Source organism: Pedobacter steynii (assembly GCF_001721645.1).
Classification (GTDB): domain Bacteria; phylum Bacteroidota; class Bacteroidia; order Sphingobacteriales; family Sphingobacteriaceae; genus Pedobacter; species Pedobacter steynii_A.
Window position 1 is genome coordinate 2133843 of record NZ_CP017141.1, and the last position, 115343, is coordinate 2249185.

At 41.3% G+C, this 115343-nt stretch carries 92 protein-coding genes, 1 tRNA gene and 1 pseudogene (2 of these 94 cut by a window edge); 56 read left to right on the forward strand and 38 right to left on the reverse strand.

Going from position 1 to position 115343, the window contains the following annotated elements; genetic code table 11:
- A protein-coding gene (locus BFS30_RS08800) for an HSP90 family protein (protein WP_069378941.1) crosses the window boundary here: on the reverse strand, positions 1-777 show its 5' end (the start). 1008 nt of this gene lie to the left of the window's left edge; 777 of the gene's 1785 nt are visible here — the first part of the coding sequence; the start codon lies at positions 775-777; the stop codon falls past the left edge of the window.
- 1 nt (position 778) lies between these two features.
- Positions 779-3265 (reverse strand): tetratricopeptide repeat protein, encoded by a 2487-nt coding sequence (locus tag BFS30_RS08805; RefSeq protein WP_069378942.1) that lies wholly within the window; start codon positions 3263-3265, stop codon positions 779-781.
- Between the two features lie 589 nt (positions 3266-3854).
- Here BFS30_RS08805 and BFS30_RS08810 point away from each other — a divergent pair.
- The 3 genes from BFS30_RS08810 (at position 3855) to BFS30_RS08820 (ending at position 10289) form a co-directional block, all read left to right on the forward strand.
- Positions 3855-7088: a SusC/RagA family TonB-linked outer membrane protein gene (locus BFS30_RS08810; protein WP_069378943.1), complete on the forward strand. Its 3234-nt coding sequence runs from the start codon at positions 3855-3857 to the stop codon at positions 7086-7088.
- A gap of 17 nt (positions 7089-7105) precedes the next feature.
- Entirely contained in the window at positions 7106-8818 is a 1713-nt protein-coding gene (locus BFS30_RS08815; RefSeq protein ID WP_069378944.1) for a RagB/SusD family nutrient uptake outer membrane protein, read from the forward strand.
- A gap of 154 nt (positions 8819-8972) precedes the next feature.
- A complete protein-coding gene (locus BFS30_RS08820; protein WP_069382357.1) occupies positions 8973-10289 on the forward strand; it encodes an alpha/beta fold hydrolase in 1317 nt (438 codons plus the stop codon).
- Between the two features lie 60 nt (positions 10290-10349).
- Here the strand turns inward: BFS30_RS08820 and BFS30_RS08825 are convergent, their stop codons facing one another.
- Genes BFS30_RS08825 through BFS30_RS08835 form a run of 3 tightly spaced genes read right to left on the reverse strand, consistent with a single transcriptional unit; the run spans position 10350 to position 12151 of the window.
- Positions 10350-10709 (reverse strand): hypothetical protein, encoded by a 360-nt coding sequence (locus BFS30_RS08825; protein WP_069378945.1) that lies wholly within the window; start codon positions 10707-10709, stop codon positions 10350-10352.
- A gap of 16 nt (positions 10710-10725) precedes the next feature.
- A complete protein-coding gene (locus BFS30_RS08830) occupies positions 10726-11469 on the reverse strand; it encodes a hypothetical protein (RefSeq protein ID WP_069378946.1) in 744 nt (247 codons plus the stop codon).
- A gap of 16 nt (positions 11470-11485) precedes the next feature.
- A complete protein-coding gene (locus BFS30_RS08835; protein WP_069378947.1) occupies positions 11486-12151 on the reverse strand; it encodes a hypothetical protein in 666 nt (221 codons plus the stop codon).
- 138 nt (positions 12152-12289) lie between these two features.
- Between BFS30_RS08835 and BFS30_RS08840 the strand changes: the two genes are divergently transcribed.
- The 7 genes from BFS30_RS08840 to BFS30_RS08870 all read left to right on the forward strand — a co-directional run bounded on the left by BFS30_RS08840 (position 12290) and on the right by BFS30_RS08870 (position 17626).
- A complete protein-coding gene (locus tag BFS30_RS08840; protein ID WP_069378948.1) occupies positions 12290-12511 on the forward strand; it encodes a helix-turn-helix domain-containing protein in 222 nt (73 codons plus the stop codon).
- An 11-nt stretch (positions 12512-12522) separates the two neighbouring features.
- Positions 12523-13713, forward strand: a complete 1191-nt coding sequence (locus BFS30_RS08845; protein ID WP_069378949.1) for a PAS domain S-box protein — start codon at positions 12523-12525, stop codon at positions 13711-13713.
- A 110-nt stretch (positions 13714-13823) separates the two neighbouring features.
- The gene (locus BFS30_RS08850; protein WP_069378950.1) at positions 13824-14186 is read left to right on the forward strand and encodes a response regulator transcription factor; all 363 of its coding nucleotides are present in this window, start codon (positions 13824-13826) and stop codon (positions 14184-14186) included.
- A 407-nt stretch (positions 14187-14593) separates the two neighbouring features.
- Positions 14594-15550 (forward strand): bifunctional helix-turn-helix transcriptional regulator/GNAT family N-acetyltransferase, encoded by a 957-nt coding sequence (locus BFS30_RS08855; RefSeq protein ID WP_069378951.1) that lies wholly within the window; start codon positions 14594-14596, stop codon positions 15548-15550.
- Positions 15551-15628: 78 nt separating this feature from the next.
- Positions 15629-16216, forward strand: coding sequence for a hypothetical protein (locus BFS30_RS08860; RefSeq protein WP_069378952.1), 588 nt, complete (start codon positions 15629-15631; stop codon positions 16214-16216).
- 67 nt (positions 16217-16283) lie between these two features.
- Positions 16284-16781, forward strand: coding sequence for a phosphoheptose isomerase (locus tag BFS30_RS08865; protein WP_069378953.1), 498 nt, complete (start codon positions 16284-16286; stop codon positions 16779-16781).
- Between the two features lie 116 nt (positions 16782-16897).
- Positions 16898-17626 (forward strand): acyl-CoA desaturase, encoded by a 729-nt coding sequence (locus BFS30_RS08870; protein ID WP_069378954.1) that lies wholly within the window; start codon positions 16898-16900, stop codon positions 17624-17626.
- Positions 17627-17806: 180 nt separating this feature from the next.
- Here BFS30_RS08870 and BFS30_RS08875 read toward each other — a convergent pair whose 3' ends face one another.
- The 5 genes from BFS30_RS08875 to BFS30_RS08895 form a co-directional block, all read right to left on the reverse strand.
- Entirely contained in the window at positions 17807-18229 is a 423-nt protein-coding gene (locus BFS30_RS08875) for an SH3 domain-containing protein (protein WP_069378955.1), read from the reverse strand.
- A gap of 18 nt (positions 18230-18247) precedes the next feature.
- Positions 18248-18739 carry a BON domain-containing protein gene (locus BFS30_RS08880; RefSeq protein ID WP_083251997.1) on the reverse strand — a complete coding sequence of 164 codons (492 nt, stop codon included), beginning with the start codon at positions 18737-18739 and terminating at the stop codon, positions 18248-18250.
- 388 nt (positions 18740-19127) lie between these two features.
- Entirely contained in the window at positions 19128-20483 is a 1356-nt protein-coding gene (locus BFS30_RS08885; RefSeq protein WP_069378956.1) for a DEAD/DEAH box helicase, read from the reverse strand.
- Positions 20484-20593: 110 nt separating this feature from the next.
- Entirely contained in the window at positions 20594-21940 is a 1347-nt protein-coding gene (locus BFS30_RS08890) for an MFS transporter (protein ID WP_069378957.1), read from the reverse strand.
- Positions 21941-21946: 6 nt separating this feature from the next.
- Positions 21947-23317, reverse strand: a complete 1371-nt coding sequence (locus tag BFS30_RS08895; RefSeq protein ID WP_069378958.1) for an APC family permease — start codon at positions 23315-23317, stop codon at positions 21947-21949.
- Between the two features lie 112 nt (positions 23318-23429).
- Between BFS30_RS08895 and BFS30_RS08900 the strand changes: the two genes are divergently transcribed.
- Complete coding sequence (locus tag BFS30_RS08900; protein WP_069378959.1) at positions 23430-25370, forward strand: DNA topoisomerase IV subunit B; 1941 nt, start codon at positions 23430-23432, stop codon at positions 25368-25370.
- Here the strand turns inward: BFS30_RS08900 and BFS30_RS08905 are convergent.
- From BFS30_RS08905 to BFS30_RS08915, 3 genes are read right to left on the reverse strand one after another with little or no spacing between them, the layout of a single operon-like run.
- Positions 25367-26359: a YihY/virulence factor BrkB family protein gene (locus tag BFS30_RS08905; protein ID WP_069378960.1), complete on the reverse strand. Its 993-nt coding sequence runs from the start codon at positions 26357-26359 to the stop codon at positions 25367-25369. The genes BFS30_RS08900 and BFS30_RS08905 overlap by 4 nt on opposite strands.
- Positions 26360-26367: 8 nt before the next feature.
- A complete protein-coding gene (locus BFS30_RS08910) occupies positions 26368-28620 on the reverse strand; it encodes a BamA/TamA family outer membrane protein (RefSeq protein ID WP_237028728.1) in 2253 nt (750 codons plus the stop codon).
- Positions 28621-28633: 13 nt separating this feature from the next.
- Positions 28634-33781, reverse strand: a complete 5148-nt coding sequence (locus BFS30_RS08915; protein WP_069378962.1) for a translocation/assembly module TamB domain-containing protein — start codon at positions 33779-33781, stop codon at positions 28634-28636.
- Between the two features lie 164 nt (positions 33782-33945).
- Here BFS30_RS08915 and BFS30_RS08920 point away from each other — a divergent pair, with 164 nt between their 5' ends.
- The gene (locus tag BFS30_RS08920; RefSeq protein WP_069378963.1) at positions 33946-34434 is read left to right on the forward strand and encodes a cytidine deaminase; all 489 of its coding nucleotides are present in this window, start codon (positions 33946-33948) and stop codon (positions 34432-34434) included.
- 105 nt (positions 34435-34539) lie between these two features.
- Positions 34540-37041: pseudogene (locus BFS30_RS08925) on the forward strand (DNA gyrase/topoisomerase IV subunit A); the annotation flags it as partial.
- Between the two features lie 771 nt (positions 37042-37812).
- Here the strand turns inward: BFS30_RS08925 and BFS30_RS08930 are convergent.
- Both BFS30_RS08930 and BFS30_RS08935 read right to left on the reverse strand, forming a co-directional pair.
- Positions 37813-39177 carry a DNA/RNA non-specific endonuclease gene (locus BFS30_RS08930; protein WP_157262893.1) on the reverse strand — a complete coding sequence of 455 codons (1365 nt, stop codon included), beginning with the start codon at positions 39175-39177 and terminating at the stop codon, positions 37813-37815.
- Between the two features lie 44 nt (positions 39178-39221).
- Positions 39222-39620 carry a nuclease A inhibitor family protein gene (locus tag BFS30_RS08935; protein ID WP_069378966.1) on the reverse strand — a complete coding sequence of 133 codons (399 nt, stop codon included), beginning with the start codon at positions 39618-39620 and terminating at the stop codon, positions 39222-39224.
- 240 nt (positions 39621-39860) lie between these two features.
- Here BFS30_RS08935 and BFS30_RS08940 point away from each other — a divergent pair, with 240 nt between their 5' ends.
- From BFS30_RS08940 to BFS30_RS08950, 3 genes are all read left to right on the forward strand, one after another.
- Positions 39861-40667: a helix-turn-helix domain-containing protein gene (locus tag BFS30_RS08940; RefSeq protein ID WP_069378967.1), complete on the forward strand. Its 807-nt coding sequence runs from the start codon at positions 39861-39863 to the stop codon at positions 40665-40667.
- Positions 40668-40736: 69 nt separating this feature from the next.
- A complete protein-coding gene (locus BFS30_RS08945; protein ID WP_069378968.1) occupies positions 40737-41375 on the forward strand; it encodes an NAD(P)-dependent oxidoreductase in 639 nt (212 codons plus the stop codon).
- A 46-nt stretch (positions 41376-41421) separates the two neighbouring features.
- Positions 41422-41937 (forward strand): DUF1772 domain-containing protein, encoded by a 516-nt coding sequence (locus BFS30_RS08950; RefSeq protein ID WP_083251999.1) that lies wholly within the window; start codon positions 41422-41424, stop codon positions 41935-41937.
- A 4-nt stretch (positions 41938-41941) separates the two neighbouring features.
- On the opposite strand, the gene BFS30_RS08955 is transcribed toward BFS30_RS08950, so the two are convergent.
- Together BFS30_RS08955 and BFS30_RS08960 are read right to left on the reverse strand one after the other, a co-directional pair.
- Complete coding sequence (locus tag BFS30_RS08955) at positions 41942-44269, reverse strand: M1 family metallopeptidase (RefSeq protein ID WP_069378970.1); 2328 nt, start codon at positions 44267-44269, stop codon at positions 41942-41944.
- Positions 44270-44326: 57 nt separating this feature from the next.
- Positions 44327-44911 (reverse strand): HupE/UreJ family protein, encoded by a 585-nt coding sequence (locus tag BFS30_RS08960; RefSeq protein ID WP_069378971.1) that lies wholly within the window; start codon positions 44909-44911, stop codon positions 44327-44329.
- 72 nt (positions 44912-44983) lie between these two features.
- Between BFS30_RS08960 and BFS30_RS08965 the strand changes: the two genes are divergently transcribed.
- The gene (locus BFS30_RS08965; RefSeq protein WP_069378972.1) at positions 44984-45460 is read left to right on the forward strand and encodes a DUF6702 family protein; all 477 of its coding nucleotides are present in this window, start codon (positions 44984-44986) and stop codon (positions 45458-45460) included.
- Between the two features lie 60 nt (positions 45461-45520).
- On the opposite strand, the gene BFS30_RS08970 is transcribed toward BFS30_RS08965, so the two are convergent.
- A complete protein-coding gene (locus tag BFS30_RS08970) occupies positions 45521-46573 on the reverse strand; it encodes a hypothetical protein (RefSeq protein ID WP_069378973.1) in 1053 nt (350 codons plus the stop codon).
- Positions 46574-46771: 198 nt separating this feature from the next.
- Between BFS30_RS08970 and BFS30_RS08975 the strand changes: the two genes are divergently transcribed.
- From BFS30_RS08975 to BFS30_RS09000, 6 genes are all read left to right on the forward strand, one after another.
- Positions 46772-49051: a TonB-dependent receptor gene (locus BFS30_RS08975; protein WP_069378974.1), complete on the forward strand. Its 2280-nt coding sequence runs from the start codon at positions 46772-46774 to the stop codon at positions 49049-49051.
- Positions 49052-49072: 21 nt separating this feature from the next.
- Positions 49073-50494: an HmuY family protein gene (locus tag BFS30_RS08980; protein WP_069378975.1), complete on the forward strand. Its 1422-nt coding sequence runs from the start codon at positions 49073-49075 to the stop codon at positions 50492-50494.
- Positions 50495-50585: 91 nt separating this feature from the next.
- Positions 50586-51449, forward strand: coding sequence for a heme/hemin ABC transporter substrate-binding protein (locus BFS30_RS08985; RefSeq protein WP_237028729.1), 864 nt, complete (start codon positions 50586-50588; stop codon positions 51447-51449).
- The gene (locus BFS30_RS08990) at positions 51446-52492 is read left to right on the forward strand and encodes a FecCD family ABC transporter permease (RefSeq protein WP_237028730.1); all 1047 of its coding nucleotides are present in this window, start codon (positions 51446-51448) and stop codon (positions 52490-52492) included. The genes BFS30_RS08985 and BFS30_RS08990 overlap by 4 nt, the downstream gene beginning before the upstream one ends.
- Complete coding sequence (locus BFS30_RS08995; protein WP_069378976.1) at positions 52493-53275, forward strand: heme ABC transporter ATP-binding protein; 783 nt, start codon at positions 52493-52495, stop codon at positions 53273-53275.
- 8 nt (positions 53276-53283) lie between these two features.
- Entirely contained in the window at positions 53284-54312 is a 1029-nt protein-coding gene (locus BFS30_RS09000; RefSeq protein WP_069378977.1) for a hemin-degrading factor, read from the forward strand.
- Positions 54313-54397: 85 nt separating this feature from the next.
- Here the strand turns inward: BFS30_RS09000 and BFS30_RS09005 are convergent, their stop codons facing one another.
- Genes BFS30_RS09005 through BFS30_RS09015 form a run of 3 tightly spaced genes read right to left on the reverse strand, consistent with a single transcriptional unit; the run spans position 54398 to position 56780 of the window.
- Positions 54398-55282: a class I SAM-dependent methyltransferase gene (locus BFS30_RS09005; protein ID WP_069378978.1), complete on the reverse strand. Its 885-nt coding sequence runs from the start codon at positions 55280-55282 to the stop codon at positions 54398-54400.
- A 14-nt stretch (positions 55283-55296) separates the two neighbouring features.
- Entirely contained in the window at positions 55297-56049 is a 753-nt protein-coding gene (locus BFS30_RS09010) for an ABC transporter ATP-binding protein (RefSeq protein WP_069378979.1), read from the reverse strand.
- Positions 56046-56780, reverse strand: coding sequence for an MlaE family ABC transporter permease (locus BFS30_RS09015; protein WP_069378980.1), 735 nt, complete (start codon positions 56778-56780; stop codon positions 56046-56048). The genes BFS30_RS09010 and BFS30_RS09015 overlap by 4 nt, the downstream gene beginning before the upstream one ends.
- A 184-nt stretch (positions 56781-56964) precedes the next feature.
- Here BFS30_RS09015 and BFS30_RS09020 point away from each other — a divergent pair, with 184 nt between their 5' ends.
- The 6 genes from BFS30_RS09020 (at position 56965) to BFS30_RS09045 (ending at position 62700) form a co-directional block, all read left to right on the forward strand.
- Positions 56965-57654 (forward strand): SDR family oxidoreductase, encoded by a 690-nt coding sequence (locus BFS30_RS09020; RefSeq protein WP_069378981.1) that lies wholly within the window; start codon positions 56965-56967, stop codon positions 57652-57654.
- Positions 57655-57688: 34 nt separating this feature from the next.
- Complete coding sequence (locus BFS30_RS09025) at positions 57689-58459, forward strand: PspC domain-containing protein (RefSeq protein WP_069378982.1); 771 nt, start codon at positions 57689-57691, stop codon at positions 58457-58459.
- Between the two features lie 18 nt (positions 58460-58477).
- Positions 58478-59410 (forward strand): LiaF transmembrane domain-containing protein, encoded by a 933-nt coding sequence (locus tag BFS30_RS09030; RefSeq protein WP_069378983.1) that lies wholly within the window; start codon positions 58478-58480, stop codon positions 59408-59410.
- Positions 59411-59444: 34 nt separating this feature from the next.
- Positions 59445-60065: an RDD family protein gene (locus BFS30_RS09035; protein WP_069378984.1), complete on the forward strand. Its 621-nt coding sequence runs from the start codon at positions 59445-59447 to the stop codon at positions 60063-60065.
- A 44-nt stretch (positions 60066-60109) separates the two neighbouring features.
- Entirely contained in the window at positions 60110-62077 is a 1968-nt protein-coding gene (gene ispG / locus BFS30_RS09040; protein WP_069378985.1) for a (E)-4-hydroxy-3-methylbut-2-enyl-diphosphate synthase, read from the forward strand.
- Positions 62078-62190: 113 nt separating this feature from the next.
- Complete coding sequence (locus tag BFS30_RS09045) at positions 62191-62700, forward strand: DUF2911 domain-containing protein (protein WP_069378986.1); 510 nt, start codon at positions 62191-62193, stop codon at positions 62698-62700.
- A 114-nt stretch (positions 62701-62814) separates the two neighbouring features.
- Here BFS30_RS09045 and BFS30_RS09050 read toward each other — a convergent pair whose 3' ends face one another.
- The gene (locus BFS30_RS09050) at positions 62815-63636 is read right to left on the reverse strand and encodes an alpha/beta hydrolase family protein (RefSeq protein WP_069378987.1); all 822 of its coding nucleotides are present in this window, start codon (positions 63634-63636) and stop codon (positions 62815-62817) included.
- A 175-nt stretch (positions 63637-63811) separates the two neighbouring features.
- Here BFS30_RS09050 and hemA point away from each other — a divergent pair, with 175 nt between their 5' ends.
- The 13 genes from hemA to BFS30_RS09115 all read left to right on the forward strand — a co-directional run bounded on the left by hemA (position 63812) and on the right by BFS30_RS09115 (position 76079).
- Complete coding sequence (hemA, locus tag BFS30_RS09055) at positions 63812-65038, forward strand: glutamyl-tRNA reductase (RefSeq protein ID WP_069378988.1); 1227 nt, start codon at positions 63812-63814, stop codon at positions 65036-65038.
- Positions 65039-65062: 24 nt separating this feature from the next.
- On the forward strand, positions 65063-66646 hold the full coding sequence (hemC, locus tag BFS30_RS09060; protein ID WP_208603045.1) for a hydroxymethylbilane synthase: 1584 nt from the start codon (positions 65063-65065) through the stop codon (positions 66644-66646).
- An 11-nt stretch (positions 66647-66657) separates the two neighbouring features.
- A complete protein-coding gene (hemB, locus tag BFS30_RS09065) occupies positions 66658-67626 on the forward strand; it encodes a porphobilinogen synthase (RefSeq protein ID WP_069378990.1) in 969 nt (322 codons plus the stop codon).
- 13 nt (positions 67627-67639) lie between these two features.
- Positions 67640-69013, forward strand: a complete 1374-nt coding sequence (gene hemL, locus BFS30_RS09070) for a glutamate-1-semialdehyde 2,1-aminomutase (RefSeq protein WP_069378991.1) — start codon at positions 67640-67642, stop codon at positions 69011-69013.
- A 38-nt stretch (positions 69014-69051) separates the two neighbouring features.
- Complete coding sequence (locus BFS30_RS09075; RefSeq protein WP_069378992.1) at positions 69052-69918, forward strand: sensor histidine kinase; 867 nt, start codon at positions 69052-69054, stop codon at positions 69916-69918.
- A gap of 5 nt (positions 69919-69923) precedes the next feature.
- Entirely contained in the window at positions 69924-70628 is a 705-nt protein-coding gene (locus tag BFS30_RS09080; RefSeq protein WP_015809248.1) for a response regulator transcription factor, read from the forward strand.
- Positions 70628-71143, forward strand: a complete 516-nt coding sequence (locus BFS30_RS09085; protein WP_069378993.1) for a hypothetical protein — start codon at positions 70628-70630, stop codon at positions 71141-71143. The genes BFS30_RS09080 and BFS30_RS09085 overlap by 1 nt, the downstream gene beginning before the upstream one ends.
- A gap of 15 nt (positions 71144-71158) precedes the next feature.
- The gene (gene hemE / locus BFS30_RS09090) at positions 71159-72181 is read left to right on the forward strand and encodes a uroporphyrinogen decarboxylase (protein WP_069378994.1); all 1023 of its coding nucleotides are present in this window, start codon (positions 71159-71161) and stop codon (positions 72179-72181) included.
- A 66-nt stretch (positions 72182-72247) separates the two neighbouring features.
- The gene (locus tag BFS30_RS09095; RefSeq protein ID WP_069378995.1) at positions 72248-72793 is read left to right on the forward strand and encodes a CopD family protein; all 546 of its coding nucleotides are present in this window, start codon (positions 72248-72250) and stop codon (positions 72791-72793) included.
- Positions 72794-72874: 81 nt separating this feature from the next.
- On the forward strand, positions 72875-73438 hold the full coding sequence (locus tag BFS30_RS09100; protein WP_069382361.1) for an RNA polymerase sigma factor: 564 nt from the start codon (positions 72875-72877) through the stop codon (positions 73436-73438).
- Positions 73428-74144: a hypothetical protein gene (locus tag BFS30_RS09105; protein ID WP_069378996.1), complete on the forward strand. Its 717-nt coding sequence runs from the start codon at positions 73428-73430 to the stop codon at positions 74142-74144. Before BFS30_RS09100 ends, BFS30_RS09105 begins: the two co-directional genes overlap by 11 nt.
- Positions 74145-74172: 28 nt before the next feature.
- On the forward strand, positions 74173-74973 hold the full coding sequence (locus BFS30_RS09110; RefSeq protein ID WP_069378997.1) for an outer membrane beta-barrel protein: 801 nt from the start codon (positions 74173-74175) through the stop codon (positions 74971-74973).
- A 113-nt stretch (positions 74974-75086) separates the two neighbouring features.
- Complete coding sequence (locus tag BFS30_RS09115) at positions 75087-76079, forward strand: ABC transporter ATP-binding protein (RefSeq protein ID WP_069378998.1); 993 nt, start codon at positions 75087-75089, stop codon at positions 76077-76079.
- 19 nt (positions 76080-76098) lie between these two features.
- Here BFS30_RS09115 and BFS30_RS09120 read toward each other — a convergent pair whose 3' ends face one another.
- Together BFS30_RS09120 and BFS30_RS09125 are read right to left on the reverse strand one after the other, a co-directional pair.
- Entirely contained in the window at positions 76099-76509 is a 411-nt protein-coding gene (locus BFS30_RS09120) for a hypothetical protein (RefSeq protein ID WP_069378999.1), read from the reverse strand.
- Positions 76510-76735: 226 nt separating this feature from the next.
- The gene (locus BFS30_RS09125) at positions 76736-77299 is read right to left on the reverse strand and encodes a YdeI/OmpD-associated family protein (protein ID WP_208603046.1); all 564 of its coding nucleotides are present in this window, start codon (positions 77297-77299) and stop codon (positions 76736-76738) included.
- A 200-nt stretch (positions 77300-77499) separates the two neighbouring features.
- On the opposite strand from BFS30_RS09125, the gene BFS30_RS09130 reads away from it, so the two are divergent.
- Complete coding sequence (locus BFS30_RS09130; RefSeq protein WP_069379001.1) at positions 77500-78657, forward strand: hypothetical protein; 1158 nt, start codon at positions 77500-77502, stop codon at positions 78655-78657.
- A 68-nt stretch (positions 78658-78725) separates the two neighbouring features.
- Here BFS30_RS09130 and ilvA read toward each other — a convergent pair whose 3' ends face one another.
- The 11 genes from ilvA to BFS30_RS09185 all read right to left on the reverse strand — a co-directional run bounded on the left by ilvA (position 78726) and on the right by BFS30_RS09185 (position 92681).
- Entirely contained in the window at positions 78726-79976 is a 1251-nt protein-coding gene (gene ilvA / locus BFS30_RS09135) for a threonine ammonia-lyase IlvA (RefSeq protein ID WP_157262894.1), read from the reverse strand.
- 1 nt (position 79977) lies between these two features.
- Positions 79978-81486: a 2-isopropylmalate synthase gene (locus BFS30_RS09140; protein WP_069379003.1), complete on the reverse strand. Its 1509-nt coding sequence runs from the start codon at positions 81484-81486 to the stop codon at positions 79978-79980.
- A gap of 12 nt (positions 81487-81498) precedes the next feature.
- Positions 81499-82587 (reverse strand): 3-isopropylmalate dehydrogenase, encoded by a 1089-nt coding sequence (gene leuB / locus BFS30_RS09145; RefSeq protein ID WP_069379004.1) that lies wholly within the window; start codon positions 82585-82587, stop codon positions 81499-81501.
- A gap of 5 nt (positions 82588-82592) precedes the next feature.
- Positions 82593-84059 carry an ATP-binding cassette domain-containing protein gene (locus BFS30_RS09150; RefSeq protein ID WP_069379005.1) on the reverse strand — a complete coding sequence of 489 codons (1467 nt, stop codon included), beginning with the start codon at positions 84057-84059 and terminating at the stop codon, positions 82593-82595.
- Positions 84060-84062: 3 nt separating this feature from the next.
- Positions 84063-84647 carry a 3-isopropylmalate dehydratase small subunit gene (gene leuD / locus BFS30_RS09155; protein ID WP_069379006.1) on the reverse strand — a complete coding sequence of 195 codons (585 nt, stop codon included), beginning with the start codon at positions 84645-84647 and terminating at the stop codon, positions 84063-84065.
- An 11-nt stretch (positions 84648-84658) separates the two neighbouring features.
- Positions 84659-86074: a 3-isopropylmalate dehydratase large subunit gene (leuC, locus tag BFS30_RS09160; protein WP_069379007.1), complete on the reverse strand. Its 1416-nt coding sequence runs from the start codon at positions 86072-86074 to the stop codon at positions 84659-84661.
- A 57-nt stretch (positions 86075-86131) separates the two neighbouring features.
- Positions 86132-87613, reverse strand: coding sequence for a ketol-acid reductoisomerase (gene ilvC / locus BFS30_RS09165; RefSeq protein ID WP_069379008.1), 1482 nt, complete (start codon positions 87611-87613; stop codon positions 86132-86134).
- An 81-nt stretch (positions 87614-87694) separates the two neighbouring features.
- Positions 87695-88306: an acetolactate synthase small subunit gene (gene ilvN, locus BFS30_RS09170; protein ID WP_069379009.1), complete on the reverse strand. Its 612-nt coding sequence runs from the start codon at positions 88304-88306 to the stop codon at positions 87695-87697.
- 10 nt (positions 88307-88316) lie between these two features.
- Positions 88317-90056, reverse strand: coding sequence for a biosynthetic-type acetolactate synthase large subunit (gene ilvB / locus BFS30_RS09175; RefSeq protein WP_069379010.1), 1740 nt, complete (start codon positions 90054-90056; stop codon positions 88317-88319).
- Positions 90057-90091: 35 nt separating this feature from the next.
- Positions 90092-91789, reverse strand: coding sequence for a dihydroxy-acid dehydratase (ilvD, locus tag BFS30_RS09180; protein ID WP_069379011.1), 1698 nt, complete (start codon positions 91787-91789; stop codon positions 90092-90094).
- A gap of 1 nt (position 91790) precedes the next feature.
- Positions 91791-92681, reverse strand: coding sequence for a branched-chain amino acid transaminase (locus tag BFS30_RS09185; RefSeq protein ID WP_069379012.1), 891 nt, complete (start codon positions 92679-92681; stop codon positions 91791-91793).
- A 905-nt stretch (positions 92682-93586) separates the two neighbouring features.
- Between BFS30_RS09185 and BFS30_RS09190 the strand changes: the two genes are divergently transcribed.
- Positions 93587-94291: a LytR/AlgR family response regulator transcription factor gene (locus BFS30_RS09190; protein WP_069379013.1), complete on the forward strand. Its 705-nt coding sequence runs from the start codon at positions 93587-93589 to the stop codon at positions 94289-94291.
- Positions 94292-94353: 62 nt separating this feature from the next.
- Here BFS30_RS09190 and atpC read toward each other — a convergent pair whose 3' ends face one another.
- Positions 94354-94596, reverse strand: a complete 243-nt coding sequence (gene atpC, locus BFS30_RS09195; RefSeq protein ID WP_069379014.1) for an ATP synthase F1 subunit epsilon — start codon at positions 94594-94596, stop codon at positions 94354-94356.
- Positions 94597-94618: 22 nt separating this feature from the next.
- Positions 94619-96124: a F0F1 ATP synthase subunit beta gene (gene atpD / locus BFS30_RS09200; RefSeq protein WP_069379015.1), complete on the reverse strand. Its 1506-nt coding sequence runs from the start codon at positions 96122-96124 to the stop codon at positions 94619-94621.
- Positions 96125-96364: 240 nt separating this feature from the next.
- Between atpD and BFS30_RS09205 the strand changes: the two genes are divergently transcribed.
- The 3 genes from BFS30_RS09205 (at position 96365) to BFS30_RS09215 (ending at position 97929) form a co-directional block, all read left to right on the forward strand.
- Positions 96365-97270, forward strand: coding sequence for an SDR family oxidoreductase (locus BFS30_RS09205; RefSeq protein ID WP_069379016.1), 906 nt, complete (start codon positions 96365-96367; stop codon positions 97268-97270).
- Positions 97271-97282: 12 nt separating this feature from the next.
- Positions 97283-97747, forward strand: a complete 465-nt coding sequence (locus BFS30_RS09210) for a redoxin domain-containing protein (RefSeq protein ID WP_069379017.1) — start codon at positions 97283-97285, stop codon at positions 97745-97747.
- Positions 97748-97855: 108 nt separating this feature from the next.
- Positions 97856-97929: transfer RNA gene (locus tag BFS30_RS09215), tRNA-Arg, on the forward strand.
- Between the two features lie 85 nt (positions 97930-98014).
- On the opposite strand, the gene BFS30_RS28190 is transcribed toward BFS30_RS09215, so the two are convergent.
- Positions 98015-98395 carry a DUF6896 domain-containing protein gene (locus BFS30_RS28190; protein WP_420488421.1) on the reverse strand — a complete coding sequence of 127 codons (381 nt, stop codon included), beginning with the start codon at positions 98393-98395 and terminating at the stop codon, positions 98015-98017.
- 277 nt (positions 98396-98672) lie between these two features.
- On the opposite strand from BFS30_RS28190, the gene BFS30_RS09220 reads away from it, so the two are divergent.
- The 9 genes from BFS30_RS09220 to BFS30_RS09260 form a co-directional block, all read left to right on the forward strand.
- Positions 98673-99863 carry a winged helix-turn-helix domain-containing protein gene (locus tag BFS30_RS09220; RefSeq protein WP_069379018.1) on the forward strand — a complete coding sequence of 397 codons (1191 nt, stop codon included), beginning with the start codon at positions 98673-98675 and terminating at the stop codon, positions 99861-99863.
- A 457-nt stretch (positions 99864-100320) separates the two neighbouring features.
- Positions 100321-103491, forward strand: coding sequence for a SusC/RagA family TonB-linked outer membrane protein (locus tag BFS30_RS09225; protein WP_069382362.1), 3171 nt, complete (start codon positions 100321-100323; stop codon positions 103489-103491).
- Between the two features lie 10 nt (positions 103492-103501).
- Positions 103502-105079, forward strand: a complete 1578-nt coding sequence (locus BFS30_RS09230) for a RagB/SusD family nutrient uptake outer membrane protein (RefSeq protein WP_069379019.1) — start codon at positions 103502-103504, stop codon at positions 105077-105079.
- A 30-nt stretch (positions 105080-105109) separates the two neighbouring features.
- Positions 105110-106318 (forward strand): glycan-binding surface protein, encoded by a 1209-nt coding sequence (locus BFS30_RS09235; protein WP_069379020.1) that lies wholly within the window; start codon positions 105110-105112, stop codon positions 106316-106318.
- Between the two features lie 23 nt (positions 106319-106341).
- On the forward strand, positions 106342-107817 hold the full coding sequence (locus BFS30_RS09240) for a cellulase family glycosylhydrolase (RefSeq protein WP_157262895.1): 1476 nt from the start codon (positions 106342-106344) through the stop codon (positions 107815-107817).
- A gap of 15 nt (positions 107818-107832) precedes the next feature.
- Positions 107833-109767 (forward strand): sialate O-acetylesterase, encoded by a 1935-nt coding sequence (locus tag BFS30_RS09245; protein ID WP_069379021.1) that lies wholly within the window; start codon positions 107833-107835, stop codon positions 109765-109767.
- A 14-nt stretch (positions 109768-109781) separates the two neighbouring features.
- Positions 109782-111293 carry a family 43 glycosylhydrolase gene (locus tag BFS30_RS09250; RefSeq protein WP_083252298.1) on the forward strand — a complete coding sequence of 504 codons (1512 nt, stop codon included), beginning with the start codon at positions 109782-109784 and terminating at the stop codon, positions 111291-111293.
- Between the two features lie 19 nt (positions 111294-111312).
- Positions 111313-113739, forward strand: a complete 2427-nt coding sequence (locus tag BFS30_RS09255; protein WP_069379022.1) for a sugar-binding domain-containing protein — start codon at positions 111313-111315, stop codon at positions 113737-113739.
- Positions 113740-113758: 19 nt separating this feature from the next.
- Positions 113759-115343, forward strand: the 5' portion of a protein-coding gene (locus tag BFS30_RS09260; RefSeq protein ID WP_069379023.1) for a glycoside hydrolase family 2 protein. Its footprint extends 215 nt past the window's final position; 1585 of the gene's 1800 nt are visible here — the first part of the coding sequence; it begins with the start codon at positions 113759-113761; the stop codon falls past the right edge of the window.

The window sequence follows — 115343 nt, forward strand, 5'->3', positions numbered from 1 at the left end:
GCTGAATTGCGCTTTATAAGGAAGGATATAGGCTACACCTTTCACTCCGCCATCTGAAGTGGAAATAGGAAAAGCATCCAGAAATCCGGTGTTAAAAGCCTTTCTGCCAATGGCGAGTAATTCCTCTTTGCTGGCCGAGGGTTCCAGCCAAAGTGCACCTGATTCGTTAATCCAATAGCTGCTTTCTTCATGATGGAGGTAAATTGGCATCGGCAATGCCTCTCCATAATATTCCAGATTCTTACGGAAAACCTCCAGCTTAAATAAATATTTAAATTCGTCTTTCGGGTAAAGGATGACCTTTGATCCAATTGGCCGTTCTTCTTCGATCTTAGTAATGTGGTAGGTCCCATCTGATTTTCCAGTCCATCTTACTGCGGTTTCGCTTAATGCGGATCTTGATTCTACAATAATCTCATTACTTACCACAAAACAGGACAACAGGCCAATCCCGAATTTGCCGATATAATCTTTGGCTTCAAATGCTTCCCGTTTAGAGCTTTCCCCAATTACAGCAAGAAATTTATGAATTTCATCTTCTTTGAGTCCAATGCCATTGTCTTCAAAGACGAGCGCTGAATGTTTGCTGTCAGGTAAGTAGATACTGATCGCACCCTCATGATTTTCATCCATCGTCCTTAATGCAGTGATGGCATCTACTCCGTTTTGGAGGAGCTCCCGCACAAACGTGTTCGGATTGCTATACAGATGTTCAGATAATAAGGAGATCATCCCCTTTAGATTTACCTGAAACAAGTATTGCTGACTGTCATCCATATTATTTTCCTTTTTTTCTGCCTGTTAATTTCATTGCCTTCTCGTGTCCGTTGTCTGCTGCTTTTTCAAACCAGTACATGGCGGTATCTTCATTTTCTTCCACACCGTCTCCCATCAAGTAGCAATTGCCAAGGTCAAATTGAGCTACTGCATGTTCTTCTGCAGCGGCTTTGTTGAGCCATTCAATTCCTTCCTCTTTATTCATCGTAACCCCTTTGCCGTTCAGCAATAAAGATCCGGTATAATATTGCGCGGATACATTGTCGCTTTGTGCTGCCTCATTGAACCAGCGGAATGCTTCTTCATGGTTTTCTTTTACACCCAGACCATTCAGGTAACAACGGCCGGTATGGTACATCGCAACAATATAGTTGTTGTTTGCGGCCATTTCATAATACTTAAATGCTTCCGCGTTATTGGTTTCCACACCGATTCCATATTCATAACACAGTCCCAACCCTTCGTTAACAACTTCCTGCTCCAGGGCTTTCTGATAATAACCAAATGCTTTGTCGGCCTGATCAATCTGGTCGTAATCATACATATAATAATCGCCAATTTCAAGATTGGCATTAGGATATCCGGACTCTGCAGCCTTTCCAAGCCATAACAGCGCCTGTTCTGAATCCTTGCTGATTAAACCATGCATATAATAATAGCCAAGCTTGTATTGTCCGTAATAATAACCAAGATCTGCTGCCTGCTGCATGTAATCAAATGCTTTTTGCGCATCAAATTCTACCCCATACTCATATTCGTAACATAAGCCCAGTTCTACCATTGCTTTAGGGCTGCCACCTTCAGCTGCTGTTAAATAGTACTGAATCGCCTTATCCGGATTTTCAGCTACGCCGCTTCCAAAACGATAGCAACGACCAACTTCAAACTGACAGTTTACATAATCTAATTCTGCTCCTTTAAGGTAATACTGGAAAGCGGCTTCCGGATCAGGGTTTTGGTTATGATAACCATTTTCCAGATAAGTTCCGGCAGTATGAATGGCAAATGGATAATCGAGTTCTGCAGCCTGGTTAAACAGGTTGAATGCCTCTTGATAGTCCTGTGTTATTGTACCATCTTCATACATGAAACCAAGCTCAGTCATAGAATAAGGAGAGTTTAACTCAACACCCTTTTCGAAATAAGCCTGTGCTTTTTTGTAATCCGGTTCGCCAAGTATTCCATAGCGATAGAAGCGGGCTGCATTGTTTATGGCTGTAGGGAAGTTCATTTCTGCTGCTTCTTCGTAATAGGAAAGTGCTCTGGCAAGATCGGGACTGTTGGTTGCTACGATTCCATTCTCGTAAAGATAACCCAGTCTGTTCAGCGCATAAGGTAGTTTCTTTTCTGCTGCTCTTTTTAATAGTATCGCTGCTTCCTGTTCATTCTTTTCTGAAAGGCTACCTTCAATGAGAATTTCGGCCTTTTCAACCATAGCGTCTACAGATTTATTTCTGATCGCTTCATCGAGGTAGTACATGCCTTTTTCTACATCCAGGGCCTCTGGAGAATATAGGTAAAGTAAAGCTAAGCGATAAGAAGCAAAGCTGCTGTTGTATAAATGTCCGAGCCTGAACCAGTAAACGGCTTGCTCCAGAGATGAGGATTGCTCATCGGAAGGAAGAGAATGGTAACCTAAATGGTTGGCCGCTTCTATTGTTCCGCGTTCAAAAGCCTCCTGCCATAACTGAAAGGCCTGATCTTTTACCGATTCATCTTCCGACTGGCTGAAAATGATGGTTCCCAGTCGGAACATGGCAAAATCTGCATCGTAGTGATCAACAAGCTCCTGATAAAGTGATTTTGCTGCATCAATATTGTTGGTATGGTCCAGGTAATTGCCTTCAAATAGCAATACGTTTTTCTTTAATAAGGGATCCCTGGTCTCTTTCAACTCGGCGATTAATGCAGGCAGTCCTTCAGTTTCTCCTTTATTTAAAGAAATGTGGCCCCTATATAACTTGTTCCATATGGAATCTGAACTGTTTAGTAGACGAAGCCCTGTTTCTTCCTCTTTCTCCAGAATTATTCCATAGTAAAGAAGATAACCTTTTACAGCTACTGCTAATTCTACATTGTTTTCAATGGCTTTATCCAGGTAGCAGGCAATTTTTTCCGCATCTCCGTGTGTTCCTCTGGCTTCACGGTATTGAAAAGCGATTTGAGAATAGGCGAGGGGATAATGCGGTGCCAGTCTTTCCAATACGGATATGACTGTTTCCAAATGGAAGTTATAATCGGTTTCATCCAGGTATACGCTGGCTTTGAAATCCAGGCCATCCATAAAAAGGCGCTCATAAAGGCCAAACACATCCTGACTGTTTTCTGGAAGCAGCTGCACTGCATGGTCAAGAAGAGCGAGCGCCTGATGCCAGGATTCTGAAATTTTTAAATCGTCTTTTGTAAATTTATTCAGGCTTTGGGTTATCGGAAGCCCGCTATGTTGTGCATGTTGTTGGTAAGTAGTGTAAGTGGTTTTAAGGCTCATTCTCTTATATGATTACGATGAAAACAATATTTATACTGAATTGCTTCTTTGTGTTACAAAACGGATAAACATTAAAGGATATTTCCCTTAGGAAGATAAAAGTTCTTTATCCTTTTTTGTGGATCCTGACAAAAGGTTATCTGAGCAACAATTAGTCCATTATAGAATAATAATAAATCTTATTCGATAATATTTAAAAAACCGAAAACATTTTTTTTGATTAAACAACCTGAGAATTGAGTAATCCGTTCAGGCTTAGAGGGATATAGGAGAGAAAACTGTAAACGAGTTGATGGAGTAAAAAATAGAAATATGACGATAACAATTGCTGGATTGGAAAGGGAATTGAAATCGTTACAGAAAAAGATACATTCAGGTTGCTGGCTTCCTGATAGCGTATGTGCTGACCATTATTTAGGTTATTATAAATTTTTCCTGCAAAAAAAAACGCTAAGTACTTGTGTATTAATTACACTATGTCTATATTGTATATCAGATACCTTAAAACTAACCAAATTACTTCTTAAACCCCAAGGCTATGTAATAAAAACTAACTAACCCCAATTTTCTCATCCTAACCAAATATCTTATGTTAAAAATCAACCCAAATCTCAAAAGGAGGTCTCTCCTTTTGCTGGCCTGTCTATTCATTTATTTTGGAGTCAGCGCCCAAGTTAAAATCACTGGAAAAGTGACCAGCAGTGATGACAAACTACCCATTATCGGAGCTTCAGTAAAAGTCAGGAACACCAAGGTCGGGACCACTACCGATGCAAACGGTAGCTTCTCAATCCTGGCAAAACCGAATGATGTACTTTCCATTTCTTTTGTAGGGTATGGAACCAAAGACATTACGGTGGGCACACAAACCACAATAGAGGCAGTGCTCCAGCCGGACGCCAACAGCTTAAGCGAAATTGTGGTAACCGGTTATACCAGTCAGCGGAAAAAAGATTTAACAGGATCCGTTGCTGTGGTGAACATTACCCAGCTCAAATCGCAACCCGCAGCAAGTGCTGTAGAAGCACTGCAGGGTAAAGCCCCGGGGGTGCAGATTGTAAATGATGGAGCACCGGGATCTACCCCACAGATCCGGGTCCGTGGGGTAACTACCATTAATAATAATGACCCTCTCTATGTAATCGATGGCGTTCCTTATGAAGGCAAGCTAAGCTGGTTCAATCAAAACGATATTGAAAGTATGCAGGTGCTGAAAGACGCTTCTTCTGCTTCCATTTACGGAGCGAGGGCAAACAACGGCGTGGTGATCATTACGACTAAAAAAGGGACACTCGGCGCACCGAAAATTACTTTTGATACTTATTATGGAACCCAGCGGCCAAGAAAGGGAACCTTTCCAAAAATGTTGAACCCCATGCAATATGCTGAGTATCTTTTTTCAGCCTATAAAAATGCAAATGAAGTGCCGGCAACGGGAGATAATTATGGAAACGGGGCTACTCCAACACTGCCGGATTATCTTGTAGCGGGAAAGGTGGCAGGACAAAAAATTACTGCTGCGGATGCAGATCCTTCTAAATATAATTACAGTCGTGATCCCGGAACTTTTTATCAGATCACAAGGGCTAATAAAGAGGGAACACAGTGGTTTGACGAAATTACCAGGAATGCACCGGTGCAAAATTATCAGCTCAGCGCCTCAGGAGGTGGAGAAAATGCAACCTATAGCTTTGCGGTAGGTCACCTGAATCAAAAAGGAACAATTGAATATACTGGCTTCAAGAGATATAATGCCAGGGCAAATACTACCTTTACTGCGCTGGATAAGAAACTTCGATTCGGAGAAAATATGCAGTACAGTTATTCTGAAGGTTTTGGCTTTGGAGTGAATCCAAATGTTTCCGGCGAGTATCAGGATGAAGGGAGTGCCATTAGCTGGGCATACCGGATGAATACCATTATTCCTGTTTATGATATCAAAGGTAATTTTGCGGGTAGCCGTGGAAGTCAGCTGGGCAATTCGGAGAATCCTTTGGCTTTTCTTTTCCGTGCAAAAGACAATTTAAATAAAAGCAATTTCTTCTTTGGGAATGTTTTCGGAGAGCTGGACGTTGTAGATGGCCTTACTGCCAGAACAAGCTTCGGGATGCGTTATGAAAATTTTAACGGTGTGAGCATGCGCTATCCCAATCTGGAATTCTCTGAAGGTAATAATTCCAATAACCTGAATGAATATCAGGGCTATAATACTGAATGGACCTGGACAAATACACTGACCTATAGTAAAGTTTTTGCGGACAAACACCGCTTAAACCTCCTGGCAGGTACAGAGGCCATCCGTTCCAATACACGACGTCTGGATGCCGGAAGAAATGAATTCTTTCTTTTAGGGGATCCCAACTACTATTACCTTGGCGGAGGCTCTAAAAACATCAGCAATATGAGTATCGGTACGGTAGGATCCCTATTCTCCCTTTTTGGGCGTGCTGATTATTCTTATGATGACCGTTACCTGGCCAGTGTGACCATTCGCCGTGACGGTTCTTCTAACTTCGGACCTGAAAATAAATATGGTAATTTCCCGGCAGCAAGTGTGGCCTGGAGGATGTCTGAAGAGAGCTTCATCAAAGATAAGGTGAAGTGGATTCAGGATCTGAAAATTCGTGTAGGTTATGGAGAAACGGGAAATCAAAGAATTCCAGGTTTTCAATACCTCAACAGGTTCCAGTCTTCGATTATCAATTCTGCCTATAGTTTTGACGGAAATAATAACGTTACCCCAGGTTTATGGCAGAACAATTATCAAAACCCGTCCATTAAATGGGAGTCTTTAAGCTCCATTAATGTGGGTCTGGATTTCAGCTTGTTTAATTCGAGCATTGATGGTTCATTTGACTGGTATAATAAAAAAACCAGCGATATGCTGTATCCCATTCCTTTGCCTTCTACAGGAGTAGGTCTTGGCGCATCACCTTTCGTAAATGTGGGTGATATGAGCAATAAAGGGGTGGAGCTGACATTGGTTTATCACTATGGAAAAAGTGAAGACAAAGCCTTCAAATTTGATGTTGGCGTTAACTTCTCGAAAAACGTGAACAAAGTTGTGAAGCTTGCTCCGGGAATTACCCAGCAGCCATATGGCACATTCCGTACTTTGCAGACAAGCATCCTACAGGAAGGTAAACCTTTTGGCTCTTTCTATGGATATGACATTCTGGGCATTTATCAGAATGCGGAAGAGATCAACCAGAGTGCTTCTTATACCGGAGCCAGGGTTGGCGGTTTTAAATTCAGAGATGTGAATGGCGATAATAAGATCGATCCCGGAGACCGCACAATCATTGGAAATCCCAATCCTGATTTTCTATACTCTCTGAATTTCAATGCTTCTTATAAAAACTTTGATATTTCCATGTTTTTTAATGGGGTACAAGGGATAGATCTCTATGAGGCAACCCGGTATTTTACAGATTTCTCTACTTTTAACGGAGCTAAGAGTACCAGGCTTCTGGATGCATGGAGCCCAACAAATACGGGTAGTAAAACCCCTTCGGCAAATATCCGGGCCTCGGATCTGGAGTATGCATCTTCCAGTTATTATGTTCAGGATGGAAGTTTCTTACGTATGAAAAACCTGCAGATTGGTTATTCTCTTCCGACGGAAAAGGTTTTCGGTCCGAAATGGGGGGTCAGTAAGCTAAGGATTTATGCAAGTACCACCAATCTTTTTACGCTGACCAATTACACCGGACTGGATCCTGAAGTGAGCCAGGAAACAGAGACGTTCTCTGCCCTTGGGGTAGACCGCGGGATTTATCCAAGTCCGCGTCAGTTTCTATTAGGTTTAAGTGTAGGTTTTTAACGATTAAAAAAGAAGACATGAAAAAGATTAATTATATCATATTCAGCCTGTTTCTGATTACGGTAATGGGCTGTAGTAAATCCTTTCTAGAAAAGAATCCCCAGGGAGAATTAACCGGAGAACAATCTACCTCCCAGGAGGGAGTAGAAGCGTTTTTAACGGGAGCCTATTCTCTTTTAAATGGAAATGTGAACGGTACTTTTGGCAACTACGGAGCTGCACCAAGTCAGTGGCTTTTAGGAGAGGTAACCTCCGATAATGCACATAAAGGAAGTGATAACGGAGATCAGCCCAATATGAATTTATTGGAAAGGCATTCGCCAACGAGCACCAATGACAACCTGGAAAATGTATGGGCACGTTGCTTTGAAGGAATTTTGCGTTGTAATAACACCTTGAAATTTTTAAGCCTTGTACAAAGCGGAGACAAGAAATTTCCGGATGCAAGGGCAAAGGAAATTCAGGCCGAGGCAAGAGTGCTGCGCGCACATTACTATTTCTTCCTGGTCAGAATTTTTAAAAATGTACCACTGATCACTGAGACAACAACCGAAACGGCCGTAGACAATACGCCTGATGTTTATCCGGCTATTATAAATGACCTGAAATATGGAGTGGATAACCTGGCTCCTGTAAATGCGACCAATGCGATTACCAGGATAAACAAGGTGGTTGCACAGGCCTATTTAGGAAAGGTTTATTTGTATCAAAAGAAATATCAGGATGCATTGCCTTTACTGAACGCAGTGATTGCCTCCAGGCCGGATCTGGAAACTTTACCCTACACAAATAACTTTGATATCACTAAAGAGAATGGCCCTGAAGCGATCTTTGCTGTTCAACATTCTGTTGGTGCAGATGGTACCGGTGGTGATAACGGGAATGTCGGGGATATTCTGAATTTCCCTTATGGCAATGGTTTACCCATTACCTGTTGCGGTTTCTTTCAGCCTTCTATCGATTTGGCTAATGCTTTTAAAGTAGATGCAGCGGGTTTACCTTATCCGGATCAAACCTACAGGGTGAATCCTTATAAATCTGATTTTGGCCTTACTGATGCGGAGAAAAAAGCCTATCAGCTGGATAAAACACTGAGAGTTGATCCAAGGATGGATTATACTATGGGAAGAAGAGGGGTTCCTTTTCATGATTGGGGAGTGATGCAGGGTGATTCCTGGATTCGTGAACCTTCAAACGGAGGGCCTTTTGTAGCCTATAAAAATGTAATTGATGCTTCGCAGGTTTCCAGCGGAACGGGACCTGGAAATACGAATGTTACCGGTCTGAATGTGAACATCATCCGCCTGGCAGATGTGTACCTTATGGCCGCAGAATGTGAAGTGGAAGCCGGAAGTTTGCCGAATGCATTGACGCTGGTAAATAAGGTGCGTGCCAGAGCTGCCAAGCTGCCAGTTAAACAGGTAGAGGGAGCGGCTGTAGCCGCTTACAAGGTTAGTCCTTACCCTTCGTTTCCGGATCAGGGTTATGCGCGGAAAGCAGTGCGTACAGAGCGTAGGGTAGAGCTTGCGCTGGAAGGTCATCGTTTTTATGACCTGGTAAGATGGGGCATTGCTAAAACAACCCTGGATAGCTATTTCCAATTTGAAGGCGGTTATTTTCCTTACCTGAAAACAGTGGTGATGGAAGACCGGGATGAATATTTCCCAATCCCACAAAATCAGATTGATCGTAGTCAGGGGATCCTGAAACAAAACCCGGGATACAACTAAATCCGGAGTACAGTTAATTTAAAAATATCATATGGAGAAAGGGCCTTTAAGGCCCTTTTTTTTATGGACTTTAGAAATCCCTGAAAGGAAATCAAATTATGTTAACTTTGGTCAGGAAGCAACCCTAATAACCGATAACTACGATAACCATTACATGAAAAAAGCTATTTTATTATTTTTTGTCCTGTTCCTCAGTATAACAGGTTTTTCGCAAAGCGTATTGTCCTTGTTTAACCGTTCAGACGACTTTTTTAAACTGATGGAGCAGGAGAAGTTCAGTGATGCCCATGCGTTTTTTGATGAAAGCGTCCATTCGAAAATTACACCGGATAACCTGGGGACGATCTGGAAAAGCCTGAGTACAAACTTTGGAAAAGTCGTAAGTACGGATGTCCTTCAAAGTAAAACGGAAGGAGATTTTTTTGCAGTTTCTGTAGATGTGAAATTCGAAAAAGAAACCCAGGGCTTTTTGCTGGTCTTCAATAAAAGTGAAAAAATAGTGGGCTTGTTTCCCAGACAAAAATCTAACCAGCAAGCCTACGTTGTTCCGGCATATGCGGATACTGCAGCCTATAGAGAAGAGGAGATTTATGTTAAAACCCCGGGACATAACCTGGTTGGTTTATTGACCACTCCGGTTAAGGGCTCCAATTTTCCGATTGTTATTTTTCTGCATGGTTCAGGGCCAAGTGATATGGATGAAACCGTAGGACCAAATAAACCCTTTAAAGATTTGGCAGCAGGCCTGGCCACCAAGGGCATTGCCAGCATCAGGTATGTGAAAAGGACACTTGCATATGCAGGTGAATTTAGTAAGGCATTCACGGTTAAGGAAGAGGTGATGGATGATGCACTGGCAGCAATTGCATTGGTGAAGCAAATTCCGGAAGCCGACAAAAAGAAAATTTATTTATTCGGACATAGCATGGGTGGTATGCTGGCCCCAAAACTGGCTACATTGGCACCGGATGTACATGGGATTATCCTGGCAGCAGCCCCGGCGAGAAAATTAACTGATCTGATTGATGAACAAAATAAATATTCTGCCGCTCAGGTAAAAGATACCACGGGTGCGGTGAAGAAACAACTGGAAGAGGCGCTGAAAGAAACGGCAAAAACCAGAATTACCAAATTGGGTACGGTGAAGCCGGATTCTATACTGTTAGGTCTGCCTGCGTCTTATTGGGTTGATTTAAATCTTTATGATCAGGTAGGAACAGCGAAAAAGCTGACCAAACAACGAATTATGGTGGTTCAGGGAGGATTTGATTTTCAGGTGTCCCAACAGGATTACCAGCTTTGGAATGAGGCTTTAGGGAAAAAGAAAAATGCAAGCTTCAAGCTGTATCCCGATCTGAACCATTTGTTAAGTCCTCAAAAGGAAAAGGGAAATATGTCCCAGTATGGAATACCTGTTAGTGTTTCTGAGTCACTCGTTAACGACCTGTCCACCTGGATAAAAGCTAAGTAAATCTGTAGCCGGATAACCTGATCTTCTGATGAGCAGGTTATCCAGGCTGATTTCAGTGTGTTATTTGTTTCTTATGGCCAGGATATGTTTATGCCATTTCTTCATTATTTTTCGACCTGCAATTTCCGCTTTTTCCACATTTTTAGGTCCTGTACCGGAATGGTTAAATACCACATCAGCCAGGGCGTCCATAAAAGGTTCATGTAATGGAAACTCCTCTTCGATACTGGAATAGTTTTCTGTAATGTCGTTCAGGAAGAAAAGTGTGGCCCAACGCTCATTTCCGTCCGGCCGACTGTAATAAAAGGGGAAAGATACTTTATTGATGAAGTTTTGAATAATAGTTTCAGGATTAACCTGAAATAAATCGCAAAGGATAGTAAAGTCTTGAGGCAGACTAACTTTTAAATTAATGTCCATAATTTTCAATCTGTTTTTAAGAGGCCTGTATGAGTTTGTGGTAATAGTCCTGGTATAATTCGTGGTATTTTTCGCGGCGTTTCTCCAAATCCCGAACGATAAATAACCGGAGGTGCAGTTCCTGAATGCTATCGATAAATTCAATCTGCAGTGCTTTTTGAGCGGAAGAGTACAGCAGGGCATTACATTTAGTAATGGTCCGGTAGAAAAATGCCATGGCGTGATTTTCCAATGCACAATGTAATCCGATCCGTGCATGGGTTTCCGGTAATGAAATCTGATTCATAAAATGTTGCAGATAGTGCTGCGGAGGGCAGTTGTGGGTTTCGCACATAATACAAAAGTCCATGCCCAATTGAAGACTTGTTGTTTCATCCAGCTGCAGGGTTCCGGATGCAGTATGGCCGCGTTCCATGAGCTGGAAGATTTTTTTGATAATGGGAATGCATAATTTTCTTCTTTTAAGTTCAACTGTTCCCGGTTTCACACTCATTTGTACAATTTGTCTGATGTATTTTATAATGGCCTCCCTGCTCTTCCGGAATGCAGGATTCATTCCCTGAACGGTTGGTTGTGGGTAGCTCAACAGGGTATTTGTCGCAAACCGGTAGGAATCATTTGATTTATAACTTAAGGAGTCGTAAAAGGAAATGTGGTCTATGAACTGTTGTAATACCTCTGCAACCGGTAAATGATACGTTGCGCAGGCAATTTTAAATTCCAGTGGGATCGTTAATAATTCAGGTTCTTCTTTTTTCATATATGGGTGTTTACGGTTATTCAAATACTTTCTCATACATACAGCCATATTCCTTTGATCTGATCCGTTTGAGCCTGGGGAAATCTTTTTTGTTGCTGAGCTCTGAAAGAGCCGCCTGCACATGCTTAGGGTCGATGTTTTCACTGCCCACGGCACTCCTGCAGCGCTGATAGATGGTCAATGGCATTTGCGGAGTATAAAATAGGCGGCCCTCAAAAAGCACTTTCATGATGGCTCTTGCCAGGGCAGCATTTTCCTGGTTAATGGTTTGATGCCTGGCGTAGGCGGGATTTTCCTCCAGCAGCTGAAACATTAAAGTTTCGGATTGGTCCTCTGCTATGCGGAGCATTTTAATATGGATACCGGGGCCTTCAACCTGCTTGATCAGGAGGTAGTCTGCGGTATAATTTTGATTTTCATAGCCGGGGGCAAAAGCTCTTAAAGACTGCTCTTCCATTGCCTGCTTGAAGCAATGAATGTCTTCAAAGGAGAAGCCGATACTTTTCAACTCTTCTTTTTGTTTGATAAAATCTGTGGTATAACCCATTAAAAAGGAAATCTCACTGGTGGAATAACCTTTGGCAATCCTCTTCAGCATAAAACTATAGAGCATGGCCACATTTAAAGAGGACATCCGGGCGCTGAAAATCATGCTTGCCGATTTCTTATTTTCTTCTTTCATTGGAATTTACAGGACTTATTGTATGTGTTATCTATACAAACGTATAGATAATATGGCAATTTAACCAATGATAGTATAGATTATCTTAGTCTGTTATATATTTATCTATATCAATGTTAAAAAAATCTATACTTTTCTATGACTAAGCTGGGATATTATTTAGGACAGCGTTCGGTAAATAAGGCGGAAGTAGCCAGAAGAACAGGGCTTACGCGGGCGAGAATGAATGAGCTCACCTTAACGGAAACATCAAAACTCAGGGCAGAAGAACTTTATTTGATCGCGCTGGCGATCAACGTGAAACCGGGGGAGATGCTGGAGGAGATGTATCGCGACCTGACATTGATAACAGGAAGTTAAACGGGATTAACATGCGTAAAAATTCAGCCCTTATTATTCTTGTTTACATTACCCTGGGTGTAATCTGGTTAAATCTGGGCAGTCACTGGATCGAAAGACTGGATAAGGATACGCCTGGAGAAGACATGAGTTTTCTGTACGATTATAAGAATATTATTTTTCTGATCGTTTCGGGTGTGATCTTGTTCTTCCTGATAGAAATGTATCGCAGAAACCTTTCCAGCATGGAGAAAAGCTATAAACAGCTTTTTGAGGGGTCCATTGCGGCTATTTATGTGCTGGATCGGTCGACCTACCGCTTGCTGGAAGTCAATGAAATTATGGTCAGGAAATACGGCTATAGCAGAAAAGAATTGTTGGATATGACAGCGCTTGATTTGCGCCCGCCAGAAGAACAGGAGAAACTCAAAGAATACCTGGGTTCAGAACAGCCTGAAGGCCGGGCAACAGGAGTATGGCTTCATCAAAAGAAAAATGGAGAAGTTTTTCATATGCTGATTTCTCATCATCACACGGTTTATCAGGGGCAACCCGCTTTTACCGTCATCGCTATTGATATCGAAGTATATGTGAAGGCTGAAGAAAGGATAAAAGAATTGCTGGACGTATATGAAACGGTTACGAGTGTAACGAATGATGTGATCTGGGAATATTGCCCTCATACGGATAAGCTGCATTGGATGAACGGCTTTACGGAGATATTTGGTTATGAAGAAGCGCTTCGGGGAGATACCAGAGAATGGATTCTGAGTAAAATTCATCCGGAAGACAGAGAGAGGGTTGAGCAGAGTATGGAGGAATCACTGGCGCAGCTCAGCAATTCCTGGCGATGCGAATACCAGTTGCAATGTGCGGACGGAACTTATAAATATGTTTCCAATCAGGCGTTTATTTTATTGGACAAAAACGGACAGGCAGAAAAAATGGTGGGCGCATTAAGGGATATCACTGTCCGGAAAAATTATGAACAACGCCTGCTGCTTAAAAACCAGATGCTTAAAGATATTGCCTGGAATAACTCGCATGAACTCCGTAGACCAGTAAGTAACATTTCCGGTATCCTGGATTTGATGAAAGCAGATGCGGAACGTAATCAGACCGATCTTTCTCTACTGGAGATGCTGGAACGCTCGGCAGCTGAGCTGGATGAAATCATCACCAAGATAAACGATTCTACAAAGAATGTTGACTTGAAAAACTAATCTTATTTTTTTTCTTAATAAGATTATCGTAGCAATTACACTCCATTTTACAATCTGTGGCAAAATTGTTGCTAGTACAAAGCCTGGGTTCCACTTAAAAACAATTGAAAATGATCAAAAGAATACATGTACTTGAAGATGATGAAGATATCAGATATATTATTGGTGTTTTACTTAAAGATGAAGGTTATGAATTGCAGCTTTCGTCTACTTTTGCTGAACTAAAAGATAAATTAAAAGATTCCGTGCCTGATTTATTCATTTTGGATGTCATGTTACCTGATGGAGATGGTGCTGAAATCTGTAAGGATTTAAAAACAGACCTTTTTACCAAACATATTCCGATTATTGTGATGTCCGCAAATGATCAGAATAAAGAGCTGAGTATTACCGCAGGTGCTGATGATTATATCAGCAAACCATTTGATATCGATTATATTGTTAAAAGAATTAGAAAGCTGCTGGAAAAATAACCTGTTTTCTAGTCTGTTAATCAAGCCATTTCTGAGCAAACAGCCTCATTAGCTGTGAATTCAGGAATGGCTTTTTTTTGCGGGTAGTTTTACAGACAGGTATAAAAAGGAAACAGGGATAAACCTTGGAGAGGTATCCCTGTTAATTGATGGTTGGCCCACCACAGACCAACCTAAACCAAACAAACTATGACTATAACGGACTTCATTATAAGAAAGTTTCAATGAATTGAAATTAAACATTACTATGACAATTGGGGACTTATATGTCGTGGTAAAATCTATTTATCATAGGAAGATTTTTTTTAGCCCATATGGATAATGTGGTTCTGAATTTCTCTCAAAAGATTTGTAATTTAAAATACTATGCTTACATTTACATAACTGATTATGTAATTAGTTAAGATATGGAATTATTCGAAAAAACAGGTAAGATGGCTTTGGGAAGCCGCCTACGTTTATTTACTGCAAGGATTACGGACGATGCTGCCAGAATTTATGAGTGGTATCAGATTAACTTTACACCGAAGTGGTTCCCTGTATTCTTTGTGCTGGCAGAGGGCGAAGAAAAAACCATTACGGAAATTGCCGTTGAAATCGGTCATTCGCAGCCTTCGGTCAGTAAGATTGTCAAAGAAATGATTGCGGCCGGACTGGTAAAAGAAAACCAGAAATCTGTAGATAAGCGTCGCAATGTGATCGCTCTATCCAGAAAGGGTAAATCTATCGCCGAACGACTTAACGAGCAGTGTGTAGATGTTGATGCTGCAATAGAAAGTGTCATTTCAGAAGCCCGTCACAATCTTTGGGAAGCATTGGCCGAATGGGAATACCTGCTGGATCAGAAATCTTTGCTGAAAAGGGTGCAGGAGCAGTGCAAATTGAGAGAAAGTAAAAACGTGCAGATTGTCGAGTATCAGGATCAATATCAGGAAGCGTTTAAAGCACTGAACGAACAATGGATCTCCACTTACTTTGAAATAGAAGCAGCTGACAGCAAAGCACTGGACAATCCGAAATCATACATTCTTGATAAAGGCGGGAAAATCTTTGTGGCCCTCTACAATGATCAGGCTGTCGGCGTATGCGCTTTGATAAAAATGAACGATCCGGATTATCAATATGAAATGGCTAAGATGGCTGTTTCTCCTGATGTACAGGGGAAAAGCATAGGCTGGCTGCTCGGTCAGGCAATCGTGGCTGAAGCAAAGAAACTCGGTGCATCAAAGCTGTACCTGGAGAGCAATACTTTGTTAAAACCTGCGATCAACCTATATCATAAACTAGGCTTCAAAAAAGTTGTGGGACGGTCGACCCCATATGCCCGTTGTAATATCCAGATGGAATTGGTATTCAATAGTTGATGAATTACTTCTCTTTTCTATTTTGTTATGAGTTAAGATTTTTTAGCTTTATCCACTTAATATTCGAAAGGGGGAATTTTGGAAGATTCAATTAAAGGGATAGTACCGCATGTGTTGAGCTTTGCGATCAATGAATTTTGTAAAAATGGTTTTCTTCTTGCTTACGAAAAGGAGCTTTCAGATCTTAAGGGCTTAGTGGATGCAGATTCTAATTCCGACTATGATTATGAACTGCTCAGAACAGTAGATGATGAAGTGGTTAAGCTGCTGCTGACTTCCGTAGATAAGGCGCTTCAATGTTTAAGTACCTATTTCATGATCAATAACATGGATGAGATGGAGATCTTTGGAAACGAAGAATATAACCTGCTGGCCTCGGATAATTACTATTGTTATCTTATGGACTGGGGAAGTCAGACTTACACTGATTTGGTGGATAGCCTGCCTTCGGTTTATCTTTCCATGGCGCAGATGTTATACCATACCAGCTGTCAGCTTGAGCTGATGGTAATTGATGTTCCTGATGAGACCTATGATGAGTTTCATGATCGGTATTATGAGATTCTGGACCAGAAGCTGCATGCTGACGATAAGAACGTAGCATTACTTTATGACCTGATGATTGAGCTGAATGAAGATCTGTTGGAAATTAGCCGCTTATCTTAATGCGTTGGTGTAGCGTTCCTTTTTACAGTGATATTATTATATTTGGCAAGTAAAATACCTAAAAGAAATGTCAGATCAGAAAAAAGAAATATTCGATGGCGTAGCTCAGCGCTTAAAAATTGAAGGATTTAATGTGGTTAACCGCGACGAAACCCGCCCATGGGGAGGTTTTTTTGTTATCGATGAAGACCAGGCGCAGCAGTTTGCCAATGTTTATTTTGATGGATTAAATGTTGATGAACTAAAGATATCAGGTAAATTAAGCCCTAAAATATTGATTGTAGCCCCTAAAACACGCCTTTCGTGGCAGTATCACCACCGTCGTGCAGAAATATGGAGAGTGGTAAATGGTACAGTAGGCGTAAGTACAAGTGAAACAGATGAACAAGGTGATGTTCAGCAACTGGCTCCGGCACAAACGATCAGGTTAAAACAAGGTGAAAGACACCGTCTGATTGGTCTGGATGATTGGGGAATCGTTTCTGAAATCTGGCAGCATACTGATCCAACAAACCCATCCGATGAAAGTGATATCGTAAGGGTACAGGACGACTTCGGCAGATAATTCGAAATAATCTATGATATAATCCCGTATAAGTAAAACTTTTACGGGATTTTTTTTGTTATTTTTGCAGCCCAAACATCCGTAGCAATCTAATAGCCGTACGTATACAAACAAATATGATTATTCTAGTTTTCTTTCTTTTACATTGGTTCCTCTCTCTATTTTCACAAACTTTCTTTTTGCATCGTTATGCATCTCATAAAATGTTCAAAATGAATGGTTTTTGGGAGAAATTTTTCTATGCCATTACTTTCTTGTCTCAGGGTTCCTCTTTTTTAAATCCAAGGGCATATGCCATTTTACATCGGATGCACCACGCTTTCAGTGACACAGAAAAAGATCCGCATTCTCCGCATTTTGTAAAAGACGTTTGGGGAATGATGATTAAAACAAAAAATATTTATCTCAATTACTCAAAGTATAATGTAGAGCCTGAAGAACAATTCAGAGATAAATACCCCTCATGGCCAATTATCGATAGAATCGGGGATTCCTGGATCACCAGGATGGTATTCATCAGTTTCTATGTATGGTTTTATGTGACATTTGCTACCGCATGGTGGATGTTCTTATTGTTGCCAATTCACTTTTTAATGGGCCCTATTCATGGTGCCATTGTGAACTGGTGCGGGCATAAATATGGATATTCAAATCACGATAACGATGACCATAGCAAGAATTCTTTACCATTGGACTTTCTGATGCTGGGAGAGTTGTTTCAGAATAATCATCATAAAAAGCCGAATAATCCAAATTTCGCGTCGAGGTGGTTTGAGTTTGATCCTACTTATCCGGTGATGAGGGTGATGCATTGGTTGCGCATTATTAGGATAAGAAAGGTGTAAAAGAAAAAACTGCATCACTCTTCGAAGGCTGAAATCTTTTGCCCTGAAGGGGGCAAAATTTTCTATGCCTTCTCTGAGGAAGCAGTTTTTATCCGGAGCAGAATCCAGCTATCGTAAACAGTGGGATCTTTTCCTTCTTTATTTTTTTCTTTTTTCTTTTTTTTAGGCTTGACTTATGCCTTATTCAACGGGAGTCAGGTATTGAGTAAAGGAATATCCTTGTTCTCCCTGGTCAGTTTTGATTAACCACCATTGATCGTTTTCCTTGCCCACCAGGGTAACCACTTCATGTCTGGCTGCTTTTCCAACAATATCATCATTGGTGCTTGGGCCTTTACGGATGTTCAGGTTTGAGCTGTTGGTGGTTACTTTAAGTTTGCTGCCCTCAACTACTCCAGCTACGCTGTTGATGTTCATCACCACATCACCCGAAGCATAATTGGGATCAAGGCGTTCATAGGTATCCCAGAGTTGTTGTTTTACTGCACCACTTGAAGCACCATCGATGTATAAGACACCATCTTGCTCACGTACATTTAATTCATTTACGCCGGCAGCAGTTGCAGCGTCTATTAGTTCTTTATATTTTTCTTGTAAAGCCATCTTTATGTTCCTCCTGAATTATTTAATAACCAATTGATTGTCTACCTTTTTAGGTTTCAAAGCATTTAATGCGATCATCAGTTTTTGTAGATTGGCTTTTTGGAGTTCTCCTTTTAAAGTCACTACACCATCTGCAACGGTTGCAGTTACGGTTGGGAAATCTTTTGTTGCATCTTTTACTGCAATAGCTAATGGGCTGTCTGCAGCAATTTCAACATTGGCAACTGCGATAGTCAGGTTGTTGACCACAGAGGTTACTCCGGGAACCGCCGCTGCAGCCTTGCCTAATTCTTCTTTGGTCGCTTCATCAGGAACCTGTCCGGAAAGTGTAGCCACTCCCTTTTCAACAGTTACACCAGAAGCCGTCAGCTTTGGATTTGCCTGTATTGCTGTTTCAACAGCAGTTTTCAGGTCTGCATCTTTCGGTTTGTTTTTGCATCCGGTAACTGTAGCACCCATAAAGGCTACAATCATTACAAGAGCCATCATTTTGCTCATTAAGTTTTTCATTTTGATAGATTTTGTTTTTAACTATATACAAGATATAGAAAATACTTAACGTCTGAGGTTAAAAAAAGTTTAACAAAAAAGTTTTTTTGATACTCTTTTTAAGGGGAAACTTTTAAAGACATTTCCATATGCCTTTTTTGTTGAACCTGATTCCTTTAAATGATAAGATGACGAAAATAAAAATACGTCGATATCGGGCCCCATAAGCAGGGTTGCTTTTGGTTTGATCTGACTCTTTGAGGGGGTGTCGTATCCATAAAAAAAATCAAGTATGCTAAGAGAAGATCTAGAAAATTTTGCCCTTTTCAGGGCAAAAGATTTCCATCTTCGATTAGTATGCTTGATTTTTTTTATGGAGCAAAATTCCGCTCTCTTTTAACGCTCCCTTTTAAGAATTTGCGTTTTTGGGTTTACTACCTTTAGAGCTCCATCTGCGGCTTCCGCTATTTGGCGTTCTCTTGGCGCCGCTGAGGTTAGGTTCACGTTGACCTCCACCCTGACCATTACCTGCAGGTTTTCCATTTCCCCGGCTTCCTTGTCCGCGGGAGTTACCATGACCTCCTTTACCTTTTGGTTTTTCGGCTGCTGCACTCATCAAACTTTGCCAGCTCATGGCATAAGGATGATCTTCTGTTACCGGAATTTTCAATGCAATCAGTTTCTCAATATCATTGAGGAACTCTTTTTCTTCTGCATCGCAGAAAGAAAGTGCTGTTCCACTCAATCCTGCACGTCCTGTACGACCGATCCTATGAACATAAGTTTCAGGGATATTCGGCAATTCATAGTTGATCACATGGGCCAGTTCATCCACATCGATTCCACGTGCAGCAATATCAGTAGCTACAAGGATTCTTGTTGTTTTTGCTTTGAAATTGGTCAATGCTCTTTGTCTCGCATTTTGCGATTTATTTCCGTGGATTGCTTCCGCCCGGATTCCTACTTTGATCAGGTCTTTTACAATGCGGTCTGCACCATGTTTGGTCCTGGTAAATACCAATGCGGTTTCTATCGTTTTGTCTTCTAAGATGTGAATCAATAAGTTTTTCTTATCGTTCTTACTAACAAAATATAGCTCTTGTTTGATCTTCTCTGCTGTCGAAGAAACCGGGGTCACTTCTACTTTCAAAGGATTTGTTAAGATGGTATCTGCAAGTTTCTGAATTTCCTGAGGCATGGTTGCCGAGAAAAATAAAGTTTGTCTTTTTACAGGTAGCTTGGCAATCACCTTTTTAACATCGTGGATGAATCCCATATCCAGCATTCTGTCAGCCTCGTCCAGAACAAAGATTTCAATATCACGAAGGTTGATAAAACCCTGGTTCATTAAATCTAATAGTCGGCCTGGAGTGGCAACAAGGATGTCTACACCACGGTGAAGGGCATCAGTCTGTGCTTTCTGTCCAACTCCACCGAAAATCACCAGGTGACGGATCGGAAGGTTTTTTCCATATGCTTTAAAGCTCTCCTCAATTTGAATGGCCAGCTCGCGCGTTGGGGTCAAAACCAATGCTTTGATGGCTTTATGAACTTTAGTGTTGGTATGTGGCTTGCTGAGCAATTGAAGCATTGGGATGGCAAACGCCGCAGTTTTACCTGTACCGGTTTGTGCACATCCTAATAAGTCTCTGCCTTGAAGTATGGTTGGAATAGATTGTTCTTGTATGGGGGTCGGTTGTGTATAACCTTCTGCTTGCAGCGCTTTTAAAATGGGCTCAATCAGGTTTAATTCTTCGAATAACAATGTGTTTGTATTTTAATGTATAATAATGAAACGAAAGAATATCGTTCCGGCCAAAGATACATATAACTTTCGGCTTTTATGTGTTCCTGAAATTTATACTTAACTGTCTGTTAATTAGCTGGTTTATTTTCTTTGAACCGGCAGAAAAACAATAAAGCAAGCACACACAGGACAAAGCCTACTACTCCGTTTAACCGGAGGCCATAATCATGCCCCGGATCCTTGCCATAAACGGTCAGCATGGCAAAAATGGCAATGCCAAGGGTCTGGCCCAGCTTTACAAAGAGATATTTTACGGCAAAGAACATTCCTTCATGGTTTTCACCGGTTTCCAGCGTATCCTGTTGTGCAATATCTGCAAGGATAGCATTGGGTAAAATGCCCAGGGAAGCCAGTGGGAAGGATGCACAGATGACCAGGATGTACATTTGAAGGGTAGAAGAGAAGGGGAGTTTGCCCAGGAAAAAGATCGTGACAAATATCAGGCTCAGCACCGCAAAGGCCACGAGAACGAGCGGCTTTTTTCCGAACCTCCTGGAACCATAATTAATGAAAGGATAAAATGCCAGGGAAAGGATGACCATAATCCCCATAAACTTTCCGCCGTCAGAATCCGGAAGTCCAAGCAGTACGGTCACAAAGAAAAGCAATCCACTGGAAATGATACTCAAGGCAATGTAATAACTGAAGTCTGAAATCAGGTAATACTTGAAGTTGGCATTTCTAAAGGTATTTTTAATGGCAGGAAGCAGCGCAATATGGGTGGGCTTTGCTGCACTGAATTCCTTTTCGTCTATGGAGATAACCGGTAGGATCATCACCAGACCCGAGAAGATACTGAGGCCCCAGATGGTATATTGCAGGGCTTCTGCCCGATCGGTAATGTGGAAAAAATGCTGGATAAGATCTGCGTAATTGTTACAGAGTGCACCCAGGATCATTCCAAAAACAAAGCCCACCTGTTGGTAAGTGGACAACCGTACCTTTTGGGCAGGGCTATGTGTTAACTCCGCGAGCAAAGCATTATAGGGGATGATATAAGTGGTTACAGATATGAAAAAACCGGCAAGCACAATGGTTAGCCACCAGGCATTGGTTAAGCTTTCACCTTTTACCAGGGGATAGAAAACCAGGGAACAGCAGATCACCGCAGGTATGATGGCATATTTCATGATGGGAATCCGCCTGCCTTTTGGATTCTGACTGCTATCGCTCAGCGAAGCAATAAAAGGATCATAAATGGCATCGAACAACCTTCCCGAAGCTGCAATCAGAGAGAGGATATTGAAGGCTCCAAAAACCAGTAGCTGAGGTACAAGAGGAGATAAACCCGAATTGTTAGGAGGGAGGTAAAAATAGGGGAGCATCACAATGATGATATTGGTCATAATGCTCCAGCCCATCATTCCGGCAGCATAAGCGATTTCTTTTTTTAGGGGTAACTGTTTTATCGGCATTGGGGGTCAGTTCTTGTCATTTGGTTGTTCTTGTTGATGGCTAAAAAAGCGGTTGATGAAATAGATCAGGATAAAACCTGCAAATATCAGTAGGCCGTTTCTTCCTGCTTCCGGATCATTCGCGTAGATACTGATGCCTACAAAAGAGTAAGCAGCAATGAAAATCAAAGGAAGTAAGGGGTAGAGCTTCATGCTGTAGATCGTCTTTTTGTCCAGATGTGCAGTTCGTTTTCTGAGGAAAAAGATGGTGGCTGCAGAAGTTGCCATTCCAATACAATCTAAAAAGATAGTATAATTCAGGATCTTATCGAAGGTTTGTGCATAGAACAAAGTGAAGACAGAGATCACCGCAAAGACGGTAAGGCTCACAAACATCACTTCATTTTTTTTAGTTCTTTTTTTGAAAATTTTAGGCAAGGCGCCCTCTTCTCCCATCGCATACATGGCTCTGGGATTGCTCAGCAGATTCACATTAACATAACCCAGTACAGAAAAATAGATCAGACAGGAAAGAATGGTGAATCCTGCAGGCCCGAAAAGTTTTCCTGCAAGGATGGCCGCAATGCTTTCCGCAGTCTTCAGCTGCTCGAAACCTATGACTTTTACATAAGCATAGTTGATGGCCATATACAGCACAATAATGATGGCAAGGCCGGTCATGATGGCCCTCGGAATGACCCGGTTTGCTTCTTTGGTTTCTCCTCCAAAATTGATGGTCTGCTGGTATCCCCCAAAAGTAAAAGATACCGCAATGAGGCAAACGCCTAAAGCTTTTCCATAATCTGTCCAGCTTGGGGCAATACCGGTAGTAGTCTTAAACGCAGGAAGGCTGTTGCTCATACTTTCTGCTCCCGAACCAGTAAAAATAGCACAGATCAGAATGAGCACCATTCCTATTTTAATCATAGACAGTATGTTCTGTGTTTTTGAACTCACTTTGAGCCCCATCAGGTTCAACACATAGAATAACGCTATGGTGATGGCTGCGATAACAATTCTGTAGAACTCCGTTTGCAGTTCTATTGGAAGAATGATCTTACTGAAATATTCTGCTCCAATGAGAGAGACTCCGGCAACCGAAGCGGCATTGGAAACAACGATGATACAATTGATGGCAAAAGCAATGGAAGGATGATAGAATGCCGAGAAGATCTTATAATAACCGCCTGTTACCGGAAATCTGGATCCGATCTCGGCATAGGTCAGCGCCCCGCATAAGGCAACCAGTCCGCCAATAATCCATGCGGAGAAAAACAGCTCAGGTACTTGTGCTCCGGCAGCAACATTTACCGGAGTCCGGAATATGCCCATACCTATAACCAGGCTCACCACAATCATGGATAAGTCGAAGAGGGAGAGCTGTTTCTTATTAGACATAGGATCCGGGTTTTATTCTTTGAAGATACAGGAAAATGTGTATTTGTTGAAACTTTGTGGTTGATTCCCCGGCATATTAGCTTAAATTTGTAAATCTACTCACACATACATCATGGCTGAACCGAATTATAACGAAGATAGTATACGCTCGCTCGATTGGAAGGAACACATCAGATTGCGTCCCGGTATGTATATCGGTAAACTTGGCGATGGTTCTGCACAGGACGATGGGATTTATGTATTGCTTAAGGAGATTGTGGATAACTCTATTGATGAGTTTGTGATGGGCTCCGGACGTACCATAGAAATCACTGTTTCTGATCAGAAAGTAAATGTACGTGACTATGGTCGCGGAATTCCTTTGGGTAAAGTGATAGATTGTGTTTCTAAAATCAATACCGGTGGTAAATACGACAGCAATGCCTTCCAGAAATCTGTAGGTCTGAATGGAGTTGGTACAAAAGCCGTAAATGCTTTGTCTACCAGTTTCTCTGTGCAGTCGTACCGTGATAATAAAACTAAAAAAGTAGAATTCTCGAAAGGAGAGATTGTGATCGACAATCCGGTCATTGATACCACGCAACGCAATGGTACAGCCATTACGTTTTATCCGGATGAGAGTATTTTCAGAAACTACCATTATATCTCTGATTTTGTTGAAAGCATGATCTGGAACTATGTGTTCCTGAATGCGGGCTTAACCATCAACTTTAACGGCGAAAAGTATTTCTCTGAAAGGGGCTTGTACGACCTGTTGCATAAACATGCAGGAGCAGAAACCATACGCTACCCGATCATTCACCTGAAGGGGAATGATATTGAGATTGCGATGACCCATGGGCAGCAATATGGGGAAGATTACCATTCTTTTGTAAACGGTCAGCATACCACCCAGGGAGGTACACACCAGGCAGCCTTCAGAGAGGCGGTGGTGAAAACCATCCGTGAGTTTTATAAGAAAGAATATGATGCTGCCGATATTAGGGCATCTATTATTGCGGCCATCTCCGTGCGTGTTCAGGAACCTGTATTCGAGTCGCAGACCAAGACAAAACTCGGTTCACAGAATATGGGGCCGGATGGACCTTCTGTACGTACTTTCATAAACGATTTCGTCAAGAAAGAACTGGATGATTACCTGCACAAACATACGGATGTAGCAGATGCCTTATTGAAAAGGATACTTCAGTCAGAACGCGAACGTAAGGATATTGCCGGAATTAAAAAGCTGGCCAACGACAGGGCAAAAAAGGCTTCATTGCACAATAAGAAATTAAGGGACTGTAAGGTGCATTTCAACAGTACCCATGAAAAAAGATACGACACTACCTTATTCATTACCGAGGGAGATTCTGCTTCAGGATCCATTACCAAATCAAGAGATGTGGATTGTCAGGCGGTATTCAGCTTAAAAGGAAAACCTTTGAACTGTTATGAGCTGACAAAAAAAGTAGTGTATGAAAATGAAGAATTTAACCTGTTGCAACATGCTTTAAACATTGAGGATGGACTCGATGGATTGCATTATAACAACATTGTCATTGCTACAGATGCCGACGTGGATGGTATGCACATCCGTTTGCTGATGATGACCTTCTTTCTTCAGTTTTTTCCGGACCTGGTTCGTTCAGGGCATGTATATATTCTTCAGACCCCTTTATTCCGTGTTCGTAATAAGAAGGAGACGATTTATTGTTATAGCGATGATGAACGTAAGGCAGCGATTGCCAAACTGGGAAATAAACCGGAAATCACCAGGTTTAAAGGGTTGGGGGAAATTTCACCGGATGAGTTTGGATTATTTATTGGCAAAGACATCAGATTAGACCCTGTGATTCTGAAAGATCAGACGATTAAAGGTTTGCTGGAATACTATATGGGTAAAAATACGCCGGACAGACAGCAACACATCATCAGAAATTTAAGGGTTGAAAAAGACACGATAGAAGAGTTGGTCTCTGCAGATGAAAGTGCAGCTACGGCTGCGGTAAGCCATGATATCGTAGATGATGAAAGTATTGATGATGAATCTGTAATTGCGGAATCGGCTTAACCCTTTTCCGCATCGACATCTACCGTATCTTCAGGATGTTGTGGGGGCAGGACCTCAGCCTCACTCTCCACAACAATTGTTCTGGTTAGTACCGCATATTTACTTGGTGCGATTCCACGGTCATATTTCTCCGCATAAGCCTGGGTAAACTCTGCGCCAAAATAGAGGATAATGGCGGTATAATAGATCCACAGGAGAATCACAATAATTGATCCCGCTGCCCCGAAAGGAGAACCGGGATTTCCTTTTTCAATATAAATTCCAATCGCGTACTTACCGAGGCCAAACAACAGGGCAGTAAATAAGGCGCCTATAATTGCCGGCTTCCACCTGATCCTGACATCGGGCAATACTTTAAAGATTATGGTGAAAATGCAGGTCACCACTGCCAGTGTCAGTACATTGGTGACCACAAGCATCATGATTTCCGAGACTTCTTCCATCTGGATATATTGGGCTATTTTATTGCCCAGGCCCACTACAATACTATTGAGTACCAGTGAGACCAGGAGCAGGAAGCCTAAGGAGGCAATGAGAGAGAACGAAAGCAACCTGTTGGTGAGGAACTTTTTCCATCCTTTTTTAGGGACGGCTTTTACTTTCCAGATGAAGTTAATGCTGTCCTGGATTTCTATGAATATCGCAGTTGCTCCAATCACCAGGATGCTCACCCCAATCATCAGTCCGAAGGTACTTTTACCGGAATAATTGGCATTGTTGACAAAGCTTCTCAGCTGATTGGCAGCATCATTCCCTACCAGCTCACTGATCTCTCCAAAAAGCTTGGTATTGGGATCCATCTTATCTCCTAAGAATAATGTAGCCACAGAGATGATGATGATGATGAGGGGAGTGAGGGAGAATATAGTATAATAGGCAAGCGCTGCACTCAGTTTCATCACCCGGTCTTCAATGAAGCCTTTTCCGGCCGCAATAAAAAGATGACCGGTTGCTTTAAGAAAGCTGTATATTTTTTTTATAAAGTTCATAGCTAATGTTAGAAAGGGTATCCTATCCCAAGGTTAAAGATCAAGTTCTCTTTTCTCCAGGTACTGCTGCCAAAATTAAGGTCATTGATCACCCATCTTTTTCCTTCAGGCAAGTATGGTTTTCTGATGGGTACAGCAACATCTAAACGCAGTACAAAGAAAGAGGCATCTACTCTTAAACCTGCACCGGTACCAATTGCTATTTCATCCATAAAACTGTTTAGTTTGAATTTTGCTCCTGGTCTTTCAGGATCTTCTTTTCTCAACCAGATATTTCCGGCATCGGCGAATAAAGCACCATAAAAAATGCTGAAAAGCTTGAACCGGAGTTCTGTATTTAACATGATCTTGATGTCACCACCCTGATCCCTGAATGTGAGTGTATCCGGTACCTTATAGCTGCCTGGACCAAGAATTCTCGCTCCAAACGCCCTGATGTCACTACTGCCTCCTGCAAAGAACTGACGTACAAAAGGAAGCGAAGTGCTGTTTCCATACGTGTAACCGTATCCAAGGTTAAATCTGCTTGCCCAGGTCACATTCTTATTGACCTTGTAATAATTTCTTACATCGCCCTCTAAACGGATAAACTGAGAAAGGGCAGTGCCGAATAAAGTTTTCTTTCCAAGGTCGTTTTTAGAAGTGAGCAAGCCAGCCAGATTTCCTGCCGTTTCCAGGTCTCCGGACAAGTAAATGTTGTTTCTCCGGCTGTTGTCCACCTGGTCATTATAAGTGAAATTATAATTTAGACCAATGATATACTGGGGTTCCAACGAAGTCCTTAAAGCGGGATTCCTGGTAAGTACAGTGTCGTTCTTTACATTAGATTTCACGTAGTTAATTGATATTGGATTGAAGGTGTGTTCTTTAAAAACACTCTCTTTCCAGTTGTATCCAAACTCTCCTTTTATCGCATTTAAGCTATAGTCAATCCTGCTCAGGATCTGATAAGAGGCCATAATGTTCGTTCTTGGGATAAAGGCGTTAGTACTGTTAAACTTAAAAAATGGAATCAGGAAACGGGGAAAGCTTAGTTTTGCCTGTCCGGTTAAGGAAAAGGAATTTCCCTGTTTTGATTGTCCTCCTTTAATCTGCGTTTCGAAACCACCACTGGCACTTACTTCCAGCTGCTCTGCTCCCCGGAAAACGTTCCTTGTGGTCTGTGTGATCTTTACTTCCGACCCCACAAAGTTATTCGACTTACTGGTTCCTGTAACCTGGAAGGATAAAGAGTTTTTCTTTAATGGCGTTAAATAGAAGTTTACGTCCAGTTGATTGTTTTTAAAACTGTCTATCGGAATAAAATCTGCTTTTACAAACTTAAAGGTACCGATGTTCACCATTCTATTTAAGGACTGGTTATGGTCCCTTCTATTGTAGGTTTCTCCTTTGTTAAAAAATACCAGACGATCAAATACTCCCAGTTTGAAGGTGTTCTTCGGATCCAGAATCTTAAAGTCTTTATATAAGATGGGCTCGCTGGCTTTGATGCTGGAGTCGTTTCTTAAACTGTAATTCGGATAAATGGTGATGTTATTGATCGTATATGGTTTCTTGGAAACCTCCGGTGTATTGTCTTTTACCTTTACAAACAGGTTGACCATCCCTTTGCCAATCGTACTATCTGCCTGTATCAGCAGGAAATCCGGACTGAAATAGAAGTACCCGGCCTCCTTAAGGTCGTTGTCAATTCTGATTCTTTCATTTTTGATGGTTTCAAAATCATAAAAATCCCCTGGTTTTAAGAGTGATTTCGAAGAATTGCCATTGACATTGGCCGCGATTCCTGTGCTGTCTTTAGGAAAAGTGACCTTGTTTATTTTATATCTCGTTCCCGTTTGAGCGGTATAAATGGCTTTCACCTTTTTATTTTTAACCACAGTATCACCGGTAACATCTGCCTGTAAATAGCCTATAGTACTGAGGTAGCTTCTCAATACGTCATTATTATATTTCAATTTCACCTCGCTTCCCAATACAGGGGGCTGGCCCATTTTGTTGCGTAACCAATACCGGAACCCTTTTTCTTTCGTAGGCTCACCCGCTAGGTTGTAAAAGAACAGCTTGTATTTGATGCCTAACACAGCGCTGTTGGGAATCGGTCTGGTTTTATCTTCCAAAGTGCTTTCCAGTCCTTTTTGACCTTTTACTTTTCCTGCTGAATCCGGGTTGATTTTTACGGTTGCACCTACATACAGGTTTTCTCCCTCAGGCAGGTGTTTGGTCGTACTGCAGGCAGCGATCATCAAACACGGAATCATAAATAATAAGGGTTTAATTCGCTTTCTCATCTTTGGGCTTCTGTTCTGTTTTTTTCTTTCTGTTGTCTCTATCTCTGAATTTTCTGAAGATCTCTCTGAACCTGTTGTAATCCACCACCAATGCAAAACCAAGTCCGGTTTCAATGATCTGGCCTTCGATGATTCCTTCCGTCTGATTTCTCCGGTATGCTCTTAAGCGGTAACGTCCATCTTTTGATAACAAATATTCAATGTTGACATTCCCTGCAATGTTGTTACTGCTTTGGTTGGCTTGTTTTGGCCCTTCTAAACCGAAAGAGCTACCTACAGTCACCGTTAACCTGTCGTCCAAGAGTTTTTTAGACAGACCAATTTCAAGATCAGTCTTGTTTTCCATTTTTCCGGTAGAGTAATCTTCCGAGGAATTCAATCCGAAGTTAACGTCTACCCCTTTGATCAGGTCTGAAGCCAAATTATTCATTTGTTGGGCCAGCAATCTCGTTGCACTTGAACGGGCGAAAGACTCTGCAAGATTATTGCCACCAGTGGCTAAACTCTGGAATGGATTGTCTGCGATAAAACGACCTAAGGCAAGCAGGGCAAATACCTGTTTGTTTAATTCGCTTTCATTTGCATTTACCTGTTGCAGCTTGGTTTCTACTGCTCCACCAATGGCATTTTTCTCATTTTCCGGCAGTGCAATCCGGAAAGCAATGATCGGTTTCATCAGTTCTCCGGTAATGTCCAGGTATACCTGAAACGGGAATTTTTGATTGGCCTGATTTTTTTGCAGTTGCTGATCCTGTACCTGGTCGGCAATCAGGTCTATCGCAGGTGCGTTGACTTCACGGACTGCCGTGATATCTACGTTGGCCGAAGTCGGTTCCCCAGTCCAGACTATGCTGCTTCCCTGCTGGATCTTAAAGTCCATTTTTTTAGGGCCAACACTAAGGTTATAAGCACCATCAGACAAGAGGTACCGCCCCGTTAAACTCATTTTTCCACTCGGATCCATGGTCGCATTCAGGCTGCCTTCTCCTCTTACTTTCAGCTGGTCACCTGTAATCGGGTCTACCACAACAGTAAATTCTGCTTCTTTATCCAGATCGATATCTGCACTCAGGTTGATTCCTTTAAATGTCGATTTAGGAATACTATCTGTATGTATTGCTTTCTTTCCGTTAAATGGTGGAGCATCCTCATCAATAAACTGCACAACTCCTTCCTGGTCTACAACCGAAGGATCTGAGCTGACCATCGCAAAAAAGAACTTTGTTCCTTTATTCACCTGCAGGTTCATGTTGATATCCGGCTGGTTCATGTCGCCCCTGATTTTGAAAGAGCGGGTGCTGACAAATACCTTTCCATAGATCATTTCATTGTCTTTAGCCGTGGAGTTCATCAGCCTGAAGTTATTGGCGGATACATCCAGTCCGAAGCGGAAGTCCTGATAATTCGTAGTATATATCATTCCATCTACCTTTAACGGTTGTCCGATGGAATCCAGAATGGTAAAGTTATCAAATTTAACCCCTTCATTTGTGAAACTGATCGTTTCATCCGGTATTCTGAAATAGGAATTTACATAAGTTGCCGTAAGTGCTGCCTGTTTAAAATTAACATCCCCGAGTATTTTAGGTGAGCTGAGCTCGCCTTTTACGGACAGTTGCCCGCTAATTGTTCCTGAACCATTTTTAATCTGACCCATAGACACGCTCTCTAAACTTTTCAGATCAATCTTATCAATATTCAAAGTAAGGTCCAGTGCACTTTTAGGGGCGGTATAATAGAAGCCATTTGCGCGGAGCTCATGTATTCCTGTTAAGGCAATATCTGTTTCATAAGCATTTTCGGTGTTGTTGTTTACCGCTACTCTAAGTGTGCCCAGCTGATCTTTCTGATAGCGCAATTGATCGATGGTCAGGTTGGCCTCAAACTTAGGCGTTCCGGAAAGGTCTTTTGCATCCACAGTTCCATTGATAGAGCCGCCAACAAGAGAGCTGTCCTGCTCGGCAAACTTCGTCAGTGTTTCTATTCTGAAATCCTTAAACAATACTTTCAATGGAGAATTGGGCTCATTATTAACGCTGTTGATGCTGAGTAACTGATTGTCTTTACTCAGGTCAAAGCTTTTTGCAGAAATGCCTGATTGACCGAACTGAATATAGTTTTCCGGAGATATGGCCCATTTCTGGTAATTGAGTAATAGTTTCTGAGGATCGAGGCTGAAACGGTAATCCTTATTGATCGACTGGAAATTGCCGCCAAGCAGGTATTTATCTTTTAGCTTGCTGTCTCTTAAGAAGATGTTGACACCCAGGTTGTTATTTGCTGCGGCACCGCTGATTTCTGTATTGAACAGATTGATAGAAGAACTTTGCATGCTCTTTACCGTCAGCTTGTAATTGAGTTTCTGGTCATTGTTGTCGATGCTCAGTTTGGTACTGTCGACCTTATAATCACCATAAACGACCTGCGGTACCCATGCTTTCATGGTTAAACTGTCTTTCTTCGTATCCAGCAATCCATACATCACAGAAGGGGAGAAGGTGGTCAGTTCAGGAACGAAGTTCTGAATGAATTTAGGATTATAAATTCTGGCAAAGAAGCGGAACCGCTGATCAGGAATTTTTTTAACTTCTCCGAACTGGTAATATTTATTGATCTGATTGGTTACAGCCGTAGCAAGATTGGTTAGCTGATATTGCCCATCGATACGGGCTCTCATGAGTTCCGATTTTAAAGTGAGTAAGCTTTTTTCAGCAGTAGTTTCCGCATGCAGATTGATGGTGTCGACATTGAAAGTTTTTCCATCTTTTACCACTTGTAAACCCCTGACATACACATCTCCGTTCAGGTAATCCACATCAGCCGTACTCAGATCTGCTTCCATTATCCCTGCCAGCTTAAATTCAGTCGGACTAAAATTTAATTTTCTTAAATCTACCTGGCCTAAATCCATTTTTGCTTTTACTGCAGGATATTTGCCGGCGATGTTTACCGCGGCAGTTAGGTTGAAGTTGGCATTACTGTCGGCCATGTTACTCTTCAGGTTCAGTTTTTGTTGTGCGTAAGTGCCGGTCAGTTTTAAATTTTTATAAGTGTATTTGTTATAATAGGCACTGATTACTTCGGCATTAAACTTTGCTGCTGCTTTTTTTGCATCCAGCCCTGTTCCGCTGAGGGTAGCCTTAGCGGTTATCCTGCCCAGCTGGGCTTGTTGTTTCAGTAACCTGCCCACATTAAAGTTGTTGAGGTTAAGGTCTGCGGTATAGCTTTCTTTTCCTTTAGGGCCCTTCATGCTGGCAAGAAGTTTTGCCGCTCCCATGTCAGTATTGATGTTAAACCTGGTTTTGAAATTGGTTAAGGAGCCGGTAAACTGGCCATTTGCCTGAATTGCATTTGGCAATTCTATATTAGTAGGGAGTGATTTTTTAGGAATCAATACCAACAGGTCTTTTTTGGTCAGTGCAAATTTCCTGATGTTCAGGTCCAGGAATAATTTATTCATATCCGGAAGTCCTTTGGCTGTTCCGCTGATGTCTATATTTGTGCTTTTCAGTCCTGAAACCTGGAAACGTGGAATCGAAAGGTTGTTCAGGTATCCGTTTACAGTTGCATTGACCTTGATTTTCTCATTTCTATACTCCAGAGGGATAGCATCGCTGAAATAAGCGGCGTCTTTAAGTCCTATAGTGGAGTTTTTAACCACCATGCTCATCTTTACACGCTCGGGATGCCTGGTCAGATCATCCACAGAGGTATAGTTCAGCTCTGTAGCATTTTCTATAGAGGTATTTGGAGTCTTCAACAGGAAGTTTTTTACTTTCACTGCCTTATCAGAATAAACCACATCACCTTGAAGTTTCAATAACTGGAAACCACTTATTTCAGTCAGAATGCCATTTTTGACTTTTACTTTGATACCATCCGGACTATACCCAAACCCTTCTGCAACAAGCCCCAGGTTTTTGATCTTTAAATGGTTAAAGTCCATTCCCTTAACCGGTTTTTCCGATAGGTTATCGAACTGTACGTTGTTGTTGGAAAGGTTAACCTTGTTTAATAAAAAGGAGATCGGGGCTGAGGCGGCAGCGGTATCTGCTTTTGCAGTTGTCTTTGCCGGAGAAGCGGGTTTAAATGCAAAGCGCACATCCGAATGGTTTAAAGTCGCTTCTTCCGCCTGATATTTACTCTTGTTCAGGTCTGCAATCAATTTACTGATCGAAAATTCTTTCAGGTTTACATTTGCTTTCATCTCGCTTGAAGCTGCATTATAGCTAACCCTGGAGTTGTTGATTTTTGCGGTTTCCGCTTTATAATTATTGTTGGTCAGATCGGCAATAAGTTTGCTGACCAATAGTTCATTCAGGTTTACATCTGCACTCATTTTGGAAAGCTGGTCGTCAAAGCTGATTTTGATGTTATTGAAGGCAAAATCCCCGATCTCTACCAGAGGGAGTTTTCCGGATTCTGTCTTGGCGGTATCAATGCTTTTTTCCAGATGTTCCTTGAGTTGCGTTAATGGCTTTTTCTGGAAATATTTTAAGTCGGAATTTTTAAGGGAAAGTGTTTTGATCACATAGCGCTGATTATCCAGATCAAAATCTTTTATATTGGTTTTAAACTCACCAAGGTGCAATTTTACATCATTTCCTGCAACGTCATCCCGGTAAACAATTCCAATATCTTCCAGGCTGATCTTGCTGACTGAAAATTTCAATGTGGAAGCGGTATCCTGCTCTACCTGATCTTCTGGTTTTTTCTGGTCAGACATAAAAGCGTCTACTAAAAAGGAGAAGTTAAAAGCCGTGTCCGGATTGATTCGGGTTACATTGGCCCTGATTTTTTGCAGAGAGATGTTGTTTACTTCTACTTTATTACTAAGTAATTTGAATAAACTAATGTCTACAGCCAATTTTTGTGCATACAAAAGAGTATCTCCTTTTTTGTCTTCCATGTAGAATTTGTTAAGCACCACATCTTTAGGGAACGAGATATTAATGCTCTCCAGGCTAACCTCCGTATGAGTTTTGCTTTTCAGGTAGCCAATTGCTTTATCTTTTACGAAGTTTTGAACTGCAGGAATATTCAGGGAAAGTGCGATAAGGACAACGAGCATAATGATGCTGGCGATGATCCAAAGAACAACTTTAAGACTTTTACGTATATATTTATTCAATTGACTTTTATTGAGAGTTTCTAGCTGTTATTAACCAAAATCATGCCATCGGAGGCTTTTTTTGCGTTGTTATAGTATATCTACAATCAATATAATAAAATTGTTTAGAACAAGGGATTAAAATTTGATGTTCATGGAATAAGGAAAAATTGTATGTTTAAATTATGGATGAGAGAAACTTCAGAATCAGCTACCAATCGTTTAAGGGATTGGAAGAACTAAATGAAAAAGACAAGGCATTGTGCCTGAAAGCGGAAGAAGCGCTGAATACTTCTTACTCGCCTTACTCTAAATTTAAGGTAGGAACCGCCTTGTTGCTAAAGGGAGGGAAGGTAGTGTTGGGAAGTAACCAGGAAAATGTGGCTTACCCTTCCGGATTATGTGCAGAAAGAGTCGCTTTATTTATGATTGGTTCGGCAGATCCAAATGCAGTGGTGGAAAGTATGGCAATTACGGCAAAAACTGATAACTTTGTCATCGAAAAACCGGTTACCTCCTGTGGTGCCTGTTTACAGGTTATGGCGGAGGTAGAGCAGAAGCAAAAGCAGGAAATAGAAGTTTTGTTCTATTGCATCAACGGTGAAATTTTAAAAGTTAAGGGAATAAAGAACCTGCTGCCTTTCGTATTTGTCGAGGAGCGGCTGGTGGTATAATCTCTTCTCGTAAAAAGGGGATTTTCTTAACCTGGAACTGTTAGGAAATCGGTTCTTAAAATTTCGTTTTCAACCCTTATATTTACAGAATCCAATCCTTTTTTGATGAGCGAAGAAATAGAAAACAACATAAACGAAGAAAGCAAACATACCGTAATTCCTATCAATGGTCTTTACGAAAACTGGTTCCTCGATTATGCTTCTTATGTCATCCTTGATCGGGCAGTACCACACATAAATGATGGTTTGAAACCTGTTCAGCGACGTATTTTACACTCGCTGAAAGAAATGGATGACGGCCGTTTTAATAAGGCCGCAAACGTTATTGGAAATACGATGAAGTATCACCCGCATGGGGATGCTTCTATTGGTGATGCGATGGTTCAGATCGGACAAAAAGATTTGTTGATCGACTGTCAGGGAAACTGGGGCGACCCTATTACCGGCGATAGTGCTGCTGCACCTCGTTATATTGAGGCGCGTTTGTCTAAGTTTGCGAATGAAGTAGTTTTTAACGGCGATACGACCGTGTGGCAACTGAGTTATGATGGCCGTAATAATGAGCCGATTACTTTGCCTGTTAAGTTTCCTTTGCTACTGGCACAGGGAGCCGAGGGGATTGCTGTAGGTTTGGCTACGAAAGTAATGCCTCATAACTTTATCGAATTGCTGGAGGCTTCTATTGAAGCGTTAAAAGGACATCGCCCAAATATATTACCTGATTTCTTTACCGGAGGAATGGCAGATTTTTCTGCCTACAACGAAGGAATGCGTGGCGGTAAGATAAGGGTAAGGGCTAAGATTACAGAAAAGGATAAGAAAACACTGGTCATTACTGAAATTCCTTTCAGTACCACTACCGGTTCGGTGATCGACAGCATCCTGTCGGCCAACGATAAAGGAAAGATCAAAATCAAAAAGATAGAAGACAATACTGCTGCCCATGTAGAGATTGTTGTTCAGCTGGCACCAGGGATTTCTCCTGATGTGACTATTGATGCGCTGTACGCTTTCACTTCATGCGAAGTTTCCATCTCTCCGAATACCTGTATCATTAAAGGGGATAAGCCTCATTTTATGAGTGTGAATGATATTCTCATTGAGAATACCCAAAACACAAAGGCTTTATTGAAACAGGAATTAGAGATTAAACTCAATGAACTTCAGGAGAAAATCTTCTTCAGTTCGCTGTTAAAGATCTTTATTCAGGAAGGAATGTATAAAAATCCTGAATATGAAAATTCAGGAAACTTCGATGCTGTTGTGGAGGTATTGAATAGGTTGTTTGCTCCTTTCATGCCACAGTTGTACCGGGAGATCCTTCCGGAAGATTTTAAAAAGCTGATCGATAAGCCGATGAGTAGCATTACCCGCTTTGATGTGAAAAAAGCGGATGAGCAGATGAAATCTCTGGCAGATGAAATTAAAGTGGTTAAGAATCATTTGCGTCACCTGACGGAATATGCCATAGCCTGGTTCCAGAAGTTACTGGATAAATACAGCAAGGGCAGAGAACGTAAAACAGAAATCCGTTTGTTTGATCGGGTAGAAGCTTCGAAAGTAGCCTTGGCCAATGTGAAATTATATATGAACCGTGAGGATGGTTTTATTGGAACCGGCTTACGTAAGGATGAATTTATTGCGGATTGTTCCGATCTGGATGAAATTATTGTGTTCAGGGAAGACGGTAAATGTATCATTACCAAAGTTGCGGATAAAAACTTTGTGGGTAAAGGGATTCTTCATGCGCAGGTATTTAAGAAAGGTGATGAGCGTACCATTTATAATATGATTTATAAAGATGGGGCGAGTGGAGTTTCTTATGTGAAGCGTTTTGCTGTTGTAGGGGTGACCCGCGATAAGGAATACGACCTTACCAAAGGAAGTAAAGGATCCAAAGTATTGTACTTTACCGCAAACCCTAATGGAGAAGCAGAGATTGTAACTGTTCTGCTGAAACCACATACCAAATTAAAGAAACTCCAGTTTGATCTGGACTATGCTGATATTGCAATTAAAGGACGCGGTTCGCAAGGAAATATTGTGTCCAAATACCCGATAAAAAAGATATTGCTGAAGAGCAAGGGGGTATCTACCTTATCCGGATTAAAGATCTGGTATGATGATTTGCTTAGAAGGTTAAATGTAGATGGCCGTGGTAAATACCTTGGAGAGTTTGATGGAGACGATAAAATTCTTCAGGTACACAGAGATGGTTGGTATGAACTGAGCACCTTTGAACTGAGCAATCACTTTGATGCTGATCTGGTTTTGATTCAGAAATTTGATCCTGAAAAGCCATTTGCAGTAGTTCAATATGAAGGAAAGGCTAAAAATCACTTCATCAAACGTTTTGTTTTTGAGGCGATCGGAGTCGGGAAAAAATTAAGCCTGATCTCCGAAGAGAATGGATCCAAATTCCTGTATCTGACCAGCAATCCCGAAGCGATGCTTAAAGTGGATGTGCTGAAGGGCAAAACACAAATTCCTGAAACACTGGAGATCCTATTGGCAGAATTTATTGATGTCAAAGGGATCCGGGCTAATGGAAACCGACTGACCCAGCATGATGTTCAGCATATAGAAATCTTTAACCATGAGGAAGAAGATCTGGAATCAGAGACCTCTTTAAGTACTGAAAATGGCGGGGATGAAGAACCTGGGGCTGAAGATACAGCAGAAGTGGCAGATATCCCTGAGTTTGAAGTCGTGCAGGAATCAATGGAAAACATGGAAGAAGATACCGGACTTGCTGAAGAAGAGGCGGTTTTAGCGCATGCGGAAATTCCGGAAATAGCAATAGTACCTGAAGCGGATGTAAAAGCAAGTTCTGAAGATGCTGTAGTTGTTGCAGAGGAAGAGCTGGCCGAAACGCAGAAAGAGGAACCTCCTTTGAAACAACCGGTAGCAAAAACTAAGAAAGTTGCTGCGGAAAAGGTTGAAAAAACGGTGTCAGAAGCACCTGTTGATGAGATGCCGGTGAACGAGAGCCCTGCAAAAGAAATTCCTGCAGATAAACCTGCAGCAGTGCAAAAGAAACCTTTCATTACGCCAAAAGTGGAAAAAGCTCCGGCAGAGGCCCTGAAAGAGGAGCTGCCTGTTGCAGAAAAGCCCGTTGTGGAAGAAGCAACAAGTCCCGCTCCGATAGATCCTGTGGCGCCTGAAGTGGAAAAACCTGCTGCAAAACCTAAAAAGGCCTGGAATGATTCCAAACCTAAAGAGGATAAGCCGGTAAAAAATATTACACTGGAAATTACCAATCCTGATGATCTTGATATCGATGATAAAGGACAGTTAGGATTATTTTAATTATCCTAGATATATAAAAAAGGGGACCTGATCGCATCTGTCAGGTCCCCTTTTTTATGAAATAACTTTTTACAGGTTATCTACATTCTGCTTAAGTGCAGTACGAATTGTTGCCGGGATATTGGCAAAGAAGCTGTAACCGGTAGCCGTTTCAATGCTGTTTACTGAAGTTCTGTAAGTTTTCCAGTCACTATTGATGCTGTTGGTGTTCGGTGTGTTGATGGCAATCACCCTGGTTGTACTGCTAATCCTACTGATGTCGTTACTTCCATTTGGCAATACCACAATGATCTTCCATACATTAGACGGAACAGTAATATTGCCGTTGTTAATGGTATTAGTTACTCCGCCATTGGAGCCTGTACCTCCCGTTCCATAAGAACCTGCGATAACATAAACCTCATTTCCGGCACTTACCAGACTGCGGGTATAGCTCTCGAGGCCTTCCCAGGTTTGCTGATTGTTGTTGGGTGCCTGTGGAATCATATTGGTCATTAAGAAAGTAGATGAGTTTGCCGCGGTAGAAGAGGTTCTGTCACCGGAAGGGCAATTGTGGCCACGGTCAAATCCTGATCCGGAGTAACTGCTGCTTTGAACCTGGTACCAGCCCGAAGGCAGAGCTGAATCAGCTCTAAAATCATTGGTTCTTGAGGTACTTCCAATATCCGAAGACTGAATATGCCAGCTTACCCAGTTTGGCGTTCCTCTGTCGCGGTTATACGAGATTTTATAATAAGTCTGGTCCATCAGGTAATTATTGGGCGAAGTAATGGCCGTAACCGCACCATTTGGATTACCTAGCAGCAAATGGTCGTCATCGCCCGGGGTTCCTCCTCCAGGATTAGGAGGTGTTGTTCCAGAGCCGGTGGTTAAAGAAATGTTGTCAAAATTGATGCGGTTGCTGCCACCTGAGGTCTTACGAACAGACAGCCTGATATTTCCTGTATTGGCAACCTGGAACGTTGCTGTTTGCAGGGAGGTTGAGCTGCTGGTAATGGTGCTACCTACCTGAGTATAAGTTGTACCTCCATTTGTAGAAATCCATAAGCCCCAGGTACTGGAACCATCTGATCCGTATTTGGCATGGTCAATTTTAACGGTGGTGCTATCGCCGGCGCTGATGTTAAAGTTCATGGAAATGGAACCTGTATTGCGGACTCTGACCGACTGGCTACCTGATTTTACATCAGCAGTAGTATTTCCGATCAGGGCATCATCCAATGTCCATGATCCTGAACCTAGTGTCACAGAGGCTGAGGCATAGGCCCCCTTACTACCAGTTTCAAAGCCTTCTGTCAATAACTGGGTGCTTTCTGTACGGACGATATTAGTTCCCGAGTTGTTCTGATTTATGAATTCAGGTCCAGACTGAGATTCTTTTTTACAGGAGGCCAGGACCAGGCATAGTATGCCCAGCACATAAAAATGTTTCATGAAATTTTTCATAGGGAGATTTGAATTTATTTTTTTAGGATGGATTAAGATTCAATGGCATAGGTATTAAGTGCAACACAGGTATTGTCTGGCAGAAATGCGGTAATGATAATCGGGACTTTCACCCCATCTTCAATTCGCGTTACCTGAATTCCGGAGAAGTTACTTTTCAGGAAAGAATGAAGCTCCTGGAATTTATTTGCATTTGCAATTACGATGTCATCATTGGGATCTGCGCTTTTTAAGATTTTCTCAAAAAAGGCATCTGGTTCTACTGTAACCAACGCATCAGGAGCTGCGGCGTTCAATTCTGCGATCTTTGTACTCACTTGTTCTTTTGAAAGTGCTCCGAGTTGCTCGATCACTAGCGGTGCCTCAGATTCACTCAGGTAGAAGAGTCCCTGAATCCTGGTTGATAATTCTGGTAAAATTTGGTTTTCCATGGTAGATGGGGTTATTTTTTATTAAAGATAACCGCTAATCCTGAAGAAATTACATTCTTAGAAAAGGTAATGATAATTTCATGATTTTTTAATGAAAAGCGATCCTGAATGGTTCCTGAATGAAGTCATTCCTGAAATTGGATACTAAGGAATAAGGGGGGGAGCCACAGGACTTGAATTATGACTTTGACTTTTAAATAATTAGGACTAAATTTAAGCTGAGGCTTTACGGCAATAAAGATGAGATACGAACAAATCCCCGCACCTGCTTATTTAAATAATTACGTTCGTTATATCTGGATATTGGAAAGCACGGATAGTCCACAACGGTTCAGGACGATTGCAGATGGGAGTCCGGGATTAATCTTTCAGCATAGAACAGATGGCTTATTTCTGCAGAACAATAAGGAAATGCCAAATGTCTTTGTTTATGGACAAGCAACTACTCATGCAGAAATTTCCCTTGGAAAATCTACCACTATTGGCATTTGCTTTTATCCAAATGCATTAAAATCCGTATTTGGCTTAGATGCCAGCGAGCTGACCGACAACTGTATGGATCTGGACCTGTTTGCTGCCAGACAAGGCTTTGATTTGAGAGAGCAGTTGTTAAATATGGGTGGTAGTGTATCCACTCAAATCAATTGGCTTTGTGCTTATCTTTTTGCACAGACCCGTAAAAATAAACATCAGGTAGATACCTACATGAATCACGTGCTATCTATGATGATTCAATCGAAGGGAATGCTCTCCCTTAAAAGCTTACAAAATGAGTTGCAGCTGTCGGAGAGAAGTTTCGAACGGAAATTCAAACAACATGTGGGGATCTCTCCCAAGATGTTTTCCAGAATTTGTGGTTTCCAGGCTTCTTTAAGCCAACTGAAAAATAATGAGTACGAGAAGCTTTCTGATATTGCTTACGGTAACGGCTATTCAGATCAATCTCATTTTATCCGCACTTTTAAGGAATTTGCTGGATTCTCTCCTTACCAGTATCAAAAGCAGACTGATAAAGTTGCTGATAATTTTCCCGAACTGATAAAATAGCTGCTCTGTCGGTTTTGTTCTATTTTTCCTGCAAAAGCTCCCCTAATATTGTCTTAAAAAAGAAATATTATGAAACTGCTTATTTTCGGATCAACAGGTGGCACAGGACGCCACATTGTTGAACAAGCCCTTGAACAAGGGCATACAGTCACTGCATTTGTTCGTGACCCCTCAAAATTAGACTTCATTCATCCAAATCTTATTACCATTCAGGGAGATGTGATGAATCCAGCGGCCATTGTTCCTGCAATGCATGGACAGGATGCGGTATTGTCGGCACTGGGCTCTCCTGCAAATAAGGTAGGTGTATTGCGTTCGCAGGGAACAAAAAATATCATTGATGCAATGGAAAGCACGGGTGTTTCCCGTTTTATCTGTCAGACTTCTCTGGGGTACGGCGACAGCCTTAAAGTGTTGAACAGGACTCCATTGATTTTTAAGTATGTGATTGTTCCTTTTATCCTGCGGAAGGCATTTAAAGACCATGAGATTCAGGAAAGTTATGTTAAAAAAAGTAAATTGGACTGGGTGATTGTACGTCCCGGGAATTTAACTGATACTCCTAAAACGGGAAGATACAGACATGGTTTTGCGGCAACAGACAAAAATATCCAGGTTAAAGTTTCCCGCGCTGATGTTGCTGATTTTATGCTGAAACAACTCGATGACCAAACTTATGTACATCAGACACCAGGAGTATCTTATTAAATTAACCTTTTAAACTCATCTTTTACCTGATTATTCTGATCTCCCTATGATGAAATATAAATCTGTTTTACTGGCAATGGCCACCATTTCTACCGCATTAATGGCTGGATTGTTTTTTGCTTTTTCTGTGTGTATAAATCCTGCATTTATGCGATTGTCCGATTCGGAGTATATTCTGGCCATGCAGGAAATCAACCTGGCTATTGTGAATCCGATATTTGTCTTTGTGTTTATTGGAAGCCCTTTGTTTCTGATACTGACCGTAATGACCTATAAAAAGCAGTTTGGTTCCGGCAAATTTAATTACCTGTTCGTTGCAGCGGTGCTTTATGTTCTGGGGTGTTTTGGAGTAACAGTATTGGGAAATATCCCGCTGAATAATCAGCTGGCTGATTTCTCCTTGCAGGGATCATCTGCTTTGCAGATTAAGGCAATGAGGGCTGCTTTTGCGGATGCCTGGAACAATTGGCATACCATACGTACCATAGCGGCAGTATTATCCTCAGTCATTCTCGTGCTGGCCTGTATAAAAAAAGACCCTCCCCTAAAAGGGGAGGGCTAAATCTTTAACGTTGTCTGGATTGTTGCATTGGATTTGGCCCTGCAGAAGTGCCTCTCGGGGCCTGCTGCTGTTTAAACAATTCAAATCTTGTAGGCTGTGTTTTTCTTGGCCAAGCATTATTGCTTTCATTGATATCAGCCGTTTCCCGGTAAGGGTCTAGCTGAACAGAAACAACTTCTTTATCTTTTGCAAAAACTTTAGTCACCTTATTTTCGTCCTTTCTCCAGATGTAGGCAGGGATGCGATCCAGTTCTTTAGTGCCGTCTTTAAAGGTCCATTCTACAATGATTGGCATCACCAATCCACCGTCATTGGAGAAGTCAAGTTCATAAAAGTTTTTCTTGCTTTCATAAAGGGCTTTCTCATCGGCGGATAAAGAGCGGTAATATTTTTGGAATTGCTCATCAGCGGTTTTGCTGACTTCAAACCGGTTAAATTTATTGTAAAAATCCAGCAGGCTTTTGTCTTCTTCCACTGCAAATTTTATACCTTCTGCACGATTTCGTTCTCTGCTGATGATATAGTTGTTCTTTTCAAATGCCTTTTGGTTTTCTTTATTTTCCAGCTCTTGTTTCATGCTGTTCATCCGGTACGCGCGAACATCATTAAGGGAGATATCAACCGGATCCGTTCCAAAAAACCAACCTCTCCAGAACCAGTCAAGATCTACAGCTGAAGCATCTTCCATTGTCCTGAATAAATCGGCTGGGGTAGGGTGTTTAAAAGCCCAGCGTTTTGCATATTCTTTAAAGGCATAGTCAAATAACTCCCGTCCCATTACTGTTTCTCTCAGTATGTTCAGGGCAGTAGCAGGTTTAGCATAAGCATTGGGTCCGAAATTGATGATGTTCTCGGAGTTGGTCATAATAGGTTCCAGCTGATCTTTTGGCATTTTCATGTAATCCACAATCTTATGGGCCGGTCCGCGCTGAGAAGGATAATTATTGTCCCATTCCTGTTCCGCCATATATTGGCAGAAGGTATTTAGTCCTTCATCCATCCAGGACCATTGTCTTTCGTCAGAATTGACAATCATAGGAAAGAAGTTATGTCCTACCTCATGGATTATAACACCGATCATTCCATATTTTACGGCTTCTGTATAGGTGCCATCTTTTTCTGCACGTCCATAGTTGAAACAAATCATCGGATATTCCATTCCGTTGGCCGCTTCTACTGAAATGGCTACAGGATAAGGGTAGGGAATGGTATGTTTAGAATAAGAGGTTAGGGTATGGGCAACAGCTTTAGTCGAGTACTTGTTGTATAAAGGATAAGCTTCTGGTCCGTAGTAAGACATGGCCATAATTTTTTTACCATCGATATAGGTCGCCATAGCATCCCATACCAGACGGCGGGAGGATACCCAGGCGAAGTCTCTTACATTTTCGGCGGCGTAAGTCCAGGTCTTTTTTGTTGCTGACTTCTTTGCGATTGCTGATTTTGCTTCGTCAAGATTTACAATTTCTATAGGAGCTTTGGCGGTTTGGGCGGCATTCCATCTGCTCAGGCTGTTGCTACTCAATACCTGCTGATAATTCTGGCATTCGCCAGTGGCACCTACCACGTGATCTGCAGGAACGGTCATGTTTACTTTGTAATTGCCAAATACCAGTGCAAACTCACCTCTGCCTTCAAACTGTTTATTTTGCCATCCCTGAAAATCTGAATATACGGCCATCCGTGGAAACCATTGTGTAATGGTAAACAGGTAATTGTCGTCTTCCGGAAAGTATTCATAACCACCTCTTCCTCCGGTAGTCATTCTGTTAGAAATCTTATAGTTCCAGGAGATCGTTAGTTTGTAGGTTCCAGACGGCTTGAGAACTGTAGGGAGGTCTATTCTCATCATCGTATTGTTGATGGTATAGGGAAGAGCTGTTCCATTTTCGTCAGTGACCTTAAGTATTTTTACACCAAGGTCATTTTTTGCGTTAATAATGCCTGAAAGCGTTCTGTAATCCATCTGTTCAGTCATTTTGCTGCCTTCTGTCAGCTTATTATCACTGCTGGATTTGTGCTCATTTTCGTCCAGTTGTACCCATAGATAACTTAAAGGATCGGGTGAGTTGTTGTAATAGGTAATGGACTCTGATCCGGTAAGAAGCAGGTTTTTTTCATCGAGATCAGCATTGATTTCATAATCTGCACGTTGCTGCCAGTAGGCTGGTCCAGGTGCTCCGGATGCTGAGCGATAGGAATTAGGGTCAGAAATCATGGTTCCGAGCTGCTCAAACTTATTTCCGTGGTTCGAACCCGGATTATTTAAGTGTTGGGCATAAGTAGTTATACTAAAAAAAAGTGCCGCAAGCAGCAGGAAGTTTCTTTTCATTTGAGCTTAGCAATTTGTGGTCTGTTGGTGTGGTTTTCTGCCTCTTAAGCAGGTTATCTAAAAGGCAGCAGAAAAACGTTCGGCAGCCATAATAAATGATATACCAAATATAGCTGATGAGATGAAGAAATTCCAATCCCATCGCTTAATTTTTACAATCCAGATCAGCAGGAAAGAAAGTAAAAGAATTCCGATCACGATAATGACCTGTCCAAATTCCAGACCCAGATTAAAGGCAAGGAGCTCCCATACAATATTCGTGCTTTTTCCAAGCAGACTTTTCAGGTAATTAGAAAAGCCCATTCCGTGAATCAGTCCAAAAAATAAGGTGATGAGATATTTGAAGGTAGCTCCCTTGTTTTTTGGCTTTTTATTTAAAATATTGGATGCGGCGGTGATCAGTATGGTTACCGGAATCAAAAATTCTATCAGCGGAGTATTAATGGTAATCACCTTCAAGACACTTAGGGCCAGCGTAATGCTATGGCCAACGGTGAAAGCGGTAACGAGGATCAGGACTTTTCTCCAGTCACTAACCGCGTAGGTTACGCACAATACCACTACAAAAAGGATATGATCATATCCCTGCCAGTCTAAAATATGTTGCCAACCTAATTGGAAATAAAGCCAAAAATCTTGCATTGGGGTTTAAAATCGTAATTTTGAATTAACTATGCAAACTTTTTTTTAATTTAAGAACGTTTAAAGGCAACTATGTTACAGATTCTGCTGATTTCCTTCCTCCATATCTTCCATCCGTTTTACGTAAGTGTAACGGAAGTTGTACAAAATCCAAAGACAAAAACATTGCAGGTGAGTGCGCGTATTTTCTTTGATGATTTTGAAAAAGCACTGGACCGTAAATATCAGACAAAAGTGAATATCTTAAAACCGGCAGACCGCAAAAAGGTTGATTTGCTAATTGCCGATTATGTACGGAAGCACCTGCAGATTAAGGTCAATCAAAAAATATTAACGCTAAAGTACGTCGGTTATGAAATTGAAGAAGATGCGGCCTGGTGTTATTTTGAAACCCAGCAGACTGCTCCGGTTAAAAACCTGGATATCGTGAATAATATTCTGTTTGATGAACATGAGTCTCAATCCAATATGGTGCATGTCACTATAAATGGCAAAAGAAAAAGTACCAAACTGGATAATCCTAAAAGTCAGGCGAGGCTAACCTTCTAAAGACTTTCTTAAATTTGGACATAAAAAAAGAGGATGCTGTTTTGGCATCCTCTTTTTTTATTATTGATATTGTATGTAAATCGGTTGTGGTTTTAATTTTAACAGCTCTTCTGGTGTCATCAGTCTGTTTGGTGCTTTCTTCAAATCATTCTTATAGAATAGTTTAAATCCGGTAAACTGAACCGGCTCCGGGAAAATGAAGTGACGGTAAGTTCCTTTTTTAAGTTCAGGCTCTCCCCATCCATCCATGTGCATTACCACCTGAACCTCAGGGCGAAGTTTAATGTTTTTATAATTGGTTACCATTTTACGGGTAAAGCGGTGTATGGTAAATATTTTTGGAGGAAGGTTATATTTCTTTACCAGGTTTGCCAGATATTCAGAACAGTAGTTGATGTCTGCAGCATCGTAGGTACCAATCTTTTTACCAGGTTTGCTTCCGTCTTTCATAGAGAATTCAGGGTCAATTCCTAAATGTACATGAGGCATTTGCAAGTACTTCTCTAATCTTGGTAACTCTGCTTTAATGGTACTTAAACCTACTTGTATGTCCAGGAATACAATTGCATTATGCATTTTGGCAATCTTCAGAACAGAGTCAATTTGTTTATCACCCATACGGTTGATGTATTTACCATCTTTTCCTGGTGTGCCACTGGCAACTGAAGCAATGTAATGTACCCCAGCCTGTACCGGAGTAGAAGGATCTGCTTTTTCCCAGTTTTTAATCTCTGCATTTAACCTGCTCCACATCTCTTTCGGTGCATATTCGCCAAGAGCCCCCATTTTTTTTGAGTGTAGGTTTCCATAATAAACCACTACTCTTTTAAAAGGAAGAATGGCGCCGGCAAGAGGGGTAGGCTGATTTTTTACCGGCCAGTTTCCTGTGGTATCGCCATTTGCCAGTTTAACCAATAGCGCATTGTATTTTGCTGTATCTACAGCCTCCCGTACTGTACCCACTTCTGGTTCTTCGGTAACCACGGTGTCTCCGTTGGCAGTAACTGTTTTTTTCTGTCCGTTCGTTTTCTTTGCGTCGGAAGTGCAACTGATGAATACACCAAGTGATGCCATTCCGATTAAAACTGTTCCTGCTAGCTGAGGTATTTTCATATGATGGTAATTGTTTTTTAAAGATAAAAATTGTTACAAGTATACCATTCTTTGAAGGAATAAAAAAGACGTTTTGCAGAAGTTCAAAAAAGGTAATGTGACGTTCTTTGGAATTATTCTAAATAATATTTGTAATCTTTCTAAATAAGTCCTTATACTTGCACTGTTATTTGAAATGATTCTAAATAGATAAGCTTAATGAAACTATTTATACTTCCCTTTATCCTTTTGATGTCCGTATTCGCTCTGCATGCGCAGGAGAAAACCGGCTTCATTTCAGGAAAGGTCACCACAGCTGAGGGGCTGGCTGCGGGGAATGTATTGGTGTTTATCAAAGGATCGAATCAGGTGGTTTACACCAGCAATGCCGGAACGTTCCGCATTTCTTCCCCTCAGGGTGCACGGATGCTGGTTTTTCAGTCGGTTACCAAAAAACAAGTTGAAATCCCGGTAAAGGTATCTGGAGAAGAGCAGGAGATTCCCACTGTTTTTTTAACAGAGAATGCTTATGATTTAAAAGAAGTGGTCATTACTGGTCTTGCCGAACCTCAATCGATTCGTAATTCTGTATATCATATACGTACCATCAGCAGTGAAATGATCAGGTTAAGGGGAGCTACGGAATTGAAAAGTATTTTAAGTAATGAGCTAGGCTTCCGATTTTTTACAGATCCGATGACAGGCGTCAGTAACCCTCAATTGATGGGGATGTCGAGTTCAGGAATTAAAATCCTCCTCGATGGTGTGCCAATGATGGACCGGAGCACGGAGAAGGAAAGCCTGGGACAGGTTGATATCAATACAGTAGAACGCATTGAAATTGTGGAAGGCCCGATGTCTGTAATATATGGAAGTGATGCGATGGCAGGTGTGATCAATATCATTACCAAAAAAGGAGGGCCGGATAATTTATCCATCACTGCCAGGGTACAGGAAGAAACCGCAGGTAAGGAATACGATGCCTTTAAGGATAGAGGGATACATAATGAATACCTGGGAGTTAACTGGCAGCACAAAGGCTGGTCTCTGGGTGCTTCCGGTACAAGGAACAATTTTGGCGGCTGGAAAGGGATGCAATCAGGAAGGGCACAGGAATGGTTACCTAAAGACCAATGGTTAACTGCAGCTTCGGTGGGTTATAAAAACGGAAAAACAGATATCTGGTACCGGTTTAATGGAACGGATGAAACGATCCGGCTTAAAGGAGATTATGATCCCGCACTTACCGCACCGGTGGCTGCTGATAAACAATATCTTTCCAAACGGTGGTTTCATCAGGTACAGGGCTCATTTTTATGGAATGAAAAAATAAGTATTGATGCTGCAGCCAGCTACACGGACTATACCCGTCGTACTTTATCAACCAATGTGGACATCAATACCGGAAAAGAAACTTTGTCTACATATCTGGCATCACAAGATAAGGATGCTTTAACAACCGCATTTTTCCGAGGAATTTTACAATATAAGCTGTCTCCAGCCGTAACCTTACGTCCGGGGATAGAATTTAACCGAAATACCGGAAAAGGAAACAGATTGTCAGGAGAGCCGGATCTCAATGACTATTCCTTCTTCTTCTCTTCGCAGTTACAGCTGACTAAAAACATAGAGATCATACCGGGTTTCAGAATGGTTAAAAATTCAGTTTATGAGGCGCCTCCGTTTATTCCCTCGCTTCATGGTAAAATACGGCTAAATAAAGAAATGGATTTCCGGTTTTCTTATGCCAGAGGTTTCAGGGAACCGATATTAAGAGAGCTGTATTTCTATTTTAAAGATGCGAACCATGATTTATCAGGGAATCCAAACCTGAAAGCGGAAACCTCAAACAGCTTTAACGCATCGTTGGCCTGGACATTGAAAAGCAGTGCAGACCTTAGAATAAATACCGTTGTAAGTGGCTTCTTTAATGACTATCGCGATAAGATTTCCCTGGCAGTAGCTGAAAATGATGAAAGAAGGAATACTTACATGAACATTGACCGCTATAAAACGATTGGTGGAGAATGGACAACTGCTTTTTTCTGGAAAAACCTGCAAGCCAGCCTGGGTATATCTTATATCGGACAATACAACCAGCTTTCAGAAGATATGGAAACATTTGGGAGCAGTCCGGAATACACCTGGGCCCCGGAACTGAATACCAATGTCAGCTACCTGATCCCGAAGCTGGGAACGAATGTCAGCCTGTTTTATAAATTCAGCGGAAAACAACCTTCTTATACGAATGTCACTGTTGACGGAATACAGAAAGCAGAGCTGAGAGAAATTTCAGCCTATCATATGGCTGACTTTACTTTAAATAAAACCATCAATAAATACCTGAAGATCAATGCCGGCGCGAGAAATCTATTTGATGTAACCAGGCTCCGAACTAAAGGTCCAGCTGCCGGGCCCCATACCGGGGCTGGGAGCAATCTGTTTGGCTTTGGCCGGTCTTATTTTCTGGGCTTAACGATGCATTGGTCAAAAAAATAATAACAACTAAAAAAACATAGCATGAAAAAAATTTTCCATTTCCTTTTGATCATCTCTTTGGCAACTGCAGCAACTTCCTGCAAGAAGTCGGATCCACCTCTGCCAGATAATACTGTCGGTTTTGAAGCAGATAAACTTGGAATCGAAGCCGCGGCAACAGAAACCGTAGTGAAGATCAACTTATCAAGGGCCTCTTCTGCTGCAATACCCCTGACTGTGAACCTGAATAATGCAGGATTAAGTTATGGCTTGGAGTATACCACAGAGCCGGCTGCAACAAACAATAGTTTGTCTTTAACCATCCCTGCCGGAGGAACAACGGTCTCTTTCAAAGTTAAAAAAGTGGCCAATGCCGTGATTAACGGAACAGAAACGATAGATTTTACCATCAGTGCTGCCGGAAATCCGATTGTATTGGGAACTATAGTGAAGACGCAGCTGAGTTTTAGTGCCATCACATCTGAAGGTTCCCGTCTGACTTTAAAAGGAATTGCAGGCAGTGAGGCCGGAAGCGGGGCGCTAAACTCTGTGTTCGTAGACCTGAGCAGTAATTCTATGGTCAATGTAAAAAGGGATTCATGGGTTCTTGGATTTGCATCCGGAACAGATTTCAGGGTGAAGCTGAACAATACCAATGGAACTTCGGCAATTAAACTGAATGCTAAAACTGATTTAAATGCGGTAACTGCTACTGATGTGGTTTTAAATGATCTGGCGATTAAACTGGGTACACCGGAATCGGGAACAGAAAAGCCATTTGTAAATATTGACAATGTATATGGTGATGTGACTAAAGACATCATTGCTTCTGTTTCGGCAACGGATGCAGAGAACAAAGTTTACATCGTAAACCCCGCAGGAGGAAGTCATTCTTCTACTTTATCATTGGATAATTTATTTAAAATCCGTGTTCTTCGTAAAGGAAATGGATATGTATTACAATATGCGAAATTGAAAGAAACTACTTTCAAAACACTGGATATCACTAAAGATGCAGCGAATAACTTCGTATTCATCACTTTTGATGAGGTAGCTAAAACAGTAAGTGTGGAGCCTTCAAAAGCAAAGTGGGACTTTGTATGGACCTGGTCGGTATACTACGGATTAATGGGGACAGCTCCATATCCTTACGGATTCTCTGACGTAGTATTTGTAAATAATTTAGGCGGTGCTCAGGCAGCGCAGATTGCGACCTCAACAGTGGCTTACGCTGATTACAAGGAAAGCAATATCGCAGGCACAACATTTAAGGCAGAAAGAAATGTAATTGGATCAGACTGGCGTTCAACCAGTCCGGCAACAGGTGTTAAGACAGATCGTTTTTATGTCATTAAAGACGCTTCAGGAAATGTATATAAACTGAGGTTCATATCAATGGGCGCAGGCGACGCAGGAAAACGCGGAGAGCCGGTGATTGAATATGCACTCGTTAAGAAGGGCTAAAATTTGGTTAGTTTAGGTTGAAGGATGCTTCCGGTGGATGCCGGAAGCTCCTCTTTTTATCAAATAAAGCCGGTTTACTAAAATTATCGCAATGAGATATAAATGGATGATATTATTTTGTACAGCAGCAGTTGGGCTTTCGGCCTGCAACGCCGGTACAGATAAAATAAATAAGAACCAGTTACCTGATAGCATAAAAATTGTTTCCCTGAACGGAACAGTAAGTGAGATTGTGGCAGAACTGGGTCTGGAGAAAAATATTGTAGGGACAGATATTACCAGCAATTATCCGGAGAGCCTGAAAAGCAAGCCTAAAATAGGACATAACCGGAGAATCAATGCGGAAGGTGTGTTATCCCTACAACCCAATATCGTGTTAGGAATTGCCAAAGAAGTCAGTCCTCAACTGGCCGCTCAGTTCAGAAGTTCCGGAATCAGGTTGATTCTTTTTAACCAGGAATTTACTGCGCAGGGAACTAAAGACCTGATCCGTGCCGTAGGGGATAGCTTACACCATACGGTTAAGGTAGACTCTTTGACTAAAGTCTTTGAAACAGAGCTGGCAGGAGCTCAAAAGCAAATCAACAATCCAAGGAAACCTAAGGTGTTGTTCATCTATGCCCGTGGTACAGGTACCATGATGGTTGGTGGAACAGGAACACCGGTAGAAAAGGTGATTGAACTTGCGGGAGGAACAAATGCCATCACTGAATTTACAGAATACAAGCCCCTGACTTCGGAAGCCCTGGTGAAAGCAAACCCTGATGTCATCCTTTTATTTGACGACGGACTGGAAAGTTTAGGTGGAGCGAAAGGATTGTCGGGAGTACAGGGCGTCTCGCAAACGAATGCCGGAAAGACTAAAAAATTTATAACGATGAACGGTGAGTTGCTCACCAGTTTTGGGCCGCGTTTAGGACAGGCTGTAACAGAATTAGCAGAGAAGATAAAGTGATCAGAAACACAGGGTATATCCTTTTAATTTTAACCATCATCCTGGTGCTGACCATGATGATTTCTTCTTGTATAGGTGCCGTACAAATCAGCTTTTCTGAACTGATTTCTATCATTTCCTATCACACGGGGTTATCGGAACACCAAAATTTTGAACCTCAGCAGGCAGCGGTGTTGCTAAACCTGAGGTTACCGAGGATTTTATTGGGAGGGCTAATTGGTGCTGCATTGGGGATTTCCGGTGCTGCAATCCAGGGACTCTTCCGCAACCCGCTTGCCGAACCAGGATTAATAGGGATTTCCTCCGGGGCTACCTTATTTGCGGTAATTATGATTGTGCTGGAAACAAAATTCTTTAAAGAACTGACCGGTCTTGTTGGCTTTTATGCCTTATCCATTGCTGCTTTCATTGGTGCAGGATTAACAACTGCGCTTGTTTACCGGATGGCGATGAGGAATGGGAAAACGATCATCACCACCTTATTACTAGGTGGAATTGCGATTAATGCATTGGCAGGGGCTTTTACGGGCCTGCTTACCTATATGGCAACTGACGCACAGCTGCGGAACATCACATTCTGGAGTCTGGGAAGCTTAGGTGGAGCAAGCTGGCCTACAGTGACGACCCTATTGCCCTTTGTACTGATTCCGATATGCGGACTGCCCTTTCTTGCAAAATCATTAAATGCCCTGGCTTTGGGCGAATCCCAGGCCATGCATATGGGGGTTAATGTAAAGATGGTTAAACGAATGATTATTGGACTGGCTACAATGGCGGTAGGTGCTTCTGTAGCGGTTGCGGGGATGATTGCTTTTATAGGGCTGATTATTCCACATATTTTACGGATGACTTTTACAGCGGATCACAGACTGGTAATTCCGGGGGCTGCGATTCTAGGAGCAGCATTGCTGACGCTTGCAGATCTGATTGCCAGAACAGTGGTAGCTCCGGCAGAACTGCCGATAGGGATATTAACGGCCATGATTGGCGCACCCGTGTTTATATATATCATCATTACTGAAAGAAATAAAAATAACCCATAGATGATCAAAGTTAGAGAGCTGAGCTATAAGGCAGGAGGTAAGAAGCTATTGGATAACCTGAGCTTTGATGCTCATAAAGGAGAGTTGCTGGCCATATTGGGTGCTAATGGGGCTGGTAAAAGTACGCTCATGAAATTGCTTTGCCGGGAGATCAAACCTTTCCAGGGAACGATCGTGATCAATAATAAAGAATTAAACAATTACAGGCTGGAAGACCTGGCCAGGACAAGGGCCGTTTTGTCGCAGCACAATACGATCTCTATTTCTTTTCAGGTCAATGAGTTGGTGCTTATGGGCAGGTATCCCCATTTTCAGCAAAAACCAACAGCAGCAGATTTTAAAATCGTAAATCAGGTCATGGAAGAGACCGGGATTACTCATCTTGCTTCCAGCGATTACAATACCCTTTCTGGCGGGGAACAGCAAAGGGTACAGCTGGCAAGGGTCATTGCCCAGATTTACGATAGTCCCAATGCCTGTCTGTTCCTGGATGAACCGACCAATGGGCTTGATTTGCAATACCAGCAACAGATTATGGAACTGTCCCGCTCGCTCGCAGACCGGGGTTATTGTGTCATCTGTATTTTACACGACATCAATTTTGCATCAAGATTTGCAGACCGCATACTGATGCTCAAAAACGGTAAGAAGGTGGCAGAAGGGTTACCGGTAGAGGTGATCAGCTGCGAACATATACAGGAAACATTCAGCATAAAGGTAAAGCTGATGGAATGTGAAGGTTATAACTGTCCATTAGTGGTGCCGGCAACAATATTAAAATAAATCAAATTATGGAAAAGACATTAGATTTGAAAAGTCAGTGGGCGGCATTTAAGGCCGATCAGCCAAAAGTGAGAATCAGAGATGCAGCCAGGCAGCTTGGAACTTCCGAAGCCGCACTGATCGCAACTACGGTAGGCGAATCTGCAATCCGTTTGCAGGAGCAGTTTCCGGAAATTCTGAAAGAAATAGAAGGCTTAGGCTATGTGATGGCTTTAACGCGTAATGACCACTGTGTACATGAGCGTAAAGGGGGCTATAAAAAGGTGTCTTTTCGCGGATCCATCGGTCTGGCTGTTAATCCTGATATCGACCTTCGTCTGTTCATGAACCACTGGGCATTTGGCTTTGCGGTAAATGAAAATGAAAGAAAAAGTCTGCAGTTTTTCGGAAAAGATGGTGCTGCAGTACATAAAATTTACCTGACTGATCGTAGCGATGAGTCTGCTTATCAGACTTTGGTTGCTACATATACTGCGGAAAACCAATATACCCCTTTAGCATTTGCTGATGCAAAATCTCCCGCTGCAGAACTTCCTGATGCAGAGGTAGAGGTGTTGAATTTTAAGCAGGCATGGCTTGATTTAGAGGATACTCATGATTTTCATGGTTTATTGAATACTTATGGACTGACCAGGACCCAGGCACTTCGTCTGGCGCCGGAAGGGCATGCTATTCAGATTACTTTAGCGTCGCTGAAAGCAATGTTGCATAAAGCTTCTGAACAGGATCTGGAGATTATGGTCTTTACGGGAAGCATTGGTTGTATTCAGATTCATACCGGATTGGTGAAAAAAATCATGGAAACCGGGCCATGGTTCAATGTGATGGATCCTGAATTTAACATGCATTTAAGAATGGATGGGATTGCTTCCATTTGGTTAGTAAAAAAGCCAACAAAAGATGGGATCGTAACGAGTGTAGAAGTTTTTGATTCCGAGGGAAATATTATCGTACAGTTTTTTGGAAAACGTAAGCCAGGAATTCCGGAAGACGAAAACTGGCGGTCAATTACAAATGAATTAGCTGTTAAAGGCTAAAAGATCTATAACCAGTGAGGTGTTGCTGGGGTTTAGGTGTGTTTTAAGCGTCGGATTAGGCCCCGACGCTTTATTTTTTATCGGTTTATTTGAAGGTATTAAACTTTCCAAAAACACCAAGAGGTAACTTTATTCCGGAGGTGGCCTGTAAGAACAGTTCTCCTGTTTCCAGGTTTTTTACCTGAGGGAAAGATGTTTTAATCAGGTTCTCTACAATCACTGAAGAAAATCCTAAGGAATACGTATTCAGGATTAAGAAGTGTTCTTCTTCATCCAATAACTGCACAACATCCTGCATCATTTCCTGAATGTGATCTTCCAGTTTCCATTTCTCTCCATTTGGACCATGTCCAAATGCAGGAGGATCTAAGATAATTCCGTTATATTTTTTACCGCGTTTTAATTCTCTTTTCACAAACTTTAAAGCGTCTTCTACTACCCAGCGGACATCTTTAAGGCTAGATAATTCCTGGTTTTCATTGGCCCAGTTTACCACCTGTTTGATCGAATCTACGTGTGTGGTATCTGCGCCGGCAGCTTTTGCAATAAGTGAAGCTGCACCGGTATAAGCAAAAAGATTGAGCACTTTTGGAACTGGAGTTTTGAATCTCCTGACACAGGAAGAGATATAATCCCAGTTTACTGCCTGCTCAGGGAAAACACCTACATGTTTGAAAGAGGTGAGTCCTAAACGAAGGTTGATGCTTACTTCTTCATTTTTATAGTTTACATTCCACCGGTCTGGCAGATGTGCCGAGCTTTTGATCCATTCACCAGTGGTTGCTGAGCGTCCTTTGAACCGGATATGGGTTGCTTTTTTCCATTCCTGTTCAGAAAGGACCTTTTTCCATACTGCCTGAGGCTCAGGTCTGCACAACACGAGGTTGCCAAAGCGTTCTAATTTTTCAAAATCACCACAATCAATCAACTCATAATCTTTCCAGTGTGTGGGTGTTAACAGGCTTATCATAAAAATATGGGTATTTAAAATTTGTCTTTTGCAGCTTTCATAAAGCGGCTTGCAAAAACAAAATCATTTAGTTCTTGAATATCAGTATGGGCGATCTCTTTGTTTGATCCTTCCCAGAATTTTTTTCCTTCGTGTAAGAATAGGATGTAATCACCAATTCCCATCACTGAGTTCATATCATGGGTTACTACGATGGTGGTGGTGTTGTACTCTTCTGTCAGCTCTTTGATGAGCTCATCAATCACGATCGAGGTTTTGGGATCCAGCCCGGAGTTGGGCTCATCCACAAAAAGATATTTAGGGTTCATGGCAATTGCGCGGGCAATTCCTACACGCTTTTTCATCCCTCCGGAAAGCTCGGCCGGGAAAAGTTTATTTTTTCCACTCAGGTTTACCCGCTCCAGACAGAAATTTACACGATCCAGTTTTTCTTTACGTTTCTGATCGGTAAACATATTTAAAGGGAACATGATATTTTCTTCTACCGTCATGGAATCAAAAAGTGCTGATCCCTGAAAAAGCATGCCGATCTCTTTTCTGATCTCAATCTTCTCCTCAAAGTTCATGGTCGTAAATTCACGGCCATCGTATTCTACACTTCCTTTTTCAGGATGATGTAAACCAATCATACACTTTAAAAGCGTCGTTTTTCCGGAACCGGAGCCACCGATAATCAGGTTGGTTACACCGGGTTTAAACTGTCCTGAAATTCCTTTTAAAACTTCATTTTCTCCGAATGATTTGTAAATATCCTTGATTTCGATCATAGTAATAACTGGGTTACGATGTAATCACATGCCAGAATAGTAATACAACTTACTACAACGGCTCTTGTACTTGCCTGTGCTACTTCCAGTGCTCCGCCTTTCACATAAAATCCTTCATAGGCAGGAACAGAGGTAATGATGAAACCAAAAACGAATGCTTTTACCAGGGCAACAACGATGGTATAAGGGTTAAAGTCTGTGGTAATCCCCTGTACATACTCAGCAGCAGAAACAGCTCCTGACAACGTTCCTCCGATATATCCGCCACCGATACTCAATACCATTGATAAGATCACCAATAAAGGGACCATGGTAATTCCTGCAAGTACTTTTGGCAGGATCAGGTATCCGGGAGAATTGATTCCCATTATTTCCAGAGCATCAATCTGTTCACTCACGCGCATGGTGCCAATTTCTGAGGAAATGGCAGATCCGATTTTACCAGCCAGTACAATTGCGGTAATGGTTGGACTAAGCTCCAGGATACTGGAGTCACGGTTTACAGAACCAATAATGGTTTTAGGGATAAAATCACTAACAAGCTGAAAGGCAATCTGCAAGGTCATTACCGCTCCGATAAAGGTAGAAATGATGGCGATCAGGCCGATAGAGCCAACGCCGATAAAGTCCATTTGCTTAAAAATAGCCTTTATATATATACTTAACTTTTCCGGCTTTCTGAATACAGCCTTCAGTAAAAGGATGTATCTGCCAAAATTGGTGAAATTCATTTAATGAAAAATTAGCTATGGTAATAATGCAATAATACTACAAAGAAACAACAAAAATTGTTGTGACATTCTTTATTTATTAAATAATTATTTCGCTTACCGGGTGTTTTGTCCTGTTTTAACTGGTCAAATGACTATAGAGTATATGGCATTTTACGTAATATTGCTGCCAAATTGAGATAAAATGAATGCTGTAATCACAGGTGCTACCAGAGGAATCGGGAAAGCCATCGCTATTAAACTGGCGGAAAACGGATATGATCTTGCGGTTTGTTCCAGAAATGAAAATGAACTGGCTGCTTTGAAAAAAGAATTGAAATATACCGGGACTAATGTATTCACTTATGTGACAGACCTGGGGAGTAAAGAAGCGATATATAAATTCTGTGCGTCCGTACAGCAGCAGATGCCGGAACTGAATGTTTTGGTGAACAATGCCGGTGTTTTTTTACCGGGAATGCTCCTGGATGAGGCCGATGATTCCCTGGAGAAACAGCTGGATCTGAACCTTTTGGCTCCTTATTATCTTTCTAAATACTTTGGTAAAATGATGCGTAAACAGCAATCCGGGCATATTTTTAACATTTGCTCTGTTGCCAGCAAAGAAATTGTAGCAAATGCAGGGAGTTACAGTGTAACTAAATCGGCCTTGCTCAGTCTTAATGATGTATGCAGAGGGGAGTTAGCTGAATACAACGTTAAAGTAACGGCCATTTTGCCGGGATCAACATTGACCTCATCATGGGAAGGAACAGAAATTCCTGCTGAGCGTTTTGTACAACCGGAAGATATTGCCAATACCTTATACACTATTTTAAACTTAAGTAATGGTGTAAATGTTGATGAAGTAACCCTGAAGCCAATACAGTTTTAAAGAAAAAATAAATAAAGAAAAGGAGGATAGTATTATGGACAAGCGATTATTTAGAAACGAGCACGACAAAGTAGTAGCAGGCGTTTCATCGGGAATTGCAGAGTATATGGAGGTTGATGTAACCATAATCAGGCTGTTGTTTGTACTCTCCACTATATTTTTGGTGGGTACAGGGATATTGGTATATCTTGTGATGTGGATTGTTGTTCCGGTAAATAATGACCCGGCAGCAAGATTCTCGAGATTCAACGAATTTTATAAAGGACAGAAAAACAATCCGTTTAACTCACCAAACGCGTTTACGCAACCACAAAATACAGCTGAACCTACAGGAACCCCTGCTGGTTCTTCCACAGGATGGACTTCGTCGACCGTAGACGAGGATCCTTTCAAAGCAAGTCCTAAGGTGGAAGAATTTGGTAAACCTTTTCAGAAAAGCAACAATGAAACCGGAAGGACGGTCGGTGGTCTGTTCCTTTTAGTAATCGGAATCTACTTTCTGATGAATGAGTTCAACATCATTCCGTTCTGGTTTAGCCTGGGCAAATTATGGCCATTGGTTTTTGTAGCTATCGGAGTGAGCTTCATCATGAAAGGGAAAAACAAGAACGCATGGGAAACCTGGAAAAGTCAGCAGGAACAAGCTAATGCAGGAACTCAGTTTAACAGCTCAACGGATCCGGGAGCTCCCGTGAACCCTGTAAACCCGGTAAGTCCTGAAGCAGGTTCACCTTCAGTGAATCCGGAACCAGGTTCAGGTACTGATACCCCTGCAGACGACAGGTTTACTAAACATGACAATTAAAAATCTAAATCTATACAGATGAAAACGGATAGAATTATATGGGGTATTATACTGTTGTTTATCGGCGGTGTGCTCCTTCTCGAAAACTTTAATATTATTGATTTTTACTGGCGTAGCGTATTTCGCTTCTGGCCTATATTTCTGATCATTGCCGGTGTAAATATTCTGTTCAGCAGAAATAAATCACAGGTAGGGGGGATGGTTTCTATCGGTGTTCTGGTGATTACCTTATCCATGTTGTTTATCAAAGGACAACAAGTACCTGAAAGCAGAGAACGTTGGTTAGGTGACCGCATTAAAGAGGACATCAACTCCGAAGAAAATTATGAAGAACTTCATTTTTCGGAGCCGTATGCAGATTCTTTAGCTAAAAAGGTCATGCTGAATATTTCCGGTGGAGGAACTTCCTTCGAGTTAAAAGGCGAAACCGATAGTCTGATTTCAGCTGACGTTCAGAAAAGAGCGGGAGTGTTTTCTTTGCAAAATGTAGTAACGGACAGCCTGAGTACCCTGACTTTTAAAATGAAAGGGAAATCAGGATGGTCGATGGGTGAAGGGGGGAACGATGTAGACCTGAGGTTAAACAAGAATCCGGAATGGGATATTCATATGAGTATGGGTGCCGGAGAAGTGGATTTCGATTTTTCAGAATACAAAGTGCGTACTTTTAATTTTGATGGAGGTGCAGCTGCACTGGACATTAAGGTTGGTGACCTGCTTCCCATCACTGATGTGAATGTAAAAACAGGTGTGGCAGATGTTAAAATCAATGTTCCTAATGCATCAGGATGTCGCATTAAAACTAAAACAGGACTTTCTGCGAAAGATTTTAACGGATTTACCAAATTGAAAGACGGAGTATACGAAACGCCAAATTACAGCACTTCCACTAAAAAAATATTTATCAATTTGGATGGAGGATTGAGTAACTTTGAAGTGAAGCGTTATTAAGCGCTAAATTTCATTAGCATATAAACATTTAGTAATGGAAAGTCCTGTTAAAGGAGAATATACAGTTGTCATTAACGGAAAGCCTACAGGCCCTTATCCATTAACATCACTACAAAGCTTAGACATCCTTCCGGGAACTTTTGTGAGAAAACCTGGGATGGACGATTATAAAGAAGCTCACGAGTTCCCGGAACTTCGTGAGCTTCTTGGTTTTACTTATAGCAAGACTGCACCTCAGTACTTTGCTTCTTTTGATCAGCGTTTGCTGGCTTCAGTTATAGATTATTTCTTTATTACCATTGGTTATACCATCCTGGTATTGATGAGTTTCCTCTTTTTAGGAGATAAAAATGAAAGGATTGCTGCGGCTGTAATTGGCTTGCCGATTGTGCCGGTTGTTAAATTCTTTTATAGCAGTATTGCCGAAGCTTCCATCAAACAGGCCACTATAGGAAAATCATTACTGGGGATCAAAGTGACCAATATGGAAGGAAACCCAATCAGCCTGAGCAATTCCTATGGTAGGAATGCGGCAAAAATACTATCGGTACTTCCTGTCTTCTTTGGTTACCTGTATAGTTTCCTAAACCGGAAGCAGCAATGTTTTCATGACCTGATTGCGGACACACTGGTGACTAAGGAGAGGCTGATATAATAAACATAATCTTTATCTTTGCATCGTATTTGCACCCTAAACTGATGGAAGAGGTATTTGTTCAAAAAGAGTTAAATGGTGGATATTGCAATAGCTTAACGCAATATTCGAGGTTCCTGACCCGCGAGGTAAACATAGGTGATATCCCTATGGGAGGCTTAAATCCGATCCGGATCCAGTCTATGACTACCACAGATACGATGGATACTATAGGCACCGTTGAGCAAACCATCCGAATGGTGAATTCAGGCTGCGAATATGTACGAATCACAGCGCCAAGCATTAAAGAAGCTGAAAATCTGGCCAATATCAAGAAAGAACTGCTTTTTCGAGGATACAAAGTTCCGCTGGTAGCAGATATCCATTTTACCCCAAATGCGGCAGAATCTGCGGCAAGAATTGTAGAGAAAGTAAGGGTTAATCCGGGCAACTACGCAGATAAGAAACGTTTTGAAAATATAGAGTATACCCAGCAAGCCTACCAGGCGGAGCTGGAAAGGATTTATAATAAATTTACCCCTTTAGTTAAAATCTGTAAAGAATACGGTACAGCCATGAGAATTGGTACCAACCATGGTTCTTTATCAGACCGGATCATGAGTCATTATGGAGATACGCCAAGAGGAATGGTCGAATCGGCTATGGAGTTTATCCGTATGTGCGAGGATCAAAATTACTATAACCTGGTGATCTCTATGAAAGCCTCCAATACCCAGGTGATGGTTCAGGCGTATCGCCTGCTCGTTGCTACAATGGTTAAAGAAGGGATGAATTATCCTTTACACCTGGGAGTAACAGAGGCTGGTGACGGAGAAGATGGTCGTATCAAATCTGCAGTCGGTATCGGTACCTTATTAGAAGATGGCCTTGGAGATACCATCAGGGTATCTCTTACGGAAGATCCGGAGTTTGAAGCGCCTGTAGCGAAAGCACTGGCCTTAAGGTATGAAAACAGAGCAGTAGCCTCTGATGTCGCTCCTGAACAGGAAAAAATCAGGATACAGGATTTGCCATATCAGCCTTACGAATACAACCGCAGGCAAACGAATCCAGTACAACATATCGGCGGACATCATCATCCTGTGGTGATGTTGGATGTATCAAAAGAAAATTTAAAAGATCCTTACTTCTTAGGTGCCGTGGGTTATAAATATAGTGCCGGATTGGACAAATACAATATGGCTGATCAGGCCTGTGATCTGGTTTACCTGGGTGATGGGCTTCCGTCCTTCTCCTTTCCGGGAAATCTGAAGCAGATCTATAACCACCAAACCTGGCTTAGCCTTAAAGATAAAAATAACTGTCACCCTTTAATTAGTTTCTCTGCATATGAAAATACAGCCCTAAAGGATGAAGAGCTGAATCTGGTAAGTATAGATGCTGTTGAGGCATTAAATGCCAACCTGGAAATTCTTAAGGAAAATGTAGTGTTGGTTTTGGAGACCAATTCCCTGCATGGAATGGCTGCACAAAGAGAATTCTTTATCAAATTGATAAAAAATAATCTCCAGGTTCCGGTCATCATCAAAAGAAACTACCCCGATCTCGATGCGGATGATTTAATGTTGTACGCGGCAACCGATCTTGGGGCGCTCTTTACCGATGGACTTGGTGATGGAATATGGATCAATGCTGCGGAAACAGTTGGCCTTCCTTTAATAAACTCTACCAGTTTCGGAATCTTGCAGGCTACCCGAACCCGGATTTCTAAAACGGAATACATCTCTTGTCCAAGCTGCGGACGAACGTTATTCGACCTTCAGGAAACCACTCAGTTGATCCGCTCCAGAACCGATCATTTAAAGGGGATTAAAATTGGAATCATGGGCTGCATTGTGAATGGCCCGGGCGAAATGGCAGATGCTGATTATGGTTATGTTGGTACGGGGCCTGGAAAAATCACGTTATACCGCGGTAAAGAAGTGGTGAAGAAAAACGTAGGGGCAGAACGGGCGCTGGATGATCTGATTGACCTGATCAGAGAAGATGGAAACTGGGTTGAGGTTAAATAACCAATCCGATTTGTATTGTCACAATTCTGTGTATATAAGTTAGTTATTACCTTTCTAACTCTCTTTCTTATATTTTTTTTCAGCATCTTAGAGTTCTAAAAACCTTATTGATCATGAAAAAAATATTTGTATTAACCTTGTTTGTGAGCTTATTCACATTAGTAACCGCGTCTGCACAGGAAAAGAAGAAAGCAAGTCCTCCGGCAAGCGTAAAAGAAACCACCAGTTCTGGTACTACTATAAGCATTGACTATAGTCAGCCTTCTGTAAAAGGAAGAACTATAGGTGTAGAAATTGCTCCTTTTGGTAAGGTATGGCGTACCGGCGCAAATGAAGCCACAGCATTTGAAGTTAGTAAAGCCGTAAAAGTTCAGGGGAAAGATCTTCCTGCAGGCAAGTATGGTTTATATACCATTCCTGGAGAAAAAGAATGGACCATTATCTTCAACAAAACCTGGAAACAGTGGGGAACGAACTATACCGAAGCTGATGACGCACTACGCGTGGTGGTAAAACCAGGAAAAGCAACCACACCAACAGAACAAATGACCTTTAAAATTGAAAAATCAGGTAAAGTAAATTTGTTATGGGGTACAACTGTGGTAGCCTTTACTGTAAAGTAAGCAGAAAAAAGAGATATGTTATGAAAAGGCCTAGGAATTTTGCCCTCCTTCAGGGCAAAGGTTCCAGCCTTTGAATAATCTATCTCTTTTTTATGTAATAACTTTTTAATGTGATCATTTCTCCAAAAATGCCAATGTTCGCTCACATACCTGTTTCAAATGAGCAGGTAACTCCGATTCTTTATATGGATGTGAAGCCCCGAAAACATGGTTTGCTCCCTCAATCTTGTATATCTCTGCTTTCAACTGCTTTTGAGCTAATTCCTGTGCTACTGCAAACTTTACATTCACATCCTCATCACCATGTATAATCAGCCAGGGTATACTTACCCGTTTTGCCGCGTCTAAAATGTCAAATGCTTCTTTGTGGGCTTTAAAATCAGCCAGCAAAGTACTATTTAAAGGCATTTTTTCTTTTGTGCGTGCATTCTCTACGAATATCTGTCCTGTCTTTTCCCATTCTTCTTCCTGATCAGTTTTCCATAAACTGGAGAAATCGGCGATTGCAGCCCAGGTAATCAGCTTGCTGATCCTGGAATCATTGGCCGCCTGAAGAATCGCTAAGCCACCCCCGCGACTATGGCCAATTAAATAGATCGATGCCTGTGGGTAATGCAAATTTGCATACTCAACAATATCATTCAGATCTCTCAGTTCTTTACTCACCGTATTCGATGCAAAAGCTTCGAGGTCGGTCACATCCTTTAAGTTTTCAGGCCTAACCCCGCTGTGTGACAGGTTAAACTTCAAATATCGGTACCCTTTTTCTGCAAAATAACCGGCAACCAGATGATGAGCACCCCAATCTTTGAAACCTTTGAAGCCATGAACAAAAATTATTAAGGCTTGATTTGTGTGTTTATCGTCATAAGTACAGTCGCCAATAATGAGTTTGCCTGAGGAACCTTTTAATGTAAACTGCTCGTTTATAATCATATATATAAATTTAAAAGGTGTTTAACCTATATAACAAACATAAAGGAAAGATGTTTAGACAAGTGTTTCATTATTTGAAATCGTTCTAAATAGCTCTTAATTACTCCATAATGACAGTGAAATAACGTTCGGTTGTTACTTTTGTTACGCTAAAAATAAACAGGGATACGACATTTTGGAATATTTAAAGATCATTGCTTTTACGCATAAACATATTGACCTAAAAGCATTGGGTAAATTGGTGATATGTGAGCAGACATTAGACGACAGGTTGAGAAACATTCAATCGGAGTTAGGTGTTAAAGAAATATTCTACATGGGGACCTGCAACAGGGTCGAGTTTGTATTCACTTCCGATCATAAGCTAGACAAGCCATACATCACCCGTTTTCTTACGGTATTGAATATGGGATTACCCGAAGAGTATATGGATAAGTTTGTAGAGAACGTTTCTGTATATGAACAGGGAGAAGCTTTCAATCACCTGTTAAGAACTTCCTGCTCATTGGAGAGTCTGGTAGTGGGGGAGAAAGAGATTCTGGCTCAAGTCAGAAAGGCTTACGAAACTTGTCGCATTGCGGGATTCACGGCAGATTATATGCGGATGATCATGAACCGTGTGGTAAAGACGGCAAAAGAAGTATACACTCATACCAACATTTCCAAGAACCCAGTTTCCATTGTTTCTTTAGCTTATCGTAAGCTGCGCGACCTTAAAATGTGCGCCAATTCCAGACTCCTGATTATCGGTGCTGGTGAGACCAACAAAAACATTGCTCAGTATCTTAAAAAACATAAATACTCCAATTTCTCCATTTTCAACAGATCATTAGAAAATGCAGAGGTGTTGGCCAAAGAATTAAACGGTACCGCATATCCGCTTACCGAACTGGAAAATTACAACCAGGGATTTGATGTCATTATTACCTGTACAGGTGCTACTGAACCCATCATTACTAAAGAAATCTACACTAAACTTCTTAATGGAGAAACCGGTAAAAAGGTAATCGTTGATTTAGCGATCCCTAATGACACTGCTGCTGAAGTGGTAGCAGAATTCCCCATTCATTTTATAGAAGTTGAATCTCTTAAAGAGATTGCCCGCAAAAATATTCAGGAACGTTATGATGAGCTGGTAAACGCCGAGCACATTATAGAAGAAAATATCAAGGACTTTGAATTGGTATTACGTCAACGCAAAATAGAGATTGCGATGAGTGCGGTTCCTCAGAAAATCAAGGAAATTAAGCATACTGCTATCAATGGTGTCTTTGCCGACGAGATCAACGGTCTTGATGAAAACTCAAGATTGGTATTGGAAAAAGTGATGAATTACATGGAAAAAAAATGCATCAGTGTTCCAATGGTTATGGCAAAGGAGATATTGGTAAAGAATAGCTAAATTTGCGGAAAAATTAGCATTAACGTGAAAAGACTTATTATCGGTACAAGAGGCAGCGACCTGGCTTTATGGCAAGCCAACTTCATTAAGGACAAACTTGCAGAGATTGGTGCTGAAGCCGAATTGAAGATCATCAAGACTCAGGGAGATAAGATTTTAAACCTTCGGCTGGACAAGCTGGAAGGAAAAGGATTCTTTACCAAAGAGCTTGAAGAGGAACTTTTAGGTGGTACCATCGATATAGCCGTACATTCTCATAAAGATTTGCCTACTACACACCCTGCAGGACTAACCATTGCAGCAGTAACAGAACGTGAAGATCCTTCCGAGTTGTTGCTGATCTTGAAAGACTGTGTAGACATCAAGCAAAAACTTTCCCTGAAAACGGGAGCTATGGTGGGCACATCCTCTAACAGACGTAAAGCACAAATGCTTTCTCTGCGCTCAGACCTGAACATCGAAGATTTAAGGGGTAATGTACCTACCAGAATTCAGAAACTTAGAGACGAAAATTATGATGCGATTTTATTGGCTAAAGCTGGTGTAAACCGTCTGAATATCGATTTGTCGGAGTTTCATGTTGAGGTGGTGGATACTACAGAACTGGTTCCTGCTCCTGCACAAGGTGCTTTGGCAATTCAGATCAGGGAAAACGATAAAGAGTTATCCGATTTGTTGCAACAGTTAAACCATCAGGAAACGATTGAAGCAATTGGCGTGGAACGGAAGGTGTTAAACCTGTTTGAAGGCGGTTGTCATATGCCTTTAGGCTGTTACTGCAAAAAAGAAGACGGACAATATGAAATCTGGACTTCCAAAGCAGAAACTGATGAGCATTTCCCTGACCGTTTTTTCTGTCGCGTAGACAGTCTGGAAGGTGTTGCAGAACAAATTGTAGCTAAGTTTAATCCGGAAAGAAAACTACCTTCCAAGGTATTTATCTCCAGAGAAATTGGCGAACACAGTTATTTTAGAAAAGCATTAGAAAAACATAAGATAGAAATTGAAGGCAGATCGCTGATCCGTACGTTCCCGATTGTGAATGTATTGGATCCTTTTTACCTGAAACATATTGACTGGATTTTCTTTAGCAGCCGCAACAGCGTTGAATACTTCTTTAACCTGAAGCCTTTATTGTCCAAACACATGAAGTTTGGCGTAGCGGGAAGGGGTTCTGAAGATTCTTTAAGAAAAGCAGGGCACCTGGCGGATTATGTTGGAGAAGGTGGTGACATTGATGAGGTAGCTGAGGCATTTGCAGAGCTGGTAGCCGGAAAAACAGTTTTGTTTCCAAGGGCACAAGATTCTTTATTAAGCATCCAGAAAGCATTAAAGGAAGACACCAAGGTGGTTGATCTCCCTATTTATGAGACGGTTATTGAAGAAGATGTAGATCAGACTTATGCAGATGTATTGATCTTCACCAGCCCTTCCAATGTTGACGCTTATTTTGTAGAAAACTTATTAGAGCCTGAACAGCAGGTTATTGCTATCGGAAATTCAACAGGAAAGAAATTTGACGAGATGGGTGTAAAATACATCCAGCCTTATTCTCCTGATGAGATCGGATTGGCGGAAGCTGTTTTCGGAATAGATATAAAACAATAAAATAAATAGATATGGTGCACCGTCCGCGTAGATTGAGAAAAAATCCTGTAGTGAGGGAAATGGTAGCTGAAACGAGGTTATCTAAAGATATGTTCATTTATCCGTACTTCATTGTACCGGGGAAAAATGTAATTCATCCTTTAGATGCAATGCCGGGTATCAGTCATTTTTCTGAGGATACTTTATTGAGCGATGTGGAGAAAGGATTGAAGCTTGGTGTAAACAAGATCATGCTTTTTGGTGTTGGAGACGAGAAATCTGAGGATGCATCCTCTGCTTATCAAGACCATTCTTTGGTTCCTTCGGCAGTTCGTCTGTTAAAGAAGAACTTCGGAGAAGACCTTTATATTGTAACTGATGTTTGTGTGTGTTCTTATACCACTCATGGACATTGTGGAATTTTAAAAGACGATTACGTTCAGAATGACCCTACTGTAGAGGTGATTGCCAAAATGGGGCTGACACATGCTCAGGCAGGTGCGGATATGCTGGCTCCATCAGATATGATGGATGGGCGGATTGCAGCAATGAGACAATTACTGGATGGACAAGGTTTTGTCAATACAGCGATCATGTCGCATGCTACAAAATTTGCTTCTGCTTATTACGGGCCTTTCCGTGAGGCGGCTGATTGTGCTCCAAGTAAGGGCGACAGGAAAGCTTACCAGATGGATTTCAGAAATGGAAATGAAGCTTTAAGGGAAGCATTGCTGGATGAGAGCGAAGGAGCAGATGTGTTAATGGTAAAACCGGCTCTGGCTTACCTGGATATCATGCACAACCTGAAACAACATACTGATTTGCCGATTGCATGTTATAATGTTTCCGGCGAGTACTCAATGGTTAAAGCTGCTGCAGAAAAAGGATGGATTGATGAGCAAAAAGTGGTAATGGAAACCATGCATGCCTTTGCGCGTGCCGGGGCGAGCATTATTACGACTTATCACATCAGGGATATGGTTGAAAAGAATTGGTTGTAAGGAAATAAAAAATATGTTAGAATCTTTAAAAAAAATGTTTTCAGGAAATGAAGGCGATATGCCGGTAAATACGGGCAGTAAACCTGATATTTCAAGGGAAAAGTCGGCAGAACTGTATGAAAAAGCTAAAAACTATTTTCCGGGAGGAGTAAACTCTCCGGTAAGGGCTTTTAAATCAGTATATGGCACTCCTTTGTTTATTCAAAAGGGAGATGGCTGTTTTGTATGGGATGCCGATGGAAATCAATTTATAGATTTTTGCGGTAGCTGGGGTCCGTTAATCCTGGGTCATAACCATCCGAAGGTTAGGGACAAGGTGACAGAAGTAATGCAGAATGGGATGAGCTTTGGCGCACCTACAGCTTTAGAAAATGAGCTGGCAGAACTGATCATCAAAAACAACAGATTTGTAGAGAAAATCCGTTTCACCAGTTCGGGAACTGAAGCAGTAATGTCTGCGATCAGGCTGGCACGTGGATATACGGGAAAAGATAAGATCATCAAATTTGAAGGTTGCTACCACGGACATACCGATTCTCTATTAGTAAAGGCTGGTTCGGGCCTGGTTACTTTTGGAGAAACTTCTTCCGCAGGTGTTCCTAAATCATTTGCTCAGGAAACTATTGTGATCCCTTTGAATGATAAAGAAGCACTTAAAACAGCTTTTGAGCAGTTCAAGGATCAGGTAGCAGCAGTAATTATTGAAGGCATTCCGGCAAACAACGGATTGTTGATGCAGGATGTAGAATACATCAAGTATTTAGAGAATATCTGTAAAGAAAACAAAGCCTTATTAATTTTTGATGAGGTAATTACCGGATTCAGATTAGGTTTCGAAGGTGCTGCGGCACATTATGGGGTCAAACCTGATATCGTAACTTATGGTAAGATCATTGGTGGTGGATTACCAGTTGGAATGTACGGTGCTTCTGCAGAAATCATGAGTCATATTTCTCCTGATGGAGGCGTTTATCAGGCAGGAACATTGTCGGGTAATCCGGTAGCCATGGCGGCGGGTATTGCTCAGTTAACAGAGCTGTTGCGTTCAGGTTTCTATAAAGAATTGAACAATAAAGCTTCTGAGTTTGCAGAAAGCATTCAGCGTTTTGCTACGGCAAGGAATTATAAATTAAAAGTATTCCATATCGGTTCTATCTTCTGGCTGGCATTTACAGATAAAGACAAAATCCAGTCGGCGGATGATATTGATCCTGCAAGCATGGAGAAATTTAAAGTATTGCACAGAGAATTGCTGAACAGAGGAATCTATATCGGTCCTTCAGGATATGAAGTAGGTTTTGTTTCTGCAGCACATACCAAGATAGAACTGGAGAAAGCGAAGAGAGCGATCCTGGATAGTCTTGATGTGGTTTTCAGGAATAAGTAAATTAAAAAGTATATTTATAGTATATAAAGCCAGTCACCTTGAAGAAATCAATCGTTATATTTTATTTCATGCTGCTGTACTCTTTGGTACAGCTGATCTCCTGGGGAACGCTTGTTGTAAAGCTGGAACCTTCAAGGATGGCGATGGTAATGGGAGAGGGTTCTGTATTTCTTTTCCTATTGTGCGTGGGTGCCTATTTTTTGCATCAGTCGATCAAAAAGGAAGAGCGCTTAAGAGAACAACAGCAGAACTTTCTGCTTTCTGTTACCCATGAATTGAAATCGCCGCTGGCTGCTATTAAATTATCGATACAAACCATTATCAAGCGCGACCTGGATAAAGCCAGACAAACTTCTCTACTCAACAATTCCCTAAAGGATATTGAGCGACTGGATGATTTGGTGGAAAACATGTTGCTGGCTACAAAAATTGAAAATGGTTCTTATTCCTTCCCTAAGGAAGAGTTTGATTTTTCAGAAATGGTCACTAAGATTACAGACCGTTTGCAAATCCACTCCTGTGGTTGTGAGCAGGTAATTACTTTATCAGTAAAGCCTGGGGTAAAAGTAATTGGGGATCAGTTTTCTCTTTCTTCAGTAGTGACCAATCTGGTCGAAAATGCTGTCAAATATTCAGGTCCATGTGCACATGTAGATGTCGAATTGGCGGAAAAAGGCGGGCATCCTTTTTTAAGGGTTTCAGATAGAGGTCCAGGTATTCCTGATGCAGAAAAAATGTTGATTTTTGATAAATTTTATCGCGTCGGTAATGAGAATGTAAGAAAATCAAAAGGCACCGGATTGGGCCTGTTTATTGTTAAGGAAGTATTACAAATGCACGACGCTGATATTAGCGTTAGAGATAACGTACCGCAAGGTGCTATTTTTGAAATCACATTTAGTTGATCATTATGCAACAGAAATTAAGAATACTACTGGTCGAAGATGAAGACCACTTATTAGATGCCATAAAATTAAATCTTGAACTTGAAGGATATAAAGTTCATGCCGTAAAAGACGGAAAAACCGCTTTAAAAGTTTTTAAAGAAGAACGTTTCAACCTGATCATTCTGGACGTTATGCTTCCTGAGATGGATGGGTTCCAGGTTTGTGAAACCATCAGATTGGAGAACACGGAAGTTCCTATTCTTTTCTTGACTGCCAAAAACACCAGTGAAGACCGTGTAATGGGCTTGAAAAAAGGAGCTGATGATTATCTGGTAAAACCGTTTAACCTGGAAGAACTGATCTTAAGGGTTGGTATCCTGGTAAAACGCAGCATGAAAGCAGATGACCTGAAAGAAATTAACTCTTATAAAATCGGAGATAAAACCATCTATTTCAACTCATTTGAATTGAAACAGGACGACGGAGTAATTGTTCCTTTAACTAAGAAAGAGACCATGTTATTGAAGTTGCTGATCGAACGTAAGAACGAAGCAGTATCACGTGAACAGATTCTGGAAACGGTATGGAACTATGATGTATACCCATCTACCCGTACTATTGATAACTTTATCCTGACTTTCCGTAAGTATTTCGAACCAGATCAGAAAAACCCGGTTTATTTCCATTCGATCAGAGGTGTAGGTTATAAATTCACGGATATTCATTAATGTATAACGCAAAAGGCAGGTGTGCCCTGATGGCACTCTTCGTGATTGCAGCAGGAGTATGCCTTTTTTACGATCAGATTCAACTGGCTGTTATGGCCGGTTTTTTCTTTGCCTTCGTGATCTGGAGCCATTTCAAGCACAGTTCCATTTTGCTGGCTTCCAAACATTTCAAAAACGGAGATTACGAAAAGACAGAAAAAATATTGGCAGAAGTACCTAATCCCGACCGGTTAGCCCGGAACAGGAGGGGGTACTATGAATTTATGCGCGCCAATATCGCTTTGAAAAGAGAAGATTATGATGTTGCAGAACATCATTTTCAAATTGCCAGCCGCTTTCCTCTTGGAGGAAAGAACGATAAGGCTTTTGTATTGATTCATCTGGCAAATCTAGCGCTACGGAAAAAGGATGCAGTCAGGACAAAAGCTTATATTGAAAAGGCCAAAGAGCTGGCCGTAACCCCAAAGGCACAAGAGATAATTAATAAAATAGAGCAAGAAGCAAATCGCTTATAAACAAACAAATTACACATGAATACGTTATTTTTAGATGCCGCATTTTCAAAGCAGACAGAACGTCCACCGGTATGGATGATGCGCCAGGCAGGTCGTTTTATGCCTGAGTACTGGGAAATCAAAAACAAATACTCTTTCCTGGAGATGTGCAAAACGCCTGAAATTGCTGCTGATGTAACGATGTTACCTGTTGATTTGTTGGGCATTGATGCAGCTATCCTTTTCTGTGATATATTAGTCACCGGTGAGGCAATGGGCGGAGACCTGAGTTTTACTCAGGGAGTAGGTCCTAAATTTGCAAACCCGGTACGTACCGCTCAGGATATTGATAACCTGAACGTAGATGTACTGGATAAGCTGGAATATGTAGCTGATGCGATTAAAGTAATTCAGCAACGTTTAAATGGCAGCATTCCTTTGATCGGTTTTGCTGGTGCTCCGTTTACCGTAATGAGCTATCTGGTAGAAGGTGGATCATCTAAAGATTTTAAGCTGACGAAACTGCTGATGCACAATCATCCGGAACTGGCACATCGCTTATTGGCGAAGATTGCTAAAGTTACTGCAGACTATTTGAATCTTCAGATTGCAGCAGGCGTAAATGCCATCCAGATCTTTGATAGCTGGGCACTGGCTTTATCATGGAACGATTACCAGGAGTTTTCTCACCGTTATATCCAGGAAATCATTGCTAATCTGAACAGAAAAGACATTCCTGTTATTTCCTTCTGTAAAGGAAGCTCTGTATTTGCCCCAATCATGGCACAGGCAAAACCTGATGTAGTTTCTATAGACTGGAATGCAGATTTGTTGAACATTAAACAAAGCCTGCCTGCAGGTATTGCAGTTCAGGGTAATCTGGATCCACATATTTTATATGCAGATAAACCAGTGATCAAAAAGCACATCCTCCAGTTATTTGAGCGTATGCGTGGTGAAAACGGATTTATCTTTAACCTTGGTCATGGTATTATGCCTGACATTCCATTTGATAACGTAAAATACGCGATCGAAGTAGTTAAAGAATTTAGATACTAAAATATAAATGAAGGGGCTACTTTTGTAAGGTAGCCTCTTTTTAAGTTAAAATAAATACAAGCATCAATGGAATACTATCGTTACATACTCTCTGTTCATATCATCTTTATGGTAAGCTGGATGGCGGGCTTGTTTTATAGTGTTCGTTTGTTCATCTACCATGTCGAAGCAGAAGATAAGCCCGAAATAGAGCGGAATATCCTTCAAAGAGAATACGAGCGCATCGAAGCTAAGCTCTGGCATATCATTACCACTCCGGCGATGGTGCTTACCGTCGTTGCGGGAGTAAGTATGGTTTGTCTGAGTCCTGTGCTGTTGCAGACTTCCTGGTTTCACGTAAAATTGGGTTTTGTTGCATTGTTACTGATTTATCATTTCATTTGCCAGAACATCATGTATCAGCTGAAGCTGGGCAAATGCAAAACCAGCTCTTTTAAGCTCCGTTTATGGAACGAGGTCGCCACCATCCTCCTGGTGGCTATTGTCTTTACAGTTGTCCTAAAAAACGCCATAGATTGGATTTATGGTCTTGTAGGCCTGATTATATTTGCTATGGTCATTATGCTTGCTGTAAAATGGTACAAACACTACAGGAAAAAGCACGACTGCTAATCTTCCTTTTTTTTCATTATTTTTTCTTTTGCATGCAACCTTTTCGTTGTGATGTACATCTTCTATTATACCAAACAAGCAATGATTTTGACGCAGTATAAGATAGATGAACTCATGGAAGGCTGCAAAGCCGGTAAGCGGAAGATGCAGGAAGCGCTTTATCAGCAGACTGCTTCGAAGATGCTGGTCGTTTGTATGCGTTATGCAAAGGACCGGATGGAAGCAGAAGATGTATTACAGTTAGGCTATATCAAGATCTTTCAAAAGATTATCGAATATAGAGGAGATGGTTCTTTTGAAGGATGGATGAGAAGAATCATGGTTAACACCGCAATTGAAAGTTACCGCAAAAACCTAAGGACTTTAAATGTAGTTCCGATTGAAGATGCTTATGAACAGCCTGCTACCGGATTTGATTTTAGCCTGGGGATGCAGGATTTATTGAAAGTGATACAGAAGCTTTCGGATGGATATAGAATGGTGTTTAACATGTATGTTATTGAAGGATATTCCCATAAAGAAATTGCCGGAATACTGGGGATTTCTGAAGGGGCAAGTAAATCGCAATTGTCGAGAGCAAGGGCGATCTTAAAAGAAGAGATTTTAAAAATGGAGGGTATAGATTATGCAAGCTATGCAGGATAAAGAATTTGACCAGTTGTTTAAAGACCGGTTTGAAGGGGCGGAAATTCAGCCATCTTCAAATTTATGGGGCAATATTGAAAAAGAACTGGCACCAAAGAAAACCAGAAAATTCCCTGTTTATTGGGCTGCTGCAGCGGTAGTTGTCGTCGCAACTACAGTTGGCTTGCTTTCGCAGAAAACGGAGAAACTGCAATTGAAGGGAACAAGCAGTGTATCAACCATTGAAGTGGCAAAAACTCCTGAGGTAACAGCTGTAGGTACTGTTGTTACCGAGCAGATCACTGCTGATCCGGAAGGTACCCCATTGGTACTCGCACCGAAAGTAAAGCTGGAGAATCTGGTTCTTAAAAATAAACAGACGACCATGCAACCAAACCGGGAATTGAAGCGTCAACAAATTAACACCCCTGATGTTGCACCTGTAGTAAAGGAACAAATCAGACCGGTGGTTGTTCCGCCAGCAGATATTGTGATCGCAAAGGTTGATCCGCCTGAAGTGCAAAAACAGGACAATGAAATAACAGAGACGGAAGGCCGGGAAAGAAGAGGCATCAGAAATGTAGGAGATGTTATCAATTTTGTAGTTGATAAATTAGATAAAAGAGAAAAGAAAATTATCCAGTTCAGAACCGATGATGACGACAATTCTTCTTTAATAGCAGTAAACATTGGGATTTTACAATTCAATCCGAAAAGAAACAAATAGTACAGAAACACACAGACCAAACACTCATATGAAAAGATTATTACTGACAACACTTTTGGTAAGCGGACTTACCGGTGTTATGACCCAAAATCTATTTGCACAGCCGGATACTACCAAGCAAAAAATGAAGAAATTCGATATGGATTATGGTGTTGGTATTTCAATTGGAGGTAAAGACAGCACAGGAAAAGTGAATGCTTCAAAAGGCCGCTTTATCGGCGGGATTACCTTTACCAGGTTGGACTGGGGGTTTACGAGACTGGTAGACAATGGAAGTTTTAGTTTATCTAAAGACAATGAATTCCTGGATTATACAGGTGGAAAATCGAGTACTTTTTCATTTGATATCCTTCAACTCGGGTATCGTTTCAACCCGAACTTTAAGATTTATCTGGCGGGAGGTTTCGATTGGACAATGATCCGTCTGAAAAAGGACATTACGCTTCAAAAGAATAGCCCGACAATGGCTTATGTTGAGGAGGAGATTAATTTTTCAAAAAACAGATTGTCGAGCAGTTATGTACATATTCCATTGAACTTTGAATTCCGTACGAAGGAAAATGCCAGTGGGAAACGCTTTTATTTTGTAGTTGGCCCGGAAGTAGCCTTCCTATTAAATGGTAAGGTAAAACAGATCAGTAAAGAGAGAGGAAAAGAAAAGTTTAAAGATGACTACAATTTCGAACCTTTCCGTTATGGTGGAACCGTTCGTCTTGGCTATGGAGCCTTTGGTATCTTTACCAAATACTATTTCAACGATATGTTTACCACTACGGCACAAAAAGGATTAAGAAATATGTCCTTCGGTGTAACGCTGGGATTGAACTAAAAGAAACACATATACACAAATATAACCGCAAAGCCGTCTGATCAATGTTGATCAGGCGGCTTTTTCACGTAGTTCTTTTTTCAGGAGCGTAGTAAATACTTTATCTTTACCAGGTGAAGGAACAAATCATCAGCGTTAAAAACATCAGCAAACAATATCAACAGGAGCAGGCTTCAGGAGTAAAGAACATTAGCTTTGATATTAATAAAGGGGAGATCATTGCTATTATCGGCGAAAGCGGAAGCGGGAAATCTACATTATTGAAATCTATTTATGGGTTGCTGGCTGTTGATGAAGGTGAGGTTATTTTTAAAGGAGAACGCGTCCTTGGACCGCATGAACAGTTAATCCCCGGTCATAAAGAAATGAAAATGGTGACTCAGGATTTCTCCCTGAATATCTACGCCAAAGTATACGATAATATTGCGGCAATGATGGCCAATACAGATGTCAATCATAAACATCAGAAAACGATGGAAATGATGCATCACCTGCATATTGATCATTTGAAAGATAAAAAGATTACTCAATTAAGCGGTGGAGAGCAACAAAGAGTTGCCATTGCTAAAGCGTTGGTAACGGATACTTCTGTGCTACTCCTGGATGAGCCATTTAGTCAGGTAGATGCCTTGTTGAAAAATCAGCTTCGTGCCGATATTAAACGAATAGCTGGAGAGACGGGGGTAACAGTGATTATGGTTTCTCATGATCCGGCAGATGGCTTGTTTTTAGCGGATAAATTACTGATCCTAAAAGATGGACAGTTGGTGCAGGAAGGCAAACCCTCGGAAATTTATAACCATCCAAATCATATTTATACAGCCCGGATGCTTGGCAATGCAGTGGTATTGAATAAAGAGGAGGCAAAAAAGCTTAGTCTGACGATTGATGAAGGAAACGCGGTATTTTATCCGGAATGGGTGGAACTGACCAACTCCTGGAATAGCAGACGTTTTGAAGTAAAGGATGTTTACTACAAAGGTTTTTATGAAGAATTGTTACTGGAAAGAAATGGAGTAATGATCAGAGCGATTCAATTGAATAGGGGAGAGCATAAAAAAAACGACCACGTTCAAGCGAACATTGGTCGTTTTTTAAAGTTATAGACTGCTAAATAATTTCTAGCTATTCAGGAACTGAAGGAATGACAACTACCTTAACCAGAATTTTTTCAGTAGGTCGTGGAGTAGTTGCTATATTTGACTTGCTTTGCATATCAAAAGTAATTTTACCTATTCCCACTTGGTAACTAGCTATTTCGTCGTTAAAGGTATATGGGAGAGCAATGTCCGTATCTGAGTTGACAGGATGTGAGAAATATACAACTATAGCATCCATTTCTAACACGTCACTTGTAATTGCATTTTTATTCCATTGAAATGAATAACTTCCATTTGGATTCCTAACCCAATCCGACGGTTGAATATTTAGATAATAGGTTGTACCAGGATATACCTCCTGAACAATAGTATCTTTTTTGCATGAGGCCAGGCCTAGCGTGGCGGTAGCGATGAGTAGTAATAAAATTCTTTTCATATGATTTGTGTGTTTGATGTTCGTATAGCAAATCTGTTGCCATAAAATTACAATTTTCTTTTTATTTATGTTGTAATTAAAATGTTATACGGAATAATATTATGAATAATAGGTTTAGGTCGAATTTATTAAAGGATAAATGAACTTTTACTCAGAATAAATTTTGAATATAGTAGCTAGGATCTTTAGTTAATTATAACCAAGTGGTGGTTTTACGCTTTTGGGTTTATCTTTTTGTAGCATGAAAAGGCAATCCAGAGGCCAAATTCGTAACCGCGTCCGCCATGCGCTGTATTCTCGTTTGAACTACAGGCGATTCCATCAGCCATTGAAAACATTCTTCTTGTTTCGTCTTGCTTAGTTTTTGAAAAGAAATCCAAGCGGCTGGCTCATCTTTCAAACATTCAATAAAATCTTCAGGAACGATTTCAGAAACAGGCTCGCTATCATCATACAGCACAATCCGTACGTAATCCCCTGCCTGTTTTCCAATTTGTTTACGTATTTCAGCCCTTACGGTAATGAATAACATTTCTTTCATGGGCATTAGTGCAGTATCTCTCACCTCATAGGTGTCAATAAAGCCCCTTACCTTTCTGGTTCCAAAAGGTCTGTGTTTATCTTTTGATATACCAGGAAGACGCGCGTAGGTCCAGCCTCCCTTGCCTGGGAATTTTTCCAGAAGTATATCTTCATTAATCAATTGCTGTTGTTCCATGTGGGGTTGCAATGCTTTTACTATTAAAGTACTAGTAAAGGATAAAATTAATAATATTTTAAATGAGCTCATTAAGTATAATGCAGTTCTTTATTATCAATAACTATCCAATCCTTTGTTGTAATTTATGGAAAAATACAACGATTTAATGGTATAATTTATTTCTTTATAATTGCTTGTCGGATATTAAAACGTATTTTTGGTCAAATTATTAAATAATATCAATATTAAATTAATGTGATATTATAACAACACCCTTAAAGAGAATTTTTATGAAAAACAATTTTTATCTGCTCATTATTACATTTACAATAATGGCTTCGTCTTGTAAAAAACAAGAGTCCTCGACCAAAGACAAAATTAAACAGGATGTTCGGTTGGAAGGAGACCATTTAGCATTCAAAGATTATTCAACCTTTTTCGATTATTACAAAGCAGTTGGTGGAATGAATAAGATCGAAAGGCAACGCTGGGAAAAGTCGTTGAACTTTACCTCTATGCGGACTGCATATGAGCGTTTTAATGACGAGCTTGATGAGCTTGAAAAAGGATCGAAAGAGAATTACTTCAACGGCTTTTCGAACCTTAAAGTAAAATATAACGGCACGCTTCTTTTTACTGAAAATAGCTATAGAATAAATAATTCCGGTATTAGTGAGGCGATATTAACAAATAAAGATGGATTTGTTAAAGTAGGTGAAGACTATTTGCATTTCAGAGAAAAAGAAATGACTACATACAAGGAGGTTTCCTTTCAAGAGGCACAGCAACTTAGCAAATCAAAATTGATTTCCACTGAAAACCTCAACCTTGTAGTCCCTACGAGAAATAGTTTTACTTCGGCAATAGGGGAGTGGAATATTATTAATAAAGAGAGAGGACGGGTTCTTTTCCGAAACAAAGCCTACAATTTGAATTCTGATGCATTAGGTTACCAAAGTTTTGCTGCATTGGAAGGACGGGCAGAGCATCTAAATATCTTTGGGACGTGGAGAAGCGTTAGCATGGCGCTTAGCATATATAAATCTCCTATACCTGATCGCGGTTACGCACCAGAAGTAGATATAACTTATCAAAACTTAGCAAATACTTTGCCTCGCCGTGAAAGTTCTGGTGTGGTAGAACTAAAACCAAATTTCTTCGACGGACTTCATAATGTAGAGCATTTCGACAGGGTCATGTGCATTACAAAAGGACTCGAAGGTAATACAGGTTCTGCTGGAACTATTGTTGGTGGCTCTAATAGTCAGTTTCTTAATTATGCCATTGATGCAAAGTATTTTGGATCAACTGACATTTATTGGAAGAGCGTCTATATGAGTAAAATTAAAATTTCTGCATTCATACAACCAGGAGGAGTTCTTGGAAATCCAGAAATAGTTTTTGATCCTTTTAGTTTGTACGGAAGATCTCTTGTCCAAAATCAATAAAAAGCAATCTCATAAAAAAGCCCGGTTCAATAACATTGAACCGGGCTGGATGATTATATCTATTGTTGTTATACCAGATATTCGAACAGTGTCTGATCATTATTCAATTCAATGATCTCAAATTTAAACTCTTTCATTCTTTGTAAAAGAGAATCGTAATCCGTTGGTTTTGCCAGCTCAATACCTACCAATGCAGGACCATTTTCCCGATTGGTTTTTTTAATAAACTCAAAACGGGTGATGTCATCATGAGGCCCAAGTACATTATTCACAAATAGTTTTAATGCACCCGGTCTCTGCGGAAAACGAACGATAAAATAATGTTTCAATCCTTCAAAGAGTAACGACTTCTCTTTGATCTCCTGCATTCTTTCAATGTCGTTGTTGCCACCACTAACAATGCATACTACATTCTTACCTACAATCTGATGTTTAATATGATCTAGAGAAGCTACTGCTAACGCGCCTGCCGGCTCTACTACAATTGCATCCTCATTATACAACTTAAGAATAGTCGTACATATTTTTCCTTCCGGGATCAGCAACATCTGATTTAGCAGTTCTTTGCAATATTCAAAAGTTAGGTTTCCCACTCTTTTCACTGCTGCACCATCCACAAAGCGATCAATTTCGCCCAATAGAACCGGAGCACCGCTATTCAACGCATGCTTCATAGAAGGTGCACCTTCAGGTTCCACACCGATCAACTGAATTTCCGGTTTGATATTTCTTAAATAGCTACCTACACCAGAGGCAAGGCCGCCACCTCCGATGGGCATGATTACTACATCCAGTTCAGGAAGGTCCTCAAAGATTTCCACTCCAACTGTCCCCTGACCTTCAATCACCTTGGTATTGTCAAAAGGAGGGATAAACGTCATTTGATTAGCTGCAGTATAAGCCAAAGCCTCTTTCAAGCAATCGTCAAAAGTATCACCTACCAATACAATCTCTATATGGTCACCACCAAACATTTCTGTTTGTTTTACCTTTTGTTTAGGGGTAATTTCCGGCATAAAAATAACCCCCTTGATGTTCAGTTTTTTGCAGGAATGTGCTACACCCTGCGCATGATTCCCAGCACTTGCACATACCACACCCTGAGCCATTTGTTCAGGCTCCAGTGTGCTGATCATGTTGTAAGCACCTCTTAATTTATAGGAGCGTACCAATTGCAAATCTTCTCTTTTCAGATAAATATTTGCCTGGTATGTTTTAGAAAGTCCTGCATTATATTCCAAAGGCGTACGTTTTACCGTACCTTTCAATCGTTCTGCTGCCGCCAGAAAATCCAGTACAACTTCTTTTTCTACACTCATCTTATATAAATTTATTCATTGCATCCAGATAAGCATTAGCCGAAGCCTTTACGATATCTGTACTAAAACCATAGCCCACATAAGATTTTCCTTCATAAGAAACCTTCATGTTTACTTTACTCACATCATCACTTCCTCCATGCATGGCCTGGATCGTGAATTCTTTTAAAAGGATATCTTTTCCTACAATCGTCTGAATGGCTTTGATCGTCGCATTTACCGGTCCGTTTCCGGTGGCCATTGCTTCTTTCTCTACACCATCATATTCTAGTCTGATGCTGGCAGTAGGGCTCAAAGGATCCCCACAAAGCACCTGTAACAGGTTCAGTTTGTAACCGTTTTTTACCGCGCCTTCTTCCGTATCACTCATCAGGTAAAGAATATCATCATCACCAATGGTTTTCTTTTCATCAGCCATGATCAAAAAGCGTTCATATACCTGATCTAAGTTCAAACGTTCGATATCATAACCTAAACGCTCTAAGTGATGCTTTAAAGCATGACGTCCGCTACGGGCTGTTAAAATGATATCTGCTGAATTTAAGCCTACATCTTCAGGATTGATGATCTCATAGTTTTCTCTATGTTTCAAAAATCCATCCTGATGAATACCAGAACTATGTGCAAATGCATTCTGACCAATAATCGCCTTGTTCGGTTGTACCGGCATGTGCATCATGCGGCTCACCATAGAGCTGATTTCAGTAAAATGTTTGCTGTTGATGTTCGTTTTTAAATTTAACGCATGGTGTGTTTTCAAAACCATGGTTACTTCTTCCAGCGCTGTGTTCCCTGCACGCTCTCCGATTCCGTTGATGGTACATTCCACCTGACGGGCACCGTTGATCAATCCTGCAAGGCTATTAGCCGTTGCCAGACCCAAATCATTATGGCAATGTACAGAAATGATTGCCTGATCTATATTCCTAACATTTTCTTTCAAATAAAGGATCTTGGCACCATACTGATCTGGAAGACAATAGCCATTCGTATCAGGGATATTTACCACCGTAGCTCCGGCAGCAATAACCGCTTCGATCATTTGGGCCAAAAATACATTGTCTGCACGACCAGCATCTTCTGCGAAGAATTCAATATCCTCTACAAACTGTTTCGCATATTTTACTGCTTCAACTGCTCTCTGAAGGATATCTTCTCTCGTGCTGTTGAATTTATATTTGATGTGCATATCTGAAGAACCAATTCCGGTATGGATCCTTGGTCTTTTTGCATACTGTAAAGCGGCAACTGCCGAATCAATATCTTTTCTGTTGGCGCGGGTTAATGCACAGATAATCGGCTCACGTACGGCTTTAGACAACTCCACTACACTCTGAAAATCACCAGGGCTGGAAATAGGGAAACCGGCCTCGATTACATCCACTCCAAGTGCTTCCAATGCCTTTGCAATTTCAATTTTTTCTGGAGTCGCCAATTGGCAACCCGGTACTTGCTCACCATCACGTAAGGTGGTGTCAAACACATAGACTCTATTAGGATCGTGTAACATAATTCTTGGAGTTTAGGGATTAGTTTTCTGTGTAATAAATTTCAAGACCAATTGTCCCATTTCTTTGGTTCCAAGAACTTTGTAAGGGTTGGTCGTATCATCGGCAATATCGTTGGTTCTGAAACCTTCTTTCAAGACCTGATCTACTGCATCGATGATAATCTTCGCTTCATCTTTCAGTCCGAAGCCAATTTCCAGCATCAGGGATACCGACAGGATAGAAGCCAGAGGATTAGCCAGGTTCTTTCCGGTAATGTCATGTGCTGAGCCATGGATCGGTTCAAAGAAACCAGTGCTTTCTCCAACAGAAGCCGAAGCGAGCATACCCATAGAACCTGCAATCTGCGAAGCCTCATCGGTCAGGATATCACCAAAAAGATTGGCCGTCAATACCACGTCAAACTGTTTAGGATCTTTGATCAGCTGCATCGCTGCATTGTCAATGAACATATGGTCTGTTTGTACTTCCGGATATTCTTTAGCTACCTGCTGTACGGTTTCTCTCCATAATCTGGAGCTTTCCAATACATTGGCTTTATCCACAGAGCACAATCTTTTTCTACGTTGCATCGCAGCTTCAAATGCTTTGCGGGCAATTCTTTCTACCTCATAACGGTGATAAATCATCAAATCAGAAGCAGTATTCTTATCTTCAGAGCGGGTTTTCTCTCCGAAATAAACATCTCCGGTCAGCTCTCTGAAAAACAGGATATCAGTACCTTTTAATATAGCGGGTTTAATGCTCGAAGCATTTAACAATTCGTCAAACAATAAAATAGGGCGGAGGTTGGCATATAAACCCAATTCCTTACGGATTTTAAGCAATCCCTGCTCAGGGCGTACTTTTAAAGAAGGGTCATTGTCGTACTTCGCATGACCAACCGCACCAAAAAGAATGGCATCACTTTTTTTAGCTTTTTCCAGCGTTTCATCGGGTAGTGGATTGCCTGTTGCTTCAATTGCAGCATGACCCATCAGGGCCTCATCATAACTGAAATCATGGCCGAAACCTTTTGCAATTTGTTCCAATACTGCTTTACCCCAAGTGGTCACCTCAGGTCCGATTCCGTCGCCGGGAATAACTAATATATTTTTCTTCATAGTTCTTATATGCTTTGTAACATCGGTTCAACGGATTTTACTTCTCCGTTTTCTAATAAAATTCTTTTCTCTAAACAGCTGGGGAGTTGCGATTCAAAATGGCCCACATAAATTAAGGTGGTTCCATTTTTACACAATTCATCTACCAGCTTGTTAAAATGTTGTGTTTGTTGCTGATCCAAACCCTGACAAGGTTCATCAAGGATGAGTATTTCCGGGTTTTTGATAATGGTCCGGGCCAGTAAGGTTAACCTTTGTTTGCCTAAAGGAAGCTCATTCATCAGTCTGTTTTTATATTCCGTTAATCCGAAATAACTAATCAGTTCATCTACCTGCGCGTGCTTGGTCGCACCTGGATTGCAAAACAAGCCTGAGCTGTCGTAAAATCCGGAAGCAATGCTTTGCCATACCGTAGCAGAGGCGTCAAAATACCAATGCAATTCAGGTGAGATTAAACCAATGCGCTCTTTGATTTCCCAAATGCTCTCACCGGTTCCTCTTTTATTGCCAAACAGGTAAAAGTTATTGGAATAAGCCTGTGGATGATCACCGGCAATTAAACTCAATAAGGTTGATTTTCCTGAGCCGTTATAGCCTTGTAACAGCCATTTATCTCCTGAATTTACTTCCCAGTTGATATTTTTTAACACCTGTTTTCCACTGTAACTGATGTTCACATCAATCATTTTGACCACATGGCTGGAGGTTGTTGAAACCTCATTGCTCAGAAATGCAGGGACAGGTTTAACGATTTCTTCCACCACATCCAAAGTACGATCCTCAAAGGAAATTTCCTGCAATACACCTTCCCTGATCTCTGCAAAACGATTGATCACAGCAGGCAATTCTGTCTCATTGCTGATTAGAATCAACTGTGTTCCGGCTGCAGAGACCTCTTCGAGTAAACCATTAAAATTTTTGCGGGAAAGGGTGTCCAATCCATTATAGGGTTGGTCTAGTATTAACAATTGAGGTTTTAACCATAAGGCCTTCACCAATTGTAATTTTTTATGTTCTCCACTAGATAATTGAATCAGCGGAGAGTTTTTTAAAGCTGCAAAGCCTAATGCATTTAAAATGTGCTGAATTTCATTAAACTGAAGGTGGTGTTCTTTGCCATAAATCTCCAATTCAGCGATAACGGTAGCAGTGGTTACCGTAACCTGACTGTTATAACGTTGCTGATAATAGAAATTTGAGGCACCCTCAAGATCTTTAAACTGATACCAGTTGGCCACATAATGTACCATGGCCGGTAATGTGCTTTCGGGATTGAAATTGATATTGATCTCCCCGCTGTGCACAGGAATCAGGCCAGCAATTGCTTTGGCCAATGATGTTTTTCCGCTACCACTTGCTCCGCACAACAACCAGTTGTCATTACGGTTTACTACCCAGCTAAAATCCTGTAACACCGGTTTGTGGTGATACTTTAGATTAAAGTGGGCGATATGGACGACGGGTTGTGACATTGTTTATCGGGTTTGCTCAAATACTTCAATTAAATTCTTTTGGTTTAAGATGAAATCGATGTCATCATAACCATTGATTAAGCAGGACTTTTTATAAGGATTGATTTCAAATTCTGCTTTAGAACCGGTTTCCACATTGGTTACGGTTTGTGCTTCCAGATCCACGTCCAGTTGTGCTGCATTGTTTTTGCCTACAGTTTCAAAGATCTCTGCCAGAAATTCATCGCTTACCTGAATTGGTAATAAGCCATTGTTCAAAGCATTCCCTTTAAAGATATCGGCAAAGAAACTGCTGATGACCACATCAAAACCTGCGTCCTGAATGGCCCATGCAGCGTGCTCACGACTACTACCGCAACCAAAGTTTTTTCCTGCTACCAATACCCGGCCTTTAAAAGCCGGATTATTCAATACAAAATCAACCTTTGGTGTGTTGTCGCCATTGTAACGCCAGTCACGGAATAAGTTTTCACCAAAACCTTCACGCGTTGTTGCCTTTAGAAACCGGGCCGGAATAATCTGGTCGGTATCAATATTCTCTATATTTAAAGGCACAATCGCCGAAGTCAATTTTTCGAATTTTTTCATCTTCTTTCTGTTTAAGCGTGTTCAGATTCGTTCAATAAAGTTCTTACATCCGTTACCTTTCCGGTAATGGCAGCAGCAGCTGCGGTAAGCGGACTGGCTAAAAACGTACGGGAATCTGGTCCTTGTCTTCCTTCAAAGTTTCTGTTGGAAGTAGATACACAGTATTTTCCTGCAGGGATCTTATCCTCATTCATTCCTAAACAAGCACTGCATCCAGGCTCGCGCAACTGGAACCCTGCTGCTTCAAAAATTTTATCCAAGCCTTCAGCGATCGCTTGCTGCTCAATTTGCTTAGAACCTGGTACAATCCATACCGTTACATTTTCTGCTTTCTGACGGCCCTTTACAAATTCTGCCACTTCGCGTAAATCTTCCATCCTGGAATTGGTACAACTGCCGATAAACACGTAATCAATAACTTTACCTACCAATTCTGTATCTTCTTCAATGCCCATATAATCCAATGCTTTCTGGAAAGAAGCTTGTTCTGAAGAAACCTGACTTGCAGTAGAAGGAATATGTTCTGAGATCCCCATGCCCATTCCCGGATTTGTTCCGTAAGTGATCATTGGGCTGATGTCTGCTGCATCGAAAGTTAAAACGCTGTCGAATGTAGCATCAGCGTCGCTGTATAAAGTTTTCCAGTGAGCCAGTGATTTGTCCCACTCTTCACCTGCAGGTGCAAATTCTCTTCCTTTAATGTAATCGAAGGTAATCTGATCAGGGGCAATTAAACCACCTCTGGCACCCATTTCAATGCTCATGTTGCAGATTGTCATTCTCGCTTCCATACTTAAAGCCTCAATAGTAGAACCTGCATATTCAATAAAATAACCCGTACCACCGGCAGCAGATATTTTAGAGATAATGTATAGAATAATGTCTTTAGCCGTAACGCCTTGTCCTAATGCACCATTCACTTCAATTTTCATGGTTTTGGGTTTCTGTTGCAACAAACATTGTGTAGCAAAAACCTGCTCCACCTGAGAAGTACCGATACCAAATGCAATGGCACCAAAAGCACCATGCGTAGAAGTATGGCTATCGCCACAAACCATTGTTTTTCCTGGTAGGGTGATGCCTAACTCTGGCCCAATTACGTGTACAATTCCCTGGAAAGGATGACCTAAACCATAAAGCTCAATGCCAAATTCTGCACAGTTTTTGGTTAACATATCTACCTGGTAACGGGAAAGTTCTTCTTTAATAGGCTGTAGCTGGTTTAGGGTAGGTACGTTATGATCTGCCGTAGCTACAGTTTGCTGCGAGCGGAAAACAGGCAAGCCTCTTTTGCGTAGACCATCGAAAGCCTGAGGGGAGGTCACCTCATGTATCAAGTGTGTATCGATGTACAAAATATCCGGAAATCCGGCTTCACTTTTTACCACATGGGCGTCCCAAATTTTTTCTACTAATGTTTTTGACATTTTTTATTGCTTTGTAAAGGACTCAGGCCTTAAACCCGAGTCCTTTAAATTTTATGATTAGGCAGTTTTAATAGATTTCATTGCAGTCATCGCTTTTCTCAATTCAGCGCCTACAACTTCCACCTGATGTGAACGGATCACTTCATTTACGGCGATCAATGCTCTGTTATCTACAGCACCATCTTTGCCTTCGTTGAAGTTTTTACCGATCAGGTCAGTATCAACTTTAGTCATGAAATCTGCCAGTAGTGGCTTACAAGCATGGTCAAATAAATAACAACCATATTCTGCAGTATCTGAAATTACCCTGTTCATTTCGAATAATTTTTTACGGGCAATGGTGTTTGCAATTAGTGGAGTTTCATGTAACGACTCATAGTACGCCGATTCTGGTTTAATTCCAGCTTCTACCATCGTTTCGAAAGCCAATTCCACACCAGCTCTTACAAAAGCAACCATTAGTAATGCATTGTCAAAATATTCCTGTTCGCCAATTTTAACATTACCTGCAGGAGTTTTTTCAAAAGCAGTTTCGCCAGTTGCCGCACGCCATGCCAATAGGTTTTTATCACCAGCAGCCCAATCTTCCATCATAACACGGCTAAACTCGCCACTCATGATGTCGTCCTGATGCTTCTGGAACAATGGACGCATAATTGTTTTCAATTCTTCAGAAACTTCGAAAGCTTTGATCTTAGCTACATTGCTCAATCTGTCCATCATGGCAGTGATACCACCTTGTTTCAAGGCTTCAGTAATTACTTCCACACCATATTGAACCAATTTAGACGCGTAACCTGCATCAATTCCTTTTTCAATCATTTTATCAAAAGAAAGGATGGAGCCAGTTTGCAGTAATCCGCAAAGGATCGTTTGCTCACCCATTAAATCTGATTTTACTTCCGCAACGAAAGATGATTTTAGTACACCAGCTCTGTGGCCACCTGTTCCCACACAGTAAGCTTTCGCCTGTGCTAAACCTTTTCCTTCCGGATCGTTCTCAGGGTGCACCGCAATCAGGGTAGGTACCCCAAAACCACGTACGTATTCTGCTCTTACTTCACTACCTGGGCATTTAGGTGCCACCATGATTACCGTAATGTCTTTACGAATCTGCATGCCTTCTTCCACAATATTGAAACCATGTGAGTAAGATAAAGTAGCTCCTTGTTTCATTAACGGCATTACCGCATTTACTACCGAAGTATGTTGTTTATCAGGAGTAAGGTTAATCAATACATCAGCTGTAGGGATCAACTCTTCGTAAGTACCTACTGTAAAGTTATTCTCTGTCGCATTTTTCCAGGAATCTCTTTTACCTTCAATCGCTTCTTTACGCAAGGTATAAGAAACATCTAAACCGCTATCTCTTAAATTTAAACCCTGGTTCAGACCTTGTGCACCACAACCAATGATCACCAGTTTTTTTCCTTTAAGCGCGTTTACGCCATCCAGAAATTCAGAGCTGTCCATGAAATCGCATACACCCAATTGGTTTAATTTTTCTCTAAGAGGTAGTGTGTTAAAATAGTTTGACATCGTTTTTAATGGTTATTTATAGGTTCTAATTCTTTATTTAAATATTTATTTTGTTTCTGCAGAGCGTATCCGGCCCTTAAATTACATGCTGAATACGTTTTTCTCTTTATCCAGGAATTCGTTTTCAATCACTTCCTGTCCTGGCTCTCTGCGTTCAAACTCTCTCAGCTTACGGTTAAAACCTTCACTGTCTTTGATGATTGCCACTCTTGCACTTCTGACAAACTCAATCAGCCCGTAAGGTTGTAAAACTTCGATCAGTTTATCTGTTTCTTCACGATGGCCAGTAGTTTCAAATACTGTATAATCTTTACGGATCACTACTGCCCTTGCGCCATTTTCACGAAGCAGACGTTCTACAGATACCAGTTCTGCAATCGTGTCGGTAGGCACTTTATAAAGCGCCATTTCCTGCCAGATGATGTCCTCGTTGGTATTGAAATATACTTTCAGTACTTCAACCTGTTTTTCAATCTGACGGGCCAGTTTGCGCACCACTTCTTCTGTTTCGTGGATCACGATATTGAAACGGTGGATGTGCTCAATCTCCGATGGAGAAGTATTTAAGGTATCTATGTTGATTTTTCTTCTGGAAAAAATAATGGCAATACGGTTCAGTAACCCGATTTGATTTTCTGTATATACCGTTATCGTAAATTCCTGTTTTTCGTTTATTTCTGGGGAATTGCTCATGATCTGCTGATTATTTAAGTCTGATTTCACTTACACTGCTTCCTTGCGGAACCATTGGGAATACGTTGTGTTCTTTGGCTACCATTACCTCTAAAAGGTAAGAACCTTTGTGGTTTAACATTTCTTCTAATGAGCTTACCAGGTCCTCACGTTCAGAAACTTTTTTACCGGCGATATAATAAGAATCGGCAAGTTTCACGAAATCCGGACTCGTAATGTCTACGAAAGAGTAGCGTTTCTCATGGAACAACTGCTGCCATTGACGAACCATTCCCAGGAACCTGTTGTTCAGGATCATGATCTTTACATCAATTCCACTCTGCATAATGGTCCCCAATTCCTGAAGTGTCATCTGGAAACCTCCATCCCCAATTACGGCAACTACGGTACGGTCTGGCGCTCCGAATTTAGCGCCGATTGCTGCAGGTAAGCCAAAGCCCATTGTACCTAAACCACCACTAGTGATGTTACTTCTAGTATGGTTAAACTTTGCATAACGACAAGCCACCATTTGGTGCTGACCCACGTCTGTTACGATAATCGCTTCTCCTTTAGTCAGTTCATTCAGCTGGTTGATCACTTCGCCCATTGTCAATTCTCCGCTTTGCGGATTCAATTCATTATGGATTACTGTTTCCAACTCCGTCTTGTCAAAGGCCCTGAACTCTGCCAACCATTCCGGGTGTTCTTTCTGATCCACCAAAGCAGTTAAAAGTGGTAAAGTTTCTTTACAATCGCCCCATACCGGAACTTCAGCTTTTACGTTTTTATCGATTTCTGCAGGATCAATATCCAGGTGAATTACTTTTGCCTGTTTGGCATATTTATCTAAACGTCCTGTTACACGGTCGTCGAAACGCATTCCTATGGCAATCAGTACATCACAAGAATTGGTTTGTACGTTCGGGCCGTAATTACCATGCATTCCCAACATCCCTACATTTAAAGGGTGATCTGTTGGAATTGCACCTGCACCCATAATGGTCCATGCAGCCGGAATACCTGTTTTTTCTACAAAAGCTTTAAACTCCTGTTCTGCATTTCCTAAAGAAACGCCTTGTCCGAAAAGGATGAAAGGTTTTTTTGCAGAGTTAATCAATGCAGCAGCCTGCTCAATATATTCTTTACGAACATTTGGTTTCGGGCGGTAACTGCGGACATGGTCACAGGGGGTATAACCTTCGTAATCAAATAGCTGCAACTGTGCATTTTTGGTGATGTCTATCAATACCGGGCCTGGTCTGCCGCTGCGGGCAATGTAAAAAGCCTTAGCCAATACACTTGGAATCTCGGTAGCATCAGTAATCTGGTAGTTCCATTTGGTTACCGGAGTAGTAATGTTAATTACATCCGTTTCCTGGAAAGCATCTGTTCCTAAAAGATGTGCATAAACCTGACCGGTAATGCAAACCATCGGTGTACTGTCAATCTGTGCATCTGCCAACCCTGTTACCAGGTTGGTTGCTCCCGGGCCGCTGGTAGCGAATACCACACCAACTTTACCAGAAGAACGTGCATAACCCTGGCCGGCATGTGTACCGCCTTGCTCATGACGTACTAAAATATGTTTTAACTTGTCTTTATAATCGTATAACGCATCATAAATAGGCATGATGGCACCACCTGGATACCCGAAAATGGTATCGGTACCTTCCGCTATTAATCCTTCCAATATAGCTACAGAACCAGAAACATTTACTGTTTTCTTTGGTTCTGTTAAGGTCGTTGCTTCCTCTTGTGCAGTGTTCATTGTTTTTATTTTTAGGTATAGGGGTTTCTGGTTAATTAGTGAGTGTAGGCATCGGTAACGCAGCCCTCACTGGCATCGCTTACCTGTTTCAGATATTTATAAAGGACGCCGCCTTTGACGGGTGGTGGCAACTGTTTCCAGACCGCTTTACGTTTTTCCATTTCCTCTTCAGTAATGTCCAGGTGTAACGTGTTGTTTACTGCGTCAATGATGATCGTATCATTGTCATGTACAAAGGCGATATTTCCACCATCCCATGCTTCCGGAGTAATGTGTCCAACCACGAAACCATGTGTACCTCCCGAGAAACGTCCGTCAGTAATCAAGGCTACCGATTTACCCAATCCTGCACCAATAATGGCCGAAGTTGGTTTTAACATTTCCGGCATACCCGGTGCTCCTTTAGGGCCTACCTGTCTGATCACCACTACATCTCCTTTTTTCACCTTTCCACTCTGAATTCCGGCGATCAATGATTTTTCTCCTTCAAATACCCTTGCCGGACCTTCAAATCTTTCTCCTTCTTTACCGCTGATTTTGGCTACTGAACCTTTTTCGGCAATATTGCCATATAACATTTGCAAATGGCCTGTCGCTTTTACCGGGTTAGTTACCGGAAGAATTACTTTCTGCTGATCGAAATCCAGGTCAGCTGCATCGGCTACATTTTCTGCCAGTGTTTTTCCGGTTACCGTCAGACAGTCGCCATGAATTAAACCTACTTTCAACAGGTATTTTAAAACTGCCGGAACACCGCCAATTTCATGAACATCTTCCATTAAATACTGGCCGCTTGGTTTCAAATCGGCCAATACCGGAGTACTGTCGCTAACCGCCTGGAAGTCTGCTAATTTTAAGGTTAATCCTACTGATTTTGCCATCGCGATTAAGTGCAATACCGCATTGGTAGAACCACCTAGAACCATCACCGTTACAATGGCATTGTGGAATGCTTTCTCGGTCATGATATCTGAAGGAAGAATGTTTTTTTCCAGCAATACGCGAATCGCTTTACCAGCATTTAAACATTCCTGTCTTTTTTCCTCGCTTAGGGCAGGATAAGAAGAACTGTATGGCAAACTCATACCCAATGCTTCAATCGCTGAAGCCATGGTATTTGCGGTATACATCCCGCCACATGCACCCGCTCCCGGGCAGGTATGACGAATGATGCCCTGATAATCTTCTTCATTTAATGTACCTGCCAGTTTCTCGCCAAGGGCTTCAAATGCAGATACGATATTTAATGATTTTCCTTTATACTGTCCGGAGTGGATACTTCCACCGTATACCATGATTGATGGGCGGTTTAAACGGCCCATTGCCATGATAGAACCCGGCATATTTTTATCGCAACCTGGCAATGCAATTACGCCATCGTAATACTGTCCACCGCAAATCGTTTCAATCGAATCTGCAATTACATCTCTGGAAACCAAAGAATAACGCATTCCATCTGTTCCGTTTGACATGCCATCGCTTACACCGATGGTGCTAAAGGTTAAACCGACCATTCCATTATCCCAGACACCATCTTTAACAATTTTTGCTAAATCATTGAGGTGCATGTTGCAGGTATTTCCATCGTATCCCATACTGGCAACACCGACCTGTGCTTTGTCCATATCTTCTTTGGTCAGACCAATTCCATATAGCATGGCTTGTGCTGCAGGCTGGGTTGGGTCCTGCGTGAATACTTTACTGTAGCGGTTTAATTCTGGTGATTGTGACATATTATATGATTACTTCGTAGTTTTGCTTTTCTAATACCAAACATTTATAAGTGCGTTGTATAGTGGCACCAACACTGTCGTTCCATTTTACCGGGAACTGATATTCATCGATCGCAGCAATGCCTGCAATTTCTGTTGCTGTTCCACAGAAGAAAGCACTGTCTGCATGTTTCAAGTCGTTTACAGTCAGGTGTTTTTCTATCAGTTCAATATCCAGGATACGGCATAATTCTATAACCGTAGCGCGGGTAATTCCGGCCAGGATATTGCCAAGAGGAGGAGTGTATAACCTTCCGTTTTTCTCAATAAAAATATTTGCTCCGGGCGCTTCCGCAACATTCCCGTTCATATCTAATAAAAGGGCTTCATCAAATCCTTTGCGTTTAGCTTCGGTAGTAGCAAGAATAGAGTTCACATAATTGCCACTTACTTTTGCCTCTATAGGAGTAGATTTCGGGTTTGGACGTTCGTAGCTTGATACGCAAACTTTTAATTGCTGATTACCAAGGTAAGCACCCCATTCCCATGCACAGATCATGATCGAAACATCAGTTGCTGCAACCAACGACATATTGGGCGCGGCATATACCAACGGACGGATGTATGCATTTTTTAACTTATTTAATTCCAGTAATTTATAAGTTTGTTTGATCAGGTTGTTAATGTCCCATGGAAAAGGCATATTGACCAGTTCGGCAGATTTTTTTAATCTTTCGTAATGTTCTCGGATTTTGAATATACGGGTTCCATTATGGGTCTGATAAGCTCTGATCCCTTCAAATACAGCGTAGCCATAATGGAGCGATTGCCCGTAGATATCGGCGGTTGTGTTGGCGGCATTCTGGAACTTACCGTCTAAGTATAACACTGTATTTGAATTAAAGTACTTCATTTTGGTTGTAGATTGATGTTTTGTTTTTATTGGTTCATTAAAAAAGCGCCACTTTTGGGGGCGCTTGCGTATATTTTTTTTATTAAATATTCATTTACAGCGCCTTATCCTTCTGAAGAATCAGCAGAAGAATCACATTAATAATGACAATAATTAAGGCGGTGCTAATAAGGTTCATTTTAGTTCTTTATTTGTTGTTGCTTTATAAATCCAATTTAGGCTTTGACTTCTATACTATCAATAGCCAGCCAAAAATAAATAAAAAAAAATATTATTCTTTTTTATTTATTTAATTACAAATAATATATTGAATAATATGCCTTTTTGATGTCTTTAAATGGTTGCTTCTATACCAAATATGAAATCGGTATTCGGTATGAGTCTTATGCAAGCATTGTAATTTTGGTGATTTTCTTCCTGAAAAGTGGAAAACGCCAAAAAAGTTGAACAAAACTGCAAGAAAATACTTCGGTAATTTCCGGAAAATAAAGGACAAAAAGAAGCCCTGTAGTCAGCCGGGGGTAAAGCTGATACAGGGCCGTTAAAACAACATTAAGGGGATGCTATTTTATTTCTTATTATTAATATATTTATTAAAGTATTTGTTCCCTAACAATAACATCGGATGGATGTCCGTGTTATCGATGTTTTACTGAATTAAATTTATACTTATCAAATCTGGTTGGTGTGTTTTTTACACCGATTTGAAGATTACAGGTACCGATTTAAGGTTTCTTTGTAGCCATATCATATCATGAATGTGTTAAAATTGAAATTTTACTTCTGTTATCCGTAACAAAAGTCAGAATAAGTTGACTAATGAGTATAATGAAGCCAGGCTAAAGACATTTAATGACGGATGCTGTTTACCTATAGGGATAGGATTATTTAGAAATTGACCTCGTATGATTAGATGTTTAGTGCTTGACGATGAACAGCATGCTGTTGACCTCCTCGTGTCGTACATTAAAAGAGTTCCGTTTTTGGAACTTGCTTATAGTTCGACTGATCCGATGGAGGCGCTGGCATTATTGAATACCGCAAATGTGGACCTTATTTTTTCAGATATTGAAATGCCTGAATTATCCGGCATAGAATTTACGAAAGCATTGGGAGGGAGCCATCATGTGGTATTTACCACAGCCTACAGCTCATTTGCGATGGACGGTTTTGAGCATGATGTGGTTGACTTTCTATTGAAGCCCATCACCTTTACCCGTTTTCTTAAAAGTGCCCAGAAAGCCATGACACTCATGTCCAGCTTCGATAAAACAAAAGTGGAAGAGGAGCGAAAGGATTATTTCTTTGTAAAAACCGAGCAAAAAGGCAAGCTGATCAAGATCAATTTCAGTGAGATTGATTATGTCGAGGGCATGCGGAATTATGTGGGGATCTATAAAAACGGAGAGCTGGTTGCGGCTTTGATGAATATGAAAGACCTGGAAGCTTTACTTCCCCCTGCACAGTTTGTACGGGTGCACAATTCTTATATTATCCGCATTTCTGCCATCCAGATGATCGAAGGAAATATTGTCCGCCTGAAGAACGTAACCGGATCTATCCCGATTGGCATTACCTACAAGAATGCCTTTATGGAAAGGATAAAATAATTTTGATTGCAAAAAAAAAGGATGTCTACGTAGACATCCTTTTTTATATTATGCTTTAAATATTAAGCAACCCCTTCGGCCAGAACAATAATTTTGTTTTTCAAAACCTCAACTACACCACCTTTAATTACAAAGGTCTCTTCACCGGCTTTGCTTTTAATAATTACTGGTCCATCTTCTAAGGTTGAGATAATAGGAGCATGGTCTCTCAAAATCTGGAAAGATCCCATGGTACCTGGTACCGTAACCGCTGTTACTTCGCCTTCAAAGACTTTTTTATCTGGTGTTAATATTTCTAGTGTCATATTCAAAGTATAAGCGCTTTAATTAAGCGTTTGCTTCAGCTAATAGTTTTTTACCTTTTTCGATTGCATCTTCGATACCACCTACTAAGTTAAATGCAGCCTCTGGATATTCATCAACTTCACCATCCATAATCATGTTAAATGCTTTGATGGTATCTTTAATGTCAACAAGTACACCTTTTAAGCCTGTAAACTGCTCAGCAACGTGGAAAGGTTGAGATAAGAAACGTTGAACACGACGCGCGCGGTGAACGATTAGTTTATCTTCTTCAGATAACTCGTCCATACCCAAAATCGCGATGATATCCTGAAGTTCTTTATAACGTTGTAAGATTTCTTTTACGCGTTGAGCAGTGTTATAGTGCTCATCACCTAAGATAGCCGGAGATAAGATTCTTGAAGTTGAATCCAATGGATCCACCGCAGGATAAATACCTAGCTCAGAAATTTTACGGGACAATACAGTTGTAGCATCTAAGTGGGCAAACGTTGTAGCCGGAGCCGGATCCGTTAAATCATCCGCAGGCACATAAACCGCCTGTACAGAGGTAATTGATCCACGTTTAGTTGAAGTAATACGCTCCTGCATTAAACCCATCTCTGTTGCCAAAGTTGGCTGGTAACCTACTGCAGAAGGCATACGACCTAGAAGTGCCGATACCTCAGAACCTGCCTGAGTGAAACGGAAGATGTTATCAACGAAGAAAAGGATATCTTTTCCTGCGCCTTCACCATCACCATCACGGAAATATTCAGCAACGGTTAGTCCTGATAAAGCCACACGAGCACGTGCTCCAGGAGGCTCATTCATCTGACCGAATACCAATGTTGCTTTAGATTCTTTTAGTTTCTCTGTATCAACTTTGCTTAGATCCCATCCACCTTTTTCCATTGAATGAAGGAATTCCTCACCATAGTTGATTACACCAGATTCGATAAACTCCCGTAAAAGGTCATTACCTTCACGAGTACGCTCACCTACACCGGCAAATACTGATAAACCAGCATACGCTTTCGCGATGTTGTTTACCAATTCCATAATCAATACTGTTTTACCTACACCCGCACCACCGAACAAACCGATTTTACCACCTTTAGCATAAGGCTCTAGTAAGTCGATTACTTTGATACCTGTAAATAGTACCTCTGATTCAGTTGATAGCTCGTCAAATTTAGGAGGAGCATTGTGGATTGGTCTTCCGTTGGTTTTATCAATTGTGTTGATACCATCGATAGCCTCACCTACAACATTGAACAGACGGCCTTTAATCTCATCACCAACAGGCATTTTGATAGGCGCACCAGTGTCTAATGCTTTCATGCCACGAACTAAACCATCGGTCGAGTCCATTGCAATTGCACGTACGCGGTCTTCACCAAGATGTTGTTGAACTTCTAAAACGACCTTCTGGCCGTTTTCTTTTTCAATCTCTAATGCAGAGAAAATTTGAGGTAAATGAGCATCGTCAGCAAAACTCACGTCAACTACCGGTCCTATAATCTGCGCTATTTTTCCAATGTTAGGCATATATTGTTTTGGGTAAAATTATAAATATCAATTTGTTAAAGGCTGTTTTAAGAGCCCACAATTCGGTTTGCAAAGTTAAGATTTTCCCGCATACATTGCATATATAAATAAAAAGTTTTTCCACAGTTTTTAAATGAATATTTTAGCCGGTATAAAACAGGGTTCAGACAGCGGCTTTTTAGTGGTAAAAAGCGAGTTTTTTAAGTGCCATGTGATCCAATAAAAAATAAAGAATAACTGATGAAAACCATATTAGTAACAGGAAGTAACGGCCTTACAGGGCAAAAAATCACAGAACGCGTACTGGCAACAAAAGAATTTAATCTGATTGCAACATCCAGAGGAGAGAATCGCTTTCCTGTTAATGAAGGGTATGTTTATGCAGAAATGGATATCCTCAATCCGACAAATGTGGAGGAAGTGGTCGCAAAATATAAACCAGATGCGATCATTCATACGGCAGCAATGACGAATGTGGATACTTGTGAGTCGCAAAAAGAGCTGGCACGTGAGCTGAATGTGGGAGCTGTGGAAACTTTAATCCGGGTTTGCAGACAATACGATGTACAGCTGGTTCATTTATCTACGGACTTTATTTTTGATGGTGCAAACGGACCTTATGATGAGCTGGCTCCGCCAAGCCCTTTAAGCTATTATGGGGAGACCAAATTACAGGCTGAAAATGCAATCATTGCGGCTGGCGGAAAGTGGGCAATCCTGAGAACGATCATTGTATATGGTATCGTAAGTGATATGAGCCGTAGTAATATTGTATTATGGGCTAAAGGTGCTTTGGAAAAAGGAGAACCTATTAATGTAGTGAATGACCAATGGCGTATGCCAACCCTGGCAGAAGATCTTGCGGATTGCTGTTTACTTGCAGTATCTAAAAATGGACAGGGTGTTTATAATGCCTCCGGAAAAGATATGATGAGCATATCTGAACTGGTAGGGAAGGTAGCGGATTACTGGAACCTGGATAAAAGCCTGATTTCTGAAATCAGCGCGGCAACTTTAAATCAATCGGCTAGGCGTCCGGTAAAAACAGGATTCATCCTGGATAAAACAATTCGTGATCTCGGTTATCAACCGCATAGTTTTCAGGAAGGATTAGCGATATTAGACCAGCAATTAAAAGAAAGATAAACAATATATATTATGGCATTACAAGTTGGCGATCAAGCCCCGGATTTTAAATTATTCAGCTCAGACCTGAAAGAAGTAGCGCTATCTGATTATAAAGGTAGAAAACTGGTTGTTCATTTCTTCCCTTTGGCCTTCACAGGAGTGTGTACTGCACAACTATGTACAATGAGAGATAGCTTTGGTTATTATCAGGGAATGAATGCGGATGTAATAGGTATTTCTGTAGATTCTCCGTTTACATTGGCTAAATTCAAAGAAGAACAAAGCTATCAGTTCCCTTTATTGTCTGATTTTAATAAAGAAACGTCTAAAGCATTCGGTGCTTTGTACGAAGATTTTGCTTTCAATATGAAAGGAGTGGCTAAAAGATCTGCTTTTGTAATTGATGAAGAAGGAAAAATCATTCATACGGAAGTGTTAGAAGATGCAGGTAATATGCCTGACTTTGATGCAATTAAGCGTTCAATAGAAGCATAAGACGTGTTTGTCCAGTTGAAGAATCTTGATTTTTTTTAAATAAAATTTGTAAAATCAATTTCAAACACTACTTTTGCAGTCCGTTAACGAAACATCGAAAACGGAAATGCATTTGTAGCTCAATTGGATAGAGCATCTCACTACGGATGAGAAGGTTTGGGGTTCGAATCCCTACAAGTGCACAAAGGAAAGCCTTAGAGAAATCTAAGGCTTTTTTAATTTTATTGAAATCAAGGCTCAACCTAACATATCAAAGTTATTTTGCGTTTATCTATTACTGATTTTCTTCCACCAACTTTGAAAGGATTTTCTTAGACTTTCGTTGTTTTCAACTCTTCTTTCGGTTTTGTTAATAGTCCCGGTCTTTAAAGTACTTTTAAAAAAATAAAGAGATGTTGAGTTTATCAGTTTTGGTTTAATGATTACGACTTTCTTGATCAGATCATTAAATTCCTTTTCAACCTTTGTGGCGTCTCTATAGTTAGGGAACTTATTACGTTGGTTTTGTATGAAATTTTTAAGTCTCCACAGGTCGAATCCGTCGTGTCTTAGTTCCGGAAAATGAACTGTTTGTAAATGTGTCTGATGAACTGCTTTATCTACATTGTGATTTTTGGTTGCATGTAAATCTCTGTTATTAAACGATATTTAAGCAAACTTAACGGGTAAACTGATAGCTTATTCCTGCTGCCCAGCGTTCTGGAATCACCATCTGGGCACCTCAGGATAGTCCTGAAAGCTCCAGCTGGAGAGGTGACGAGCCGATCGGTTTATGGACAGAAGGTTTCGTCAGGAAGCCTGCATATGTCGGTGTAGCAGAAGGCCTGAAAAATAAATAGGTCCGGAAAAACCACTGTATATCATACGTACACTAAAATCAGGAAAGAAGGCAGCTAATTAACTGCTGCCTTCTTATCTTTACCTGATGGAATCTATTACCCTTACAAAACTTCAGGCACGGAAAATTATCCTTGACGCCGCTGGACTCGCGCGAAAAGCACAGTTCGGCACAGGAATCGAAGCTGTTTATCGGGTAATTGACCATTTGGGTTTCGTACAGCTGGATACGAATTACGTGGTGGAGCGTGCTCATCATCATGTGATGGCCGCGCGTATACCAGACTATCAAACGGAATGGCTGGCCCGGCTTTGTGAAGATGGTCGTGTTTATGAATACTTCACTTCCGATGCAGGTTACCTTCCCATGTCTGATTTCCGCTTTTCATTGCCTGTAAAAAAAGCTTTTGAAACGCAGTCAGGACCACTCAGTAAACCGGAAATCAATTTGATGAAGCAGATTATGGACCGGGTAGAAAGGGAAGGGGCACTAATGGTTGGAGACTTTGAGAACGACCGTCAGGAAGCTAGTTCAGGCTGGTGGGATTGGCGTCCTGCTAAGATTGCCCTGGAAAGACTTTACCTCAATGGAAACCTGATGATCAGCCGCACCAAAGCCTTCCATAAAGTATACGACCTGCCACTCAATTTAGTGCCACAGGAAACAGATTTAGCTACGCCCACAGATGAAGAATATGCACGTTTTGTCATCTGTCGTACTTTAGCTGCGCTGGGCATTGCTTCCGTTAAAGAAATTAACTGGCGGGCCCGTCGGGTAAAAGGCAACCTTATAAAACAGGAGCTGGAAAAAATGGTTCAGGCTACTGAAGTAAAAGTAGTAACTGTCGAGGGCATTAAAGGTCCGCTCTATATGCGCGCCAATCAAAATATTAACATTGAACTATCCAATGATGTATTCATCCTTTCACCCTTCGATATTCTCAACGTCTTTCGTCACCGCTTAAAAGATTTCTTCAATTTTGATTACCAGATCGAATGTTTTGTACCTGCTCCGAAACGTTTGTATGGTTATTTTTCATTACCGATACTCGCAGGCGAAACTTTTATTGCGAGAATGGATGCCAAAGCCAATCGCAAACAAAAAGTACTGATCGTTCATAACATCCATTTTGAACCCATTGATCTCGGACAAAGAACTATTGAAAAATTTGTTCTGGCCTTAAAAGCATTTGCCCTGTTTAATCAATGCCATGACATTGTTTTTACGCGGTCCAACAATGAAACTTACCTGGAAGCAATCCGCCAAAAATTTTCCTGATTTTATCATGATAATCCCCTTGCTGTTTCTGCGATAGGTTTCTTATAGAGCGATCCTATGTCACAATTTTGTTGTGCTTAAACGGTTTTGTTACCAAAATCGAGGAATATACGGGTGTCTGACACCTTCATTTTACGTTAACATAAGTTCTCTTCTCTTTATCATTTGAAGCATACTCGAGCTCAACCGGAACCTATATTTGATCTTCATAGAACCAAATATTTAACCTGTCAAACCTAATAGGATTTGATTTAAACGGACTTTTTCGCAAATGTTGACCTCAGTAATTCATTACAAATCAGGCCATATTATGTTTACGTTTTTCTAGTTTCTGCTATTTTTTACAGCTGCTCAATGCGCTGTATCCGGTAGACCTGTAAAGTCATGAACGAGGCAGTCTCTTTATTAAATAGTTAACAATTGGTTGGCATTAATCAGAAACCAAAATAAACTAAATATGAACCAAACAATTTCCATCAGGAAACTACCAGTTTTTTTATGGCTGGTAACTTCTATCGTGTTCCTACACTTTAAAGGGTATGCTCAGGAAAGGCAAATTACAGGGAAGATCATCGCAACCGATGATTCTACACCATTGTGGGGAGCGATAGTGCAGTTGAAGGCGAAAAACAAATCCACATCTACCAACGAGCAAGGACAGTATTTTATAAAAGCCAATACAGGTGATATCCTCATTTTTAAGATGATTGGTTATCGGCAACAGGAGATCATGGTGGGTGATGGTAGTGTCATTAATGTGAACCTGAAAGCGGAACATACAAAACTGGATGAAGTGGTGGTGATTGGTTATGGAGATAAGAGCAGGCGTGACCTTACCGGGTCTGTATCTTCGGTTTCGGGAGCCGACATTGTTAAAACGCAGCCCACCACTGTAGATCAGGCTTTGCAAGGAAAGGTTCCTGGAGTTGTGGTACAACAGATCTCTGGTCAGCCTGGTGGGGGAGTGTCTGTACAAATTCGCGGACTATCCGGCTTTAGCAATAATCCCCCCTTGTATGTAATTGATGGGGTACAGATATTGCCTTCAACCGGTGATAAAGGGACCAATCCCTTATCCAGTATCAATCCCTCTGAAGTAGCTTCAATTGACATATTAAAAGATGCCTCAGCTACGGCTATTTATGGGGCACAGGCAACAAATGGCGTGATCATTATTACCACAAAGAGAGGGTCCTCAGGCCCTCCGGTGATTAATTACGACGGTTATGCCGGCGGTCAGGCCCTGCCTAAGTATTATGATGTGATGGACCTGAGGGAATACGCAACGTTTATGAACGAAAAGGCGGCCATTATCGGTTATGATTTAAGGCCACACTTTGCGAATCCAAAATATCTGGGAGAAGGAACGGATTGGCAGGAAGCGTTGTTTAGAACGGCACTTATGCAAAATCATAACCTATCCCTTTCCGGTGGCGATGCCAGAACGAAATACTATTTGTCAGGCACTTACTTTTCTCAGGATGGAATCGCTTTGGGGTCAGACTTTAAAAGGATCTCAACGCGGTTAAACCTGGATAACAAAACCACTGATTGGTTAAAGATCGGGGCAAGCTTGCAATTGGCGAATGTAAAAGAAAACGTCACTACTTCTCAGTCGGGTGTAATCCGGCAGGCATTAAATCAAACGCCGGATGTGAACATCGTAAATCCTGATGGCAGCTGGGGAGGTAACGACCCTAATATTTATGGTGCTACCGGAACTAACCCATTTGCCTTAGCAAAAATTGTAAAAGACCTGAAGAACCGTTATGAATTATTCGGAAATGCCTATGCTGAAGTTCAGTTTGCCAAAGGGTTGAGCCTGAGAAATGAAATATCAGGAAATTTTGCAACTGCTTCAGAAGATCAGTTTGATCCTATTTATACAATGGGTGCTTATTCCAAAACCTCCAATTCTGCAACTTATTCCAGCGGAAAAAACATGTTTTATTCACTAACCAACTATTTAACCTACGGCCATTCATTTGCGAATAAGTATAATCTAAATGCTATGATAGGGCATGAGTCTAAAGTGTGGGAATATGAAAATGTGTCGGCAACGAGAAGAAACTTTCCAAGTAATAATGTACAGGCAATAAATAGTGGCGACGGCAGTACGGCAACCAACACCGGTGACAAGGGACAGACCGCAGGTGAGTCCTATTTTGGACGTATTGATTTTAAATACAATGATAAATATAATGTCACTATCAATGTGCGTAATGACGGTTCCTCCAAATTTGCACCTGATAACAGGTGGGTAACCACTTATTCAGGAGCATTCGCCTGGAGATTAAGTCAGGAAAGCTTCCTGAAAAATGTAAAAGAGATTAATGATCTGAAACTTAGGGTCGGATATGGCTTGCAGAATAACCAAAATATACGTGATTATGCATATGGCTCAACATTAACAACAGTGTCTACTTCCCTATCTGGTAATTCGCAGCTCATGGCCGCCAGTGGCAATCCTGATGTAAAATGGGAAACCACAAAAGGTTATAATACCGGCTTAGATGTAAGTATTTTAAACAGAAGAATTGAATTTTCTGTGGATGCTTACTACAAAAAAACAGAAAATCTATTACTAAGTCTTACGCTGCCATTGTATTCAGGAATGATTGATGCCACTGGTTATGCGCCGGGATCAATCCAGTCACCCTATATTAATATTGGTTCTGTTAGTAATAAGGGGATAGAATTTTCTATAACAACTCACAATGTGACCGCTAAAAACTTCAATTGGAAGAGTAACCTGACCTTATCTCATAATGTAAATAAAATTCTTGCATTAAATACAGATGCTGCTGCATTATATGGATATGCGGGTAGCACAGCCATCACCAAATCTATTGTAGGCGGGACTATTGGGGAGTATTATGGATATCAAACCCTGGGTACCTATAAAAATGCCGAAGATTTTGCAAAATACCCTGCGCTGCCTCAAAAAGGAGGAACTGCCATCCCAATTACCAACGGCTCCGGAGGAGTTTGGGTAGGAGATGTCATTTTTAAAGATCAGAATAATGACGGTATAATAGATGAGAGCGATCAGGTCTTTTTAGGCTCCCCAAATCCAAAATTCCAATTCGGAATAAACAATAGTTTCAATTTTAAAAACTTTGATTTGAACATTTTTATATCTGGTAGCTACGGCAATAAGCTTTTTAACCAGGTAAGGGTTGATGCCGAAAACCCAAATCAAAATTTCGGATATTTTAGAAATGTGCTTGATTATGCTAAAATCGGATTGATTGACCCTGCTGGTTCAGCTGCTGATATTAACAACGTATACATTACTAATCCCGAAACCAGGATTACCAGAATTAGCCAGAGCAGTGGAAATGGCAACCAGCGCTTTTCTGATAAATATATTGAAAACGGTTCCTATTTAAGGTGTAAAAGTATCACACTGGGCTATAATTTCTCGGAAAATATCTTATCTAAAATTCATTTAAAATCATTGCGCCTGTATGGTCAGGTAACGAATGTGTTTACGCTGACAAAGTACAATGGGTATGATCCTGAAATAGGCTCCTGGAATCCTCTGGCCGCAGGTGTCGATAATGGATATTATGCACAACCGCGTGTGTTTACAATTGGTGCCAATATCTCTATTCTAAACAAGTAAGACTATAACTATGAAACTGATTAAAATATACCTCCTCATTTTGTTTGTCATTGCCATAACAAGCGGTTGTAAAAAAGATTTCCTTAACCGGCCACCCTTGTCGCAAATCACAACGGATAATTTTTATAAAAGCTCTTCTGACTTAAGACTTGCTACCGCTGCACTGTACGCTCAGCCATGGAACGATTGGAATAGTTTTCCCTTGCTCGGCATTGGCGATATTCTAAGTGGCAATATGTTGCAGCCTTATAACGCCGATCTGGCCCAGCTGGCCTCATTTTCGATCACCAGTGATAATGGACAACTGAGTACCTCATGGCGCTGTTTTTACAAAATAGTAGCCCATTGTAATGCCAACATCAAAGCAATCAATACGAAATTGCCGGATAGTGTACCTGTAAAAAATAAAAATGGCGCACTTGCTGAATTAAAGTTCTTGCGTGCTACAGCGTATTTTCACCTGGCTCAGCTATGGGGTGCAGTGCCTATTATTGAGGATAATGATCAACTCATCAAAGATCCCTTATTGCCACGTCACCTGCTTAGTGATGTTTATAAATTTATAATTAACGATTTAAGGTTTGCTACAGCTTCTTTACCAAATCGTGATCAGCCTGGTCGCGTCACTACCTGGTCTGCTCAGGGCATGTTGGCTAAAGTATATCTGACGAAGGCAGGAATTAGTGGGAGCAGGAACCAGACAGATTTGGACAGCGCTGCTTTTTATGCAAAAAATGTGATCAATACCAGTGGATTAATGCTTCTGCCAAGTTATTATAACCTATTCAAGACACAATATAATGATAATCCGGAATCGCTTTTTGCCTTCCAGTGGGCACCGGGTGTAGGTTACGGCAATGGTAATGCAATCCAGACCCAATTTGCACCAAGTAGTGCTGTGGTGCCTCCGGGTGGTGGCTGGGGCGGTGCGATCGGGCCAACCTTTGACCTGGATAGCCTATACGCTCCGCAGGATTCCATACGCCGTAAAGCTACTTTTATGCTCACAGGTGATCATTATCCCGAACTGAATGCAGCAGGAGGCGGGTATACTGCAACAAGTTGCAGTGTTAAAAAGCATATTGTCGGTACAGCAGTCGATAATAATTCACCAACAATGGACATTTGGTCCTCTACCGAACACAATACCGTATTGCGTTTGGGAGATGTCTACTTAGTATACGTTGAAGCCTTATTAGGCAACAATAGTTCAACCGCAAACCCTGAGGCATTAAGAGTTTTCAATATGATCAGAAAAAGAGCTGGTATTGACGAGGTAACTAATATTACAACAGAATCACTTAGGAATGAAAGGAGAATTGAACTGGCATTTGAAGGGCAGTACTGGTTTGACCTGGTTCGCCTTTCCTATTATAATCCACAAGGAGCTATTACCTTGCTGAACAATCAGATTCTAAAGAATACCAGGGTGCAGTTTACTTATAATCCCTCCACTGGTGTAAAAACAAAATCTGCTAATGGCATGGTAATCACTCCACCAACGATTGCCACGTTTACCTTGCCGATACCGGCTACAGAGATTACAGCAGACCCCAAATTATTGGGTGCTCCGGTGGCGTATTACTAACCTGAATTATTTATTATTTAATGATAAAATATGAAAAAGCTATTCAACAAGGCAAGTAACTGTTTATTACTTGTTTTATTTGCAACGATGTTCTTCATACAGCAGGGTTGTAAAAAAGATAAATCATCGTCTTCCGGTGCCCCTGTTATTACGGGTGTGCGTAATTATGTAGCCAGCCCCGGAGATTCCCTTTTAACTAGTGTAGGTACCGGAAAGTGGATTGTCATTTCAGGCCAGAACTTAAAAGGTACACTTCAGATTTATTTTAACGGGGTGAAAGGCTCGTTTAACGATGCCTGGTTTTCAGATACAAGTGCTATTGTACTATTGCCTGATGTGATTGCCTTTCCGTTGGTAGAGGCTGCTCAGCTGAATACTATACGGTACATCACGACCCATGGAGAAACTACATTTTCTTTTCCTATTGTAGCTCCTGCCCCTACAATTTCCGGCATATCTAACGAAAGTGCCAACGCAGGTGACTCTGTTAAGATCAATGGATTTAACTTCTTTTTTATCCAGCGCGTCAGTTATGCAGGAGTTGAGGTTACAGGTTTTAAAGGTTCCAGCGATGGTACTTCTATCAGCATGAAGGTGCCGGCAAGTGTTTCAACAGGCGGGCCGGTAACCGTAGTCACAAAATCGGGCTCGGTCACTACCTTTTATCATGTCCACGATTACGTGACTGGCGTATTGAATAACTACGATGGGGTAAACAATTTTTCATGGGGATCTCCTGTTTCAAACAGCGCAGTGGATTTTCCTGGAAATAATGGCAATTACGGAGTGCTGAAGGCGTCAAATATACCCGGCGGAAATGGAAATTGGTGGGATAACGGACGGTCAATGAATGCGGATGGAGTACAATGGGTACCGGTCGCTAATTTAAAGGACACGCTAAATAATTATGCGTTAAAGTTCGAAATGGCAGTTAATAAGCCATGGATAAATGGTTCCATTCAGATCGTAAAAGATTATACCTGGACTTACTCTGCCCTTTATCGCCCTTGGAGAAACAGCAATGGTTCAATCACGCCATTTAAAACAAAGGGCTGGCAAACCGTTACGATTCCATTGTCAAATTTTTTAAACAACAGCTTGCCAGCTTCTACACTAACGGCTTTATTGGGGGAGACCGGAAAAGGTGCTATTAACATTACGTTTATCAATGACGGTACAACGATAGTTGCTGATTTTGAAGCGGCTATAGACAATATACGCGTAGTAAAAGTAAAATAAATTCAAACCCTAAATATCAACCAATGAATCATCCCCTAACTTTAAAAATTAAATCGCAGCAGTCTTTCTTTGTATTGCTGCTGCTGATTACCTTGCTGACTTCATTCTGTAAAAAGAAAGAAGAAGTTCAGCCGCAACTCAACGTTTCTTTATCTGAACTTGCATTTCAGCCGGAAGGAGGAATCTCCAGTATCATTGTGACCAGTAATAGTAAATGGAGTGTTAACAATCCAGGAGCTACATGGTTACAACTAGATCAAACAACAGGAAATGGCGGAAGTACAACCTTGAAACTGACCGCAGTACCTAATGGTACGGGAGTTTCCCGTTCTGCTACGCTGATTGTTACTTCGGGCGGGCAGGCCAGACGGGTTAAGCTGTCTCAGGTAAGTGATCTGTATCCTTCGTACAATACATCTCCCAAAACGCCTGATGCAACAGGCATGGGAAGCAACGCCGTCCAATTGGCTGCAAAAATGCATTTGGGATGGAATATCGGTAATACCATGGAATCTCCAGGTGGCGAAACTGGCTGGGGAAATCCGCAGATTACGGAATCCTATGTGAGATTTTTAAAGCAGACAGGCTTTAATGCGGTAAGGCTTCCATGTGCTTGGGACTGGCACCATTTAAGCGATCGGTCGAAAGCGAAAATTGACCCTGCATGGCTTAGCAGAGTGAAAGAGGTGGTTCAGTATTGTGTAAACAACGACATGTATGTATTGCTCAATATCCACTGGGACAACGGCTGGCTGGATGCTAATATCAATAACCTGAAGAAAGATTCGGTTAACGCTAAGCAAAAAGCACTTTGGGAACAGATCGCTACTACAATGAGAGACTTTGATGAGCATCTGATGTTTGCCAGTGCTAATGAACCTCCGGCTGAAAATGCAGAACAGATGGAAATACTCAATAGTTACCACCAGACATTTATCAATGCAGTTCGCTCTACCGGTGGCAGGAACAGTTATCGGGTGTTGGTTGTTCAGGGACCTGGAACTGATTTCGATAAAACCGACAGATTGATGAATACGCTTCCAACAGATCAGATTTCTAATCGCATGATGGTGGAAGTGCATAATTACACCCCCGCTCAATTTACGATCTTAGATCAGGATGCAAGCTGGGGGAAGATGTTTTACTATTGGGGGGCAAGCCATCACTCTACTATTCAGCCCGATCGTAATCCAACCTGGGGGGGAGAAAGTGAACATATCAGGGTATTCGGCCTGATGAAAGCCAAATTTATAGACAAAGGGATCCCGGTACTCATGGGTGAATACGGGGCTTATAGAAGGGGGAATTCTCAAAATGTTCCCTTAGATCTGAACACACACAATGATGCAGTAGATTATTGGAATCGGTATGTAACTAAACAGGCCATCCAGCATGGTCTTAAGCCTTTCTTTTGGGATACCGGGGCTGCATTGGATCGCAGAAACAACAGGGTGCTTGATCAGCGTACGATAGATGCCATCCTTGCGGGCTCCAGGTAAAATCGATGAGATAAGATGAAAAAAACACTTTTTATAATATTCCTTTTTATTCAGGTACAGAGTGATGCTCAGATTACTTTGCCAAAAGTATTTTCGGATCATATGGTTCTGCAAAGAGATCTTGAAATTCCTGTTTGGGGAAACTCGGCTCCGGGTGCGCATATCCTGGCAGAACTTGGAAAATCCCAAGCCACTGCAACAGCAGATCGGAATGGAAAATGGAAGCTTCGTTTCCCAACATTTAAAGCAGGTGGTCCCTACGAACTCAAAATTTCTGAATCCGGGAAACCGGATTCAGAAATTAGACTGAAAGGAGTGCTGATCGGAGATGTCTGGTTTGCTTCCGGGCAGTCCAATATGGAATGGGCTGTGCAACAGGCTCAGGATGCGGATCAGGAAATTGCAAGTGCCAACTATCCTGAAATCCGTTTACTTCAGGTAGCGCATGATCAGCAATTAACCCCTCAGCAGGATATCTTGTCCGGAAAATGGAAAGTTTGTAATCCTGTAAATGTATCACAGTTCTCAGCCGTTGCGTATTACTTTGCCCGAATAATTCATAAGGATCAGCAGGTTCCGATCGGCATTATCCAAAGCACATGGGGAGGTACGCCGATAGAATCCTGGACTAGCCGCGACAAATTGCTTAGCGCTGCAGTCACCCAAAAAAAAGCACTCGCAAATGATACACTCAGTCAGCAGCATTTTGTGAAAGATAGTCTTGACCTGATCCGCTTCTGGGATATAGTATATCATCCACAGCATAATACCGATAAGATCATACCGGAACCAAAGTACGATGACGCGAGCTGGCCGGTTGTTGAAATGCCCCGGCTGATTAAAGATTTTGGCATCGGACCTTATGAAGGGATGCTTTGGTTGCGTAAAAAACTCATCCTGCCCGAATCTTTTTCCGGAAAAGAATTGACATTGCATATCGGGCATCCCGAGATGAATTACTCTCTATATTTCAACGGAAAGGAAGTCTGTAAAACTAAATGGAATAGCGAGAAGAATCATTCTTACCCCATTCCGGCTGGTTGGCAGAAAAAAGGAGAAAATTTTGTAGCCATCCGATTGGCGATGTTATGGAGCGGGGGCGGATTAAATGCTCCTGCGGAGGACATGTATATTACTGACGGTGCTGCCAGGGTTCCTTTAGCAGGAAAATGGTCCTATCAAAAAGATCTGGAGCCAGGCCTTCCCAAAATATATAATTACCACTATTATCCGTTCTTGCTGTTTAATGCAATGGTGAATCCGGTCATTCCTTACGGGATCAGAGGATTCCTCTGGTATCAGGGAGAAGCGAATGAATCCGAGGCTTATCAGTACCGAAAGTTATTTCCCATGCTGATCACCGATTGGCGGAAACGCTGGGGCCAGGGCGATCTGCCATTTTTGTATGCTCAGCTGGCAAATTTTAAAAAAGTAAAACCGCTTCCTTCCGAGAGTGAATGGGCGGAGCTAAGGGAGGCCCAGACCTTGACATTATCCTATCCCAATACAGGGATGGCTTGCATCATCGACATTGGGGCAGCCGATAACATTCATCCTACCAACAAACAGGAGGTAGGCCGCCGTCTGGCATTGAATGCTAATAAATTGGTATATAAGCAAAATGGCACAGCATCCGGCCCGCTGTATAAAAGTTATCGGAAAGAAGGAAACCGCATCCGGATTAGCTTTACGAATGTCCCGGCTTCGCTTGCTGCCAGGGATGGTAAAAAAATAACAGGTTTTGCGGTTGCAGGTAAAGACAGACAATTCCACTGGGCAAAAGCCGCTATAGCCGGAAAAGAAGTGGTGGTTTACTGTGATCAGGTGTCTGATCCTGAGGCTCTACGCTATGGTTGGGCAGACAATCCCGAATGTAATCTGATCAATTCAGAAGGCTTGCCCGCCATTCCTTTCCGAACAGACAACTGGAAAGGGATTACCCAAAAATGAATAAGTTCTTAAATATGAATAAAATTATAATAACAATCTTTTTGATCCAGTTGAGCTTTTTCGCAAAAGCTCAATATCAAGTGAGTCCAAATGCGAAAGGCCCGGGCTTTTATATGAACCCCATTTTTGCAGGCGATTATCCTGACCCAAGCATATTACGCGATGGGGATAATTATTACATGGTCCATTCATCTTTTGAATATTACCCCGGCTTATTGGTCTGGCATTCAAAAGATCTGATTAACTGGAAACCGGTAACCCATGCTTTGCACAAAAAGGTTGGATCTGTGTATGCACCTGATTTGGTGAAGTATAAAAATAAATTCTATATCTATTTCCCTGCAAACGGTACCAATTATGTGGTAACAGCAGATTCGATTGATGGTAAATGGACTGAACCAATCGACCTGAAAATTGGCAATATTGATCCGGGACATATTACAGACGAGCAGGGCAAAAGGTATTTGTTTTTCAGCGACGGAGGATTTGTGCCCTTGTCTGATGATGGTCTTTCCATTACAGGAAACCAAAAGAGTTCGTACAAAGGCTGGCCGATTCCCCGAGATTGGTCTATTGAGTGTTTTTGCCTGGAAGGTCCTAAGCTTATAAAAAGAGGCAAATACTACTACCTTACCGTCGCTGAAGGAGGAACGGCGGGACCTGTAACTGGCCATATGGTAGTTTCTGCAAGATCAAAATCGCTGTCCGGGCCATGGGAAAATGCTCCTCATAACCCTATTGTCAGAGCGACATCACTATCTGAAAAATGGAGGTCAAAAGGACATGCCACCATAATTGATGACGTGAAAGGAAACTGGTGGATGGTATTCCACGCTTACGAAAAAGACTTTTATAACAAGGGTCGGCAAACAATGCTTCTTCCTATAGAATGGACTAAAGACGGTTGGTACAAAGTGCCGGCTGGCATAACGGATAGTGAACCCATCCGAAAACCAGACCTGGCCCCATCTAAAACTGATTTTAAATTGGACGATAATTTTGAAGGTGATCAATTAAAACCCCAATGGGCATTCTTTGAAGAGCTGGATGTTAATAGGTTTAAACTAGATGGTAATGGTTTGTCTGTGAAGGCGAAAGGGAATTCTATAGGCAATAGTTCTCCCTTATTATGCATTCCGGAAGACCATTCTTATACCGTAGATGTGGAGGTCTCGATTGAAGGAAAAGCGACCGCAGGATTGGCTCTTTTTTACAACAGTACCGCATCTTCAGGTATCCTGGCTAACAATGAGGATATAATAGCTGATTTACGTGGCTGGCAGGTTCGGGCTGAAAAAGAGGTCGTAAACAAACATGTATTCCTTCGTCTTAAAAATATAAACAACACGGTTGATATGTATTATAGCGTTGATGGTGTCAAATGGAATAAAATCGAAAACTCCTTTGAGGTTTCGGGTATGCATCATAATGTACTCAGCGGATTTTTAAGCTTACGGATAGGTCTTTGTTCTATAGGAGAGGGGAAGGTAACGTTTAAGAATTTTAAATATAAACCAATAAAATAAATCATTCCGGATAATTTTTATGAATCTAATCACCAGAAGAATCAACCTATTAACCATCCTATTTTTACTGATCGTAAATTACTTTCCGGGTTATGCTCAGAATAAACCTGATCAGGAACGAAAACAGTTATTTGACTATGATTGGAAATTTATCCTGGCTGATGAGGCCTCAGCCAGATCAACAGATTTTAACGACGCCGGCTGGCGCAGCCTTGATTTGCCACATGATTGGAGTATTGAAGGGAAAATAAAACCTAAAAATCCCAGCGGAGGTGCCGGGGGCTATTTTCCTGCGGGTGTAGGCTGGTATAGGAAAACCTTTAAAGCTCCGGGGGAATGGAAAGGCAAAAATATTTCTATTTATTTTGAGGGGGTATATATGAATTCCGAGGTATTTATCAATGGAAAGTCTCTTGGTGTTCGCCCTTATGGTTATTCTTCATTTAGTTACGACCTGTCGCCTCATTTGAATTTTGGTGGAGAAAATGTCATCGCTGTGCGCGTGGACAACTCTCAACAAATAAACTCCAGATGGTACACCGGATCCGGTATTTACCGCCATGTCTGGATGAGGGTTTCCGATCCGCTGCATGTGGCCGACTGGGGAGTAGCAATCAGCACTCCTATTGTATCCTCAAAAATGGCAACTGTGCAGGTAAAGACACTGATAAAAAACGAAACTGGTTTAGCTCAGAATTTCCTGCTTAGGACTCGTCTGTGGTCTGTAAAATCCGGAAATGCGGGGAACCATAAAATAAAGGTAGAACTGGCAGCTAATACTGAAAAGGAAATTATTCAAACTATAAAAGTAGCGAACCCTTTGTTATGGGCACCGGAAACGCCCAATTTATATCAGGCACAGTCTCAGCTATTAAAAGCTGACCGGGTTATAGACGAAACCCAAACTGGTTTTGGTATTCGTTCCTTAAGGTTTACTCCTGAAAATGGTTTCCAGCTTAACGGAAAAACAGTCAAGATCAGCGGTGGATGTGTACATCACGACAATGGTTGTCTGGGTGCAGCCGCCTTTGACCGGGCCGAAGAACGTAAGGTTGAGCAATTAAAAGCTGCCGGATTTAACGCAGTCAGAACCGCTCATAATCCTCCTTCCGAAGCTTTCCTCGATGCTTGTGACAAGCTGGGGCTACTGGTGATGGACGAAGCTTTTGATGGTTGGAAGGGTGCTAAAAATAAATACGATTACTCCATATATTTTGACCAGTGGTGGAAAAGTGATTTGGAAACGATGGTGTTGCGGGATAGAAATCATCCCTCCATTTTTATGTGGAGTTCAGGCAATGAAGTATCCGAAAGAAAAACCCCCGAAGCCGTGCAAACGGCTAAAATGCTTGCCGCTGCAATCAAAAATATAGATGCAACCAGACCAGTTACTTCGGCGGTTGTCATCTGGGGCGAATGGGAGGTCTTTGATCCGCTCATGGCTGTTCATGATGTTGCCGGTTATAACTATCAGTTGCATAGCGCACCAGCAGATCATAAGAGAATTTCTTCCCGCGTTATTGTGCAGACAGAATCCTATCCAAGAGATGCATTTGCCAACTGGAAACTGGTACAGGACAATAGTTATATTATTGGAGATTTTGTATGGTCGGCTATCGATTACCTGGGAGAATCAGGAATAGGACGCTCCTTCTATTCAGGTCAGGTGCCAGGAGAGAACTGGGACAACGAGATGTTTCCCTGGCATGGTGCTTACTGCGGAGATATAGATCTGACCGGATGGAGAAAACCGATATCACATTATAGAAGCTTGTTATATAATGATACAGAAAAGCTGTACATGGCTGTTCGTGAACCCAATCCGGAACCATTGGAAATCAAAGAAACCAAATGGTCGGTATGGCCTACCTGGGAAAGCTGGACCTGGCCAGGTCATGAAGGGAAAAATATCGATGTAGAGGTATATTCAAAATATCCAAAAGTCAGGCTTTACCTGAACGATAAACTGATCGGCGAAAAGGCAACAGGTCTGGAACAGGAATTCAGAGCTACTTTTTCCGTTCCTTTTATGCCTGGAATACTGAAGGCAACCGGCCTGGAAAACGGTAAGGAAACAGCACCAGTCATCCTGCAAACCTCTGGAAATGCAGCGCTGGCTAAACTGACCGCCGATCGAAAGGAAATATTAGCTAACGGACAGGATTTATCATACGTTACAGTTGAAATAACCGATAAGAATGGGGTCATTCAACCGAATGCGACAAATCGCCTGCATTTCAAAATCGAAGGACCTGGTATAATTGCAGGAATAAGTAATGCTGATGTTAAAGATTACGATCAATATGCGGGCAGTTCAGTTAATGCATGGCATGGGCGGGCACTCGTAGTCATTAGAAGTACCCGTACTACAGGTAATATTAAACTTTCAGTAACTTCCCCTGACTTAACAGAGGCAACTTTAAACATCCGAACCCTGAACAATTAGCAGTATAACCATAATAGTAATGAACAAACTAAAGTCAGTATCCAAAGAATTGGTGTTTATCTTTCTATCAGTTTTTGTTTTTAGCTATGTCTCAAATGGCCAGACAGCAATGATCAATTCCCAATCGAGGCATTTAACAAGTTTGAATGGCGATTGGAATGTGATCATTGACCCTACCGGGCTTGGCGACTGGAGGCAAGTATGGCAGGAGAAAAAGCCGGAGAAAAAAACGGATTTTGTGGAGTACTCATTTGAAGGTGCACCGGTATTAAAAGTGCCGGGCGACTTCAATTCACAAATGCCTGAGCTGACCTATTTTGAAGGTGTGGTCTGGTATAAAAAACAAATCAATTATACGCTTCGAAAAGGAAAGCGACTTTTCCTGTATTTCGGGGCTGTCAATTATAAGGCTGATGTATTTTTGAATGGGGAAAGAATTGGAAGTCATGAAGGTGGTTTTACTCCTTTTCAATTTGAAATCACAGAAAAAATAAAAGACGGGGTAAATGCACTGATCGTAAAGGTGGATAACAAACGCCTGAAAAACGGAATCCCGGGATTAGGGTATGATTGGTTTAATTATGGAGGCATCACCCGGGAGGTAAATCTTATTGAAACCGGCCACACTTATATTGAGGATTACCAAATTCAGCTCCCTAAAGAAAGCCGCAAAGAAATTTCCGGATGGATAAAGTTAAACGGAGCCAATAAGGAACAAGGTCTTAAAGTTAAAATTCCGGAACTGGGCCTGGTTTATTCCACAAAATCGGATAGCTCTGGTATGGCAAGATTGAAATTCCAGGCGTCTTTTAAACCCTGGTCGCCCGATAATCCCAAACTTTACAAAGTGCTTGTGGAAAGCGAGACAGATACCATTGAAGATGAAATCGGTTTCAGGAATATCGAAGTAAGGGGAAATAAAGTATTTCTGAACGGCAAAATGATCTTTCTTAAGGGGGTAAATATTCATGAAGAGAATCCTTATAAAGGGGCAAAAGCATTTTCCAGCGAGGATGCCGTACTGCTATTGAACAGTGCCAAAGAACTTGGTTGTAATTTAGTTCGTCTGGCTCATTATCCGCACAATGAGCACATGATAAAGCAGGCTGAAAAAATGGGACTAATGGTTTGGAGTGAATTACCCATTTACCAGCACATAGAATTTTCGGATACTGCGGTTCCTTTAAAAATGGAACTTATGCTTAAGGAAATGATCCAGAGGGATAGAAACCGCTGTAGTGTGGTAATCTGGAGTCTCTCCAATGAAACTTATACTTCCACGCCGGGAAGGGATTTAGAACTGGTTAGCCTCACCAAAAAATGCAGGGAAGCTGATCCGACAAGGTTGCTCACACATGTGGTGAATAATCAAGCCTACAACAACAATACATTTAAGGTATGGGATACACTTTACCGCTACGCAGATCTCATCTCCCTGAACGAGTATGTGGGCTGGTATGTTCCCTGGCAAGGTAAACCGGTAGATACAAAATGGGAGTTAAACTATCCCGATAAGCCGGTTTTTATTTCAGAATTCGGAGCTGAAGCGCTTTATGGCAGCAAGGGCCCTATTGATGAAGCTGCCTTCTGGACAGAAGAATATC

Coding starts and splice junctions, on each gene's coding strand:
- BFS30_RS08845 (WP_069378949.1), top strand. CDS start 12,523: ATGCGTAAAAATTCAGCCCTTATTATTCTTGTTTACATTACCCTGGGT.
- BFS30_RS09205 (WP_069379016.1), top strand. CDS start 96,365: ATGAAAACCATATTAGTAACAGGAAGTAACGGCCTTACAGGGCAAAAA.
- ilvA (WP_157262894.1), bottom strand. CDS start 79,976: ATGAGTGTAGAAAAAGAAGTTGTACTGGATTTTCTGGCGGCAGCAGAA.
- BFS30_RS08940 (WP_069378967.1), top strand. CDS start 39,861: ATGAGATACGAACAAATCCCCGCACCTGCTTATTTAAATAATTACGTT.
- BFS30_RS08955 (WP_069378970.1), bottom strand. CDS start 44,269: ATGAAAAGAAACTTCCTGCTGCTTGCGGCACTTTTTTTTAGTATAACT.
- BFS30_RS09110 (WP_069378997.1), top strand. CDS start 74,173: ATGAAAAGATTATTACTGACAACACTTTTGGTAAGCGGACTTACCGGT.
- leuB (WP_069379004.1), bottom strand. CDS start 82,587: ATGAAGAAAAATATATTAGTTATTCCCGGCGACGGAATCGGACCTGAG.
- BFS30_RS08855 (WP_069378951.1), top strand. CDS start 14,594: ATGGAATTATTCGAAAAAACAGGTAAGATGGCTTTGGGAAGCCGCCTA.
- BFS30_RS08810 (WP_069378943.1), top strand. CDS start 3,855: ATGTTAAAAATCAACCCAAATCTCAAAAGGAGGTCTCTCCTTTTGCTG.
- BFS30_RS09005 (WP_069378978.1), bottom strand. CDS start 55,282: ATGATAAGCCTGTTAACACCCACACACTGGAAAGATTATGAGTTGATT.
- BFS30_RS09030 (WP_069378983.1), top strand. CDS start 58,478: ATGAAAACGGATAGAATTATATGGGGTATTATACTGTTGTTTATCGGC.
- BFS30_RS08970 (WP_069378973.1), bottom strand. CDS start 46,573: ATGAAAATACCTCAGCTAGCAGGAACAGTTTTAATCGGAATGGCATCA.
- BFS30_RS09000 (WP_069378977.1), top strand. CDS start 53,284: ATGGAAAAGACATTAGATTTGAAAAGTCAGTGGGCGGCATTTAAGGCC.
- BFS30_RS09250 (WP_083252298.1), top strand. CDS start 109,782: ATGAATAAAATTATAATAACAATCTTTTTGATCCAGTTGAGCTTTTTC.
- BFS30_RS09125 (WP_208603046.1), bottom strand. CDS start 77,299: ATGAGCTCATTTAAAATATTATTAATTTTATCCTTTACTAGTACTTTA.
- BFS30_RS09190 (WP_069379013.1), top strand. CDS start 93,587: ATGATTAGATGTTTAGTGCTTGACGATGAACAGCATGCTGTTGACCTC.
- atpC (WP_069379014.1), bottom strand. CDS start 94,596: ATGACACTAGAAATATTAACACCAGATAAAAAAGTCTTTGAAGGCGAA.
- BFS30_RS09050 (WP_069378987.1), bottom strand. CDS start 63,636: ATGATTATAAACGAGCAGTTTACATTAAAAGGTTCCTCAGGCAAACTC.
- BFS30_RS09025 (WP_069378982.1), top strand. CDS start 57,689: ATGGACAAGCGATTATTTAGAAACGAGCACGACAAAGTAGTAGCAGGC.
- hemL (WP_069378991.1), top strand. CDS start 67,640: ATGTTAGAATCTTTAAAAAAAATGTTTTCAGGAAATGAAGGCGATATG.
- BFS30_RS09255 (WP_069379022.1), top strand. CDS start 111,313: ATGAATCTAATCACCAGAAGAATCAACCTATTAACCATCCTATTTTTA.
- BFS30_RS08910 (WP_237028728.1), bottom strand. CDS start 28,620: ATGATTCCGTGTTTGATGATCGCTGCCTGCAGTACGACCAAACACCTG.
- BFS30_RS08815 (WP_069378944.1), top strand. CDS start 7,106: ATGAAAAAGATTAATTATATCATATTCAGCCTGTTTCTGATTACGGTA.
- BFS30_RS09220 (WP_069379018.1), top strand. CDS start 98,673: ATGGAATCTATTACCCTTACAAAACTTCAGGCACGGAAAATTATCCTT.
- BFS30_RS08870 (WP_069378954.1), top strand. CDS start 16,898: ATGATTATTCTAGTTTTCTTTCTTTTACATTGGTTCCTCTCTCTATTT.
- BFS30_RS08985 (WP_237028729.1), top strand. CDS start 50,586: ATGAGATATAAATGGATGATATTATTTTGTACAGCAGCAGTTGGGCTT.
- BFS30_RS09085 (WP_069378993.1), top strand. CDS start 70,628: ATGTATAACGCAAAAGGCAGGTGTGCCCTGATGGCACTCTTCGTGATT.
- BFS30_RS09010 (WP_069378979.1), bottom strand. CDS start 56,049: ATGATCGAAATCAAGGATATTTACAAATCATTCGGAGAAAATGAAGTT.
- BFS30_RS09080 (WP_015809248.1), top strand. CDS start 69,924: ATGCAACAGAAATTAAGAATACTACTGGTCGAAGATGAAGACCACTTA.
- BFS30_RS09015 (WP_069378980.1), bottom strand. CDS start 56,780: ATGAATTTCACCAATTTTGGCAGATACATCCTTTTACTGAAGGCTGTA.
- BFS30_RS08900 (WP_069378959.1), top strand. CDS start 23,430: ATGGCTGAACCGAATTATAACGAAGATAGTATACGCTCGCTCGATTGG.
- leuC (WP_069379007.1), bottom strand. CDS start 86,074: ATGTCAAAAACATTAGTAGAAAAAATTTGGGACGCCCATGTGGTAAAA.
- BFS30_RS09095 (WP_069378995.1), top strand. CDS start 72,248: ATGGAATACTATCGTTACATACTCTCTGTTCATATCATCTTTATGGTA.
- BFS30_RS09020 (WP_069378981.1), top strand. CDS start 56,965: ATGAATGCTGTAATCACAGGTGCTACCAGAGGAATCGGGAAAGCCATC.
- BFS30_RS08805 (WP_069378942.1), bottom strand. CDS start 3,265: ATGAGCCTTAAAACCACTTACACTACTTACCAACAACATGCACAACAT.
- BFS30_RS08980 (WP_069378975.1), top strand. CDS start 49,073: ATGAAAAAAATTTTCCATTTCCTTTTGATCATCTCTTTGGCAACTGCA.
- ilvD (WP_069379011.1), bottom strand. CDS start 91,789: ATGTCACAATCACCAGAATTAAACCGCTACAGTAAAGTATTCACGCAG.
- BFS30_RS08920 (WP_069378963.1), top strand. CDS start 33,946: ATGGATGAGAGAAACTTCAGAATCAGCTACCAATCGTTTAAGGGATTG.
- BFS30_RS09230 (WP_069379019.1), top strand. CDS start 103,502: ATGAAACTGATTAAAATATACCTCCTCATTTTGTTTGTCATTGCCATA.
- BFS30_RS08965 (WP_069378972.1), top strand. CDS start 44,984: ATGTTACAGATTCTGCTGATTTCCTTCCTCCATATCTTCCATCCGTTT.
- BFS30_RS08895 (WP_069378958.1), bottom strand. CDS start 23,317: ATGTCTAATAAGAAACAGCTCTCCCTCTTCGACTTATCCATGATTGTG.
- BFS30_RS08960 (WP_069378971.1), bottom strand. CDS start 44,911: ATGCAAGATTTTTGGCTTTATTTCCAATTAGGTTGGCAACATATTTTA.
- BFS30_RS08995 (WP_069378976.1), top strand. CDS start 52,493: ATGATCAAAGTTAGAGAGCTGAGCTATAAGGCAGGAGGTAAGAAGCTA.
- BFS30_RS09225 (WP_069382362.1), top strand. CDS start 100,321: ATGAACCAAACAATTTCCATCAGGAAACTACCAGTTTTTTTATGGCTG.
- BFS30_RS09100 (WP_069382361.1), top strand. CDS start 72,875: ATGATTTTGACGCAGTATAAGATAGATGAACTCATGGAAGGCTGCAAA.
- BFS30_RS09210 (WP_069379017.1), top strand. CDS start 97,283: ATGGCATTACAAGTTGGCGATCAAGCCCCGGATTTTAAATTATTCAGC.
- BFS30_RS08850 (WP_069378950.1), top strand. CDS start 13,824: ATGATCAAAAGAATACATGTACTTGAAGATGATGAAGATATCAGATAT.
- BFS30_RS08905 (WP_069378960.1), bottom strand. CDS start 26,359: ATGAACTTTATAAAAAAAATATACAGCTTTCTTAAAGCAACCGGTCAT.
- BFS30_RS08875 (WP_069378955.1), bottom strand. CDS start 18,229: ATGGCTTTACAAGAAAAATATAAAGAACTAATAGACGCTGCAACTGCT.
- leuD (WP_069379006.1), bottom strand. CDS start 84,647: ATGAAAAAATTCGAAAAATTGACTTCGGCGATTGTGCCTTTAAATATA.
- BFS30_RS08945 (WP_069378968.1), top strand. CDS start 40,737: ATGAAACTGCTTATTTTCGGATCAACAGGTGGCACAGGACGCCACATT.
- BFS30_RS09120 (WP_069378999.1), bottom strand. CDS start 76,509: ATGAAAAGAATTTTATTACTACTCATCGCTACCGCCACGCTAGGCCTG.
- BFS30_RS09045 (WP_069378986.1), top strand. CDS start 62,191: ATGAAAAAAATATTTGTATTAACCTTGTTTGTGAGCTTATTCACATTA.
- BFS30_RS08950 (WP_083251999.1), top strand. CDS start 41,422: ATGATGAAATATAAATCTGTTTTACTGGCAATGGCCACCATTTCTACC.
- BFS30_RS09130 (WP_069379001.1), top strand. CDS start 77,500: ATGAAAAACAATTTTTATCTGCTCATTATTACATTTACAATAATGGCT.
- BFS30_RS09150 (WP_069379005.1), bottom strand. CDS start 84,059: ATGTCACAACCCGTCGTCCATATCGCCCACTTTAATCTAAAGTATCAC.
- BFS30_RS09185 (WP_069379012.1), bottom strand. CDS start 92,681: ATGAAGTACTTTAATTCAAATACAGTGTTATACTTAGACGGTAAGTTC.
- BFS30_RS08840 (WP_069378948.1), top strand. CDS start 12,290: ATGACTAAGCTGGGATATTATTTAGGACAGCGTTCGGTAAATAAGGCG.
- BFS30_RS08830 (WP_069378946.1), bottom strand. CDS start 11,469: ATGAAAAAAGAAGAACCTGAATTATTAACGATCCCACTGGAATTTAAA.
- hemB (WP_069378990.1), top strand. CDS start 66,658: ATGGTGCACCGTCCGCGTAGATTGAGAAAAAATCCTGTAGTGAGGGAA.
- BFS30_RS08825 (WP_069378945.1), bottom strand. CDS start 10,709: ATGGACATTAATTTAAAAGTTAGTCTGCCTCAAGACTTTACTATCCTT.
- BFS30_RS09105 (WP_069378996.1), top strand. CDS start 73,428: ATGCAGGATAAAGAATTTGACCAGTTGTTTAAAGACCGGTTTGAAGGG.
- ilvB (WP_069379010.1), bottom strand. CDS start 90,056: ATGAACACTGCACAAGAGGAAGCAACGACCTTAACAGAACCAAAGAAA.
- BFS30_RS09245 (WP_069379021.1), top strand. CDS start 107,833: ATGAAAAAAACACTTTTTATAATATTCCTTTTTATTCAGGTACAGAGT.
- BFS30_RS09140 (WP_069379003.1), bottom strand. CDS start 81,486: ATGTTACACGATCCTAATAGAGTCTATGTGTTTGACACCACCTTACGT.
- BFS30_RS09035 (WP_069378984.1), top strand. CDS start 59,445: ATGGAAAGTCCTGTTAAAGGAGAATATACAGTTGTCATTAACGGAAAG.
- BFS30_RS08975 (WP_069378974.1), top strand. CDS start 46,772: ATGAAACTATTTATACTTCCCTTTATCCTTTTGATGTCCGTATTCGCT.
- ilvC (WP_069379008.1), bottom strand. CDS start 87,613: ATGTCAAACTATTTTAACACACTACCTCTTAGAGAAAAATTAAACCAA.
- BFS30_RS08835 (WP_069378947.1), bottom strand. CDS start 12,151: ATGAAAGAAGAAAATAAGAAATCGGCAAGCATGATTTTCAGCGCCCGG.
- hemE (WP_069378994.1), top strand. CDS start 71,159: ATGAATACGTTATTTTTAGATGCCGCATTTTCAAAGCAGACAGAACGT.
- BFS30_RS08865 (WP_069378953.1), top strand. CDS start 16,284: ATGTCAGATCAGAAAAAAGAAATATTCGATGGCGTAGCTCAGCGCTTA.
- BFS30_RS09240 (WP_157262895.1), top strand. CDS start 106,342: ATGAATCATCCCCTAACTTTAAAAATTAAATCGCAGCAGTCTTTCTTT.
- atpD (WP_069379015.1), bottom strand. CDS start 96,124: ATGCCTAACATTGGAAAAATAGCGCAGATTATAGGACCGGTAGTTGAC.
- BFS30_RS09235 (WP_069379020.1), top strand. CDS start 105,110: ATGAAAAAGCTATTCAACAAGGCAAGTAACTGTTTATTACTTGTTTTA.
- ilvN (WP_069379009.1), bottom strand. CDS start 88,306: ATGAGCAATTCCCCAGAAATAAACGAAAAACAGGAATTTACGATAACG.
- BFS30_RS08935 (WP_069378966.1), bottom strand. CDS start 39,620: ATGGAAAACCAAATTTTACCAGAATTATCAACCAGGATTCAGGGACTC.
- ispG (WP_069378985.1), top strand. CDS start 60,110: ATGGAAGAGGTATTTGTTCAAAAAGAGTTAAATGGTGGATATTGCAAT.
- BFS30_RS08820 (WP_069382357.1), top strand. CDS start 8,973: ATGAAAAAAGCTATTTTATTATTTTTTGTCCTGTTCCTCAGTATAACA.
- BFS30_RS08880 (WP_083251997.1), bottom strand. CDS start 18,739: ATGAAAAACTTAATGAGCAAAATGATGGCTCTTGTAATGATTGTAGCC.
- BFS30_RS08890 (WP_069378957.1), bottom strand. CDS start 21,940: ATGCCGATAAAACAGTTACCCCTAAAAAAAGAAATCGCTTATGCTGCC.
- BFS30_RS08930 (WP_157262893.1), bottom strand. CDS start 39,177: ATGAAACATTTTTATGTGCTGGGCATACTATGCCTGGTCCTGGCCTCC.